The 115,343-nt window shown below is 58.0% G+C and carries 97 protein-coding genes and 2 tRNA genes (2 of these 99 running past the window's edge); 46 read left to right on the top strand and 53 right to left on the bottom strand.

Annotation, left to right across the window (positions count from 1 at the left end; translation table 11 throughout):
* Nucleotides 1-132: the final stretch of a pyridoxal phosphate-dependent aminotransferase gene (locus GSQ81_RS01230; protein WP_158908931.1), read on the top strand. 1,035 nt of this gene lie to the left of the window's left edge; only the last 132 of its 1,167 coding nucleotides appear in the window; its start codon lies off the left edge, out of view; the stop codon is at nt 130-132.
* A gap of 62 nt (nt 133-194) precedes the next feature.
* On the opposite strand, the gene GSQ81_RS01225 is transcribed toward GSQ81_RS01230, so the two are convergent.
* The 7 genes from GSQ81_RS01225 to GSQ81_RS01195 all read right to left on the bottom strand — a co-directional run bounded on the left by GSQ81_RS01225 (nt 195) and on the right by GSQ81_RS01195 (nt 7,578).
* Nucleotides 195-821 carry an MBL fold metallo-hydrolase gene (locus tag GSQ81_RS01225; RefSeq protein WP_158908930.1) on the bottom strand — a complete coding sequence of 209 codons (627 nt, stop codon included), beginning with the start codon at nt 819-821 and terminating at the stop codon, nt 195-197.
* Nucleotides 822-1,021: 200 nt separating this feature from the next.
* A complete protein-coding gene (secG, locus tag GSQ81_RS01220) occupies nt 1,022-1,318 on the bottom strand; it encodes a preprotein translocase subunit SecG (protein WP_158908929.1) in 297 nt (98 codons plus the stop codon).
* Between the two features lie 41 nt (nt 1,319-1,359).
* A tRNA-Leu gene (locus GSQ81_RS01215) sits at nt 1,360-1,444 on the bottom strand.
* Nucleotides 1,445-1,632: 188 nt separating this feature from the next.
* Complete coding sequence (locus GSQ81_RS01210; protein WP_254059922.1) at nt 1,633-3,087, bottom strand: radical SAM protein; 1,455 nt, start codon at nt 3,085-3,087, stop codon at nt 1,633-1,635.
* Nucleotides 3,088-3,538: 451 nt separating this feature from the next.
* Nucleotides 3,539-5,977: an Orn/Lys/Arg decarboxylase N-terminal domain-containing protein gene (locus GSQ81_RS01205; protein WP_158908928.1), complete on the bottom strand. Its 2,439-nt coding sequence runs from the start codon at nt 5,975-5,977 to the stop codon at nt 3,539-3,541.
* A gap of 104 nt (nt 5,978-6,081) precedes the next feature.
* Nucleotides 6,082-6,615, bottom strand: a complete 534-nt coding sequence (locus GSQ81_RS01200) for an RNA polymerase sigma factor (RefSeq protein WP_158908927.1) — start codon at nt 6,613-6,615, stop codon at nt 6,082-6,084.
* A 240-nt stretch (nt 6,616-6,855) separates the two neighbouring features.
* Entirely contained in the window at nt 6,856-7,578 is a 723-nt protein-coding gene (locus GSQ81_RS01195) for an HAD family hydrolase (protein WP_158908926.1), read from the bottom strand.
* A 119-nt stretch (nt 7,579-7,697) separates the two neighbouring features.
* Here GSQ81_RS01195 and GSQ81_RS01190 point away from each other — a divergent pair, with 119 nt between their 5' ends.
* Nucleotides 7,698-10,061 carry a hypothetical protein gene (locus GSQ81_RS01190; RefSeq protein ID WP_158908925.1) on the top strand — a complete coding sequence of 788 codons (2,364 nt, stop codon included), beginning with the start codon at nt 7,698-7,700 and terminating at the stop codon, nt 10,059-10,061.
* Nucleotides 10,062-10,229: 168 nt separating this feature from the next.
* Nucleotides 10,230-11,270, top strand: a complete 1,041-nt coding sequence (locus tag GSQ81_RS01185) for a LacI family DNA-binding transcriptional regulator (RefSeq protein ID WP_158908924.1) — start codon at nt 10,230-10,232, stop codon at nt 11,268-11,270.
* A gap of 32 nt (nt 11,271-11,302) precedes the next feature.
* Here the strand turns inward: GSQ81_RS01185 and GSQ81_RS01180 are convergent, their stop codons facing one another.
* From GSQ81_RS01180 to GSQ81_RS01160, 5 genes are all read right to left on the bottom strand, one after another.
* Entirely contained in the window at nt 11,303-12,451 is a 1,149-nt protein-coding gene (locus GSQ81_RS01180) for a tetratricopeptide repeat protein (RefSeq protein ID WP_158908923.1), read from the bottom strand.
* 90 nt (nt 12,452-12,541) lie between these two features.
* Entirely contained in the window at nt 12,542-16,045 is a 3,504-nt protein-coding gene (locus GSQ81_RS01175) for a carboxypeptidase-like regulatory domain-containing protein (RefSeq protein WP_158908922.1), read from the bottom strand.
* A 294-nt stretch (nt 16,046-16,339) separates the two neighbouring features.
* A complete protein-coding gene (locus GSQ81_RS01170; protein WP_254059921.1) occupies nt 16,340-17,236 on the bottom strand; it encodes a sugar phosphate isomerase/epimerase in 897 nt (298 codons plus the stop codon).
* A 53-nt stretch (nt 17,237-17,289) separates the two neighbouring features.
* Nucleotides 17,290-18,861, bottom strand: a complete 1,572-nt coding sequence (locus tag GSQ81_RS01165) for a GMC oxidoreductase (RefSeq protein ID WP_158908920.1) — start codon at nt 18,859-18,861, stop codon at nt 17,290-17,292.
* Nucleotides 18,862-18,971: 110 nt separating this feature from the next.
* Nucleotides 18,972-19,652: a gluconate 2-dehydrogenase subunit 3 family protein gene (locus GSQ81_RS01160; protein ID WP_158908919.1), complete on the bottom strand. Its 681-nt coding sequence runs from the start codon at nt 19,650-19,652 to the stop codon at nt 18,972-18,974.
* Nucleotides 19,653-20,018: 366 nt separating this feature from the next.
* Between GSQ81_RS01160 and GSQ81_RS01155 the strand changes: the two genes are divergently transcribed.
* A complete protein-coding gene (locus GSQ81_RS01155; protein ID WP_158908918.1) occupies nt 20,019-21,479 on the top strand; it encodes a glycosyl hydrolase family 79 C-terminal domain-containing protein in 1,461 nt (486 codons plus the stop codon).
* Between the two features lie 125 nt (nt 21,480-21,604).
* On the opposite strand, the gene GSQ81_RS01150 is transcribed toward GSQ81_RS01155, so the two are convergent.
* Nucleotides 21,605-21,680: transfer RNA gene (locus tag GSQ81_RS01150), tRNA-Lys, on the bottom strand.
* 221 nt (nt 21,681-21,901) lie between these two features.
* On the opposite strand from GSQ81_RS01150, the gene GSQ81_RS01145 reads away from it, so the two are divergent.
* Nucleotides 21,902-23,551, top strand: a complete 1,650-nt coding sequence (locus tag GSQ81_RS01145; protein ID WP_158908917.1) for a cellulose synthase operon protein YhjQ/BcsQ — start codon at nt 21,902-21,904, stop codon at nt 23,549-23,551.
* Nucleotides 23,552-23,563: 12 nt separating this feature from the next.
* On the opposite strand, the gene GSQ81_RS01140 is transcribed toward GSQ81_RS01145, so the two are convergent.
* A complete protein-coding gene (locus GSQ81_RS01140; protein WP_158908916.1) occupies nt 23,564-25,144 on the bottom strand; it encodes a hypothetical protein in 1,581 nt (526 codons plus the stop codon).
* 253 nt (nt 25,145-25,397) lie between these two features.
* Here GSQ81_RS01140 and GSQ81_RS01135 point away from each other — a divergent pair, with 253 nt between their 5' ends.
* Together GSQ81_RS01135 and GSQ81_RS01130 are read left to right on the top strand one after the other, a co-directional pair.
* The gene (locus GSQ81_RS01135; protein ID WP_158908915.1) at nt 25,398-26,405 is read left to right on the top strand and encodes a lysylphosphatidylglycerol synthase transmembrane domain-containing protein; all 1,008 of its coding nucleotides are present in this window, start codon (nt 25,398-25,400) and stop codon (nt 26,403-26,405) included.
* Nucleotides 26,406-26,653: 248 nt separating this feature from the next.
* Nucleotides 26,654-28,657, top strand: coding sequence for an arginine--tRNA ligase (locus GSQ81_RS01130; RefSeq protein ID WP_158908914.1), 2,004 nt, complete (start codon nt 26,654-26,656; stop codon nt 28,655-28,657).
* A 93-nt stretch (nt 28,658-28,750) separates the two neighbouring features.
* On the opposite strand, the gene GSQ81_RS01125 is transcribed toward GSQ81_RS01130, so the two are convergent.
* Together GSQ81_RS01125 and smpB are read right to left on the bottom strand one after the other, a co-directional pair.
* Nucleotides 28,751-30,307, bottom strand: a complete 1,557-nt coding sequence (locus GSQ81_RS01125) for a leucyl aminopeptidase (protein WP_158908913.1) — start codon at nt 30,305-30,307, stop codon at nt 28,751-28,753.
* Nucleotides 30,308-30,406: 99 nt separating this feature from the next.
* Nucleotides 30,407-30,946 (bottom strand): SsrA-binding protein SmpB, encoded by a 540-nt coding sequence (gene smpB, locus GSQ81_RS01120; protein WP_158908912.1) that lies wholly within the window; start codon nt 30,944-30,946, stop codon nt 30,407-30,409.
* 104 nt (nt 30,947-31,050) lie between these two features.
* On the opposite strand from smpB, the gene GSQ81_RS01115 reads away from it, so the two are divergent.
* The 3 genes from GSQ81_RS01115 to GSQ81_RS01105 all read left to right on the top strand — a co-directional run bounded on the left by GSQ81_RS01115 (nt 31,051) and on the right by GSQ81_RS01105 (nt 34,534).
* On the top strand, nt 31,051-33,579 hold the full coding sequence (locus GSQ81_RS01115; protein WP_158908911.1) for a secretin N-terminal domain-containing protein: 2,529 nt from the start codon (nt 31,051-31,053) through the stop codon (nt 33,577-33,579).
* A 62-nt stretch (nt 33,580-33,641) separates the two neighbouring features.
* Nucleotides 33,642-34,121, top strand: a complete 480-nt coding sequence (locus GSQ81_RS01110; RefSeq protein WP_254059920.1) for a type II secretion system protein — start codon at nt 33,642-33,644, stop codon at nt 34,119-34,121.
* Nucleotides 34,115-34,534, top strand: a complete 420-nt coding sequence (locus GSQ81_RS01105; protein ID WP_158908909.1) for a type II secretion system protein — start codon at nt 34,115-34,117, stop codon at nt 34,532-34,534. Before GSQ81_RS01110 ends, GSQ81_RS01105 begins: the two co-directional genes overlap by 7 nt.
* 80 nt (nt 34,535-34,614) lie before the next feature.
* On the opposite strand, the gene GSQ81_RS01100 is transcribed toward GSQ81_RS01105, so the two are convergent.
* The 5 genes from GSQ81_RS01100 to GSQ81_RS01080 all read right to left on the bottom strand — a co-directional run bounded on the left by GSQ81_RS01100 (nt 34,615) and on the right by GSQ81_RS01080 (nt 41,081).
* Nucleotides 34,615-36,849, bottom strand: a complete 2,235-nt coding sequence (locus GSQ81_RS01100) for a glycoside hydrolase family 3 protein (RefSeq protein ID WP_158908908.1) — start codon at nt 36,847-36,849, stop codon at nt 34,615-34,617.
* Between the two features lie 168 nt (nt 36,850-37,017).
* Nucleotides 37,018-37,440 carry a VOC family protein gene (locus GSQ81_RS01095; RefSeq protein WP_158908907.1) on the bottom strand — a complete coding sequence of 141 codons (423 nt, stop codon included), beginning with the start codon at nt 37,438-37,440 and terminating at the stop codon, nt 37,018-37,020.
* 59 nt (nt 37,441-37,499) lie between these two features.
* The gene (locus GSQ81_RS01090; RefSeq protein WP_158908906.1) at nt 37,500-37,841 is read right to left on the bottom strand and encodes a hypothetical protein; all 342 of its coding nucleotides are present in this window, start codon (nt 37,839-37,841) and stop codon (nt 37,500-37,502) included.
* 94 nt (nt 37,842-37,935) lie between these two features.
* The gene (locus GSQ81_RS01085; protein ID WP_158908905.1) at nt 37,936-39,414 is read right to left on the bottom strand and encodes a sensor histidine kinase; all 1,479 of its coding nucleotides are present in this window, start codon (nt 39,412-39,414) and stop codon (nt 37,936-37,938) included.
* 20 nt (nt 39,415-39,434) lie between these two features.
* On the bottom strand, nt 39,435-41,081 hold the full coding sequence (locus tag GSQ81_RS01080) for an FAD-dependent oxidoreductase (protein ID WP_158908904.1): 1,647 nt from the start codon (nt 41,079-41,081) through the stop codon (nt 39,435-39,437).
* Between the two features lie 230 nt (nt 41,082-41,311).
* On the opposite strand from GSQ81_RS01080, the gene GSQ81_RS01075 reads away from it, so the two are divergent.
* Nucleotides 41,312-41,968 carry a response regulator transcription factor gene (locus tag GSQ81_RS01075; protein WP_158908903.1) on the top strand — a complete coding sequence of 219 codons (657 nt, stop codon included), beginning with the start codon at nt 41,312-41,314 and terminating at the stop codon, nt 41,966-41,968.
* Between the two features lie 69 nt (nt 41,969-42,037).
* Here the strand turns inward: GSQ81_RS01075 and GSQ81_RS01070 are convergent, their stop codons facing one another.
* Complete coding sequence (locus GSQ81_RS01070; RefSeq protein ID WP_158908902.1) at nt 42,038-42,487, bottom strand: VOC family protein; 450 nt, start codon at nt 42,485-42,487, stop codon at nt 42,038-42,040.
* A gap of 216 nt (nt 42,488-42,703) precedes the next feature.
* Between GSQ81_RS01070 and GSQ81_RS01065 the strand changes: the two genes are divergently transcribed.
* Complete coding sequence (locus GSQ81_RS01065; protein ID WP_216846350.1) at nt 42,704-43,066, top strand: hypothetical protein; 363 nt, start codon at nt 42,704-42,706, stop codon at nt 43,064-43,066.
* Nucleotides 43,067-43,471: 405 nt separating this feature from the next.
* Here the strand turns inward: GSQ81_RS01065 and pruA are convergent, their stop codons facing one another.
* From pruA to GSQ81_RS01035, 6 genes are all read right to left on the bottom strand, one after another.
* Nucleotides 43,472-45,070 (bottom strand): L-glutamate gamma-semialdehyde dehydrogenase, encoded by a 1,599-nt coding sequence (pruA, locus tag GSQ81_RS01060; RefSeq protein WP_158908900.1) that lies wholly within the window; start codon nt 45,068-45,070, stop codon nt 43,472-43,474.
* Between the two features lie 125 nt (nt 45,071-45,195).
* Nucleotides 45,196-45,657, bottom strand: coding sequence for a (deoxy)nucleoside triphosphate pyrophosphohydrolase (locus GSQ81_RS01055; protein ID WP_158908899.1), 462 nt, complete (start codon nt 45,655-45,657; stop codon nt 45,196-45,198).
* 51 nt (nt 45,658-45,708) lie between these two features.
* Nucleotides 45,709-46,443, bottom strand: coding sequence for an HAD family phosphatase (locus GSQ81_RS01050; protein ID WP_254059919.1), 735 nt, complete (start codon nt 46,441-46,443; stop codon nt 45,709-45,711).
* Between the two features lie 240 nt (nt 46,444-46,683).
* Nucleotides 46,684-47,319, bottom strand: a complete 636-nt coding sequence (gene lolA / locus GSQ81_RS01045; RefSeq protein WP_158908898.1) for an outer membrane lipoprotein chaperone LolA — start codon at nt 47,317-47,319, stop codon at nt 46,684-46,686.
* A complete protein-coding gene (locus GSQ81_RS01040) occupies nt 47,319-47,855 on the bottom strand; it encodes a prepilin-type N-terminal cleavage/methylation domain-containing protein (RefSeq protein WP_158908897.1) in 537 nt (178 codons plus the stop codon). Before GSQ81_RS01040 ends, lolA begins: the two co-directional genes overlap by 1 nt.
* A 51-nt stretch (nt 47,856-47,906) precedes the next feature.
* On the bottom strand, nt 47,907-49,226 hold the full coding sequence (locus GSQ81_RS01035) for a pitrilysin family protein (RefSeq protein ID WP_158908896.1): 1,320 nt from the start codon (nt 49,224-49,226) through the stop codon (nt 47,907-47,909).
* A 72-nt stretch (nt 49,227-49,298) separates the two neighbouring features.
* Here GSQ81_RS01035 and rlmN point away from each other — a divergent pair, with 72 nt between their 5' ends.
* A complete protein-coding gene (gene rlmN, locus GSQ81_RS01030; RefSeq protein ID WP_318523856.1) occupies nt 49,299-50,564 on the top strand; it encodes a 23S rRNA (adenine(2503)-C(2))-methyltransferase RlmN in 1,266 nt (421 codons plus the stop codon).
* On the opposite strand, the gene GSQ81_RS01025 is transcribed toward rlmN, so the two are convergent.
* The 4 genes from GSQ81_RS01025 to GSQ81_RS01010 form a co-directional block, all read right to left on the bottom strand.
* The gene (locus GSQ81_RS01025; RefSeq protein ID WP_158908895.1) at nt 50,488-51,087 is read right to left on the bottom strand and encodes a GNAT family N-acetyltransferase; all 600 of its coding nucleotides are present in this window, start codon (nt 51,085-51,087) and stop codon (nt 50,488-50,490) included. The two genes, rlmN and GSQ81_RS01025, sit on opposite strands and share 77 nt — an antisense overlap.
* A gap of 16 nt (nt 51,088-51,103) precedes the next feature.
* Nucleotides 51,104-52,174 (bottom strand): gluconeogenesis factor YvcK family protein, encoded by a 1,071-nt coding sequence (yvcK, locus tag GSQ81_RS01020; protein WP_158908894.1) that lies wholly within the window; start codon nt 52,172-52,174, stop codon nt 51,104-51,106.
* 231 nt (nt 52,175-52,405) lie between these two features.
* Nucleotides 52,406-52,975 (bottom strand): lipopolysaccharide assembly protein LapB, encoded by a 570-nt coding sequence (locus GSQ81_RS01015; protein WP_158908893.1) that lies wholly within the window; start codon nt 52,973-52,975, stop codon nt 52,406-52,408.
* A 123-nt stretch (nt 52,976-53,098) separates the two neighbouring features.
* The gene (locus tag GSQ81_RS01010; RefSeq protein WP_158908892.1) at nt 53,099-53,701 is read right to left on the bottom strand and encodes a DUF4254 domain-containing protein; all 603 of its coding nucleotides are present in this window, start codon (nt 53,699-53,701) and stop codon (nt 53,099-53,101) included.
* A 93-nt stretch (nt 53,702-53,794) separates the two neighbouring features.
* Here GSQ81_RS01010 and GSQ81_RS01005 point away from each other — a divergent pair, with 93 nt between their 5' ends.
* Nucleotides 53,795-54,868 carry a glycosyltransferase family 9 protein gene (locus tag GSQ81_RS01005; protein WP_158908891.1) on the top strand — a complete coding sequence of 358 codons (1,074 nt, stop codon included), beginning with the start codon at nt 53,795-53,797 and terminating at the stop codon, nt 54,866-54,868.
* 61 nt (nt 54,869-54,929) lie between these two features.
* On the opposite strand, the gene GSQ81_RS01000 is transcribed toward GSQ81_RS01005, so the two are convergent.
* Nucleotides 54,930-55,946, bottom strand: coding sequence for a hypothetical protein (locus GSQ81_RS01000; protein WP_254059918.1), 1,017 nt, complete (start codon nt 55,944-55,946; stop codon nt 54,930-54,932).
* 217 nt (nt 55,947-56,163) lie between these two features.
* Here GSQ81_RS01000 and hldE point away from each other — a divergent pair, with 217 nt between their 5' ends.
* The 8 genes from hldE to eda all read left to right on the top strand — a co-directional run bounded on the left by hldE (nt 56,164) and on the right by eda (nt 65,707).
* Nucleotides 56,164-57,651 carry a bifunctional D-glycero-beta-D-manno-heptose-7-phosphate kinase/D-glycero-beta-D-manno-heptose 1-phosphate adenylyltransferase HldE gene (gene hldE / locus GSQ81_RS00995; protein ID WP_158908890.1) on the top strand — a complete coding sequence of 496 codons (1,488 nt, stop codon included), beginning with the start codon at nt 56,164-56,166 and terminating at the stop codon, nt 57,649-57,651.
* Between the two features lie 3 nt (nt 57,652-57,654).
* A complete protein-coding gene (gene rfaD, locus GSQ81_RS00990) occupies nt 57,655-58,635 on the top strand; it encodes an ADP-glyceromanno-heptose 6-epimerase (RefSeq protein WP_158908889.1) in 981 nt (326 codons plus the stop codon).
* 95 nt (nt 58,636-58,730) lie between these two features.
* Nucleotides 58,731-59,276: a Dps family protein gene (locus GSQ81_RS00985; RefSeq protein ID WP_158908888.1), complete on the top strand. Its 546-nt coding sequence runs from the start codon at nt 58,731-58,733 to the stop codon at nt 59,274-59,276.
* 192 nt (nt 59,277-59,468) lie between these two features.
* Nucleotides 59,469-61,958, top strand: coding sequence for an Ig-like domain repeat protein (locus tag GSQ81_RS00980; protein ID WP_254059917.1), 2,490 nt, complete (start codon nt 59,469-59,471; stop codon nt 61,956-61,958).
* A 13-nt stretch (nt 61,959-61,971) separates the two neighbouring features.
* Nucleotides 61,972-63,006, top strand: a complete 1,035-nt coding sequence (locus GSQ81_RS00975) for a dihydrodipicolinate synthase family protein (protein ID WP_158908887.1) — start codon at nt 61,972-61,974, stop codon at nt 63,004-63,006.
* Nucleotides 63,007-63,044: 38 nt separating this feature from the next.
* Nucleotides 63,045-63,875, top strand: a complete 831-nt coding sequence (gene kduI, locus GSQ81_RS00970) for a 5-dehydro-4-deoxy-D-glucuronate isomerase (protein WP_158908886.1) — start codon at nt 63,045-63,047, stop codon at nt 63,873-63,875.
* On the top strand, nt 63,875-64,993 hold the full coding sequence (locus tag GSQ81_RS00965) for a sugar kinase (protein ID WP_158908885.1): 1,119 nt from the start codon (nt 63,875-63,877) through the stop codon (nt 64,991-64,993). Before kduI ends, GSQ81_RS00965 begins: the two co-directional genes overlap by 1 nt.
* A gap of 57 nt (nt 64,994-65,050) precedes the next feature.
* The gene (eda, locus tag GSQ81_RS00960) at nt 65,051-65,707 is read left to right on the top strand and encodes a bifunctional 4-hydroxy-2-oxoglutarate aldolase/2-dehydro-3-deoxy-phosphogluconate aldolase (RefSeq protein ID WP_158908884.1); all 657 of its coding nucleotides are present in this window, start codon (nt 65,051-65,053) and stop codon (nt 65,705-65,707) included.
* A gap of 65 nt (nt 65,708-65,772) precedes the next feature.
* On the opposite strand, the gene GSQ81_RS00955 is transcribed toward eda, so the two are convergent.
* A complete protein-coding gene (locus tag GSQ81_RS00955; protein WP_158908883.1) occupies nt 65,773-66,996 on the bottom strand; it encodes an alginate lyase family protein in 1,224 nt (407 codons plus the stop codon).
* 119 nt (nt 66,997-67,115) lie between these two features.
* On the opposite strand from GSQ81_RS00955, the gene GSQ81_RS00950 reads away from it, so the two are divergent.
* On the top strand, nt 67,116-69,350 hold the full coding sequence (locus GSQ81_RS00950; protein ID WP_158908882.1) for a TonB-dependent receptor: 2,235 nt from the start codon (nt 67,116-67,118) through the stop codon (nt 69,348-69,350).
* 73 nt (nt 69,351-69,423) lie between these two features.
* On the opposite strand, the gene GSQ81_RS00945 is transcribed toward GSQ81_RS00950, so the two are convergent.
* The 3 genes from GSQ81_RS00945 to GSQ81_RS00935 all read right to left on the bottom strand — a co-directional run bounded on the left by GSQ81_RS00945 (nt 69,424) and on the right by GSQ81_RS00935 (nt 72,947).
* Nucleotides 69,424-70,836, bottom strand: coding sequence for an L-fucose/L-arabinose isomerase family protein (locus GSQ81_RS00945; protein ID WP_158908881.1), 1,413 nt, complete (start codon nt 70,834-70,836; stop codon nt 69,424-69,426).
* Nucleotides 70,837-70,987: 151 nt separating this feature from the next.
* Entirely contained in the window at nt 70,988-71,248 is a 261-nt protein-coding gene (locus tag GSQ81_RS00940; RefSeq protein ID WP_158908880.1) for a hypothetical protein, read from the bottom strand.
* A 10-nt stretch (nt 71,249-71,258) separates the two neighbouring features.
* Nucleotides 71,259-72,947, bottom strand: coding sequence for a sodium:solute symporter family protein (locus GSQ81_RS00935; protein ID WP_254059916.1), 1,689 nt, complete (start codon nt 72,945-72,947; stop codon nt 71,259-71,261).
* Between the two features lie 409 nt (nt 72,948-73,356).
* Here GSQ81_RS00935 and GSQ81_RS00930 point away from each other — a divergent pair, with 409 nt between their 5' ends.
* The gene (locus GSQ81_RS00930) at nt 73,357-73,656 is read left to right on the top strand and encodes a hypothetical protein (protein ID WP_158908879.1); all 300 of its coding nucleotides are present in this window, start codon (nt 73,357-73,359) and stop codon (nt 73,654-73,656) included.
* 45 nt (nt 73,657-73,701) lie between these two features.
* Here GSQ81_RS00930 and GSQ81_RS00925 read toward each other — a convergent pair whose 3' ends face one another.
* Genes GSQ81_RS00925 through GSQ81_RS00915 form a run of 3 tightly spaced genes read right to left on the bottom strand, consistent with a single transcriptional unit; the run spans nt 73,702 to nt 77,372 of the window.
* Entirely contained in the window at nt 73,702-74,631 is a 930-nt protein-coding gene (locus GSQ81_RS00925) for a COX15/CtaA family protein (protein ID WP_254059915.1), read from the bottom strand.
* Nucleotides 74,632-74,682: 51 nt separating this feature from the next.
* The gene (gene proC, locus GSQ81_RS00920; protein ID WP_158908877.1) at nt 74,683-75,537 is read right to left on the bottom strand and encodes a pyrroline-5-carboxylate reductase; all 855 of its coding nucleotides are present in this window, start codon (nt 75,535-75,537) and stop codon (nt 74,683-74,685) included.
* Between the two features lie 32 nt (nt 75,538-75,569).
* Entirely contained in the window at nt 75,570-77,372 is a 1,803-nt protein-coding gene (locus GSQ81_RS00915; protein ID WP_158908876.1) for a DUF885 family protein, read from the bottom strand.
* A gap of 112 nt (nt 77,373-77,484) precedes the next feature.
* Here GSQ81_RS00915 and GSQ81_RS00910 point away from each other — a divergent pair, with 112 nt between their 5' ends.
* The 3 genes from GSQ81_RS00910 to GSQ81_RS00900 are packed head-to-tail and all read left to right on the top strand — an operon-like array spanning nt 77,485 to nt 78,622.
* The gene (locus tag GSQ81_RS00910) at nt 77,485-77,643 is read left to right on the top strand and encodes a hypothetical protein (RefSeq protein WP_158908875.1); all 159 of its coding nucleotides are present in this window, start codon (nt 77,485-77,487) and stop codon (nt 77,641-77,643) included.
* Nucleotides 77,640-78,212, top strand: coding sequence for a zeta toxin family protein (locus GSQ81_RS00905; protein WP_158908874.1), 573 nt, complete (start codon nt 77,640-77,642; stop codon nt 78,210-78,212). The genes GSQ81_RS00910 and GSQ81_RS00905 overlap by 4 nt, the downstream gene beginning before the upstream one ends.
* A 53-nt stretch (nt 78,213-78,265) precedes the next feature.
* Nucleotides 78,266-78,622: a hypothetical protein gene (locus GSQ81_RS00900; protein WP_158908873.1), complete on the top strand. Its 357-nt coding sequence runs from the start codon at nt 78,266-78,268 to the stop codon at nt 78,620-78,622.
* Nucleotides 78,623-78,649: 27 nt separating this feature from the next.
* On the opposite strand, the gene GSQ81_RS00895 is transcribed toward GSQ81_RS00900, so the two are convergent.
* The 3 genes from GSQ81_RS00895 to GSQ81_RS00885 are packed head-to-tail and all read right to left on the bottom strand — an operon-like array spanning nt 78,650 to nt 81,074.
* Nucleotides 78,650-79,639 (bottom strand): polyprenyl synthetase family protein, encoded by a 990-nt coding sequence (locus tag GSQ81_RS00895; protein ID WP_158908872.1) that lies wholly within the window; start codon nt 79,637-79,639, stop codon nt 78,650-78,652.
* Between the two features lie 43 nt (nt 79,640-79,682).
* Complete coding sequence (locus GSQ81_RS00890) at nt 79,683-80,183, bottom strand: YajQ family cyclic di-GMP-binding protein (protein ID WP_158908871.1); 501 nt, start codon at nt 80,181-80,183, stop codon at nt 79,683-79,685.
* A 54-nt stretch (nt 80,184-80,237) separates the two neighbouring features.
* Entirely contained in the window at nt 80,238-81,074 is an 837-nt protein-coding gene (locus GSQ81_RS00885) for a TatD family hydrolase (protein ID WP_158908870.1), read from the bottom strand.
* Nucleotides 81,075-81,287: 213 nt separating this feature from the next.
* Here GSQ81_RS00885 and GSQ81_RS00880 point away from each other — a divergent pair, with 213 nt between their 5' ends.
* The 3 genes from GSQ81_RS00880 to GSQ81_RS00870 all read left to right on the top strand — a co-directional run bounded on the left by GSQ81_RS00880 (nt 81,288) and on the right by GSQ81_RS00870 (nt 82,974).
* Nucleotides 81,288-81,692 carry a cupin domain-containing protein gene (locus tag GSQ81_RS00880; protein WP_158908869.1) on the top strand — a complete coding sequence of 135 codons (405 nt, stop codon included), beginning with the start codon at nt 81,288-81,290 and terminating at the stop codon, nt 81,690-81,692.
* Nucleotides 81,693-81,837: 145 nt separating this feature from the next.
* The gene (locus GSQ81_RS00875; protein ID WP_158908868.1) at nt 81,838-82,494 is read left to right on the top strand and encodes a PEP-CTERM sorting domain-containing protein; all 657 of its coding nucleotides are present in this window, start codon (nt 81,838-81,840) and stop codon (nt 82,492-82,494) included.
* 9 nt (nt 82,495-82,503) lie between these two features.
* Complete coding sequence (locus GSQ81_RS00870; RefSeq protein WP_158908867.1) at nt 82,504-82,974, top strand: cupin domain-containing protein; 471 nt, start codon at nt 82,504-82,506, stop codon at nt 82,972-82,974.
* Between the two features lie 168 nt (nt 82,975-83,142).
* Here GSQ81_RS00870 and metG read toward each other — a convergent pair whose 3' ends face one another.
* The 3 genes from metG to GSQ81_RS00855 form a co-directional block, all read right to left on the bottom strand.
* On the bottom strand, nt 83,143-85,584 hold the full coding sequence (gene metG / locus GSQ81_RS00865) for a methionine--tRNA ligase subunit beta (protein ID WP_254059914.1): 2,442 nt from the start codon (nt 85,582-85,584) through the stop codon (nt 83,143-83,145).
* Nucleotides 85,585-85,759: 175 nt separating this feature from the next.
* Nucleotides 85,760-86,512, bottom strand: a complete 753-nt coding sequence (locus GSQ81_RS00860) for a FadR/GntR family transcriptional regulator (RefSeq protein ID WP_158908866.1) — start codon at nt 86,510-86,512, stop codon at nt 85,760-85,762.
* Between the two features lie 109 nt (nt 86,513-86,621).
* Complete coding sequence (locus GSQ81_RS00855) at nt 86,622-87,950, bottom strand: MFS transporter (protein WP_158908865.1); 1,329 nt, start codon at nt 87,948-87,950, stop codon at nt 86,622-86,624.
* A 196-nt stretch (nt 87,951-88,146) separates the two neighbouring features.
* Between GSQ81_RS00855 and GSQ81_RS00850 the strand changes: the two genes are divergently transcribed.
* Nucleotides 88,147-89,157: a pectinesterase family protein gene (locus tag GSQ81_RS00850; protein ID WP_158908864.1), complete on the top strand. Its 1,011-nt coding sequence runs from the start codon at nt 88,147-88,149 to the stop codon at nt 89,155-89,157.
* Nucleotides 89,158-89,197: 40 nt separating this feature from the next.
* Nucleotides 89,198-89,935, top strand: coding sequence for an SGNH/GDSL hydrolase family protein (locus tag GSQ81_RS00845; protein WP_158908863.1), 738 nt, complete (start codon nt 89,198-89,200; stop codon nt 89,933-89,935).
* A gap of 112 nt (nt 89,936-90,047) precedes the next feature.
* Here GSQ81_RS00845 and GSQ81_RS00840 read toward each other — a convergent pair whose 3' ends face one another.
* On the bottom strand, nt 90,048-91,484 hold the full coding sequence (locus GSQ81_RS00840) for an alpha-L-fucosidase (RefSeq protein WP_158908862.1): 1,437 nt from the start codon (nt 91,482-91,484) through the stop codon (nt 90,048-90,050).
* A 210-nt stretch (nt 91,485-91,694) separates the two neighbouring features.
* Between GSQ81_RS00840 and meaB the strand changes: the two genes are divergently transcribed.
* The 7 genes from meaB (at nt 91,695) to GSQ81_RS00805 (ending at nt 97,015) form a co-directional block, all read left to right on the top strand.
* Nucleotides 91,695-92,888: a methylmalonyl Co-A mutase-associated GTPase MeaB gene (gene meaB / locus GSQ81_RS00835; protein ID WP_254059913.1), complete on the top strand. Its 1,194-nt coding sequence runs from the start codon at nt 91,695-91,697 to the stop codon at nt 92,886-92,888.
* Nucleotides 92,888-93,544, top strand: coding sequence for a tRNA (adenosine(37)-N6)-threonylcarbamoyltransferase complex dimerization subunit type 1 TsaB (gene tsaB / locus GSQ81_RS00830; protein ID WP_158908861.1), 657 nt, complete (start codon nt 92,888-92,890; stop codon nt 93,542-93,544). The genes meaB and tsaB overlap by 1 nt, the downstream gene beginning before the upstream one ends.
* Nucleotides 93,541-94,011, top strand: a complete 471-nt coding sequence (locus GSQ81_RS00825) for a GNAT family N-acetyltransferase (RefSeq protein WP_158908860.1) — start codon at nt 93,541-93,543, stop codon at nt 94,009-94,011. Before tsaB ends, GSQ81_RS00825 begins: the two co-directional genes overlap by 4 nt.
* 82 nt (nt 94,012-94,093) lie before the next feature.
* Nucleotides 94,094-94,324 (top strand): hypothetical protein, encoded by a 231-nt coding sequence (locus GSQ81_RS00820; RefSeq protein WP_158908859.1) that lies wholly within the window; start codon nt 94,094-94,096, stop codon nt 94,322-94,324.
* Between the two features lie 78 nt (nt 94,325-94,402).
* A complete protein-coding gene (locus tag GSQ81_RS00815; RefSeq protein WP_158908858.1) occupies nt 94,403-95,044 on the top strand; it encodes a phosphatidylserine decarboxylase in 642 nt (213 codons plus the stop codon).
* Nucleotides 95,044-95,904 (top strand): CDP-diacylglycerol--serine O-phosphatidyltransferase, encoded by an 861-nt coding sequence (gene pssA / locus GSQ81_RS00810; RefSeq protein ID WP_254059912.1) that lies wholly within the window; start codon nt 95,044-95,046, stop codon nt 95,902-95,904. The genes GSQ81_RS00815 and pssA overlap by 1 nt, the downstream gene beginning before the upstream one ends.
* 58 nt (nt 95,905-95,962) lie before the next feature.
* Complete coding sequence (locus GSQ81_RS00805; RefSeq protein WP_158908857.1) at nt 95,963-97,015, top strand: Asd/ArgC dimerization domain-containing protein; 1,053 nt, start codon at nt 95,963-95,965, stop codon at nt 97,013-97,015.
* Between the two features lie 85 nt (nt 97,016-97,100).
* Here the strand turns inward: GSQ81_RS00805 and GSQ81_RS00800 are convergent, their stop codons facing one another.
* Complete coding sequence (locus tag GSQ81_RS00800) at nt 97,101-98,765, bottom strand: trehalase family glycosidase (RefSeq protein WP_158908856.1); 1,665 nt, start codon at nt 98,763-98,765, stop codon at nt 97,101-97,103.
* A gap of 261 nt (nt 98,766-99,026) precedes the next feature.
* On the opposite strand from GSQ81_RS00800, the gene mak reads away from it, so the two are divergent.
* The 4 genes from mak to GSQ81_RS00780 all read left to right on the top strand — a co-directional run bounded on the left by mak (nt 99,027) and on the right by GSQ81_RS00780 (nt 104,536).
* Entirely contained in the window at nt 99,027-99,941 is a 915-nt protein-coding gene (gene mak, locus GSQ81_RS00795; RefSeq protein ID WP_216846349.1) for a fructokinase, read from the top strand.
* Between the two features lie 74 nt (nt 99,942-100,015).
* Nucleotides 100,016-102,226, top strand: coding sequence for a PQQ-binding-like beta-propeller repeat protein (locus GSQ81_RS00790; RefSeq protein ID WP_158908855.1), 2,211 nt, complete (start codon nt 100,016-100,018; stop codon nt 102,224-102,226).
* Nucleotides 102,227-102,322: 96 nt separating this feature from the next.
* Complete coding sequence (locus GSQ81_RS00785) at nt 102,323-103,573, top strand: nucleoside permease (RefSeq protein ID WP_158908854.1); 1,251 nt, start codon at nt 102,323-102,325, stop codon at nt 103,571-103,573.
* Between the two features lie 63 nt (nt 103,574-103,636).
* Entirely contained in the window at nt 103,637-104,536 is a 900-nt protein-coding gene (locus tag GSQ81_RS00780) for a sugar phosphate isomerase/epimerase (protein ID WP_158908853.1), read from the top strand.
* A gap of 153 nt (nt 104,537-104,689) precedes the next feature.
* Here GSQ81_RS00780 and lspA read toward each other — a convergent pair whose 3' ends face one another.
* Nucleotides 104,690-105,193 (bottom strand): signal peptidase II, encoded by a 504-nt coding sequence (gene lspA / locus GSQ81_RS00775; RefSeq protein WP_158908852.1) that lies wholly within the window; start codon nt 105,191-105,193, stop codon nt 104,690-104,692.
* Nucleotides 105,194-108,151, bottom strand: coding sequence for an isoleucine--tRNA ligase (ileS, locus tag GSQ81_RS00770; protein ID WP_158908851.1), 2,958 nt, complete (start codon nt 108,149-108,151; stop codon nt 105,194-105,196).
* Nucleotides 108,152-108,480: 329 nt separating this feature from the next.
* On the opposite strand from ileS, the gene GSQ81_RS00765 reads away from it, so the two are divergent.
* Nucleotides 108,481-109,542 (top strand): energy transducer TonB, encoded by a 1,062-nt coding sequence (locus GSQ81_RS00765; RefSeq protein ID WP_158908850.1) that lies wholly within the window; start codon nt 108,481-108,483, stop codon nt 109,540-109,542.
* A 386-nt stretch (nt 109,543-109,928) separates the two neighbouring features.
* Here the strand turns inward: GSQ81_RS00765 and GSQ81_RS00760 are convergent, their stop codons facing one another.
* Both GSQ81_RS00760 and GSQ81_RS00755 read right to left on the bottom strand, forming a co-directional pair.
* Nucleotides 109,929-110,327: a DoxX family protein gene (locus GSQ81_RS00760; protein ID WP_158908849.1), complete on the bottom strand. Its 399-nt coding sequence runs from the start codon at nt 110,325-110,327 to the stop codon at nt 109,929-109,931.
* A gap of 50 nt (nt 110,328-110,377) precedes the next feature.
* The gene (locus GSQ81_RS00755) at nt 110,378-111,304 is read right to left on the bottom strand and encodes an alpha/beta hydrolase (RefSeq protein ID WP_158908848.1); all 927 of its coding nucleotides are present in this window, start codon (nt 111,302-111,304) and stop codon (nt 110,378-110,380) included.
* Between the two features lie 171 nt (nt 111,305-111,475).
* On the opposite strand from GSQ81_RS00755, the gene GSQ81_RS00750 reads away from it, so the two are divergent.
* Entirely contained in the window at nt 111,476-111,823 is a 348-nt protein-coding gene (locus GSQ81_RS00750; RefSeq protein WP_158908847.1) for a Rieske 2Fe-2S domain-containing protein, read from the top strand.
* Between the two features lie 128 nt (nt 111,824-111,951).
* Nucleotides 111,952-113,523, top strand: a complete 1,572-nt coding sequence (locus tag GSQ81_RS00745; RefSeq protein ID WP_158908846.1) for a DUF5597 domain-containing protein — start codon at nt 111,952-111,954, stop codon at nt 113,521-113,523.
* On the opposite strand, the gene GSQ81_RS00740 is transcribed toward GSQ81_RS00745, so the two are convergent.
* On the bottom strand, nt 113,520-115,343 hold the 3' portion of the coding sequence (locus GSQ81_RS00740) for a glycoside hydrolase family 3 protein (protein ID WP_254059911.1). The gene runs 777 nt beyond the window's last position; the window shows 1,824 of its 2,601 coding nt (coding positions 778-2,601); its start codon lies off the right edge, out of view; it ends in the stop codon at nt 113,520-113,522. The genes GSQ81_RS00745 and GSQ81_RS00740 overlap by 4 nt on opposite strands.

Genomic DNA, 115,343 nt, shown 5'->3' with positions numbered 1-115,343 from the left:
GTGATTGTGCATCCGGGCTCGTTCTATGGGATCGCCGAAGCGGGGCGGGTGGTGATTAGTTTGATCGGGCCGGTGGAGGATTTTGCTGATGGTATAGAACAGATTGCAGACGCGATGGGTGGAACCAAGTAAGTAAATAGTTCATGTGATGCCTGTCATGTGCTTGATTAAGAATTAGATCTTATCTTATTGATTTATTGAAGAAATGGATTTGATTCTCGTTCGATTCCGATAGAGGTCTTGGCGCCATGACCCGGGATAACGGTTACCTCGTCGGGGAGAGTGAGGAGGGAATCGTGGATCGATTGGATGAGTTTTTGAGTGTTGCCGCCAGGGAGATCGGTGCGGCCTACCGAGCCTGCGAAGAGGGTGTCCCCGGCGAGGAGTAGAGCTTGCTGGGGGAGATAGAGGCAGACGCTGCCTTCGGTGTGGCCGGGGGTGTGGAGAATGGAGCCGGTCAGGCCCTCGATGGAAATGATCTGGCCGTCTTCGAGGCTGGCGTCGGGTGGAGCTACTTCGGGGGTGGCGATGCCGAGCCATCCGGCCTGGACGTCCATCATTTTGACCAGCGGCAGGTCGTTCTGGTTGTAGAGGATGGGTGCTCCGGTGAGTTGCTTGAGGCGCTGCGCCCCAGCGATATGGTCGATGTGAGCGTGGGTGACGATGATCTGCTTGACGGTAAGCTGATGCTTTTCAAGCGTGCTGAGGATGCAGGAGATGTTGTCGCCTGGATCGACCACGATGGCCTCGCGGGAAGCTTCGTCGCCAAGGATGGAGCAGTTGCACTGGAGCGGGCCTACGATGAGAATTTCGTGGATCATGATGTTTTAAGACTAAAGGCTTAATGCGATCTACGCTGGTGAGGCGGATTAAAACGGGCAACAGCAAGGCGAAATATAGGGGTCTCTCCACTGCGCTTCGCTCCGGTCGAGATGACGTGAGGTTTGTTGGCGCAGCAGTTGGCATACATGAAAAAGCGCAAGCCCTTTGGCTTGCGCTTTTTTGAGAAGCTAAAAGGGAGTTACTTCTTGGGGGTCGTCTGGGTGACTGGGTGGCTGGCACCGGAGAGGACAGAGTGATCGCCGCTGGAGCGGGAGAGCATGACCGTCAGGCTGATGGAGGTGATCATGAAGAGCACAGCCGACCAGGCGGTGAGCTTGGTGAGCAGCGTGGCTGCGCCGCGAGGGCCGAACGCTGTCTGCGAACCCTGTCCCCCGAAGGCCCCGGCGAGGTCTGCCGAGCTGCCCTGTTGCAGGAGAATGATGCCGACGATGAAGAACGAGACGAGGATGTGAATGACAAGAATGAAATAGAGCATCGGGGTTGCTTTGCGACCTTCTTAAGCCAGAATGTTTGGATTGGTGCGGAGGAGGGGACTTGAACCCCTATGCCTTGCGGCGCTAGCACCTCAAGCTAGTGCGTCTGCCAATTTCGCCACCTCCGCATTGTTTCTCTTACGTTGGTACGCGAGAGGTGCGGTAAGCAATCCGAGACTTAGTATAGCATCCCATTCGGGTCAGGTGGATGGGGGGAAATGCACAGAATAAGGTGCATTGCTTTGTAGACGAACGGCTGAGGGTGGACTGAAGCCCATGTCCCAAATACGGGACATGGGCACCAAATTTGTGGCAGCTATGGGAGAACGGCGAATGGTCCTGGCTGGCTTGGATGCTCGCCGTTCAGGAATGCGGGACGCGGACTCTTGGACGAAAAATCCAGCTCCCAGATTGGCGACTGCAGCTCGGGCATCGGCTTCGCCTGGAAGAGCTTTCTGCACTGACCGGCTGTCCATCGTGCCCATTTTTTTGACTTCTTTTTACGTGCGCTGTCGGTGGAGATTCCTGTGCCCGCGTACATCTGCCGGTAGAGCTTCGACAGGAACATGAATGCTACTCGTGCGCGAAGAGTTGGGGTGCAGGCCGAGCGCTGCCAGATGGCGCTCCAGTTGTAGAAACGATCCCAGACTTTTTGTGTTCGCTCGCGAATTTCATCCGAGCCCATCGACGGGTGCGGCGTGAACATCTTTGGGCGTACAGCGATCGGGATGAGCCAGTAGCGCGTGATAGGCACATCGCCGACCATGGTCGGGTCCGTCGCCTGTTCTTTCTCCCAGCGAATAAAGTCCACCGTGCCGGGGAATGGGGTCATCATGACGAACTGGGCGAAGGTTACACCGGCCTTCAATGCCATCTCAACGGTCGCGTCGAAGGTGGCCGGCTTGTCGGTTGGCAGTCCGAAGATGAAGGAGCCGAGCACATGCACGCCGTGCTGTTTGAATGTCTGTAGCTGCTTCGCCAGCGCTTCGCCCGAGTAGTTGAAGTCCTTGAAGACGGCCTTGAGGCCCTCCGGCGTCACTGCTTCAACGCCGACGAGTGCGCCCTTGATGTTGGCCTTGCGCATGGCGTCGAGGTACTCGCCGTCCTCGCCTGCCTCCATCGTGATCTGGGTGAAGAAGACCATGTCCTTGGGCAGCTTGGCGAGCTCTTCCATGAGGCGGAAGCGTTCTGCGCGAATGTTGGTGAGTTCTTCGAGGCGGGCGAGGTTATTTTGCTCGCGGGCCAGCCGTAGATCGGTCAGAGTAACGGGATAGAAGTTGTCGTCGGCCAGAGCGATGAAGCGGAAGCCGATGCGGCGCAGGGCGACGATCTCGTCGATCACTTTTTGAAACTGGCGCTGGCGCGGTTTTTGTCCGTCGGTACGCCAGACGCTGCAGAAGGAGCAGTGCTTCGGGCATCCGCGCGTTGTCTGGACCGAGGCCCACATGTATTTATCGCGCGGCATCAGGTCCCATCGCGCAGGAAGGAACTCGCTGCCTTCGAGACGGCCGCCGTCGTAGATTTTGCCGGGCTTGCCATCGAGGCAATCGGTGACGACCTTGGCCCAGACGAGATCTCCGTCGCCCTTGACAACACAGTGGGCCTCGCCACGGTCGAAGGACTCTTCGGGGAAGAGCGTCGCGTGGATACCGCCATAGATGACCCAGGCTCCGCGCGCGCGTGCCATGCGTCCAACTTCGTATCCGCGCAGGGCGTTGCCCGTGTGGACGCTGATGCCGACGATGTCGCCGGGCGAGATCGTTTCGGGCACAATCTGCTCGAGGGACTCATCGACAAGGATGGGGTCTCCGGCGATGGTGGGGGTTGCTGCCGCTAGAACAAAGAGCCATCTCGGAGTGATAACTGCCGTTCCGAAAGAATTGTCGCTGGGATTAATAAGGTGAACGCGAATGGGTAGGGCCTTTCCTCGTACGAGTACTGTGGCTTCCCGATCAGTTCGTGCAGACCAGGCCGCTTTGGTTTACCAGGCTTTAGAAACGATGCCCGGTTGGCGGACCGTATCTCTGCGGCTCGTCGTATGACCGCATTATAGGGAGATATCGCCATGACTGTCTCACCCCGGTCTATTAAAATGGATGACAGGGTGGTCGGTGAGGTTGTTTCGTGGCTGCATAAGTGGTGTTACCTACGCACCTGTCCAGGTTTGTTCTCGTAGAAACGAGAAAGTTCTCGTTCCCGACTGACGCTTTGGCGTGGGACATCTATCTTTCTGCTAATGGATTGAGATTGCCGCCGGTTGGTGGCTCGGATACCGGCTTTGGCTTGCGTGGCTTCTTGATCGGAGGAGCGGAGCTGGGCGGGCGGTGCTTGCCATTGCCGTTGCGCCGCTTGCTGGTGGCCTCGACGACGCTGCGCATCCAGTAGTTGCCTTCGGAGTCGACCTCGACGCCGTGGACCTCGCGCTCGAAGCCGGGGAAGCGCTTGCCGAACTCTTCCATGGCGAGGATGAGCCGAATGACGGGGCTGTCGGCTCCGCCGAAGCGCTCGCCGGGCATGGACATGGGAATGCCGGGAGGGTAGGGGACCAGCATGACGGCAGCGATGCGGCCGGGCATGTCGGAGAAGCGGATCTTCTCAGTCTCGTTGCGCAGAAGTTTCTGGTAGGTCTGCGCGGGGGTGAGGACGGGATCGAAGTCTTCGTCGCAGGCTTCGCCGACCAGATTGGCGAGGCGAAGCTGCATCATGACGGAGTGCATCTCGTCGCTCAGCTCTTTGAGCGTGGTGTTGCGATAGCGGTTGGGATATTTGGCGACGAGCTCGGGCAGCGCTTCTTCGAGAGGAGATTCGCTGTCGTAGAGGCGCTTGAACTCGAAGAGGTTTTCGAGCAGGCTGCCCCACTTGCCCTTGGAGGTTCCGACGGAGAAGAGCACAAGGACGGTGTAGTCGCCGGTGCGGGCGATCTCGACGCGGCGGCTGTCGAGAAACTCTGTGAGGATGGCAGCGGGAATGCCAGACTCGGCTACCTTGCCCTGGGCGTTGACGCCGGGCATAAGGATGGTGACCTTGGTGGGGTCCAACATGCAGTATTCGTCGGCGATGTCGTCGCTCTGGAATCCGTGCCAGTCTTCGCCGGGCTTGAGCGTCCAGCAGTGCGGGTTGGTGGCGAGAAGCTCGTCGGGAGCCTCTTCAAAGACATGGGTGACGCCGGTGACTGAGTCGGTGACCTGTTCGGGCTGGAAGAGACGGAAGAACCAGCCGCCTTCCTCGTCGGCGGCGCGGAGACGATGCGCGACCGAGGACATCGCCTTGCGGAAGGTGATGGCGTCCTGAATGGTCTCGTCCATGAGGGTGGGACCGGCTGGTTCGTCCATCATGGCGGCGGCTACGTCGAGCGAGGCGATGAGGGGATAGAACGGTGAGGTGGTCCCATGCATCATGAAGGACTCATTGAACTGGTCGAAGTCGAGCGGAGCGCGGGGGCTGAGCTTAATGTGGACCATAGAGCCCATGGAAAATGCCGCGAGCATCTTGTGGGTCGATTGCACGGAGAAGAGGGTGGGGCGGTCGGGCATGTCGTCGGGAACGCCCATGGCGAAACGGCCGCGATAGATCTCGTGGAATTTAGCGTAGGCGTACCAGGCTTCGTCGAAGTGGACGCGGGGGACGGACTTGGAGAGCTCGGTGACGACTTTGTTGACGTCGTAACAGAGGCCGTCGTAGGTGGAGTTGGTAACGACGGCGTAGGTGGGGTTCTGATTGGGCACGCCGCTACAAAGAGGGCTCTTGTCGATCAGGCCGCGGATGAACTCCGGGCTGAAGCGCTTAATGGGAACAAGGCCAATCATGCCGTAGCCGTTGCGCGTGGGCTTCATATAGACGGGGCGCGCGCCGGTAACGGTAAGGGAGTGGCAAATGGACTTGTGACAGTTGGCGTCGGCAAGGACGATGTCGTCCTGCGCGATCACTCCATGACCCACAATCTGGTTTGAGGTCGACGATCCGCCGAGGACGTAGAAGGTCCAGTCGGCACCGAAGATTCGTGCGGCGTTGCGCTCGGATTCGCCCGGAGGCCCGATGTGATCGAGCCACGAACCGAGCTGCGAGGTGGAGATGCCGAGGTCGGAGCGCATGATGTTCTCGCCAAAGAAGCGCTGGAACTCCATGCCTACGGGATGCTTGAGGAAGGCTACGCCGCCCATGTGGCCGGGCGCGTCCCAGGAGTAGGCTCCTTGATCGTTGTACTTCTTCAGCTCGCGGAAGTAGGGAGGTAGAAGCTGCTCGTGGTAACGCTCGACGGCGAAGTCAACGCGGTTGGCGATGAAAGCCGGGGTATCGCCGAAGAGGTGAATGTACTCGTGCACCTGTTTGACGACTTCGAGGGGCAACTCGCTGACGAGGGTGCGGTCGGCGATGAGGAAGATGGGTATCTTCTTATTGCGATGGCGGACGGCGCGGAGGATCTTCAACGCAGCGCGCTCGTCGAACTGGTTGTCGCCTTCGAGGTCCCAGTCGAGCAGGATCGCGCTGTGCGACGGGTCCGAGGTGACGAGGGACAGACCATCCTCCGGGGTCGAGGTTCGGACGACCTCGTAGCCTTCTCGCTTGATGGCATCGACTAAACGTTCCATCGCCCGGTCGGAGACGGAATCGGTGCCACCTACTTCACTCGCAATCAATAAAACCCAACGACCTTCGTTCATACACCTCTCACTTCTCGTTCAATGTTACAGGGAGTTTCCCGCGGATATTGTTAAGAGGCAAATGTGTGGGATTTTGCGGGTGAAACGGAGGGGGAGGAGCAGATTCAGGGGCAGGTGCAGTCGATGCAGCCGTGCTTGGCGCAGGTGCGGCAAGTCTGTATGAGCTGCTTTTTGAGCGCCTGACGGGCGCGATGGGCGCGGACAGACGCATTCGCGGGAGTGATTCCCGACTTCCTGGCGAACGAGTCGATGGAGTTTTCCGCGAGATCGACCTCGCGAATGATTTCGCTGTAAGCGGGCTTGAGGGTTGAGAGAACATTGTCGATGCATTGACAGACGATTTGCTGGGTTATTGCGTCGGGTTGAGTCTCCGTGATGAGGTCTTTGGCCCACTGCTCCAATGCGCGGTCTTCGGCGGCGCGATGGCGGTAGTGGTCGATCACGGCATTGCGCAGAATGCGGTAAAACCACGCGACGGCGGACTCGTCTTTGTGAAGCGTGGAGGATTTTTCCATGGCACGGATGTACGCAGCCTGGATGATGTCTTCGGCGATAGCGTGCGAGCTGACACGGTTTTCGACGAAGTGGAGAAATTGCTTTCTCTGGTCGATGAGCCCGGCGATTGCTTCAGTTTGCATGATCGAACTGATCCTTCTGGTGCGGCGTGAGAATTGCTCCGCACGCCGCACCATCATGGTTGAGTTGATTAGTTAGATGATGGGCACGCGCAGCCAGATCCGCAGGGGCAATCCGTTCCACAAGGGCATATCGATGTGTTCATTTCCATTCTCCTTTAGCCGGACTGTTATGTCCGACACTGTAGCTGACGGATGAGGCTGGAAAATCTTACAGTTTGATGTCAGGAAAAGGGAATTGAGCTAGAAATGGCGAGTCAGGTCTGCGAAATGGGCGAGTTCGAGAAGCTGACGGTCAGCAGGCGGATGGTCGATATTCTCGCGCTCGAGCGCCCAGGTGAAGTCATGCGGAATGAAGATGGCATTGAGCCCAGCGGCAAAGGCGGGATTGATGTCGGACTTGGGGCTGTTGCCGATCATCCATGTGGTGCAACCCTCGCAGCCGTGATGCGCGGAGAGGCTGCGGTAAGCCGCGCGATGCTTTTCAGGCAGCACCTCGACGGCGCTGAAGTGCGGAGCGAGGCCGGAGCGGTGAAGCTTGTCGGTCTGCTCGGCGTGGTCGCCCTTGGTGACGAGGATGAGACGGTGGCGCGTGGCAAGCTCGGCAAGGGTCTCGGTTACGTGGGGAAGAAGCTCGATCTCCTGATCGGCGATGGATTGAGCGAAGCTGACGATGCGGGTGTGTTTATCTGGCGTAATCGGGCGATCGGTAAGTTGCTCGAAGCAGGTGACGAGAGACTGACGAAAGCTGGTTACTCCATAGCCACGAGAGGCGATGGTGGCTCGCTCGACGCAGTTGAGCCGCTCGCGGACTTGTTCGGCGCTATAGATTCGATGGTCGAGATAAGAGATGAATGAGGCGATCGCCCGCTCGAAGTAGACGTTGTTCTCCCACAGCGTGTCGTCTGCATCGATGAGCAGAGTCTGATTCGCCGGGTGGCGGACTGTTTGGGCTTTGCGGCTCACTGGGGCTGATTATAAGGCTGATCTTGCGACGAAGCGAGAGTCTCAGAAAAATTTGAGGAGCGATACGGAACCAGCATCCTAACGGTAGACCAATAAAATGGCTGTTGAGGAGCCTATTCATGAAACTGGTGAAATGTATATGTGTATTGGCTGGCGCGATGCTGAGCTACAGTGCGATGGCACAGGCCCCCGACGCGGCTCGGGCAACCCCGCCAAAGAACGAGGTCTTTCACGATACGGTGACCGATTATCTGCACCATGCCGCATCTACGATCCAGAGGTTTACCTTCGATACGTTTACTCCTCTTGACATGGTTGGGCATTACAACTTTTATAATTTCAATTCGCCGGGGTATAGCTGGGGCAATTCAGGCGGCTGGTCTGTGCAGCATGGAACGGTAGAAGAAGGGACCTTCAATACGCGCGGCATCGGCCAAATGTCTGTTTCCAATTCGGTGAAACACGCGACCGGCGATTTTGCTGCGCAGTATATTTACGCCTACACCGATGGAGGCGTGACAGCGCAGTCCGACGAGGGCTTTACGCTGGATACCCGCGAGGGCGGCGAGACCGACCGATGGTTTCATGGAAAAGTCGCGGCGGGAGCTACGCCTGGAACAACGCTGCTGCCTGTGAGCTCTGTCGACGGCCCGCAATCGCAGCCGACGACCACGGACGGCGCCTACATGCTGGATCTGTCCAAGGGAACGATCTCCGGTATTGTGACAGGGCCGGAGACGTTGGTTGAGGGAACATCGGTCCACATCATGCCTATCTCCGTTAAGCTTCCTCCTTCAACGGGGATCGGGATCGTGGACACAGTGATACCAATCATCAAGTCGGCAGATACGCTTGAGACGATTACGCTAACGAACGTGCGGCTGCTTCGCGGCTCTTTTGTGACAGGCAAAGCCTGTCTGGCAGGCGGATGGTATCCGGAACAGGTATTGGTTACAAAGGTAGGCGCGGCAGGGAAGGGTCTGCAGGACGTCACGATCATCCACAAAAATCCTAATGGGAAAGACCCAAACGATCCTACCTCACTGTGGCAGGGAGGAATGTGCGGCCAATATCTGAGCCTTGACCGCAACCTGGCGCGAGATGGGTTTCGTACCAGCTATGAGGTGGTGGGAGCTACGGATTCGAGCCATCTGGCCTATATATGGAACATCAGGGGCGTTACGAAGACATCTCGGCTGAACGTGTATCGAGCTCCCGTGATCCTCAAGAACTTGTCGAGATCGAACGGCATTGTGACGGCAAGCTTTGGCTATGCGAACCAGCCTTATATTTTCAACCATGCTGCCGATGTGGTGATCGCGGATGCAAGCGATCCGTCTTTCAATGGAACTGTTCATCAGCCAAGCTACGACGACGACCTCAACCACACGCTGAAGTGGTCACAGGCAGGCCCCGATGCAACGAGCCAGTCTGCCACCATTGATCTTCCGCCTGCTTTCTACAGCTTTCATCTTTATCCGGGAGCGGAAGTTCTTGCACCGCAAACGGCAGGAGGCGTTCCGCTCGAGCCCAACTCGGTGGAATGGGCCGCCGGAGATGTGATTGAGAACCCTCATAATCCTTCTTTCGCCATGTACGGGAGGATGACGCAACTGGCTCAAAATACGCTCACCAATGGCTCCAATTCGTCCGGGGACATCTGGGGATTTCGTGGTTCGGGCGTGAGCGAAAATTACTTTCCCTCGACATGGAAAAATATGAACCCATGCTCGCTTTACGAGGGTTGCGGAGGAACATTGGAGCCTATCCGATGGAATACCTATCTAGGGCCTTATCGCGAACTCGTAGATCTGAGGACGGCTCCGATGAATAACGGGACGTTGATTTCAATTGGATGTGACTCAAGAGGATGCGACCATAAGGCCCCTTACCGATTGTTCCAGTTACAGAATGGTGCGATGCAATACGATCCTGCGGACGGAAACTTTACTGTGCCGAAGATGTCTGCCAACCTGTTTGCGGGACGCCTGGATGGTCCGCTGACGACGACGCAGATTGATCTACAGGACCCTAAATCGCCGGGCCAGGTGCTAACAATCACGAACTCGCATGGCCAGGTCATCATCAATTCTCATACTTCGGGAGACGTACACGGAGCGGCTAATTCAAATTCTTTGCTTGCAGGCAAGCCACTCGATAAGGATGATCCTTCCGCTTCATCAGTGCCTGCTACTGTCATGTCTGAATCTGGCAATCGTGGAATCAGTGCGGCATGTGCCAGGGGATATCTCTGTACCTCCAATCGCGGACGGATTACGCTTGCCGCAGCGACACCCGCGCCTGCGGGAATCGTTGCAAGCGTGAAGATTCCGTTGGCTGCCGGGACTATCTGTACCGCTACGCAGAATGGTGGCTCGGCTTTCTTTGGTATTGGAAGCGGAGATGAGAGCGCGAAAGGCTTCGACATTACGGCCGGCGTGGTTTGGCATGGAATGATTACTGTCGACTATAGCTGCCGCTAAGTCAGAAAATTTCCATTATGGGAATCGCGAGAGCTTTTCTGGTTACGTTTGATCTATCGCGTCATTACAAATAGAAAGATATTGAGGAAGTTACTTCTTAGTTTGTGCTCATAATTAATGGAACCTGAACTATCCTGAATGCGTAGGAAGTTGTAGGGAACCATAACAATGAAAAAGGTATTTCGCCCTACCCCGAAGCTAAGTGATGTTGCCCGCTTGGCCGGGGTAGGCAATGCAACCGTTTCAAGAGTTCTAAATGGTCACATCCATGTCAGCGAAGAGACGAGCCGGCGCGTCAAGCAAGCGATCAGCGATCTGAGTTACAGCCCCAATCGAATAGCTCGAAGCCTTAAAGGCGCCACCTCCGGCATGATAGGAATGATCGTTCCCAGCATCTCGGACATGTTTTTCTCCCAATGCGCCGAAGCGGTTGAGATTGTTGCGCGAAAGTATGGCTCTCTTCTCATTGTGATGGCCTCGCACGATAATCCGCTCATTGAGTTTGAGAACCTGCAGCAACTCCTTCTTCACCGGATTGACGGGTTGATCCTGTCGTCGGCACAGTCCCAAAATACGAAATTGTATAAGGAGCTAAGGGCGATAACGGTCCCGGTGGTCGGCCTGGATCGCCCTCTTCAGGAAGCAAACATTCCGTCAGTGATCAGTGAAAACCTTGAGGGTGCAAAGGCTGGGACAGCCCATCTGCTGTCCCATGGTTATGACAAGGTCCTTTGTATTCATATTAAGCCGGAGCTATATCCCATTCGGGAGCGACTGCATGGATATACCCAGGCGATGAACGAGGCTGGGCTTCAACCACTTCTCCATAAGGTAGAAAGCGCGGAGGATGCAAAGACCTGTCTGAAGAAACATCTCGGTTCAGCAGGCGAGAGAATTGCGGTCTTTGCGGCAAATAACCTCGCAGCTCGATTCACCTGGGAGGCAATCCGTGCATTGCATCTCGCGATTCCCAGCCAGGTAGCAATGCTTTGCTTCGACGATTTCGATCTCGCCGATAGCCTTACTCCGCCTATGAGCGTCGTGCAGCAGACCATAGACGACCTGGGCCGCACTGCTGCCGAACTTCTCTTCCGCAGGATGCGGGATGACAGTGCAGAAGCCGTTTCGACGGTGGTTGGCGATCCAATACGTTTTTCAACGCAGCTTATTATTCGAGAATCCTGTGGCTGCCACTCGACTACGATGTGACAGGCGTGGCCGACAACGAGCGCCGCAGCGTCTTACTGGTTGGCTCGAATGACATCGGCGGCATGATTTTCTTCATTGGAGTGCTCCGCCTGCAACAACTGCTTGAATTTTGCATCGGCTTCAGCGGCATGAGCGGAATCGCCGAGCGCCTTATAGGCTTTCGCCAAGAGGATCTGAATAGAGGGTTCGTCAGGGACGCTTTTTTCAGCAGTGAGTAACTCAGGCAGCGAATCAGCGGGCCTGCCTAGCCGCAACAATATCTTCGCTCTCTCAACACGCGCCTGGGCGAGGGAAGGGCACGTCGCAAGAGCAGCATCTACCTGCTTCAATGCATCGGCGGGTGAGGTGTTCAATTCGTCGAGAGAGTTTGCCAGCTTCCAATGAGCAAGGCAGTTATTCGGGTCATGCTGAAGAATTGCCGCGAAGCTATCTCGTGCTTCTGTCCACTCGCCTCCGCTCCAATACGCATTCGCGAGATGTTCCATCGCTCCTGCATCGGTGGGTGCAACTTCGAGGGCCTTCTTATATTCGGCGATAGCACCGGGGGTGTTCTTCATGCTCTCCATGATCTCGCCGGAGAGCTCGTGCGCTAGAGGCGAATCAGGGTCAATGGCATGGACGCGCTCGAAGGCCTGCTGAGAGAGTTGTAACTGCAACTTGCCAAGCAGGTACCAGGCCTCCTGATCTTTGGGGTCGTTGCCGATAAGGTGCCGAAGCTGTTGGACAGCCTCATCGAGATTGTTCTGCGCTACCAAGGCGTGGACCAGGGTAATTCCAGCAAAACGATCGTCGGGCATAGCGTTGAGTGCGGCTTCAAGGGACAGTATGGCTTTATCGAACGAGCCCGTTTGATAGTAACTTGCTCCAAGAATAATTTCAGCAGGATGCATGGAAGGATCTACTCGTAGCCCGTGCACGAGAACAGGAATTGCATCGGTGTAGCGTCCCATGTTGTAGTAGAGCCGCCCTAGATTGTTGTACGCCGCGCCTAGTTTTGGATCGAGGCGGAGGATCTTCAGATAATCCGCGACAGCGCCGGCATTATCGTCAGCAGCCTGTGCCGTTCGCGCATGTTGATAGAGGGCCTGCACCTCGGGCGACACGGTTTGCTGCGCTCTTAGGAGAGCGGTTCCGCCGATAGCGAGACTACAAAATAAGAGGAGCGCAGCGGTGGATTTCATAGAGGCTTCAGTATAAGTGGGTTCGAAGGCAAAAGAAACCGGACCGCGATGATCTCGCGGTCCGGTGGGTTGAGGCAGGGAACAGGATTCTTAGAAGGTAATTCTTCCGCTAAGTTGTCCTTGCCGCGCATTGTTCTGCTGACCGGATGGGACCAATCCATAGTTCGATGTGTTGTCGATGTTAGAGTTTGGATTCTCGAAGTAGGTTCGGTTCAAGACGTTGAAGTAGTCCATCTGGAGAATGAAGGTAACCTTGTCTCCAATTGCAAACTTCTTCCGCGCATTGATGTCCTCGTCGTAGTTGCCGGGGTTTCTCAGTTCGCTATAGTTGCGAACAGCATCTCCCAGGGTGTAACTCTGACTGGTGCTGACAAACGAGCCGGTTGAGAATGTTTTCTGTACGCTCTGACCATTGGCAAAAGTCAGATTGCTATAGCCATTGGTCTTACGCGCTACGCTCTTCACTTCGTTAGGACGATTGAAGCAACCAGAGCATCCGAGAGGGTTGTCGTTCTCAGATACACCGAAAGGTGTTCCGCTTTGATAAGACAGAATGAAGCCGACCTGGAGGCCACCGAGAAGCCGCCCGGTAACTCCCTTGTTATTGACAAACGATTTACCGGGCCCGATGGGTAACTCATAGGTTCCGGTAATTTTGGCATTGTTACGAATATCGCTCTGGTCAACCGTCCACTCTGCCTTCTGGTTGAACTTGTTCTCCGGCAGGGCAGCGAAGGTTGTAAAGCCGCTATCGACATTCGCCATCAACTTCGCCAGCGTATAGGAGGTAAGGAACGCGAGACCATTCGAGAAGCGTTTTTCAAGACTGGCCTGCATCCCGCTGTAGTTCGCCGCTCCGCTCAGATCGTAGTTGTTATAAACATTCGAGTACTGAGGGAAGGGCGAGAGAGTATGAGCAACCGTAGCTGATCCGCCAAGATCGCTGGCGTAGTTTGCATAAGGAGCCTGGATACCTGCCGCTACAGCAATAGGATCGTTGATGTTTGCGGTCAGAAGCGGTCCCCCCAGAGCGAGGATAGACGGATTAGGTTGGCTGATGGGATTAAGTTGACCGTTCAGATGGATAGCACGGTTTCCAATATAGGCCACATTCAAGAACGTGTTCCACGGCAACTGGTGCTGAACGTTGATGTTCCACTGTTGGATGTATGGCGCCAGACCGTCCTTCTTTGGATCAAAGGCGCGAATCGTGGTTCCAATTCCAAGCGCCGGATTCAGCACGCCGTTAGCTGGTGCCGGGATGGGATTACCATCCCACTCGCCATAGCCGGGTGTGTTGGTGCCGGTGCTGTTGCGGTTGTAAGAGCCTTGCAGCAGGTTGCCATAGCTGACGGCGACCTTGCTGGTACCGTACTCATAAGCACCACCATCCAGGAACGCCAGACTGTAACCGCCTTGGATGACCGTCTTGTCGTTGATCATGTAAGCGAAGCCCAGGCGCGGACCAAAGTGCTTGTAGTGGATATCAGCATGGGTGACACCGGAGCAACCGGTGCAGGAGCCAAACTGCGTTGCTTCGCCAAGCAGGTTTCCGGCTGCTGGGTTCTGCTTGGTCGGATCGAGATAGACGATCTGGTTCTTGTTTTCAGTGAACGGCCGCATGATGTCCCAGCGGAGTCCGACGTTGACCGTCAACTTCGGCGTGACCTTGATGTCGTCCTGGATGTAAGGCGAGAGAGACAGATTGCGCAGCTTCAACTCGTTGGCGAAGATGCGCTGAGTGCTGTCGACCTGACCCAGAAGGAAGCTGGCAAACGAGCTTCCGGTAGTGGCGAATGCGGTGGTTCCAGCCGGTGCTGCGGTTGTATTGTGGCTGAAGTTGATCTGCGCCGCGCAGGCCTGGCACTCATTGTCGTCCTGGTAGGTGCGGCGGAACTCTCCACCGATGTTGAAGGTATTACGGCCCTTGGACCAGAGCCAGTTGTTCACAACCGCAATGCCCAACTTGCGGTTGATCGACTGAACCCAGCCACTTGAGGTTCCATAGTTTGTTGGCTGATATTGGCCATCGAAAGTGATGTTAGGAAATACATCGCTGATGGGACTGGCCGTGACACCGGAGAAGGCAACGCCACGCTTCACGTTGAACTGGTTGCCGATTTCGCCGATCCAGCCAATGCCTGCTGTAGCTACAAGGTGAGGCGTAACAGCGTTGGTGTAATTGAGCAGGAAGACAGTGCCAAGCGCAGGGTTATTTTTGGCGCTCTGTAGTTCGTTTGTCACCGGAACAATGGGGTCATTGTCGAAGCCGGTACTGTCGTACGAGTTACGCCACTGAGCATAGTGAAGTGACTGAGTTGGCGTCAGGTTGTGGTCGATGACGAATCCCCAAACGTGCGCTACATCGGGAAACGCGTTGGGAGTAGCCGTCTTGTTGCTGGAGAGGCCAGGCCGATCCGGATCGGGAATGGATGGCAAGATAGCGGTAGAGAGAGAGCTGAAGCGCACTTGAGGAATTTTGTTGTTGGGAAAAGGAGCATGGGTAAGCGGATCATAGATTGGAATTACTGCGCCGGTGCCGTCAACGAAGTCCGAGAAGTCGCCTGTCTTCTCCAAAGCTGTTGGGACGCTTCCAATGCTGTTGTTGGATACCGCCGTTTTTCCGAAATCAAGCGAGAAGTGGAAGAAGGTGCGGTCTTTGCCGTTGTAGAGATGAGGAATGACGACCGGGCCTGCAATCGTGAAGCCGTAGTTGTTCTCGCGGCTGATGGGAGTGGTGTTATTGAAGTAACCCTTGGCGTCGAAGAACTCGTTACGGTTGATGTAGAAGGCGTTGCCATGGAAGGCGTTCGTTCCAGAAGCCATCTGATAGGTCATCGCGCCCTGGGCCAGGCCATACTGTGCGGAGAAGGTGGAACGCTCAACGCGAGCCTGGTTCACCATGTCGAACGGAGGATTGAAGCCGGTCTGATAGCCTTCGGTCTCCGGCTGGGGGGCGGGAATGCCGTTGAAGACGATCTCGCTCTGGAAGTCCACGCCACCGTTGATGCGTTTCGAGAAGGTGCTGCCCTGGACACCAGGTGCGAGAAAGGCGACGCTGTCAATCTGCCGTCCGCGGCCAGAACTGACCTCAAAGGGAAGGGCCTGCACGACCTCAGGTTCAATCGTGGTTCCAAGTTCAGGCTGTGTCGTGTTCAACGCGATGAGCGGCGAGGTCACCTCGATGACCGTATCGGAGCTGCCCGCATTAAGCGTCACATCGATCGTTGCTTCGGTGCTGACCTCAACGTTGACGTTGTTTTTGATTTCCTTGCTGAAGCCGGTGGCGGTCACGGTAATCGTGTAGCGACCGGGAAGCAGGCCCCTGGTCGAGTAAGTTCCAGACGAACCGGTGGTGGTCTTTGCAGTCTGGCCTGTGCCGATGTTGGTCACGGTGACCGCAGCGCCCGGGATAATTGCACCGCTGCTGTCGGTTACGGTACCGGTTACGCCGCTCGATGCCTGTCCGAGCCCTGGCTGCGTCGCCGCAAGCAAGAGACAAAAGGTAAAGAAGATTCCGGAGAGGGCAAGCCGTAAAGGTTTGCTCAAGAAGGAGTTACCGCTCGAGTGCCGGATAACGGTGAGTTGGTGCATTGTGCTGCCTCCAAAAAAGGTGAAAAAAACTGAGATCTGTTTGCGATTTCGAATTTCAGCGCTAAAGAACTGGAAACGATTCCAGTCGAGCCAATTTATCTTTGTGAAAGACAAATGTCAATCAAAAGTTTGAAATTAATATCAACCGATGATTTAAATTTTGAAAGATGTTGCTGAAATAATTTCTGGGAAGAGCACCTTATCGCTAGGGAACTCCTACTTCTGGAGGCGGGCGCGAGAGGTTCTCACTGGAATAGCCGGGAATCTTGTTCTCGCGCCCTGCGGCCAGTCTGCCTAACTTAGCCCCAGCTTGCGCATATAGTTTGCATCGACCTTCAGGGATTCCATGGGGGGCATGTCAAATCCCTCTTGCTCTACGAAGCAATGTTTTACGTGCCCGGTCTTAGCGGCTGCCTGCAGGATAGGGCGGTAATCGATACTGCCCTGGCCCAATTCTGCAATCACCGGCCGGTTTGTATTGGAGAAGGGGACCGCAGACTTCTTGAAGTCCTTCACATGCAGCATGGAGATGCGTGTGGGATATTTGCGAAGGCATGCAATGGGATCGCCGCCACCGACGATGACCCATCCGCAGTCCATCTCCATCGTAACTTTGGATGGGTCAGTCCTGCTTACCAGAACATCGAAGGGGACAACTCCATCGATCTTATGAAACTCCGCGATGTGGTTGTGATAGCCGAACTTGAGGCCAGCGGCGGTTACCTTTTCTCCGAACTTATTGAACTCATCCGCATTCCAGCGCCAGTCATCCAAAGTGAGTTCGTTGCCCTTGCTGCGTGACGGATCTTTTGGCGTAGGGGAAGAGCAGATAATGTACTTGACGCCCAACTCCTTGTTGAATGCGAGAATTTCGTCGAACTGCTTGTGCAGGTCGCCCGAGGGATGATGCGAACTCACCAGATTCAACCCTGAATCGTGCAGCGCCTGTTTAACTTCAGCAACGCTGTGGTTGAAGTAGCCAGCCGCTTCGACCTCGCGATAGCCCAGCGCTGCAATCTGCTTCAGCGTGCCGGCATAATCTGTTGGCAGTTGCTCTCGTACGGAGTAAAGCTGAAGCCCAAGGGGCAACCGCAGGGTCTGCGCATAGAGCTCGCTGCCGTGAAGCAGTGCAGAACCGCCGATCAGTGCAGCCGAGCTGGTTTTGATGAACTCTCTTCGTGAGTGCTTCAAGTGATGACCTCTTTCTGTAAATCTCAATACGGTTGTTAAAGGAAAGGGCGATATTAAACATTTCCCTGACGCATCTGTTCGGCCAAATGCTCGGAAGCTCGCATCGCAAGCGCCACAATCGTCATGGTTGGATTCTGCCATCCTGAGCTGACAAAACTGGCGCCATCGACAACGACAAGATTTTTAATATCGTGGCTCTGGCTCCATTTATTCAGCACGCTGGTCTTCGGGTCATCGCCCATGCGGCAGGTGCCTAATTCGTGGATGCTGTAGCCGGGAGGATTGGGATCGTAGTTTTTGGAGAGGACTTCGAAGCCAGCGGCCTCGGCCAAGGCAATGCTGGTATCGACTGCATCGCGTGCCATGTTGAACTCGTTGTCCCCGTACTTCGTCTCGATATGGAGGGCCGGAATGTCCCATGCATCGACGACATTCTTGTCGATGCTCACATGGTTTTCATGGCGTGCCAGCACCTCTCCCATAATTCCGGCGCCGAATCCGCTGCCGCTATAGCTATCAAGCTTCTTTTGCAGGTCTTCCCCATAGGCGGCAAAGTTTCGCGGATCCATGGCCCCCATGCTGCTATAGACATTCAAGGCATAGCCGCGGATAAAGCTCTTTTCCTTGGTATTGATGTTGCGGAAGCGAGGGATCAGGGCGCTGCCGCCCATAAGCTCTCGCGTCGATTTACCGTCGCGTGCCTCGGGTACCGAACAGGTGATGCCAGCTCCATAGATCTGATCGATTAGATAGTGGCCCATCACCCCGCTGGAATTTGCGAGCTTCGAGTTCAGGAGCAAGCGTGTGCTCTCCAGCGTTCCCGCTGCCAATACGACGACCCTCGCCTTGACCGACATCTCCCGCCGCGAAAGGCGATCGACAAAGTGAACTTCGTTAATGAGGCCGGTATTCTTGTCCACGCGCAGCTCGCGAACCACGACATTCGGTATCGCTCGCAGCTTGCCGGTAGCAAATGCATCGGGCAGCAGCAGGTTGACGGAACTAGCCAGCCCGTCCACTCCCAGGGAGCTGCGCGCCTTGCAGACTTGAACACCCTTCTGCTTTCCCGCATTGACAAACCGTTGCATGCAGCCAGTCCAGGGCGAATTATCGGGAACGAAATTTCCATCCGGATATTGCGGTATGCCGTAGGCGCGGCCCTGCACGCGAAAGATAGTCTCGACCCGCGAGTAATAGGGAGCTACATCGGCCAGGCTGATCGGCCAGTCATCGCCATAGCCGTCATGTGATTTTCCCTTGAACTCATAGTCGCTGAGCCGGAACGATTGCCGCGACCAGAAAAGCGAGCGTCCCCCGAACAACCGCACGCGCACCCAGTTATAAGGATGCTGTGCATCATAGGTGTAGGGAACCTCCTGCTCGTCTACCCAGGTGTTCGCATTGAACTCGTTCGATTGAAAGACATGCTGCAGCCGGCCCGGCTGGCTGAATCCGCGATAAGGCAAAGCGTAGGCAGGCTTCGGCTCCGTATCCTTATGGGCATCGGCCACCGGCCCCGCGTTAAGCATCAGGCACGAAATGCCCTTTTCTGTCAGAATTTTTGCGGCCATTCCGCCGGAGTGGCCCGATCCAATGATGAGTACGTCAACTATTTCTTCAGCCATGATCTCTCAGTTTCCCCATAGAGCGTGTTGCGAATATCCAGTTGCGCAAGTCGCCCATGCAGGCAACTCACGAAAAGCGTGCAAGCCGAACCACCAGCTTTCAACCTGCACTAGCAATGTTCTTTGTTGGCAACAGGATCGCTCGTCGCTCCAGAACCTTTTCTGTGGATGTCGGGATCGATCGGATGCCAATAAAGCCCCATGCCTTCGTTTCGTTGACCGGTCGCGTTCGCCGCTTTGCTCCAGGCCTGCGAGTTAATGGTTGCCGTGCGGATGTCGCTATGGGCCACATTGATGAAATGAGCGTATGGCTCGGTTGGAGGATGGTCGTTCATCCACGTCTTCATCCAGGGCTGAAGCAGTTGGTCTGCCTGGGACTTTTTCACTTCGGTAAACGGCACGCCGAAGTGCTGCTTCGCCTCGGCGTCCAGCCGATCCAAACCGGATTGATACATCTGCTGACGGTCCGCCGGAGAAACGCCAATCAGGAAATCGAGGAACTCCGGTGCGCCTGCGTCAGCGGCTCCGGGATAGCCTTTGAGCGGAGGCAACAGGATTTCGCTCAATCGACGCAGCGTCGACAATTGCTGCTGACTAAAGAAGTTGGCATTCGTCTGCGCCACCGCATCGGGAACAAGAGGCGTTATCGGGAGAGGCTTTACCTCCATCAGTCCGCGCATCCACGGCACAGGGCCGGGGGCTTTCGGCACCGCGGGCTGTATGGAAGGAGCTACGGGAGCTGCCGCCTGTTGTCCCAACGCCGTCTTGGCTGTTGCCGATACCGCTACCAAAGCTTTGACAAAATCTCGCCGTCGTAAAGTTGTAATCGCTCTCCTCCTGGTGAAACATATCGAGTCACTGGGCAAATTACGGCAGGGTGCAGCTAAAGGTTTCAAATCAAAGAAATCGATATTTGGGGAACAGTCCGATGCCTGAATGCCACCCGGTTGAAAAGCTTAAGAGTCTCAGCCGTGAATTGCAAGCTGCGCTCACGGAACGCCGATTGAAAAGATACAGACAGCGAACTAATCGTGATTGAAAATGATCTGCAGAAGTGGCGGCGAAGCAACTCTGCTACGAGTTTGGTATACCGTGTCATGGGCAAAAGACAACGGGCTGCCCATGGCGCTCCGCAAAATAGTTTGGATTGGGAGAAAATGATCAGAAAAATAGATACGAGCCGTAGAGCATTTCTCTCAGGAACGGCGCTGTCGTGTGGCCAGGTCTTTGCGACAAAGGCATTTGGCGCCTTCAGAAATGCGAGCGACCTGCCTTCCCATCCCATTCGCATTGCGATCGATGCGACTCGCACCATGGGAGCGATCCCGGCGAGTTTTACCGGCCTCGGCTTCGAGATCTCTTCCGTTGCGACGGATAACCTGTTGTCTTCGGCCAATCACACCTATGTACAGCTTGTCCGCAGCCTCGGAAAGCGGGGCGTGATTCGCATCGGAGGGAACACGTCGGACTACTCTGCCTTTGAACCACAAGGCAAGCTGCTCTCGACTCCCAAGGGAACCGTCATCAACCAGGACAGCCTCCGGCAGTTGGGAAGTTTTCTGGACGCTACTGGCTGGCAGCTCATCTGGGGGCTTAATCTCGGAGGCGGCACGCAGCAGAACGCGATTGACGAAGCCAGAGCAGTCGTGAAAATAGCGAAAGACAAACTTCTCGCCTTTGAGATAGGCAACGAGCCCGACCTCTTCAAGCATGAGGGACACAGGCCGCATGGCTACAGCTACGAAAGCTATCTCGAAGAGTACCGGCGCTTCAAATCTGCCATCCGTGCCGCGTTGCCCGGAGTTCCACTCGCCGGTCCCGATGCCGCACTGGAGAACGACTGGGTACAGCGCTTCGCCAAAGACGAAGGCAAAGATCTCAAGCTGCTGACGCACCATTACTATCGCGGCGGCGCAGGCAATCCTGCCAGCACTCTCGATCAGCTCCTGCAGCGCGATCCTAAGCTAATCTCGCTGCTTCAATCGTTGAACGATATTTCAGAGCAAGCGCATCTTCCATTCCGCATCTGCGAGACAAATTCTTTCTCCGGCGGCGGCAAGCCCGGTGTCAGCAATACCTTCGGCTCCGCGCTCTGGATGTTGGACTACATGCTGACCGTGGCATGGGGCGGGGGCAGCGGAGTCAATATAGAGACGGGCGTAAACCAGTTGGATTTCATCAGCTCCTATTCGCCAATTGACGACGATGGCAAGGGAAATTATTCAGCCGCTCCCGACTACTATGGAATGCTTGCCTTCGCGCACGCCGCCAGGGGGGAGAGACTTGCCCTCGACTACGATCCCGGCCCGATCAACCTGACCGTCTATGCAACCGCGCACGACCAGCATCGCATTGGGATGACCATCATTAATAAAGATGCCTCTCGCGACGCCGAAATAGAGTTCACCTCCAGGCAGCATCTCTCGCGAGCAAACGCTATGCGTCTCGCCGGGCCATCGCTTGAAAGCCGACAGGGAGTCACCTTTGCTGGCTCAACCGTCTCCACTGACGGAACTTGGCGCCTAACTAAGGTCGAATCTGTCCGCCTGCACGAAAATTCAGCCAAAATCCACGTTCCCGCAGCAAGCGCGGTAGTCGTGATCGCAGACAAGGTTTGAAGGGGTTCCAATCCAAAAAATGACGGGATAGATAACGCAAGCCATTTATTATCAATAGAATGACACGCGGATGCGATATTGCGCATCGGGTCATTGCGGCCAAATTATTGATTGTAAAAGTTTTATGGTGAGAGCGCTGGGGCTCGAACCCAGGACCAACGCCTTAAAAGGGCGATGCTCTACCAACTGAGCTACGCTCTCAAACCACTTAACAAAGTTAGCACATTCGAATGCATTCGTTCAGGTGGCAAGCGCTTCGACGGGATGGAACGTGCATGGTGAAGAACTTTAGTAACATTCCTCATCGCCAACGATGCATTGACGTGAAGTTGCGTCCCCGGTAGCCTCAGGTATTACGGTAAGTGCGGAAATCCATTGAGTTCGCTGACAATATGCCGTTACCGAAATGCACACAACGAACAATGATGGATTCTCGGGACAAAGATTTTAACGAAGCTCTGCCGGCGACGAAGACGCCTGAAGATTCCTCAGCGCTGTACTCCTGGGCAAATCTTCATGGAGTCAAGCACCGCGACTTCTCCGCCTTGCACCGCGAATCTCGAAACCCGGTTCGGCATCGCGCCAACGGACAAGAAGAGGAGGAGTCCGTGGCGTTGCCCACCGCTGCGAAGATCGTAAACGCTGCGCTACCGGACGTTCCTCTCTCTCGTCCCTCTCGCGAGACCGACAACGTGTTGCGCGCCGATGGGGTTGAGCGTCGCAAAGGCGTTCGCAAAGCAGAGACAGCCGCAGCGGCGGAAAATATTGCCAGGCAGAAGACGCCCGAGGTTCCTGATCCTGCGCAAAGGCAGGCGGCTCGGGATGCGGAATTCGATCTGCGCCGCCGACAGGCTGCTGTTCCACAAACGCCTCTTCGCCGTACTGAAGATACAACAAATATTCGTAAGATCTATCTCGAACCCGGGTATGTGGCTTCATCGTCCGCGCAGCCCGTTCTTGACGATGAGTTGGCAGGGACAATCTCTGGATTAGGCTCTCCCTACGACGTTTATTCAGAAGAAGATCTCGGCCACGAAATAACATCTTCGGACACGTCATCGGAGGCGTTGCCGATCTCTTCGTCCGCAGTCGAAACTGCCGACTCCTCAGGCCCGGCGTGGCTGTATGCGCCGCCTACCTTGCAGATTCCTGCCAGGCCGCTCGGCGCTGCGTCCAACTCTCCTCCGGCTTCCGTCGCCGAAACGCTGCAGCACTCCCGCGAGCGTGTGGCCTCGCGCTGGTTCGCCCTTAAGGGTGTCTTTGAGCAAACCGAAGATCCGGCAGAGGCCGCATCGCCGCGACAGAAGGAGACACGCACGCCAGTGCTTGCCGTCTACTCTCTCGCGGGCGGAGTCGGCAAGACGAGCCTGGTGGCCACGGTGGGCCGTTCTCTGTCCGCCATGGGCGAAAAGGTGTTGCTCACCGACACCACATCGCATGGGCTTCTTCCGTTCTACTTTGGCACCAATGAGCTTCAACAGGACACGGTCCGCACCTTCTCTCCTCCCAGTGGAAGCACCGACGCTCCGATATACCTCGTCAGTCACGAGATGGAGGAAAAGGGAAGAGAGGAAAGAGCCCAGGAACTCTTCATCGAAGAAGTTGTCGCGAACAGCCAGGGCATGCATCGTATTCTGCTCGACCTGTCGGCGACCTCAAACTGGGTGATTCGCCAGATGGCGCGCATGAATTTGACCGTGCTCATCCCCGTCGCGCCGGACATGAATTCAGTCATCAGCCTGGGCTTTGTCGAAAAGTTTTTTAGCGGCCTTATCGATAGCAATGCACGTCCGCTGCAGCCTTTTTATGTGTTGAATCAGTTCGATCCTTCACTGCCATTGCATCTCGATGTTCGAGAAGTGCTGCGCAGAAAACTAGGAGACCGCCTGCTGCCCTTTGTTATTCATCGCGCTCCTGCGGTCAGCGAAGCGCTTGCCGAGGGCATGACCGTGGTCGACTATGCTCCCGATACACCGATTGCCGAGGACTATATCAACATAGCCACCTGGCTTCGCACGATTGCTGCACCTGCTGCGGCCGGCTTCCGTAATGTTCGCTGGACTGAACGCTGATAGCACCTTGCGTTAGGGCAGACGGCAGACTTTTACCGTCGAATTTGCATAGGGACAGTCGAATCCAGTCTTAGCCTCTTCCTCCAGCACAATCCAATCCACTCCGACAGGCTTCAATGCGGCCATTCTCTGCGCGTCTGATTCGCTATTGATTCGTGATTGAGCTATCTCCCCGATCTCCCATGCGGATGCCAGTTCCGGAGTAACGGAGACCTCTCCTCCATCCTTCGAATAGTCCGGCAATGCGCTTCGCTCGGCGAGGGCGCGAAAGCATTGTGCATCTTCACCCGCACTCGTTATGTAATGTGGGTCGAGAGCAAACAGCGCCGTCTTCGGCGTATTTTGTCTGATCCATACAAACGCCTGCTCCCACTGATTGTCAGGCGCCGTCCATGGCATCTCCAGATGTGCGGAGTTGGGGAAGGTCAGCCGCTCGGAAGAAAACATAATCCCGGACATAAGGATGAGAGCCGCCGCCCACAGCACGAAACGCCGCCGCAAAACCCATTCCGCGAGCGCAGAACCTACGGCCAGAATCATGACAATATAGACAATCTGCATGATTCGCAGCGGTTGCAATCGTGCGACCAGATGGGTTGCCAACTCCTGCCGCGCGAACAGCAGTGCAACAATCGTGGCCACCGAACCGCATATCACCGCCATCCGTGCCAGCGCGACGCTTGCAGAAGTGCTGTCTCGGCGCGATCGAAAGCCAACGACCGCGAGAATCACCAATGGAGCCGCAAGCCCAGCTTTCTCGTACCAGTGCCACGCTCCCAGAAACCAGTAGTAGCGCGTCATCTCTACCCGTATGTAAATGGCGCTCTCAGAGGGAGCCAGCGCTTGTATCGCTGCTGCTACGCCAACGGCAGTCAGGCACAGCGAAACCGTTCCCCAGAGGCGCAGCCACCGCATTGGGGACAACATGCAGCCCAGCACCAGCACGCATCCAAATCCATAGGCAGCCATCAGCGGATGCATGGTTGCCGCACAGGCCAATGAGACACCGCACAACATCAATCCCCGCCATCGGTCCGCTTGCAGTCCTTTTCTGAGAGGAAACGCATCGAGTATGCCGACCAATGCAAGCAGGACGCACGGCGTAGAGATGCTCCTCGCGGTCACGTAGGGGTCCATCAACATCAGCGATGTTCCCGCGATAGGCAATGTGATCCACATGGCCAGCAGCGAGACCGCTCCGACACGCGCTCTTCGCGATTCGTAGCATCTCTCTGCCAGCAGATACGCCGCGAATAAGGCCAGCCAGACCGTTGCGAGATGCAGCAACAGAAGCACGACTGACAGACTCAGATGCGACCGAGAGACGATTGCCGCGACCATTGGAGCGAAAAGTGAAAACCGCAGATGCTCCGTCACAAAGGCAGTGCCATAGGGATACAGCGCGGGATCGAGCAGGCGCTGTATCCCCGCCATATAAAGGCCGCCGTCTTCGGCATAGGGATGGTAACCATGCACCATCAACACCAGCCCCGTCAGCACCGTGACGAGGATGCAGGCAAAATGCAACTCAGATTGTTGGATAAGGCGATGCGAGCGTGAGGAAGGAATTGATACTGTCGCGGTCGTCGACAAGTCTGCCTACCTCCATTTCCTATGCATCGTCTTTGCGGCGCTGAAATTACAGACTAAATAAAATCCTGCTCGTAAAAATTCGAACTATCTTTTAGGACACGAGTGGTTACAGATTGTTGCTTCGTTCGTTGTTCGCATCTCAGATTCCGGGCTTTTAAGAGATTCAGGCGCGAAGCGACGGTACAATAAAGGTGCTTATGCATAAATTACTCGCCTCCTCTGCCGCTACCTTCCCTCGGGTCTTTGTTACCGCATGACTACGCAGCGCGGTGGGCGCAATCTTATAAAAGTTATCCCTGGCCTGCTCGTCAGCGCCTTTTTTCTCTGGTACACCTTCAAAGGAATTTCGTTCTCGCAGATTCGCGCGGTGCGCATGGTGCAGCCTGCCTGGATTCTGGGGGTGCTGGGCTTTACGCTGGTGGGTTACACGCTTCGTTGCGTGCGCTGGACACAGATGATGCGCTTTACTGGCGCGCGCTTCACCGTCTGCGCCCGCGTCCTGATGACTTCGCTCGCCGCCAATAACATTCTTCCGCTGCGTATCGGCGATGTCATGCGCATCTTCACCTATGCCCCTGACCTTGGGGCCTCTCCGTCGGTCATCCTCAGCACCGTCATTCTTGAAAAGCTCCTCGATGTCTTTGTTGTCGGCCTCATCTTCATTGCAACCATGGGGCGCGATCTCCCGGCTAAGATTCGCCACGGTGCTGACATCGCAGTCCTCATCTCCGTCGTCGGCCTTCTCATCTTTATGCTCGTAGCCGCGCACCTTGAGGCGCCGCTGCGCCGCATCTTCGCAAAACTTCCATCGAACAAACTCGTCCAGAAGCTCGAACACTGGCTTCTCCTTGCGGTCGATACGCTCCGCCAGCAGGGAATTGGCGGCAATCTTTTGCTGTTGCTGCAAAGCTGCATCATCTGGTTCTGCGAAGGGATGATCTTCCTCTCCGCCATCCATCTCGTCGGCCTCAGTACCGATGTCCTCGGCCCGTGGGAGGCAGTCTCCTTCGCCAATCTCTCCTACATGCTGCCCAGCTCGCCCGGCGCCATCGGTACGTTTGAGTGGGCCGTGAAATCAGCACTCACCAGCCACGGAGCTCCGCAGGCCCAGGCCGCCGTCTTTGGCCTTGCCATCCACGCCTGGATGCTCGTCTCCATCACCGGAGCGGGCGGGCTGATCTTCCTCCTCCATCGCTTCAAGATTCACAACCACAAGCCCTTGCTGAATGAGATCGAAGATCTCCCAACCGAGCTGCCCTAAGGGGTATCTACAGATTTCCCGAGTAAGTCGCTGCTCTTTAAATCAGGGATGGCTGGTGAAGGGCGATGAGAACGAACTCAGCGCTGAAGGCGCGGTCTATACCAGCATGGGGCGCAGCCCTATGAAACCAAAAGCCAGACAATGCAAGGGCTGAAGGCCCGACCGATGCTCGCCGCGCTGCTGCCCCCAGGATTCACGTAAACTTAAGCCAGTCCAAAATCAAATCTTTCCAGCGGTGAACCCGAAGCATGTATCGCACAATTCAACAGTCCCTGCTAAGCCGTCTCCAGGCCATCCTGCTTGCAAAGTACGACACGACGATTGCCACGCTGGTCGTGGAGCAGCCGCCGAACATTGCCTTGGGCGAACTCGCCCTGCCCGTCGCCTTCGAGCTGGCCAAGCGCTTGCGCAAGGCCCCTCGCGTGATCGCGACAGAGCTGGCCGCGGAGTTGACGGCTGTTCTGCCTGAGTTGGAAGGCGTGGCCAGCGTCGAAGTAGCAGGCGCCGGTTACCTCAACCTTCGATTGAACCGTGCGGCTGTGGCCAGAGAGATCGCAAAGGACAAGCACGCCGATGTCGGCGGCCCCGGCTTCCGCCTCGTCGAGCACACCAGCATCAATCCCAACAAGGCCGCCCACATCGGGCATCTGCGCAATGCGATTTTGGGCGATACCTTTCAGCGACTGCTTCGCCCGGACAGCTACAAGCGCGGCTATGAGGTCGGCGTACAAAACTACATCGACAATACCGGCGTACAGGTTGCCGATGTCGTTGTTGGCCTGGTGCATCTCGAAGGAAAGACGCTGGAGAGCACGAGGGAATTACTCGCCGACCTGCGCGCACGAGGAGAGCGCATCGATTTCTACTGCTGGGAACTCTATGCGCGCGTCTCGCAGTGGTACACCGCCGATCCGGCAGAGGCAGCTGCGCGCAAGCAACTACGCCTCGACACGCTGCACGCACTTGAGACCGGAGGCAATGATACTGCCGAGATTGCCGATCTCATCTCGACGGCAGTCCTTCATCGTCATCTGGAGACGATGGAGCGGCTCAGTATCGAGTATGACTTTCTGCCGAGAGAGAGCGAGATCCTGCACCTCCATTTCTGGGATGCGGCCCGCGAACTGATGATCGCGAAAGGCGTTCTCTACGAAGAGACCGAGGGCAAGAACAAGGGCTGCATGGTGATGCGCCGGGCTGGCTCTGAGGTTGCGGCCGGTACCACCGATGAAGATGCCAAGGTGATCGTGCGCTCGAACGGCACCGTGACCTATGTCGGCAAAGACATCGCTTACCACCTCTGGAAGTTCGGCCTGCTGCCCGGCAAGGACTTCGGTTATGTGAAGTTCCATGAGTATCCGACACACACCTGCTGGATCTCGACCGACGGCGTGAGCGATCCCAGCCATCCCGTCTTCGGCAAAGCGGACGCCATCTACAACGTCATCGATTCGCGGCAGAACGATCCGCAGAACAACGTCGTTCAGGCTCTGCTCGGCATGGGCTTCACCGACGCTGCCGAGCGTTACACCCACTTCAGCTACGAGATGGTTGCGCTGACTCCGCGCTGCGCCATCGAACTCGGCTACACCATCAGTGAAGAAGACAAGGCCAAAGCGTATATCGAAGTCAGCGGACGCAAAGGTTTCGGCGTCAAGGCCGACGATCTTCTCGACCAACTGATCGCCGCTGCTCAGGCCGAGGTCGATACGCGCCATCCTGATCTTGGCGATGAAGCGCGCCGAACGATTGCTACGCAGATCGGCGTAGGTGCATTGCGCTACTTCATGCTGCGGTTCACGCGCAATACGGTGATTGCCTTCGACTTCAAAGATGCGCTGAGCTTCGAAGGCGAGACCGGGCCGTATGTTCAGTACGCCATCGTGCGTGCCGCCAACATCTTTCGCAAGGCGGAGACGACGGCAGAGGCATCGTTTGCAGCCATCGCCGATCTCGACCTTAGCTCCATCCTCGACAGCGAAGAAGGAACGAGCCTGTGGGAGACGTGGCTGCTGGCCTCGAAGCTGACATTGATGATCGAGCAGTGCATCGCTACGGCGGAGCCGGCCTATCTGGCCAAGTATGCGTTCCAGTTGGCGCAACAATTCAACAACTTCTACCATCGCCACCATGTGCTGAAGGAGACGGACGCTTCACGCAGAACGCTTTTGCTGGCCACCGCCGCCGTAGCGCAGCGCGAGATGACGAGAGCCCTCGGGTATCTCGGCATCGAAGCACCCGAACGGATGTAAGGCAGGAAGTAACCGGTAAAATGGCTTTGTCTGGTTACGGGGACTAAAATGTAACCGGATAAAGTAGTTTTTACCGGTTACGCGATCAGCTTGCTATGCCGAATAGCTTCGTACCCACTCAAGGATGGAGCGCACTGCGATGCCCGAAGGCCCCTTCGCAAGAGCGGGTTTAGCGTCGTCGTTCCAGGCACATCCGGCGATATCGAGATGCACCCAGGGCGTGTCGCCAACGAACTCCTTCAGAAAGAGCGCCGCCGTAGTGGCTCCACCCCAGCGCGTTCCGCCGGTATTTCTGATGTCCGCAATCTGGCTGTTGATGAGTTCGCGATAATCGTCGGTGCAGGGAAGCCGCCAGAACTTTTCGCCTGAGATCTTCATCGCGTCCTGGAATTTCTCGCAGGTCTCGTCGTCGTTCGAGAAGAGTCCCGCATTCACCATACCCAGCGCAACGACACAGGCTCCGGTGAGAGTCGCTGCGTCGATGAGGTGCGTGCAGCCCAGCGTCTTGGCATAGTGCAGCCCATCTGCGAGCACGAGTCGGCCCTCGGCATCGGTGTTGATAATCTCGATGGTCTTGCCGGACATTGCCGTGACGACATCGCCGGGCTTGAACGCCTTTCCGCCGGGCATGTTTTCGGCCGAGCAGACAACGCTGATCACCTTCACCTTCGGCTTCAACTGTGCAATGGCACGCATCGCGCCGATCATTGCGGCAGCTCCGGCCATGTCATACTTCATCTTCTCCATGCCGTCCGCAGGCTTGATGGAGATGCCGCCGCTATCGAAGGTGATCCCCTTGCCGACGAGGCCCACGACGGGCGCGTCCTTGGCTGGAGATTTTCCTTTTTCGAGCTTGGGCTCATACGTGATAACGATGAGCGCGGGAGGTTCGGCTGACCCCTGCGCTACCGCCGAGAAGGCGCCCATCTTCAGTTCGTGAAGCTTTGCCGTCGAGAAGACTTCACACTTCAACCCCATCTCCGCGCACATGGCTGCGGCACGTTCGCCAAGCACCGTTGGTGTCAGCACGTTGCCCGGCTCATTGACCAGCGAACGGGTAAAGTTCTGCGCGTTGGCCACGATGAGGCCTTCGTCGAAGCCCTCCTGTATCTCTGTGCGCGTGGTCTTCTCGGTCTCTTTTGCCACGATCGAAAGTGTCTGCAAGGCAACGTCTTTGCGATCGCTCTTGTAGGTGTCGTAGTCGGAATCGGCAAGCAATGCGCCTTCGACCAGGGCACGCGATGTCAGCGGACAGGGAAGCTCGTCGAGGTGCTCGTCGGAGAGGGCATAGTCCTCGGGAAACGCGATGGCGATGTGGAGCAGGCCGCGAGGCTTGGCGGAACGCACTGCCACTCCGGCGCCTCTGCGGACTTCATGCACCGAAAGCGACTTTGCCTTCCCCAGCCCTACGAGCAACAGGCGCTCTGCCTTCAGGCCATTAGGGGCATGGAGCAGGAGAGTTTCGCCCAGCGTGGCCTTGAACTCGCCCGATGCCATGACCTTCGCCGCGGCGTCCGTTACCGCGTCCGAAGTTGACAGCAGGGCGGGCAAAGGATCTGCATCTGTCGCCGTGGCGATATCTACGGCGAACACCGCGAGTATGGGCGTAGCAAATCCGGCCGCATCCTGAAAGAGAAGCTTCGTATCCATGAGACTATCGTAACCCGATTCTCCGCCATTGGGCCGAGGCAACGCTGCAACCAGGGCAAACACTTCCGAGGGAAGCAAAATTTAGTTGGATGAGATGAACTAGCGGCGTTGACTTCTGGCAACGGCTGCCTTGGCTTCGTTGTCCGCTTCGCGGCGTCGCTCCGTCTCACGCTTGTCCCAGTCCTGCTTGCCTTTGGCGAGAGCAAGCTCGCACTTGACGCGGCCGTTGCGAAAGTAGAGGCGGACGGGGATCAGGGTAAATCCCTTTTGCCTGGTAAGCGTTTCGAGCTTGCGAACCTCAGCCTTGTGCAGCAACAACTTGCGTGTGCGCAATGAGTCGTGGTTCATTGCATTTCCGTGCGAGAAGGGGCCGATGTGCGCATTCAACAGAAAGCATTCGCCGTCTTTGAGCAGGCCATACGCATCCTTCAGATTGGCTTTGCCTTCCCGGATCGACTTTACTTCGGTGCCACGCAGGGCGACGCCAGCCTCGAACTTGTCGGACAGGAAGTAATTGAAGCTGGCCGAACGATTAAACGCGGCGTCCCGCAGGCCAGATGCCACCGGGTCGCGGTCCTTCGCCTTGACCACCGGCTTGGGCTGATGGGCGACGGTCGGATTGGAAAGTGAGCGAGGCATGGGACTTCTTACTTTAACATGCCGCGGATTCAAGCCTCACCCATAGCCCTCTGCCGCGTCTAACTCTCAAAGCCGTCACAAATATGAGGTCAACCGCACCCCGAATGGTATACTCACCCGAGCGCTACAGCCTGTCAGGCACAGCCCCCACAGGCGGCGTCCTTCACTCGGAAAGCATGGGGGCAGGCGCGGGCTCCGGCAGACGCCGCACTCTTCACGGTGTAAAGGACGCAAACGGAAGCAGCATGGGTCGCGGCAAAAAAATAATCATTAAAAAAGTATCGGCGTTCGCACTTCAGGCATACCTGCTTCTCTTCTTGCTGGCCGGATTTGTCGTCTTTCATCCCGTTCCGGCGCACGCCCAGTCGGGCAAAAAGTGGGACAAGCGCGGCCAGGATGCAGAGGTTCGCCAAGACTATGACACAGCCTATGAAGATTTCCGCCAAGCCACGCTGAAGAGTCCCGCGAACCTTACCTACAAAGCTCACTTTGAGCGGATGAGGTTTCAGGCTGGAGTCAGCCACATCGATCGCGGCCGCGTGCTGCACGCGAGCGGAGACCTTTCCGGCGCGCTCACTGAGTTTCTTCGCGCCCACGAGATCGATCCGGGCAACCAGACTGCGGAGCAGGAGATCGACCTCCTGCAACATCCAGAGTCAGGCCCGCCTGCAGCGCCTGCTCCCCCGGTTGCCAATCAAGCCCCTACAAGACAATCGGAGATGCTCAAAGAGCTCAACTCCGTTGCTGGGCCTATTGATTTGAAGCCGGTCTCAAACGATCCGCTCACCCTGCACGCGGTCGAGGACGTCAAGGTAATCTACCAGGCCATCGGAAAGATGGCTGGCCTTAACGTGATCTTCGACCCGGACTACGTCTCCAAGCGCATTCCAGTGGACCTTACCAACGTCACACTTTCGGATGCGTTGCGCATTGTCGGGACCATGTCCGATACGTTCTACAAGCCGGTCACCAGCAATACCATCTTCGTCGCGCAGAACAGCCGCACCAAGCGTGCCGAGTTGGAAGAGCAGGCGGTCCAGACGTTCTATCTGACGAACGCGAGCCAGCAGAGCGATGCCAACGAGGTGCTGACGGCGATCCGCAACCTGCTCGATCCCAGCACCAAGATCAATCTAGTGCCCAGCCAGAACGCCATCGTGATGCGCGCTACGCCGGACCAGCTTCTGCTGGCGCAAAAACTCATCAATGATCTTGATCGTGCCCGTCCTGAAGTGGTCGTTGACGTCGCAATCCTTGAAGTCAACCGCGATAAGGTACGCAAGCTGGGCCTCGCTCTGCCTCAATCGGTCACGCTCACACCACAGGCATCGACGGCTTCGACCAGCAGCAGCGGCACTGCGACAACAACAACCACGAGCTTGACGCTTAACTCGCTTGCCCATTTCAACTCCACCAACCTTGCCGTCGGCATCACCGGCGCCGAGCTTGATGCGCTTCTAACCGATGCAGATACTCACATCCTGCAGAACCCCAGCATCCGGGCTACGGACGGCCAGCGGGCACAGCTCAAGATAGGCCAGAGGATCCCCATTGCTACTGGCTCCTATAACGCTGGAGTCTCGACCGGCATCGCCAGCATCGGTGTTCAAACCCAGTTCACTTATATCGATGTCGGCGTCAACATCGATATGACGCCCACCGTGCACTATGACAATGAGATCAGCCTGAAGATGAAGGTTGAGGTCTCGTCGCAGCAGACGACAGTTACCATCTCAGGCGTCAGCGAGCCCATTATCGGCCAGCGCATCATCGATCAGGTCATTCAACTGAAAGAGGGCGAGCCCAGCATCCTCGCGGGCATTATGACCAAGCAGAACAATCTTAACGTCAGTGGCACGCCGGGTATCGGCGAACTGCCCATCTTCAAATACTTCTTCTCCTCTCGCGACAGAGAGGTGCAGCAGGATGAGATCGTCTTCCTGCTCATTCCTCATATCGTCCGCGAGTCGGTGCTCAGCCGCCTGAACACCCGTGCCATCGATACCGGTACTGGCCAGGCTATTCAGCTACGGCACGTCGACGCTGGGGAAGAGGCTGGGATCGATTTAGGCAATCCCGGTTTTGTGCCCGCGAAACCTGTCTCTACTGGACCGGCGACCAGCGCTGCCAACGCGGCCGAGGCCATGGTGCAGCAGATGAAGAAGCAGGCGGAGCCGCTGATGCCTCCGATACCGACAGAGGTTACGCCGCAGAGTGGGCCTCCGGTCAGCTTCAGCGTGGTGCCACCGGCTTCGGCGCAGACGGTCGGCAGTACCTTCCAGGTCTCGGTCATGCTCGGCAACGGACGTGATGTTTATTCGGTGCCGCTGCAGATGCAGTTCGACCCCAAGGTCCTTCAACTCGTCAACGTCGATACGGGTAACTTCCTCGGACGCGACGGCCAGCCCGTAGCGCTGGTGCATCGCGACGATGGAAACGGTCTGGTCACCATCTCCAGTTCGAGGCCGCCGAATGTCACCGGTGTCAGCGGGCAGGGAAGCCTGTGCACGCTGACCTTCAGGGCGGTCGCCGCAGGAGACTCCAACCTCGCCCTCGTCAAGGTCGGGGCACGCAATAGCGCCCAGGCCAATCTTCCGGCTGTCGGTTCGCAGGCCGTGGTGCATGTGAAGTGATGGTGTGCAACAACCCGGTAAATCAAGGAAAACCGGGTGCCCCACGTCCGGCACTTGAGGACGTGGGTTCTCATCGGCCCGGTCACTCACAATCCGGTCACTCACAATCGGGCCTCACGCTCATCGAACTGATTATCACGGTGGCCATCGTTGCCATCCTTGCCTCCGCGGCGATTCCGATTGCCCGTTTCCAGGTCAAACGGCAAAAGGAGGTCGAACTCCGCCGCGATCTATGGGAGATGCGAGACGCCATCGATCGCTACTACGATGCAGCCAGTAAAGGCGGCATTCAGACGAAGATCGATAGCATGAACTACCCGCCCGATCTGCAAACGCTGGTCAGTGGCGTCGATATTCAGGACAAGAAGGTCAAATTTCTGCGTAGCATTCCGGTCGATCCCATGACGAAGTCCACCGACTGGGGCTTGCGCTCCAACCAGGATGACGCTGACTCGACATCGTTCGGCGGCCAGAATGTCTTCGACGTTTACACCAAGAGCGACGGAACCGCACTGGACGGTACAAAATACAACACATGGTAGCGACGTACCCATCCCGCGCATCACGCACCGCCGAGCAAGGCTTCACCCTGCTTGAACTCATGATCGTCATGGTCGTGATTGCACTGCTGGCGGCGATCGCCATCCCTTCGTACACGAACAACATTCGTAATGCGAAGGAGGCGGTGCTCAAAGAAGACCTGCACACCATGCGCACGGCGATTGACTCCTACACGGTAGACAAGCAGAAGGCCCCGCAGTCGCTGGACGATCTGGTGCAGGCGGGCTATCTCAAGACGATGCCCAAAGATCCTTTCACCGAGCGCGACGATACCTGGGTTCCCGACGAGAGCAGCGACTTGTCAACGACCGACCAGACCGACTCCGGCATCGACGACGTTCATAGCGGCTCGCAACTAAGCGCCGCCGACGGCACCTCTTACTCTTCCTGGTAGATTTTCGCATCGTCCCACAAAAACCGAAGAGGCACAGCGATGGTCTGCTGTGCCTCTTCGGTTTGGTGCGGGAGAGCGCTTTACTGCGAAACGTGGAGCGTAGCGTTCAAGGGCGTTTCGCTGGAGGAAGCTCCCGCCATCACCTTGTAGTCGCCGGGCAGAAGCTGCCATGCATTTTTCGCGGTGTCGAAGATGGAGAGATAAAGAGGATTGAGGGTGATGCTCACGTCCTTTGATTCTCCCGGAGTGAGCTTGACGCGCTGCCATCCCACGAGCCGCTTGAAGTGTTCGTCTGCGGCGGAGGGAAGCGCAACGTAAAGCTCGGCGATCTCCGTGCCTTCGCGTGGGCCGGTATTTTTGACCGTGAAGTGCACGGTGCGTGTGGCATCGTCGACGGTCAGGCCGGAGTAAGCGTAGGTAGTGTAAGAGAGCCCGAAGCCGAACGGAAAGAGCGGCTGCTTGTGGGTCGCCTCAAACCACTTGTATCCGACCTTGGCGCCCTCGGTGTACTTGAGATCGAAGGGTGCGACCTCGTGATGGCCATCGTCACCAACTGTCTTACCGTTTGCGTTAAGGCCGGGGACGGTGGGATGCGGAAGCTGATCGTCATTCTTCGCGAAGGTGACGGGGAGCTTGCCAGAGGGGTTGACTTCGCCGAAGAGGATGTTCGCGAGTGCCTGCGCGCCACCGATGCCGGGATACCACATCTCGACGATGCCTTTGACGTGCTGCGCCCACGGCATGGTGACCGGGCCCCCAGTTTCGAGGACGACGATCGTGTTGGGATTGGCGGCAGCCACGGCTTCAACCAGCGCATCCTGATGGTCAGGCAGCGACGACGTTGGTGCGTCCTGGCCTTCGCGCATGGGCTGAGTAACAAAGACGATGGCGAGGCTGGAATCCTTGGCGAGCTTTGCCGCTGCCGCATGGTCTTTTCCATCGATGTACTGGACGTTGCTCTGTGGCGTCTTCTTGCGAAGGTAGCGAAGCGGAGAAGAAGGGAAGTAGATGACCTGTCCCCACGGAGAAGAACCGGGCTTGGGATCAATCGCGTTGCCGCCGGGAGCATCGACCTGCGCGGAGCCGCCGCCTGAGAGGACGCCGACATCTGCGTGTGAACCGATGATCGCGATAGAAGTAGAAGGAGAAGCTTTCAGGGGAAGAATATCTCCAGCGTTTTTGAGCAGAACGATGCTCTCTTCGGCGATATGCTGGGCATCGTCGCGGCCACGGAAGGGATCGACTACGGTGCGCACCGGAGGATTGTCGATCACGCCGGCATCGAACATGCTGCGCAGAATGCGGTGCACCATGTCGTTGAGGCGCGCCACGGGGACCTGTCCATCTTCGACAGCTTTCTTAAGCGGGTCACTGAAGTAGTTGTCATCACCCGGCTCGTCCTGATCGAGGCCGTTCAGCGCTGCCTTTACTGTGCTATGGGTTCCGCCCCAGTCGGAGACGACGAAGCCCTTGTAGTCGAAGTCCTTCTTCAGAACCTGGTTGAGCAGGTAGTCGTTCTCGCAGGCGTGGTCGCCGTTGACGAGATTGTACGAACACATCACGGCGGATGGCTTTGCGAGCGCGATGGCGATCTCGAAGGTGAGCAGGTCGGACTCGCGCATGGAGCGCTTGTCGAGCAGAACGTTGACGACATTTCGTCCCGTCTCCTGATCGTTGAGCGCGTAGTGCTTGATGTCGCTCATCACATGCTCGGACTTGACGCCCAGCGCAAGCTCGCCGGTCATGATACCTGCAAGAACCGGGTCTTCGCCTGCATATTCAAAGTTGCGGCCGTTGCGCGGCTCACGCGTGATGTCCAGGCCGCCGCCGATCGACATATTGAAGCCCTGCGCCCACGCCTCGCGGCCGATGACCGAGCCGTAGAGAAACGCCGCTTTCGTATCCCAGCTCGACGCTGCTCCGAGGGTTGAAGGCAACAGGGTAGCGTAGCGGCTTTGCAGTGCAGCCATGCGGATGCCCACCGCGGAGTCGGCCATGTTGATGCCGGGAATGCCGAGGCGCTCGACGCCCTCGGTGTAGCCAGCGCCCAGGTTCGAACCGGGAGCGACGGGATCACCCTTGCGCAAGACTCCCCAGCCTGTGCCGTGCACCATCCGAATCTTCTCATCCAGAGTCATCTGGCCGACGACCATCTCGGCGCGCTGGTCCGGTGCAAGAGCTTTATTCATCCACGGCATCTGTGAGACGTCCGGCTGCTTCTGTGCCTGAGCCTGCTGCGGGACGAATGCTGTCACAGATAATACAGCGGAAAGAAATGAGATCGTTACGCCCTTAAAAAGTGCAGAAAATTCCATTGGTGCTCCTTCATCTCTGGACGCAGCCGTCTGTCTGGGGCGGGTAAAACGCCAAGACATCTCTTGCCGGGTCGCTAGAGAGTCTAAATCAACTAAATCGAATTAGCTACGAGTTATTACGATTTAGTTGAAGCGGCTAAATAGCGGAAGGTCAGACCTCATAAGCATTTATTTCGCGAAGAGCTGGCGGATATCGGCGAAGGCTTTGAACTCCAAGGCATTACCTGCGGGGTCGAGGAAAAACATGGTGGCCTGTTCGCCGATCTCGCCCTTGAAGCGAATATAGGGCTCGATGACGAAATCGATTCCTGCCGCGCGAAGACGCTCGGCAAGGGCCTGCCATTGCTCCATCGGAAGAACGACTCCGAAGTGTGGAACGGGAACGTCGTGGCCGTCCACCGGGTTGTGGTGCTTATCGTGATCGCGAGACTTCGGTTTCAGATGCGCGACGATCTGGTGGCCGAAGAGATCGAAGTCAATCCATTGCTCCGAACTGCGTCCCTCGCGACAGCCCAGCGTTGTGCCATAGAAGCGACGAGCGGCGTCAAGGTCGTCAACGGGGAAGGCAATATGAAAGGGAGGGATGGGCACGGAGTTCTCCTGACACTCATCTTACGATGCAGTGCCAGGAGGAGGATCACATTGATCGACTAGCGGCGATAGAAGCCCTGGTTGTAGCCGCGCAGATAAGCATCGCGGAAGTGGGAGCGATACGGGCCGTAAGGACCGAAGGATGGGTTGTAGCCGGGAGTGTCGTGAAAGGCGCGGTTGCGTTTTGGATGGTAGCCCATGCGATTGTAAGCATCGCGAGAGCCGCTATCGACGCCCGCACGGAATCCCTGTTGCTCTGCGCTCTGTATGAGAGCGGATGGGCCGCCATAGGGTGGCGGAGGCGGTGGTCCAACATAGGTGCGATGGGCACAGCCAGCGGTCAGCAGACATGCTGCGGCAATAAGGGGGAGTGCGAGACGTGCGGGCCGGAAAAGATTCATTGAGTCCTCACTTGTAGATCCGCGCAGCGTAATTGCCACGCGTGTTCTTCAGTGAAAACGCTCAACGAGAAAAAATGTTGTTCTGAAAATTGTTTTAGCTGGCTTGCTCTTGCGGAGGGGGATTGTCGATGGGAAGACGAACAACAAACTCGGTGCTGCCGGGTTCAGAGGCGAAACGGATGACGCCGCCATTCTGCTCCACGATGCGATGCACGATGCCAAGGCCGATGCCGGTGCCGACGCCGATAGGCTTGGTGGTATAGAAGGGATCGAAGATATGTGCCTGGCACTCGGTCGGGATGCCGCTGCCATTGTCGCTGATGCTGATGCAGATCTCAGGGCGTCCGTCATTAAGCGTTTTCTCGACCCACGTACGAACTTTAATATGCCCATGCGGTGAGGCAGCATCGATGGCGTTGTCGAGAAGGTTGGTCCAAATCTGGTTGAGCCCGGAGCATAGCGCCTGAAATATAGGAAGCTCAACGGCGAGTTCTTTCTCGAGCACAATCTCCTTCTCGCGAAACTTGTGGCCAAGAATCATGAGCGTAGCGTAAATGCTCTTATTGATATCGACCAGTTGCCGTTGGCCCTTGCCTTCGTAGGCGTACGACTTCACCGCGAGCACAAGGTCGGAGACGCGGCCGATGCTCTCTTCAATCGTTCCGACGAGCTGCATACTGGAGACTAGGGCGGCCAGCCAGCTCAGTGCATCCGAGAAGATCGCACCGGGAAACTCCTCGCGCGCGCACTCCAGCTCTTTCGCGTCCATGCCAATCGATACGAGTGTCGGCGCCATCTTCCACGCATTCTCGATGTTGGATTCTTCCATCCATTCGGCGAGTGCCTCTTCGGCGTCGCTCTGTTCGAGCGAGTTCAGATGCAGCGGTTGCTTGACTGCGAGTGCATGCTCCTGCAGGTCGAACATGCATTGCTTCTGCTCCTGGCTCATCTCGGTGCGGCTGAATTTTGCCGTGAGCTCGTGCATTCGCATTAAATTTTCGCGGAGTTGTGAGGCGGCCCGGCGAGCGGCTGCTCCGGGATTGTTCAACTCATGCATCAGGCCGGCGGCGAGGGTGCCTAGAGATGCCATCTTCTCCTGCTGAACGGCAATGCTTTGCAGCTTCTGAATGCGCATGGCCATATTTCCGAGGATGGCCCTGCGAACACCGGGGCAGGTGGTCATCAGCTTCCAGAAAGCTTCTTCGTCAAATTGAAGCAGCTCCGCGGAATCCTTGGCGCGAACACTGACAAGGTTAGGGGTATTGGAGAGCAGCGGCACCTCGCCAAACGCAGTGCCCGCAGGAATCGGAGCGAGGCTCATCTCCTTGCCTTCGGCCACGGTTTGAAGCAGGCCCAGCTCGCCATCCAGCAGGATCCAGAAATAATGGGCAACCTCACCCTGTCGCACAAGCACCTCATCTTTTTTCAGATGAATCTCCTCTGCCCCTTCAAGGCAGAGTAATTCTTCGTCGTTCAGGGTCGACAGAATGGAGATGGTGCGCAATTTGGCAAAGACTGCATCGCTGATCTTGCCGATTGTTTTTGTTTGGACGGATTGGGTTTGGTCGCTCATTGTTTTCCTGGGAATTGCTTTTAAAGTGTTGCAAGATACTGGTGCACGAACTGGATTGCGATTGAGCCTTCGCCAACGGCAGAAGCACATCGTTTAACTGAGTTGTAGCGAACGTCGCCGGCGACAAAGATACCGGGTACGCTGGTCTCAAGCAAATAGGGTTCACGGTCGAGCGTCCACGCTCCAGCCGATTTGCTCTTCAGCTCCGGGCCGGCGAGGATGAAGCCCTTGCTGTCGCAGGCAAGCTGTTTCGGCAGCCAGTCGGTCTTGGGCGCGGCGCCGATGAAGATGAACAGGGAACTGGAGGGCCGCGCCTCTTCTCCGCGTGGCGTCTTCAGCGTCAGGCACTCGAGATGGTCATCGCCCGCCATGCCGACAACTTCGGTCTCGGTCTCGACGATGATGTTCGGCGTGGCCTTGATCTGGTCGATCAGGTACTTCGACATGCTTTTTTCAAGAGAGGTGGCGCGCACCAGCATGTGAACCTCTGAGGCATAGCGCGAAAAGTGCATCGCCGCCTGGCCCGCCGAGTTCGCGCCGCCGATGATGTAGACCGCCTCGCCCGCGCAAGACATCGCTTCGGTAAGTGCCGCGCCGTAGTAGACGCCTGCCCCGTTGAACTGGTCGCATCCGGGGATGTCGAGCTTGCAGTAAGAGACGCCCGTGGCGATGAGGCAGACATGGCACGTCACCTCGCGGCCGTCTTTCATCGTTACGATGTGGTAGCGGTTCTCCGACCGGATGCAGGTGACCTGCTGCAGAAGAAACTCAGCACCCAGCCGTCCTGCCTGTAGAAATGCCCGCTTCGCCAACTCGTCGCCGCTGATGCCGGAGGGGAAGCCGAGGTAGTTTTCAATCTTGGAGCTGGAGCCAGCCTGGCCGCCGACGGCGTTGGGTTCGACGATCAGCGTACGCAGCCCCTCGGAGGCCCCGTAGACGCCCGCCGCAAGTCCGGCTGGGCCCGCCCCCACGACAACGACATCGTAGAACTCCTGCTGCGCCTGGGTGGGAATACCGAGCTTCTTTGCCAGCTCGGTCGATGACGGTTGCACCAGCGCCGTTCCATCCCCAAAGAGGACGACCGGCAGCTTGGCGTCGTCGATGCCTTTTTCTTTCAGCAGCGGAAGCGCGTCCGGATGCTGCTCCGGGTTCAGCCACTGATAGGGAATACGGTTGCGCGAGAGAAAGTCGCGCACGGCATGGTCCGCAGGCGACCAGCGCACACCAACCACCCGGATGCCCTCAAACGGCGGCTTGTACCCCTGTTTCCAGGCTTCGAGCAGGTCGTCGAGCACCGGGTAGAGCTTCTCCTCGGGCGGGTCCCAGGGCTTGTTGAGGTAATAGTGGATCTTTGCAGAATTGATGGCGCGAATTGCCGCCTCGGTGTCGGCGTAGGCAGTCAGCAGAACACGTTTTGCATCGGGATAGAGCTTGAGCGCCTGCTGCAGGAAGTCGACGCCGGTCATTCCCGGCATCCTCTGGTCGGAGAGGAAGAGGGCTACCGTATCCTTGCGCTCCAGAAGCTGGCGACAGATATCGAGCGCGGCAGCACCCGAAGCAGCACGAACGATCCGGTAGCTCTGACCGTAGTGGCGGCGCAGGTCCTGAACGACAGCTTCCAATACGCTGGTGTCGTCATCGATAGCGAGCAAAATTGGCTTAGGCATACCCTAGTTATACTTCGCAGACGGGTTTTCCACATACCCGCACGTATGATTCGATTGTGCTCGGAGCCCCAAGGGTTCAGAAACATAGGGGGTTGACGAACCAGGCTCCTGTTATGAATCGTTTGGCGTCCTGAGTTGTCCGATTTATGGACATCTCCGCTCGGGCTGCGCAGCTTGCCGATGAGGGGTAATACGGGGCGATAGATCCCGGCAGGAGATAGAAAGAGCTCATGAACCGACTTATCCTCGCTGATAATCAGGCGATATTCCGGGCTGGGGCAGCGCGCGTGCTCGCGTTGGAGGACGATATGCGCATCGTCGCCCAATGCGAGAGCGCGGAGAAGCTATTCGCTGCGATCGAGACATTTCGAGGCGGTATTCTGCTTGTGGCTTCGAGCCTGCGTCCGGACTTTCAGACCCTATTTGCCCGCACGAAAATATCGTGTAGCCACATCATCCTTGTCGCCGAGAACTCAGAGCAGGTCGCCGACGAGATCGTCATCCTTCTCGACGGCATCGTGGGTCGCAACGTCGCCGGGCCGGAACTGGTGGACTGCGTTCGAAAGGTGGCCCGGGGGCAGCGCTTTGTGCAGCTTGCCAACGTCACCACGATGCAAGCCGCCGACAGCGTCGGGGCGCGTGTCCGCGACCGGCTGACGCCCAAGGAGATGCAGATTGTGGCACTGATCGTTCAGGGCTGCAAGAACAAGGAGATCGCCACCCAGCTCGGCACCAAGGAGCAGGTCATCAAGAACTACCTGCGCGGCATCTACGACAAGACCGGCGTCTCCGACCGGCTGGAGCTGGCGCTGTTTACGATTCACCATCGCGTTCTCGCCGAGGCTGCGGCCAAGGCAGGGAATCTGCTTCAAATGAAAACCGCGTGAAGCCGAAGATTGATAGTCACCCGGCGTGATTTGTGAGCATTTGAATCCGCATCACACGCGGGCCGAGCGTCAACCGTACATCACGCCTGAATTGCTCTGTCCGACCTCGATAAGATATCCATCGGGATCGCGGATGTAGCAGCGCGTCTCGCCGTACTTTGGAATCGGCTCCGTAATGAACTCGGCTCCCCGACTTTTCCATAACTCATAGCACGCTTGAATATCCGCAACCCGGAAATTCAGAAAGCTGGTGATGTGGTTCGGGTCGGGGACGCTGAGCGTTACCGTCGGCTTATCCGGGGTCGGTCCACCTCCAACGTTCAGAATCATCCAGATATTTGCAAGCTGAAGGTACCCAGGCGCGTTGCCGTCACCCAGGCTCAGAATGCGAGCGCCGAAGACCTTTTCGTAGTATCGAGCTGATCGCTCAATGTCGGCGACGGTGAGAAAATGCGCGATGCTGATCCCCTCCTTCGGGGGCATCTCATAGCTCTTCTGCTCGATTTGCACGTTGCTCATTGACGACTCCTTTCCGACACAGAGCCCACCGGTGATTAAACACCCCAATTACGTTGTAGTCGAATTGCGATTCCATCTTGCCTGCCGGTTTTCCGGGGAATAGCGACGCCAGTTGCCGCCCATAACCGTCGGTGTCACTTCGTCATCGGATATCATCGCCGCATGGACCCCAATAATCCGATTGTTCGTCTCTGTGCCGAAGGCATGGAACGGGAGATGAAGGGCGAGCTCGACGAAGCTTCGAAACTCTTCATGACAGCGTGGGAGCAAAGTGCAGACGATTTTGAAAAGTGCATCGCTGCGCATTATGTCGCCAGGCATCAGAAGACGGCGTCCGACATGCTTCGCTGGAATCAGGAATCGCTGGATCGGGCGAATGCCGTCGATGGCGCTCTAGTTCAAGGTTTCTATCCCTCCCTCTACCTGAATATGGGGAAATCTCACGAAGATCTAGGGAACCGGGAAGAAGCAAAGAGATTCTACGAATTGGCTTCCGCTCACCTGAACCAGCTTTCGGCAGACCGTTACGGAGACATCGTTCGAGATGGTGTTGTGAGAGGACTACAGCGGGTAAGTTAGACCGAATTCTGAACGATTAACCTTCTAAATGGCTGTCCAGAAACTGCTGTGAAAGTTACTTTGTTGTTTCCTGTTGCTTTAATCCCACTACAAAACTTCACTTTATATCGACCGGCCAACACTAACGTCATCTCGACCGGAGCGCAGCGGAGTGGAGAGACCCCTGTATTTCGTCTTTTTTGCGATGAGCCTGTTTTTCGAGGATCAACCAGCGGCAGTCTCCACAAAGGGCAGCCTGCAGCTTGGTTGAAACAAACTGCAGCAAAATACAGGGGTCTCTCGCTGCGGCGGCAAAAACGCCGCCTTCGGTCGAGATGACGTGCGGTTGTGGCGCGTCCAGACCACATTTTTAGCGTTTTTGGACAGGCCAATCTGGCTTGATTGCTTCTTCGCGTTCCGGTTGGACTAGGTTGTCTTTTCCCCGATGCTCTGAGCCTGCGTGAACAGCAGCAGATAATCCGGGCCTCCGGCCTTGGAATCGGTGCCGCTCATATTGAAGCCGCCGAAGGGATGCGCGCCGACCATCGCGCCCGTGCACTTCCGGTTGAGGTAGAGATTGCCGACGTGAAACTCGTTCTGCGCCCGGTCGAGGTTCGCCCGCGAGTTGGAATAAATGGCTCCGGTCAGGCCGTACTCGGTGTTGTTGGCGATGGCGAGCGCCTCATCGAAGTTCTTCGATTTGATGACGGCAAGCACCGGCCCGAAGATCTCTTCCTGCGCGATACGGGCGGTGGATGCCACGTCTTTGATAACGGTGGGCGCGATGTAATAACCGCCCTCGGGCGTTTCGATGGCCTGGCCGCCGTTCAGAACGACCCCCTCGGTCTTTCCGATGTCGATATAGCCAAGGGCCTTGCGGTATGCCTTTTCGCTGATGACCGGTCCGGTATAAATGTTTTCGACCGGATCGCCGGTCTTGATCTCCGCTACCTTTGCCTGCAGGCGGTCGCAGAAGGTGTCATAGATCTCAGCATCGACGATGACGCGCGAGCAGGCAGAACACTTCTGGCCATTGAAACCGAAGGCGCTCGCCACCACTCCCTGCACGGCTGCGTCGAGGTCGCAGTCGTTGTCGACGATGATGGAGTCCTTGCCGCCCATCTCCAGAATCGTTCGCTTGATGAAGTGCTGGCCGGGCTGGGTGCGGGCGGCGCGCTCGTGAATCTGCAGGCCCACTGCCTTCGATCCGGTAAAGGCGATAAAGCGCGTCTGGGGATGCTCGACCAGCGCCGCTCCAAACTCTGCTCCTGCGCCGGGACACAAATTGACGACGCCATCCGGAAGGCCTGCCTCTTCGAGGAGGCTCATAAAGCGTGCGGCGATGGTAGGCGCGTCTTCAGACGGCTTGAGCACCACCGTGTTGCCGCAGACGATGGCTGCGGCCGTCATGCCGGCCATGATGGCGAAAGGGAAGTTCCACGGCGGAATGACCGCGCCGACGCCGAGCGGCAGATAACGAAGCTGGTTGCGCTCGCCGGGAAACTGGATAGGCGTGGTTGCGCTAGCCAGGCGAAGCGCCTCGCGTCCATAGAACTCCAGGAAGTCGATTGTCTCGCCTACGTCAGCATCAGCCTCGCCCCAGTTCTTGCCCACCTCGTAGATCAGCCATGCGCAGAACTCGAATTTACGCTCGCGGATGAGAGTCGCAGAACGGAACAAGAGTCCTGCCCGATCTATTGCGGATTGCCGGGTCCAGTCTGCGTAGGCTACCTGGGCGGCGTCAATCGCCTGCTGAACGTGCTCCGGGCCAGCCTTCGAGTGGATGCCTACCACCTGCTTTGGCCGTGCTGGATTGCTGGAAACGATCTTGCCTTCGGTCCGTACGCGCCGCCCCCCGATGACGAGGTCGTACCCACGGCCAAGCTGGCTCCCCACCTCGGCGAGCGCGGCCTGCATGGCACGCTTGTTCTCCCCGAGGGCGAAGTCGACGAACTCTTCGTTGACGAACGGGGCCTGGGCCGAACGGATGGTAACTTCAGCGGCATCCTGTGCAGGGGCTATCATGCCGTGATTTTAGCGCGAATCCACGTTTATCGGAGCCTGCCGACGGCCATCCATGCCCTTGGCCAGTAGATTTAGTTAAGTACTCAACTATTGCGGTACTCAACTATTCGACGCTAAACCATTTTTCAGAGCAGCTTGCCTTCAGACAGGTCCCGGATCAGTCCAAGGTCCGCCGCCAGGAAGTCATAGCCGGGCAGGGCAGCCAGCGAGACCCAGCGCATATCATTGAAGATCCGGTTTACCATCGGCCCCTGAAACTCCTTCACTACGAAGAACTGAAGGTCGACCGCGCCACCGTTGCGGTATTTATGCCGAATCTGCGCTACCCGTTGTCCGATCAGGGCCGAGATCCCCAGTTCCTCGTTCAACTCGCGAACCAGGGCCTCCTCCGGGCCTTCGCCGGGCTCGATCTTGCCGCCGGGAAACTCCCATTTCAGGCTCATTGGCTGGTCGGGCTTGCGTTGGCAGATGAACACTTCTGTCCCGCCCGTGCCTTCGCGCAGGATCAGCGCCGCTACCACCAGCCGCAAGGGCTTGGGCTGCGCCGTCTCAACCCGTTCTTCGAGCTTGCGGATGGAATCTCTCACCTGACTAACAGTTTAGACTCCAACCGGGCCTAAATGCTTCGTTCGTAATATTTAGCTGGCAGGTGCCACCGAAGCCGGGTAGTAAACCGGCCAGCCCTCGGCGGCGCTGCGCTCAACCAGCGCTGGAGTCGGGTTTACGGGGAACGCCCGCCGTGCAATCGCCAGCATGGCGGCATCGTGCACCGAGTTGCCGAAGACCGCATCCGGCGTGGTGATTTTCACGCGAGCGAGCGATGCGACCTTGCCCTCGTCGGTAGGCACATCGCAGATCGTCTCCGTTACCAGCCCATCTTTGATCGTGACGCAGGCTGCCAGCACCCGGTTTGCGGGAATCCCGAAGCGCTGCATGCCTTCTTCGATCACCCAGTCGCAGGTCGAACTGACCGCCCAGATATCCACATCGCGGCGGCGCAGTTCAGCCACCAGCTCCAGCATCTCGGGGAAGATGTTGCGCTCGATCTTGGTCTCGAAAAACTTCTTTGCAGCGCGGCGCATCTCGTCCTCGCGCAGGCCCTGATAGAGCTGCACCATCTCGCCGCAGATGACGATCTCGGAGACCTCGCCACGCTTATAACCGCGATATCGTCCATCGATCCAGTCCGTTGCCTCGCGGGAGACCAGTCCGGTCTCGATGGTCCAGTTCATGAAGGACGACCCGGCATCGCCCGACCATAGGGTTCCGTCGCAGTCGAAGACGGCGACGGTGGGGGACAGCTCATAGACTGCGGCGTGAAACTCGGTGGTGCTCAGACGGTGGGTCAATAGCGTGTTGCTTGGATTGCTCAAGGGAATACTCAACTTTTCTGCGCAAGGGATCGCGCACGATCGATTCAATCACTTTGAAGTTAACCTGATTTTACAATTCGGGCCTGTGGCTACCGGCAAAGATTCCGTGTAATTGGTTCTGGCGGAGTCGAGGCGATCAACGGCAAACGAGGATCCTCCGCCTTCGGCGAAGGATGACAAATCAGGGACGGGGAACTCAGGGACGCGAAACGCGATACTGCTCTACGCGGTACTGCTCTATTAGATCGGGGGCAGGCCGTTGACGATGGCGACGCCAGCGGGAGGATGGAAGATGAAATCCTCACTCTTTACTGGAATATTTTCTTCTATCCCACTAAAAGAAAACGATGTTATCGATCCGTCAAGCTCTTCAATCTGCATCTGCTCGATGATTCCAGTGGAGGTCACGCCTAGCGTCAGCGCCTTCACCCGCTGCGCCATGCCTTTGGGGACGCCGGTGATCTTGTAGTTGGAGCCATCTGGCGTGACGGTCAGGTTATCCAGCTCTTTCTGGAGCTGCGTGTGGCCCAGCAGGAAACGCAGGGGAGAGCGCAGGTCGTCCAGTTCCTTGGCGGGGACTCGCTGGGCCTGGGTGTCGCCCGGGGTATAGAACCAGGCGTATTTGCCGTCGAGCACGAAGACCTTGCCGACCGGCTTGTCGTAGTTCCAGCGCATGCGGCCCGGCTTTTTGAGCAGGAGCGTCCCCGATTCGGTGCGGTCCATGCCCATGCCGGTGTAATGCTCGGTGTAGTGGGCGCGCAGCGAGGTCAGGTGATTGTAGTGGTCATCTACCTTGTGGATCAGCGCGGCGTTGTTCTGCGCGAACAGGTGCGTAGCGCAGCAGGCGAACAGCAGTAGAACGGTCTTCTTCAACATTATTGAATGGGCTGGGTGCAGTTCGTTCCGCCGGTGGGGTCCTGGCGAATTGCGTTGTTTTCGTCGGAGCAGTAGCCATTATCGCCGGTCTTGCCGACGGCGTCGGGTACGGCCGTGATCTCGAACGACGTGTACATGTCCTGATTATTGATGGTCACCTTCGAGCAGTTGGTAATCGCGAAGGTGTATCCCGCCTTGTGTCCTTCGGCGAGATCGGGCGTGAGCAATTGCGCCGCCAGCGGCGTTGGGGCACCAGATTTGGGATCGCCGCCCAGTGATGCGATTGAGCAGGAAAACCCGTTTGCCGGATACGCCGAGTTGTACTGCAACTCGGCCTGCCCGATGGTGCGCACGGAGTTGATCGCCGAAGTCTGGTTGCCCGTCTTCTTGAGCTTCAGGAGTTGTGGAACGGCGAGCGTCATCAGGATCAGCATGATCGACATGACGATCAGCAGTTCAATCAGCGTGAAGCCTTCTTCAGCCTGTCGTGCAGCGCGTACCCGTCCCAAAGCCGTCTTCGCTATCGTCTTCGTCATCAATTCCTCGGCCATCCCGTATTCCGACATCGAACAAAACTCTATCAGACCTTAGCAGGCCAAATCTTCCCGCTCGACCTTCATCTCGCCGAGATTGCCGAGCAGCGTCAGCGCGATTGCCTCGGGGCGGAAGAGGTCCTGTGCCAGCGCCTGAATGTCCGCCGGGGTCACTGCGTTGATCTCCCGCGTAATCTCGTCTACTCCGAAGAAACGTCCGAAGTACATCTGCTGCCGTGCCAGATTCGCCATCCGGCTGCCCGAGCTTTCGAGGCCAATCACGATATTGCTCTTCAACTGGTCCTTGGCCCGCTTCAACTCGCCATCGCTTACGGTGTTTTCTTTGAGACGGCGCAACTCCTGCATGGTGAGCTGCAAAACCTGTTCGGTCTTGTCGACTGCTGTTCCGGCAAAGATACAGAGCGAGCCGGTATCGCGGAAGGGGTTCATCTCGGAGTAGATGGCATAGGCCAGTCCGCGGTCTTCACGGATGGTCTGGAAGAGGCGCGAGCTCATGCCGCCGCCCAGCATCGTGTTGAGCAGATAGATCCCGTATCGGTCGGGGTGGTTCACCGGGGGAGCGGGAACGCCGAGGCAAAGTTGCACCTGCTCCAGTGATTTTTTCCGCTTCAGCGTAATGTGCGGCGTCGCTACCGGGGAGGGAAGCTTGGGCAGCAGGCTGTCGCTGCTGGCGGCCAGCGAGCTGAACTGCTGCTCTACCTGCGCCACAAAGGCGTCATGGTCGAGGTTTCCGGCGGCCGAGAAGACCATGTTGCGCGGCGTGAACCGGCTGGCGTAGAAGTCGAAGATGATCTGCTGGTTGAAGCTCGAGACCGTCTTCTTCGTTCCCAGGATGGGGCGGCCGAGGGGGTCGTTCTTCCAGAAGTTCTGGGTGAAGATTTCGTGGACTAAGTAGTCGGGGTTGTCCTCGTCCATCTTGATCTCTTCGAGGATGACGCCCTGTTCGCGTACGAGTTCCTCGGGCGTAAACGTGGGGTGCAGCACCAGGTCGGCCAGTACATCGAGCGCCGGGGTCACGTTCTCGTCCAGCACCTTGATGTTAAAGCAGACCATCTCCTTACCGGTAAACGCGTCCAGATTGCCGCCGATGGTGTCCACCTCGCGGGCGATCTGCTTGGAGGACCGGGAGGTCGTCCCCTTGAACACCATGTGCTCCACAAAGTGCGAGACGCCGTTGATGGCGGCCTCTTCGTCGCGCGAGCCGGTCCCGATCCACACGCCCATCGATACGCTGCGCAGGTGGGGCATCGCCTCCGTCAATACGGTCAATCCGTTCGACAAAACGGTCTTGCGGATGTTCCGTTCGACGGCATTTCTTGTCAGGCCACTATCTTCAACCAGGGTTACAGACATGAATCTCCTTACCCTCCATTGTTTCACAGCAGGGTGGGGGATTGGTCGTCCGGGGCTGCGCGGAGTAAACTAGTGACAGCCCTCCGAAAGTCGCCCTATATCGCTATGTTGAACAAAGTAAAGATCGAAGCCGAAGCCACCGTGCAGCTAAAACCACTCTTCGGCCAGTCCCTTGACGAGCTTTCCAGCCTGATGGAGGCCCACGGCCAGCGTCCTTACCGGGCTGCCCAGCTTGCCGAGGCCGTCTATCGCCAGCGGGCTACCGGCCTGGACGAGATCACGACCTTGCCTGCAGAGCTGCGTGAGAGCTTTGCCGCCGAGGGCTATGCCATTGGCTTGCCAGAGATCGTCCAGACTGCCCGTTCGGTCGATGGCACGGAGCGCTATCTCGTCCGCATGGCTGATGGTGAGACGGTTGAGACGGTCTGGATGCCGGATGGCGATGGGGGTGAACGAGGTGACGGCTCCCTTGCGGCTGAGGAAGAGGAGAGCGAGGACAAGCCGGGCAATACGGCCAAGTTTCCCTATCGGCGGGCTACGATCTGTATCTCCAGCCAGGTCGGCTGTGCGGTCAACTGTCAGTTCTGCCTGACCGCTAAGCTGGGTATTCGACGTAACCTGACTCCGGGCGAGATCGCCGGGCAGGTCGCCGCTGTGCTTAACCGGCATCGGCTCGACCTTGGCAGCAGCCGCGGAAACCCGTCTCCGGCGCGCATCAACCTCGTCTTTATGGGGATGGGTGAGCCGTTTTTGAACTATGCCAATTTCATGGCTGCTGTCAGGCTGCTGGTCTACATGCGGATTCCCGAGTCGCGTATGACCGTCAGTACCTCGGGCATTCTGCCGGGGATTCTCGATTTCGCCAAGGAGACGGTGCGTCCTAAGCTGGCGGTCAGCCTTAATGCGCCCAACGATGTGATTCGCGAGTCCATCATGCCGATTACGCGCAAGTGGAATATCGCGGCGCTCTTTGAGGCGCTCGATACGATTCCGTTGCGCAACCGGGAGTGGATCACCTTCGAGTACGTCATGCTGGGCGGGATCAACGACTCCCTGGCCGATGCCGACGAGTTGATCGCGCTGGTCCGCAACATGCGCTGCAAGATCAATCTGATTGTGTGGAACTCGGGGCCCAACATGCCGTATCACGAGCCTCCGCAGGCTGGGGTGGCTGCGTTTCAGAGGCGCGTTATCGATGCCGGAATCGCGGCTTACATTCGTCGTCCGCGAGGCCGCGATATCTACGCCGCCTGCGGCCAGCTCAAGCGGACGGTGGAGTCGGAGCCTGTATCCGCGCCTCTAGTAGAGATTTCGTCTGCGGCCAGTCTTCCCGGATGATTGAAAACCAGACGCTGTGCCGCTGCGATCCGTCGGGCATGATGTAGTGGTTGCGGAATCGCCCCTCTTCGACGGCGCCGATCTTGCGCATGGCTTTTTGTGATTGCAGGTTCTCGTGGTGGGTCTTTAATGCCACGCGCCGCAGTTTCAGCTCTTCGAAGGCATAGGTAAGCTGCAATAACTTCGCTTCGGCGTTCAGGCCTGCGCCGTGAAGTTCCGGAGTCAGCCAGGTGTGTCCCAGCTCCGCGGTCTGATGTGCGCGGTCGAGATCGAAGAAGCGAGTGCTGCCGATGACTCTGTTCTCTGACTTCAAGACGGTAATCCAAGGCAGCGTCGTCCCGGCTTCCTGCAAGCGCAGGGCTTTTTCTACCCATTCGCGAAGATCTTGCGGAGACTTGATCACGATAGGCATATAGCGCCAGATGCGGTCATCGAAGGCCACTTTTTCGAGGCCGGGAAGATGCTCCAGCGTCATAGGCTCCAGCCTTACTCGCGTTCCTTCCAGCACCGGTATCTCGATCATCGTTCTATCTTCCTCTTCAATCCGCGCAGGCCCGTAGTTCGAGCAGGCTCTCTGCGACGCGGTCGTAGTCGTGCCGTAGCACGTCGCCCTCGTGCACGAAATTTCCTGTCAGGGGCTTAACTCCGAGTGCCTTCACTCGCTCCAGGTCGGCCTCGATCGGCTCCTGGCCCTCGCGGGCATACTGTTCCAGCCGGGTAGCGGAGATAGGCGCGGTGTTGATCAGCGCATAGTCGAAGATCGGAGACTTCGTCTGCCCGGCATGTTGCAGGATCTTTTCGATATGTTGCGAGGCAGATAGCCCCAGCGACTCATTTGCCTGCGTCATGAGGTTGCAAATAAATACCTTGGTTGCCTTCGAAGCTGCCAGCGCCTCGGGCACTCCGCTGACCAGAAGGTTTGGAATGAGCGAGGTGTAGAGCGACCCGGGGCCAAGCGTGATGATGTCGGCATGGGCGATCGCCTCCAGTGTCTCAGGGAGAGGGTGCGTGGTGGCCGGCTCCAGCATCAGCTTGACGATGCTTCGCTTGCTGGCGGTGATGTTCGTTTCGCCGCGAACGAAGGAGCCGTCGTCCATCTGCGCGGCCAGCGTGACATTGGTATTGGTCGCGGGGAAGATCTTGCCGCGGATGGCCAGAATCTGCGATGACATCTGGACTGCCTGCGCGAAGTCTCCGGTAATGTGCGAGAGCGCGGCGACGAAGAGGTTGCCGAAGCTGTGGCCCTCAAGCTCTCCCTGGTCGAAGCGGAACTGGAAGAGCTTCGAGAGCAGATGCTCGTCCTCGGACAAGGCGACCATGCAGTTGCGCACATCGCCCGGCGGCAGCATCTTGAAGTCCTCACGCAGACGTCCTGACGAGCCGCCGTCGTCGGTTACGGTCACCACCGCCGAAAGCTCGCGGATGATCCACCGGGTGTCGGTGCAGGGAAGCGCCGGACTATTGATCTGCTCCGGCGTTCGTGGCCGTTTGCGGCGGTCGCGCATGGGAACGTAGCGTTTAAGCCCTCGCAGCAAGGTCGACAATCCTGTGCCGCCACCCATGGCGACCACTCGAAGCTCTTTAGGACTGTCCCGGTTCGTCAACTCCATGCACAACTCTCCCACTAAATTCTCTGAGAGATGATTTTAGCGGGTTGGCGCGAAAATCTATTTGAGAACCGACTTGGCGGGTTATAGCTGTTCCCCTCCGGCTGTAGTGATGCAAGCCCGGAAGAAACGCAGATTCCCCTCGGGAATGACAACAAATAGGGGAATGACAACAAATAGGGCGAAGATGATCCGATAAAGGGTTACACCTATCGGAGAATTGCTCTAAGGTCGCTATACCTCGGGATAGAGCAGCTCCGTAAAGCGCGGATCGTCGGCCATGTCTTGAAAGTCCGAATCTCCTCGCGCCTGAATCCGATTCTTCGGGTTCTGCCGGATCGCCTCGGTCAGATGTTCGAGGCAGGTGTGCGAGTCGCCGGTCATGCTGGACAGCACCGCCAGGCCATAGAACGCGTAGTCGGCCTTGTCGTCTTGCTTGAGGATCGTCTTGAACTCTTCGCGCGCGTCTTCGTAGTGGCCGTCGTTCAGCAGCGAGACGGCGTAGTCGTAGCGCTCTTCGTTGCTCTTGAAGCTGGTCTTGCCTTTGCTGACCTGCAACAGGCAGGCGTTGATGTACATGCGAATGCGGTCGGCCAGCTCGCCTGCGCCTGCGGCCAACATCTTATCGAAGGCAGCGTGGGCCTTGTCGTACTTCCCCTCCTGCATCAACCGCAGCGCGGCTTCATAGTGCGCCAGCGCCTGCGCGCGCGCTGCGTCGTTGGGAACGGGGACAACGCCTGCCAGGGTTTTGGGGCGTTTTGAAGATGAGGAGGATGGTGCGGGTGCAGCCTTTGCCTGAGTCATTGATAATCCTGTCGCCGGATGGCGCTCCCAAGACTCCCGACGTTACGGAGAGCCAGTTCGTGTAAATAATCTTGTCTCGGTTTTATACCCACCTGCAAGCACAAGGTCAACTACCCGTCAGGGTCACCCGGTCTCAGCTTTCGCCGCTTTGCCGGCACCATACATCTTAGGGTTGAGATCTGGATCGTTATACATCTTCATCTGCCGGTAGAGTTTGAACCTTCGCGTCCCGGCGAGTGCCTCGGCCCATAGCGCGTCCAGGCATCCGGCCAGGTCGCTGCGCTGCTCCTCAAGTACTGCCAGCCGCGCTATGTTCTTCTGCCGGTGCGCCTCGGTTGCGGACGCTCTACGTGTCTCGTCTTGGGTGTGATAGATCTTCAGCGCCAGAATCGAGAGCCGGTCAATCATCAGGCCCGGCGTTTCGGAGTGCAGGGGAGCGACGGGGTTCTGCTCGCCTGCCAGCTCGATCAACCTATTGTCCAGCTTTTCAACCAGATCGTTGCGTTGCTGGTTCAGGCGGTCGATGGCATGTTTTACCGTGACGATCTCAGCATCGGTTGCGGCGGGGTCGCGAGCTTTATCCTCTTCGTGCCATAGATCGAAGTTGGCCCGGTGCTGCGCCTCGGCGAGACCCAGCAAGCCTTCGGCGTCGGTAGCGCCTTCGGCCCCATGCCATGCACGGGTTCTGTCATCCTGCATTGCGGTGATCGCAAGGGCGTTCAACATGTTCGATCCGCTCCTCTTCATCCAACGAGAACTTTATCAGGGTGCCGGTGGGGTTGCAGCATCGCGTTGAACCAAGCAGACTAAAGACAGACCATGCCATCCTCGACAAAACGAGTTCTCATCTATCGACTTGGCAGCCTGGGAGACACGCTCGTCGCGCTTCCGGCCCTTCATCTTGCCGCGCGCGCCTTCCCCGATGCCGAACGCCGCATGTTGACGAACTTCCCGGTCAACGTGAAAGCGCCGCCTGCCGCTGCCATTCTGGAGAACAGTGGCCTGGTAAAGAGCTATTATCGTTACTCGGTAGGCACACGGAATCCTCGTGAGCTGTTCTCGCTGTGGTGGCAGATCGTTCGATGGCGGCCTGAAGTCCTGGTCTATATCGGAGGTTCGCGGGGCGTCGAGTCGGCACGGCGCGATGCGAAGTTCTTTCGGCTCTGCGGTATCCGCCGCCTTATCGGAATTCCGGTAACTGAAGACATGCAGAAGAATCGCTGGCAGGAGGCTGAACAGGCGCTCGAGCCTGAGGGTGCGCGGCTGGTCCGCAATCTGGCAGAACTTGGCGATGGCCGCCTTGACGATCCTGAGAGTTGGGACCTGGGGCTCACACCGGAGGAGCAGGCCACCGCTGCCGAGGCTCTTCGTCCGGCGGGAGATCTTCCCATGATCGCTGTCAGCGTCGGCACGAAGGTGCAATCAAAGGACTGGGGCCGCGATAACTGGCGTGCTCTGCTGGCTAAGGTCGCTGCGCTCTATCCCGGCCACGCCCTGACGTTGAGCGGTTCGCCGCCAGAGAGCGAGGCCAGCGAGTTTGCTGCCGATGGTTGGCGCGAGGCGGGCGGGGGGCCGGTCATTAACCTCTGCGGCAAGCTCACTCCGCGCGAGAGCGCTGCGGCTTTTGCTCATGCACGTCTTTTTATCGGCCATGACAGCGGGCCGATGCATCTTGCTGCTGCTGTGCAGACTCCGTGTGTCGCTATCTTCGCCGCACGAAATAAACCCCGTGTCTGGTTTCCTTACGGCAGGCAGCATCGTATTGTCTATCACCAGACCGACTGCTGGGGCTGCGGTCTGGAGACATGTATCGTCGAGCGCAAGAAGTGCATCACATCGATCACCGTTGAAGAAGTCCTTACCAACATTCGTGACATCATAGGCACTGACTAGTCAAGCCAGATCACGGTCGCCACCGCAACTCTTTTATTGATTTACTTGTCGCTCCTATGGCTTAGTCTGCGACCATCTTTGAGACTCCCGCTATCTGTTGAAGCCAATCCTCGCTGTAGACGGGCCCCAGATCGCCTAAAGACACGGTATCTCCTGTCTCTATCTTTACCACCGACATATTGGAAATCAGTTTCAGGCGATCAATTCCCCCTATATGCGTGAGCTGCCCCGATCTGTCTCTTGAGCTACGGTTTTTGGATGCCAATGCGACCTTGTTCATCAAGGCTGAATCAAGGCGTTGGGCATAGTCCTCGCGAATAAAAAAAGCGTCATTCGCAGCCGAGGTCGTTCCAACGAATCTGTATCCCTTTCGCGCAGCCAGAGAGCGTAGAGCGGCAATAGAGGCACCGAAGTACAAGTGACTGAAGTGACTGCGGCTGGATATAAATTCCGGGTCGTAGGGAACAGAGATCGCTTGTAAATCTCCGAACACTGCGTTGTATTCGCAAACACAGATGACTGGTTGAATTACGCTGATCGCTTCCCATACCCAATAGTCATTTCCATCGACATCGATGCTGAGGAGTCCCACTTCTCCACTAAAACCGGCGCTCTCAATCAGATCATTAACGTTTTCCCGAGTGATAAACGCAGATTTCGCGGTGAGATCATAACGCCAGAAGAGAGGGTCTCTTTTGAGATTCTCGGCCAATGCCGGATCGCCATCCATTACCAACCCTCGCCAGTTACGATTCTCCAGTAAAAACCGGGTATTCGCTTCGCGATAGCTTTCCACCCCGAACTCGACGAAAGTATGCAGGTGGACTGGGATGGCGGCGCGCTCTATCAGCCAATCAATAATTCCATCTTCGCCCCATTGAGAGAATACCTTGAACTCTATTTCCTGTAGTGATTGGATTTTTTCCCTAGAGCGGGTCTGCCAGCAAGCCATGCGGCCTTGAAGAAGCTGCGAATCATAAATTCTTTCTTCGCCTGCTTGAATCTTTGCTTCAAGTGCACCATTCATGGATTTTCTTATGCGATGAAGCAGCTTTGATTTAAAGGACTTGGGAACCATCGCTTTATCCTATAACTCAGGTTGCCTGAAGCGAAATCGTCACGGGATCATTTGTTTCTGTAAAGTCTCTGGTGATGTGCATGCCTATCCGTCGCCCAAAAACAACAATTTAAAGTTGCGTTGACCAGTAATTTTTGCTCTACGGACGCTCTATGCATCACTTTTCGAAATTTCACAAGAAGATGCGATGATGGAAGATAAGGAGTCCTCCCAAAAAATGTTGCCCGAACTCCACTCCGTTCTGAACCTTCTCGAAGGTGGCTTCAGCCAACTTAAAGTACTGGTCATCGGCGACATAATGCTCGACCGCTATATTCACGGCGATGTCGACCGCATCTCTCCCGAAGCTCCGGTGCCGGTGATCCGCCATGCTCAACGTTATGAGCGTGCTGGCGGCGCTGCCAATGTGGCCATGAACCTGGCCGGGCTAGGTTGCCAGGCGATCCTCAGTGGCTTCTGGGGCAGCGATATGGAGCAGGGCGAGCTCGCTGCCATTCTCGACCACGCCGGTGTGGATACTGTGGGCGTAGTTACGAGTTCGCAGCCGACCATCTCCAAGACCCGCATCGTCGGACGCAACCAGCAACTGTTGCGTCTCGACATCGAGAGCCGCGATACGCCGCCGGAGATTGAATTGAGAAGGCTGATTGACCGCGCTACGGAGCTGGTCAGCAAAGTCCACGCCGTGGTGCTCTCGGACTACGCCAAGGGCGCGCTTACCAATCAGCTATGTGCTGCCGTGATTAATGCTGCTCGCATTGCCAAAATTCCCATTCTTGCCGATCCGAAAACGCCTGATTTCAGCAAGTACAAGGGAGCGACCACGGTTTGCCCGAACCTTGGCGAACTGTCGCTCGCCACAGGCGTCTCCGCACACCAGACCGATGCCATACTGACGGCTGCTCAACCGCTGATCTCCGAAAATGACTTCCAATATTTAACCGTCACCATGAGCGAGAAGGGAATTACGCTGCTTCGCCGTGACAGCAGTTTTCATTCTCCGGCGCGGGCCCGCGAGGTCTTTGACGTCTCCGGTGCGGGGGACACCGTCATTGCTACTCTGGCTGCGTGCCTCGCCGGTGGGCTTCAGATCGAGACTGCCATCGAGCTTGCCAATCTTGCTGCGGGCATCGTCGTCGGCAAGGTGGGAACGGTTCCTATCGCCGGACACGAACTGGTGGCTGTGCTCACTCCCAGTTCCGGGGTTACGGCGGGAGAGAAGATCCTCGATCTGGACCATGCCAAAAATCGCGTCGCCGAGTGGCGCGCTTCGGGCGAGACGATCGTCTTCACCAACGGCTGCTTCGATCTTCTTCATGTCGGCCACATTACGCTGCTCGAAGATTGCCGCCGTTTCGGCTCGAAGCTTGTCCTTGGCCTGAATGCAGATGCGTCGATCTGCCGTCTGAAAGGGCCGTCGCGGCCTATCGTCGGCGAACGCGAGCGGGCCCGCGTCATGGCTGCCCTGGCTGCCGTGGATGCGGTCGTTCTCTTTGAAGAAGACACTCCGGTTGAACTGATTCGTGCGCTTCGGCCCAATGTTCTGGTTAAGGGCGGCGACTACACCGTTGAAACCGTTGTCGGCCATGAAGACGTTATCGCTGCCGGAGGGCGCGTCGAGATCGTCCCTACTGTCGAAGGTTTCTCTACGACGAACATCGTCAAAAAACTTACCGCGAACAACGCGCAAAGCGAGGAGAACTAAACCGTGATTATCGTGACCGGCGGAGCAGGCTTTATCGGCAGCAATCTTGTCCACCAACTGAATCAGGCTGGCGAACGCGACATTCTGGTCGTCGACAATCTCGCCCCTGCGCCTAATCTGAGTGGGCCTAAGTTCCTCAATCTTGCAGGGGCTGAGTACGCGGACTACATGGACAAGAAGGAGTTCCGCGCCGCGCTGAAGGCAGGAGACTTTGAGGGGGCAAAGATTCGCGCCATTTTGCATCAGGGCGCGTGCTCCAATACGCTCGAAGACGATGGGCGCTACATGATGGACAACAACTTCACCTACTCCAAGGAGTTGTTGCACTTCGCGTTAGACAGGAAGATTCCTCTTGTCTACGCCTCTACGGCGGCCGTCTATGGGGCGAGCACGGAGTTCAGAGAAGTTCCGGCGAACGAGCGGCCATTAAACGTCTATGGCTACTCGAAGCTGGTCTTCGATAATTACCTGCGCCGCCTGCTGCCAGAGATCAAGAGCACGGTCGTGGGCTTGCGCTACTTCAACGTCTACGGTCCGCGCGAACAGCACAAAGGACGCATGGCCAGCGTCATCCACCACTTCACCCGCCAACTGAAAGATATCGGGACGATCCGCATGTTCGAGGGCTCGGGTGGCTACAGCAATGGAGAGCAGCGGCGCGATTTTGTCTTTGTCAAAGATCTTGCGCGCATCAACATGTTCTTCGGAGGTCTGCTTCCCGATAGCCCTCGCAAGCCCGTGCAAGCGATCGTCAATGCCGGTACAGGGGAAGCGCGCACCTTCAAGGCGGTGGCAGAAGCCTTGATGCAGGTGCATGGTCCAGGGAAGATTGAATACATCCCTTTTCCCGGAGACCTCAAGAACCGATATCAGCACTATACGCAGGCTGATGTCGTCGGTCTCCGCGTTGCTGGATACGCCGCGCCTTTTACCTCGCTCGAAGAAGGTGTGAAGCAAACCTTTATCGAGGAACCAGCGCTCTAATTGTTGTGTTCAGTTAGAGGGCCGTCGCACCGGCAACCTTCGCCGCGCTTATGAAGCGCGATACGATAAGCATTGTTCAGTAAGGAGTAATTCATATGAAGAAATCGAATGGATCAAAGGAAAACCTGAAGAGCAGGCAGGAAGCGCCGCTCGCCACTCCAACCGACGTGAAGGCGGCGGCCACAAAGGACATTACAGCCGCCATGAATGGAATTTTGGCGGATGTCTTCGCGCTTTATCTGAAGACCAAAAACTTTCACTGGCATATGAGCGGACCGCATTTTCGCGACTATCACCTGTTGCTCGATGAGCAGGGTGACCAACTCTTTGCCATGACAGATCCGATTGCCGAACGCGTTCGCAAGATAGGCGGAACAACGCTGAGGTCGACCGGCCAGATCGCCCGGTTGCAGCGAATCTCCGATAACGATGCCAACTATGTCGAGCCGGCGGATATGCTCGCCGAGTTGCGCGAAGACAACCAGGACTTGACCAAGCGCCTGCGCGAGGCCCATGGCACCTGCGACGATCACGGCGATGTCGCCACGGCCAGCCTGATCGAAAACTGGATCGACGAAACCGAACGGCGTACTTGGTTCCTGTTTGAAACAAGCCGCCGTGGAGACTCGACCGGGCACTAAAGCTTATCGGCATGGCCAGGCAGTATCGACCTATAGAACGGTGTGGCTAACGAGTTTCCAAGCAGACACTTACAACCCATCGATAGGTCGATACTGCCTAAACTTTGCTCTTGAGATAGCTTTTTCCCGGAGCTCCTCGCACACTGAAACTGGAATCACCCTCTTGTATGGCTTATCCGGCGGTACCGTTCCATGGAACGGCTTCCACCCGCAGGGTCTGTAGGGTATCTTGGGGTTACACTCCCCATGGGCCAGCAGAGCATCCCGCCGCCATCGCGCCGCCTTCCCCTTTCGTTCGGGGTGGTGCTCCTGCTGTTTTTCTTCGCCTTATTTGGACACGCCCAAATTCCGGCGACTACAGTTCCGCTCATTCTTCCGTCGGCCATTGTTTACGACGCCGCAGGCAATCTCTACATCGCTGAGACGGGCAACCATGTTGTCCGCAAAGTGGATACGGCAGGGAACATCACCACGATTGCGGGCCCCGGAACGCAGGGATTCAGTGGCGATAATGGTCCGGCGAGTGCCGCGCTTCTGGATTCTCCGCAAGGTCTTGCGCTTGCGGCGAGTAATCTCTATATCGCGGATACGCACAACCACCGGATCCGCAGGGTCGACCTTAGCAGCGGCACGATCACTACCATCGCGGGTTCGACCCCTGGCTTCGGCGGCGACAATGGCCCGGCCACGGCGGCGCAACTGAATCTTCCTACTGCGTTGGCGCTCGATGGCAGCAATAACCTCTACATCGCCGATACGCAGAACCATCGCATTCGCAAGCTCAATCTGACCACCGGCCAGATCAGCACCATGGCAGGCAACGGCACGCAGGGCTATAGCGGCGATGGTGGCCCAGCGACAGCAGCCGCCATCGACTCTCCCGCCGGGCTGGCTGTGGATGCAAATCAAAATCTCTATCTGGCCGATACGCACAACCATCGCATCCGAAAAATCTCGGCGGCTACCGGAAGGATCACCACGATTGCAGGTGCGTCCGCAGGCTTCAGCGGCGACAACGGCACGGCCTCTGCGGCGCGCTTCTCGCTTCCGCATGGCCTCAGCATCGATGGGGCGGGGAACCTTTACATTGCCGATACCGCTAACCACCGCATCCGCCGCATCGACGCTACTACTGGTGCCATCACCACCATTGCCGGCGATGGCACGCAAGGCTTCAGCGGCGATGGGGGGCCAGCGACGGCAGCCAGCCTTGACTCTCCCCGCGCTACCAACCTTACGGCGACTGGCGTTGCGACCCTTACCGATACTGCGAATGAGCGCGTCCGCCAGCTCGACACGCAGCCTGCTCCTGATATTCATACCATCGCCGGACTCACGACCACACCGATCAACACGCTTACGCTTACCGCTCCGGCTACCATCGTCTACGGCAGCGGACAGCTCACGGCCACGCTTGCGTCGTCTAGCGCAACCGGCTCGATCACCTTTACGCTGCTCGATCCGAAGACGGCCACGGGCACGACTCTTGAAACCGCGCCGCTCACTGCCAACACGGCTACCTTTGATACGAGTGCTCTTTCGGTGGGGAGCTACAGCGTGCTCGCCTCCTACGTTGGGGATCAGCCCTCATCGCAAAGCCAGCCGCTGACGTTCAGCATCACGCCTCGCCCGCTGGTTGCTACGCCGGACCCTGTCACACTGCTCTACGGCCAGCCTATTCCTGCGTTAACGGGAAGGCTTTCCGGCGATCTGCCCCAGGACGACGCCAATCTTACCGCTACATTTACCGCGCCTGTCGCAGTCTTTGCGCCGGTCGCGACTTACCCCATCACCTCTGCGCTGATGGGAATGGCTGCAAAGAACTACAGCTTCACCGCCGTGCCTGCAAGTGTAACCATCGCCCCTGCTCCCACCATTGCGACGCTCACACCGTCGGCTACCTCGATCATCGCCGGAGCACCGCTGACGCTCACCGCCAGCGCTGCGCCAACTACGGCAGGGACTCCTACCGGCGCTATCACTTTCAAGGACGGAGCGACTGCCATCTTTACGGGAACCAATCCCGCGACCTATACCACCAGCACGCTCGCTCTCGGTGCGCACACGCTTACCACGCTTTATGCCGGAGATCGAAATTTCATCGCCAGTGCTTCCAATTCTTTGCAGATTATCGTGGTCGCCGCACCTCCTAACGCTGCCGACTTTAGCTTCACTCCCAGCGGACCGACCTCGCAGACCATTCCCTCGGGCGGTTCGGCTAACTTCAACTTCACGCTGCAAATTCAGGGCGCTGCGCTTTCGAGCCCGATCACACTGGCTGCGAGCGGCCTTCCTCCGCTGGCGACAGCCTCGTTCAATCCTGCGTACCTGCCTCCTGGAGCGACGCCCTATAGCTTTACGTTGACGATCAACACGCCGCAGACTACGGCGCTTGGCAGAGGACTCAGAAGCCCACTGCTTGGTCTTTTGCTTTTTCCCTTCTTGGGCATCGCGTTGCGCAAGCGAGTTCGCGGCAATTTTCTGAGCTTCGTTGCCTGCGCCGTGATCGTCAGTGGGCTTACATTTTGTTCCGGCTGTGGAGACCGGGTGAACACGGGAAGCGGCTCTGCCAGCCCGCCTAAGGCTTACACGATCACCGTTACTGGAACGGCTACCACTCCTGCCGGAGGCACGATCCAGCATTCCACCACGGTCAACCTGCTCGTAGAGTCCTCCGACTAGCTAGAATAGGAACATGCTGCTTGAAGGCCTTCATCTCCCTCTGACCACGCCCTTTTATCCCGATGGTCGATTGAACCTCCGCAAACTCGAACACAACGTAGCCGCCTACTCCAAGAGTCCGGTCTCGGCCATCGCCGTGCTGAGCCGTCATGGCGAGCCCACAATGCTCTCGGACGAGGAGACGCGGCAGACTCTGCAAATTGCTATCGAAGCCGCTGCTTCTGAGAAGGTCATGCTCGCTGGAATTTCGCGCGACAGCGTTCACGAGACGCTTGCGATTGCTGACCACGCTGCGGCCCTCGCTTATGATGCTGCGCTGGTCGCGCCGCCGTCATTTTTGCAAGCGGTGGCTGCTGCGCGTCAGGCAAAAGAGTTGCTGACTTATTTCCAGGCCGTTGCTGATCGTGCGGCACTGCCCATTGTGCTCGACGCAACTGGCGCGAGCCTGCCGATTGAGATTGTGATCGAGCTTGCAGGTCATCCACGCATTCTCGGGCTGGTCGACGGCAAGCTGACCTCGGAACGCGTTGCGGAACTTAAGCGGGTGACAGCCGCCATCAAGCGCGATGTTACCGTGACCCCGGTCTTTGCGGCGGTAACTGGACGAATGCTGGCTCCGCAGCAAGCCGCGTCGACGCTCTCGACTGGCGGCGGTGCTGCGCTTACGGTGCTTTCGGCTACACCGGGGATCAAGACTCGCATCAAGGGTGTGGGCTTTCAGATTCTGGCGGGGAACACTGTGACCATGCTCGATGCGTTGCTGGCCGGTGCCGTTGGCGCGATGCCTGCGTTTGCGGCGTGTGCGCCGCAGGCTACCTACGAGGTCATCGCCGCATGGAAGGATGGCGACCGCGGGCTCGCCGAAGAGAAGCAGCAGCGTCTGCAGGCGGCGGCAAAATATATCGAAGAAGAGGTAGGGACCGCCGCGATCAAATTCGGCTGCGACCTGAATGGCTACTTCGGTGGACTGCCTCGTCTGCCGCTGTTGCCACCAAGTGGCGAAGATCGCACACAAATTGAGTCGCTGCTGCAAGGTCTGCGCAACTGAACTCTTATACTGGATGAGTTGAATCAAGGAGAAATGCAATGAGGTTGTATCAAATGGCGGACGCCGTCCGGTACGAGATGATGAATGCCGACGAACTGCGTGAGACGTTTCTGCTGGAAGGGCTCTTCCAGCCCGGCGAAATCGAATTTGCGTATGTCGATCTCGATCGCACGGTCATCGGCTCCGCGGTGCCGACCAAGGCCGCGCTCAAGCTCGAAACCGAGCCTGAGCTGCGCGCCGATTATTTTCTGGAGCGTCGCGAGCTTGGCGTGCTCAACGTGGGTGGTGCTGGCTCGGTGACGGTTGACGGTAAGACCTTCGATCTCGACAAGCTAGACTGCCTCTACGTTGGACGCGGCTCGAAGGAGGTTTCGTTCACCAGCAAGGATGCGAAGAATCCCGCGAACTTCTACTTGCTCAGCTATCCTGCGCATGCCGAGTATCCGACGGCGACGGTGAAGTTTGCCGACCTTAAGGGGCTTGAGTTGGGGAGTGTGGAGACATGCAATAAGCGCACAATCTACAAGGCGATCTACAAACAGGGAATCAAGAGCTGCCAGCTTGTCATGGGCTTCACGCTGCTCGCCTCGGGCAGCAACTGGAACACCATGCCCGCGCACACGCACATGCGCCGCAGTGAGGTTTACTTCTACTTCGATGTTGACCCCGCGCACCGCGTATTTCACCTGATGGGACCGCCGGACGCCACCAGCCACCTGGTGATCGCGGACAAGGAAGTGGTGGTCTCGCCGGGCTGGTCGATTCATGCCGGTGTCGGCACGAAGAACTATGGCTTCTGCTGGGGCATGGGCGGAGAGAACCAGGCGTACGACGATATGGATGGCGTAGCCATCGCGGAGCTTAAGTAATGGCAGCAGGGAAGTCGGCAAATAGTCTCGTCCTTCGTTCGAAGGATGAATGCAAGTGGGATCTGGTTAGTCTTGGCGAAGTGATGCTTCGGCTCGATCCCGGCGATGTGCGTGTAGCTACGGCACGTCAGTTCAACGTGTGGGAGGGTGGCGGCGAGTACAACGTAGCTCGTGGCCTGCGCCGCTGCTTCGGTCTGAAGACGACTATTGTCACCGCGCTTGCCGATAATCCTGTAGGCCGCCTGCTCGAAGACCTGATGTTGCAGGGCGGTGTCGATCAGTCGCACGTCGTTTGGACGAAGTATGACGGCGTTGGCCGCACTACGCGCAATGGGTTGAACTTTACCGAGCGCGGCTTCGGTGTTCGCGCTGCTCTTGGCTGCTCTGACCGTGGCAACACCGCAGTCAGCCAGTTGAAGCCCGGTCAGATCGACTGGGATGAGATCTTCGGCAAAGAGGGCGCACGCTGGCTGCATACTGGCGGCATCTTCTGCGCGCTCAGTGAGACGACGCCTGAGGTCGCCAAAGAGGCGATGCTCGCTGCACGCAAGCACGGCACCATCATCAGCTACGACCTTAACTACCGCGACTCTCTGTGGAAGTCGATTGGCGGCAAGGCTCGCGCCACCGAAGTGAACCGCGAACTCGCAAATTACGTCGATGTCATGATTGGCAACGAAGAGGACTTTACTGCTGCACTGGGCTTTGAGATCGAAGGCGCAGGCGACGACCTCGCCGAACTCGACACCGGCAGCTTCCGCCGCATGATCGAGAAGGCAGTGACTACCTTCCCCAATTTCAAGGCAGTGGGGACTACGCTGCGCCATGCAAAGACGGCCACCGTTAACGATTGGGGCGCTGTCTGCTATTACGATGGGGCCTTTCATGAAGCGCGTCCCATGCCCGACCTAGAGATCTTCGACCGTGTCGGCGGCGGCGACTCCTTCGCTTCGGGGTTGATTTACGGCTTCCTCGACGAGAAGGGTGCCGACTGGGCGGTCAACTGCGGCTGCGCTCATGGTGCTCTTGCTATGACTACTCCGGGGGACACCACCATGGCTACCTTCGACGAAGTGCAGCGCGTGATGAAGGGCAGCGGAGCCAGAGTGCAGCGGTAGCTTGCAGAAAATTTATCAGCACAACCTGAGCTTAAGAATCAGGAGAGAGAATTAGAGATGCGTAAAGAAGAAGTATTGCAATCACTCCGCGAGATCGGTCTGGTACCGGTTCTCCGCGCGGAATCTGTAGATAAGGCCCTCGCCCTTGCCGAAGCCATCGCTGCCGGCGGAGTCACTGTGCTTGAGATCACCATGACCGTGCCTGGCGCGATCCAGGTGATGCGCAAACTGGCCGAGCAGCGCCCGGATATTCTTATCGGAGCCGGAACCGTGCTCGATGCTGAGACTGCGCGCATGTGCATCCTCGAAGGCGCAAAGTTTGTCGTCAGCCCTGCGCTCAATTTGCAGACCATTGAGATGTGCCATCGCTACTCCATCGCGGTGCTGCCTGGAGCGCTTACGCCGACTGAGATCGTTACGGCATGGCAGGCCGGAGCCGATGTGGTCAAGGTCTTTCCGGCAAGCGCCATGGGCGGAGCCAAGTACCTCACCGCACTCAAAGGACCTCTGCCTCAGGTGGATCTGATTCCGACTGGCGGCGTCTCTCTCGCCACTGCGGCCGAGTTCCTTAGCGCCGGGGCATTTGCTCTGGGCGTAGGGTCGGACCTTGTGGATGCGAAGGCCATGGCGGCGGGTAAGCCTGAGGTCGTTACCGAGACCGCCCGGAAGTATCTTGTCATCGTCAATGAGCATCGTGCCGGTAAAAAGAACTAATCCGTCTCTTCGCGGAAGCGAAGCCGCAAACTTCGCCTCATCTTTGAGGCAACGACGCAGCTTCGTTATGGCTTTGGCCGAGTGACCCAGAGCAGCGGCTGCCGAATGGGAAAGGTTCGCTGCAACTCTGCAATCTCTGTGTCTGCGGGCAGCATCTTCCAGAGGTCGGCGTACTCTGGCCGTGTATATGCTCGTGCGCAGAAGAGCAGGCTGGGCTGGCGCAGCGGCAGATCGTCAAAGTGGGTAGCGTCCGCCGGGTAGGGCCACGCGCCCTTGTTCCTGATAAACGGAAAGTGGCGCGCAATGGCTGCACGCATCCCCGGGCCATCCTGCAGGTCGTACTCCCACACACTGTCGAAGGGCGTGTAGAGCAACAGGCAGATCGCCGCGAGCATGTCCAGGTTGAAGAGCGAAAGCCGATAAGCATTCGGCGTTGAGAGTTCATGCGGAAATACCCCATCGGCGTTAATCTGGGCGCGAATCGTTACCGACTTATAGCGATGGCGAAGCTCTCCCAGCGGTGTGTCGTCGGTATTCGGCAAGAGCGCTAGACGCAGCCGCATGAACGCGATGGTTTGCAGCAGCCACGAGCTTCCGTGATGGTCCTTCTGGTCGCGCGCAAGCCCGGCGAACTGCGAGTTGTTGAGCCAATCGAAGTAGGTGCCAAACCACCTGGTCACGCCATCTGCATCGTTCTTCGTGAAAGCTTCCGCGTTCGTGAGGAAGGGAATTGCCTGCGCTACCTCCGCTAGATGAACTGTCTCCACAATGCCTTCAAAGCGCCCTGTCTTCGCAGGAAGAACAACGCTTGCATCCATGAGGCTCGGCGTCATGCTCGTAGCCGGATCGACGAACCATGCGCGCAGATGCCGTACGGCGGCCTCCGCATAGCGCTCTTCCTTTGTCAGCAGGTATGCCGCCACCAACGCAGGCACCCAGATGCTCAGGTCGAGCAGCGCATTGCGGTGCGCTGTGAATGCCGCCGGATTCGCTGATTCCTTTCGTTGCAGATAAGAGCCGTCCGTCTTCGCCGGGTCGGGCCAGTAGTCCTCGGCTTCGGAGTAGAAGTCATGGGGCGTTCCGGGGCTGCGCTTGCAGGGCAGCGTCGTCAGCGGAGTTGGCCGCTTGGTGAGATAGCTTTGCGCTGCTTTGAGGATGCGGTCGTGGTCGATTACCGCGACGTCCGGTCGAGCTGTCGATGCCTGTGCGATGAGCGGCCTCGGCAGAAGAATACCTGTAGTGACAGCGCCAGCGGCTTGCGTGCAAAAGATTCTGCGAGTGATCGGCATCGTTCGGCCTTCTTGTGCGGAAGAGTATCACGAAGTACGAAGTAGCGAGGAAAGCGGAGAAATCTCGACGCCTCCTCGCGAAAGCCGCGCTTGAAACGATAGGATTGTATGGGGAGATCATGTCGATTCGATTCGCTGGTTCAACTGCCGTCTGTCTGTTCTGTTCTGTTTCTTTAGCCTTCGCGACTCCGCGCAACGTGCAGGTATGCGTGCAGGACCAGCGTGGCGATGCGTTGTCCGGTGCCACGGTCCATGTCCAGAATCAGCCGCAGATATATTCCAGCAAGGTGGATGGATGCGCATCGGTGCCAGCAGATGTGGGGGCGCAGGTTCAGGTGGCTCACAGTGGTTTTGCTCCTGCGTTACAGACTGTAGGCGATCAGGACCCATTGGTGATCGTGCTGCGGGTTGCTGCTGCTTCAGAGAGTATCGAGGTGACGGCTGCGCGTATGCCCCTGGCGCTCGATGCCAGCGCCAGCAGCGTCCGCACTATGACCGGAGAGCAGCTTCAGGAGGCTCCCGGATTTACACTCGACGACGCGCTTCGTCAGGTTGCAGGCTTTCAGCTCTTTCGCAGGACCAGCTCGTGGGTCTCCAATCCAACGACGCAGGGAACATCATTGAGTGGGCTTGGCTCCACTGCTGTCAGCCGCACGCTTGTGCTGAGCGATCAGGTTCCACTGAACGACGCTTTTGGTGGATGGATTCATTGGAACGAGATTCCGGAGCTGGCTGTGCGTGATGTCGAACTAATGCGTGGCGGTGCTTCGGACCTCTACGGTTCGAGCGCTATTGGCGGCGTCATCGACGTGGTACCGGTGGTGCCGCAACATTTTGGCTATGCTGCGGATGTTTCGGGTGCAAGCGAAGAAACCTCGAGCGTCAACGGGCTGCTCACCGTGGGAGAGCACGGCTGGAGCGGACTTGCCGCAACGTCGCTCTTTCGCACCGATGGATACATTCTTACCGCTCCCGCAGTGCGCGGGTCTATCGATACAGCCTCGAACGTTCACTCGCAGAGCGGGCGGGTCGAGCTGCGACGTGCTCTCGGCAGCGATGGCAGCATATTTCTGCTCGGGAATCTGCTTAACGAAGCTCGCGGTAATGGAACACCGGCGCAGACCAACGCGACGCGCCTGTGGAGATACGCTGGCGGCGCAAACTGGTCTCCTGCGGATGCCGGACGGTTTTTTCTTCGTCTCTATGGTTCCGATCAGAACTATCGGCAGAGCTTTTCGTCGATTGCCGTCGACCGCGCTTCGGAGAAACTGACGAGCCTGCAGGGCGTTCCTTCGCAGCAGATTGGCGGCGCGGTGCAGTGGGCGCGCGGTTATGCGGGGAAGGTGACGCTGGTCGCGGGCGGCGACCTGATTGATACGCGTGCGACGGACAACGAGACTTCGGTTAAGAGCGGCGTCAATCAGCCAACGGTGAGCACCAGCGCGCGGCAGCGCGGCGACGGCATCTATGGAGAGGTGTTGTGGCAACCATCGACATGGTCGATTGCGTTCTCGTCGCGGCTCGATCGCTTTGGTAATTTAGACGCGAAGCAGACTACGGCAGGCTCGTCCGCGTCCACGCCGCTCCCTACCGTTCAGGAGACGGTCTTCGATCCGCGGCTCGGCATCGTCAAGAAGGTTGCTGGTGGCTTGTCGCTGACGGCCTCGGGCTTTCGCGCCTTTCGTGGACCGTCGCTGAACGAGTTGTACCGCAAATTTCAGGTAGGCCAGCAGATCACGCTGGCGAATGGAAATCTGCGGTCGGAGCGGGCTACGGGTTTTGAGGCCGGTGCGCTGGTGGATCTCTCGCGTTGGGGCTCGGTACGCGGCAGCTACTTCTGGACGCAGGTGAATCGTCCGGTGGCGTCGGTCGCCATCAGCTCCACTCCGACGAGTCAGCTACTGCAGCGTCAGAATTTGGGTCAGTTGGAGAGCCGTGGCCTCACTGCGGAGTATGAGTTGAAGCCGCTGCCGTTTCTCATGCTGACTGGTGGATATCAGTATGCAGTCTCGACGGTGACGAAGTTTCAGGCCGACCCTACGCTTGTAGGCAAGTGGACGGCGGAGGTGCCGCGAAACAGCGCAACGCTGCAGGCTCGATTTCACAAAGACAGGGTTGGCATTCTGAGTGTCGATCTTAGAACCAGCGGACAGTCGTTTGATGATTCTGCAAATCAATTTCGACTCGCTGGTTACGCTCAGGTGGATCTTTATGCTGAACATGCGTTTGGACGGCGGTGGCAGGTTTATAGCTCGGCGCAGAATCTCTTCAATACTGAGGTTCAGGCGGGACGAACTCCACTGCTGACCTTGGGCGCTCCGCGCATTGTCTCCGTCGGTGTTCGACTTCGCTAAGCTCCAAAGCTAAATACCCCATGTCCGAAGTTCCGGACATGGGGCACTCGATTAGTTTGAGGGAATCTGCTTTTTATTTATGCAAGTGCATGGGCCAGCCGAGGTATTTGGTGGTGGCTTCCTGGATGGGGGATGCGACGGTGGCGAAGTTGGCGGCCACGTGGTGTTCGAAGCCGTTCTCGCAGATGTAGCGGAGCAGTTGCTGCATGTTGGGGATCTCGACCACGCCTGCGCCGCCGAAGGTGTTGAGCGGATCATCGGTGAAATTGCCCTCGCCGACGTAGCCCTTGATGGTGCCCTCGAAGTCGTCGGTGGAGAAGCGGGCGAAGCTCATCGCGCCGGCCTTGACCGTACCGTCAAGCGTGCCGTAGGTGTTCTCCTTGCCGACGGTTCCGGCGATGATCTGCTGGAAGTCCATCTTCACGCCTTGATTGAAGAAGTGCTTGGGCAGGTTGGAGCAGTGGAAGCAGACCGCCTTGTCCGGGTTGTCGCCGTAGTTGTTGTTCCAGTCGAGCAGCGCCGAGGGCGTCTCGCTCGCCAGCGTGAGCGCGTACATGCTCAGCGTCCCCATGGTGTCGGTCTCGCAGGCGCTGGGCAACAGGTTCTCGCTCATCATGCTCATCACCGTGCAGGGGACGACGCCGAAGTATTCTTCCATCGAGGTCCAGCACTGCACCGAGCTGACGGTCAGTTCGCTCGCCTTCATCCATCCATCGATCACAGCGCCGAGCTTCGACATCTTCAGCAGCGCGGCCTCGGGAACGTTGTTGGTCGAGATGTACTTTTTGATGGTGGCGAGCTTTTGCTGAACGGCATCGTCGTTATCTTTCGTTCTTTCGATACGTCCGAAGACCTCGCTGAGATCGAGCGTCTCGACGGTGATGCCGCTCTTCTCAAGCAGCTTTTCGGAGTAGCGGACCGTGTTGAAGGCGGTGGGACGTGCGCCGATCGCGCCGATACGCAGGTTCTTCATGCCGTCGACGACGCGGCAGACCGCGGCGAACCACTCGAGATCGGCCTTGAACTCGGGCGAGTCCGGCGCCTCGGTGTGCAGCCGCGTCAGTGAGTAAGGGATGCCGTACTGGCGCAGATTATTCGAGATCGACATCTTGCCGCAGAAGCTGTCGCGGCGAAAGGCGATCGACATCTTGCCGGCGTGGTCGGGCGTGGCCTGGATCAGCACCGGGACCTGCAGATTCGCGAGGCGCAGCGTGTCGGCCAGCCCGCGCTCTTCGCCGAAGTTGGGCAGCGTGATGATGATGCCGTCGATCTCGGCGGCGTGCTTTTTGAACAGCGCGGCGCACTTCTTCGCGTCCTCGTAGGTCTCGACCGCGCCATGCGCCGTGTCTTCGGGCGTCAGCACGATCGGCTTGATCCCCGCTGCCTCCAGCGCCGCAATCACCTCCAGCCGCCCGCTCGTCGCCAAATGGCTCGGGAAAAATCCCCGGTTGCCCACTATCACACCCATCGTCATCTGCTTCGACATCTACGTCTCCAAATTGATTTGAACCCGCGAACGGGGCTTTACTGCATAGAATCGAATTGCACTCAGCGGCTGAAGCCGCGTTGATTCGATCGCGTTGACGGCGGGACTGAAGTCCGACCTTTCAAAACCGAGACTTAACTAGAGGAAGTTTTTAGGACAACTTCCGGTTCGGCCAGAATTTGATCGTATAGATTCCGCCAAACACAGTCATGACCGCGCCCCACCAAAGGGTCGGGTGCAGCGGCTGTAACCATGGCAGCAAGACCTCGTTCGGCGGAGGGTTGTGAAACTCAGAGATTCCGGTGAACACCAGCACCAGGCCGTAGGCCAGCATCAGGATGCCGCAGAAGAACCAGATTGACAGCTCGGCTGTCTCCACATCGCGTTTGTCGTTATCGCGTTTAGCATTCATAATCCAGCTCCTACCACAACATCAGGTTCAGAATAAAGAAGATGGTGATGACCACAATGGCCCAGAAGATCGGCTTCTGCCAGAGCGTCTTCGACCCGTCGTGCGGAATCGGCGTGACTCCGTAGACCAGACCACCAAGCTGCTCGACAGGCACGGGCTTCGTCATCAAGCTTACGATCACCGTGATGCTGACGCAGATGAGCCAGCTCCACAGGCCGCGATAGAGGTTCTCGGCCATCGGCTTTGCATCGGCGCTGAGAGCGATGTAGCGCAGCGCGGCGGGATCGCTATGCGTCCAGATGAACATGCCGATGGATGAGACCGTGCCTGCAAGCAGTCCCCAGAAGCCGCCAGCGTGGGTCGCGCGCTTCCACAACATGCCGAGGATGACGGTGCCGAACAATGGAGCGATGAAAAAGGTAAACAGCGCCTGAACGTAGTCCATGATGCTGTTCGCATTCATGACGAGATAGGCGGTGGCGACGCTGACCAACATGCCGACCACGGTCGACCAGCGGCCCATGGCGACGTAATGCTTATCGCTGGCCTTCTTGTTGATAAAGGCACCGTAGATGTCGTAGGTCCACACGGTAGAGAACGCGCTGACGTTACCCGCCATGCCGCTCATAAAGCCCGCAATCAGCGCTGTAATGCCGAGGCCCATCAGGCCCGGACCGCAGTAGCGGATCAGCATCAGTGGGAGGACGTCGTCGTAGCTGTGCTGTCCGGTCACCTTGGCGATGCTTGCGGGGACGAGGTGCATGACGCTGCCGTCGGGGTTCTTCAGTACGGCGAGTGCCAGCAGGCCGGGAACGATGACGATGAAGGGAACCGCCATCTTGAAGGCTGCGCCGATGACTGGTGCCATCTTGGCTGCACGCAGATTGTTTGCGCTCAGCACACGCTGGACGACGAGGAAGTCGGTCGTCCAATAACCGAAGCTGATGACGAAGCCCAGGCCAAAGACGATGCCGGTCCAGTGCACGCCCATGGGATTGTCTTTGAAGTGGCCTAGCGTGCTCCACAGATGGGTGTAGTCGCTGCGTCCGACGTTTACGGCGATCTGCGCCTTCAGGTTGGTCCATCCGCCTGCTTCGACGAGCCCAAGGATGGGAATCATCGCCGCGCCCGCCCAGATCAGGACGAACTGCAGGACCTCATTGATGATGGCCGACCGCAGGCCGCCCAGCATGACATAGAGCGCCACGGTTGCCGCGCCGACCCAGATGCTGAAGCTGATGTTCCAGCCGAGAACGGTCTGCATGACGACGGCCATGGCGTACATGTTCACGCCGCTCATCAGGATGGTCATGATGCCGAAGGAGACGGCGGACAGGCCGCGAGCGGGTTCGCCGAAGCGCAGTTGCAGGTATCCCGGCACCGAGTGCGTCTTCGAGATGTAGTAGAACGGCATCATCACGATGCCGAGGAAGAGCATCGCCGGAATCGCGCCGATCCAGTACCAGTGGGTTGCCAGAATGCCATACTGGTAGGCCGCGCCCGCCCATCCCATCAGCTCCAGCGATCCCAGGTTGGCCGATACGAAGCTCAGGCCTGCGATCCATGCCGTCATCTCGCGCCCGGCCAGGAAGAAGTCTTCGCTGGTGTTCGCCTTGCCTTTGGCATAGAAGCCGATGAATACGACCAGCGCGAAGTACAACGCCAGAATCAGAATGTCTACCGGGGCAAGTTTGGTCATTTGCCCCTTCATCATCAGCAGAGCAGCAAAAGCCTGCATCAGTCGAACCCCAGGCGAACGGTCCATACCTAATAGGCAGGGAGGCGTTCACACCCTCTCAATCAAAGCTGTTTGTATCTGGCGGAGTGTTGCGGAGCGAATTCACGGAAGGTGTCCAAACCCCCTCCAGAAAGCGTATTCCGATAATTTCCGTTCGTTGCCACTATACAGGATTCGATTCTCAATCAGCCAGCAAATAATTCAGGACGGATTGTGTTGTTTTCTGCAAGTAAATCGTTTTAGCTGTCGTCGGTCGCCTTGCCGTGAGCACTGTCTGATCAACCTGCCGCCGTATCTTCCTGCAACTCAAAGACGCAAGAGGGAATCTATTGAGGGGAGAGCGGCACTCGCTGCTCATGGAGATAGAAATATGCAGATTCGCAAAACAGGCACTCTTTTTCTTGCAGGCATCCTGACGCTTGGTATGTCATCGACCTTTGCTTTCTCACAGGATGGAGCCAAGCGGGACATGAAGGATGCCGGTCACGAGACGAAGAATGCAGCCAAGGACACCGGCCATGGCATCTCTACCGGAACGCAGAAGGCTTACCACAAGACGTCGGAGGGAACCCATACCGCGTACGACAAGACCAAGCACGGAACGAAGAAGGTTTACCACAAGTCTGCCAAGGGAACAAAGCATGTCGTTCACAAGGTAGAAGACAAGTAGATCAATACCGTGCCGTCGCAGTTTCTTGCGATAGTGGACGGCAAATTATTCTGCGAGAGCTGCCGTGTGCGCCGAACCCCAAAGCGCCTCGGCAGCGAGGCAGACCAATGCTATCCAGTACAGGTCTGCGCCCAGTAGATGCAGAATCTGTATCCAGGTGGGGGCCAGCAGTAAAACGTCGGCGATGCCGAGGAGGAATTGCAGGCCCAGCAAAGCCGCGACGATCCAACTGAGCCGCGAGCGTAACTTCATCACCAGCCAGATCACACAGCAGAACCCTACAACCGCCGCGGCTGGGTGGGCCCAGCGCATTCTTACCAACAGCGGGGAGTTGGCGGCGAAGTCCGACGCGAAACCTGCAAGCAGACTCGGAGAAGGGAACAGCGTGTCTGCCAGCGCTGCCACTGCTCCCGTGGCTCCGGTGAGGATGGTGGCGAGGATCGCCACCCAGGCAAGCACGGTAAGGCGATTGTCAGAGCGAACGAAGGGAGCGGTGAGCGTTCGACGGTCGCCAAGCCACCATGCTGTAAGCGCAAGCGATCCCAGAAATAGCAAAGTGTTGGTGAAGTGGATGGACTGCATAATGACGCGCGCGGTGGAGATGTTGTTCTGGACGTATCCGCCCAGCACCAACACTGCGCCCAGAAGCGCTTCCGTCAACAGCAATATGGCAGAGGCTACGGCTGCTCGACGTGCGCGGTGCCCGCGCTTGACGGCGTAGAAGGTCCAGATCACCAGGCCGATCACCAGAACCGTGCTGACTCCGGACATGGAGCGATGGGCAAACTCGATGACGGTTGCGAGGCGCGGATGGTGCGGGAAGAAATCGCCGTTGCAGAGCGGCCAGTTGTCTCCGCATCCGGCACCCGAGCCGGTGGCACGCACGACGGCTCCCCAAAGAATGACGAGCACGTTATAAGCAACGACTGCCCATGCATACCCTATCAACGCCTTTGGGATCCGGTTCACTGCCATTGCCGCCATAGTTTTTATTCTACGCAGCGGCAATCGAGTGGCCGATATTCGTCAACCGCTGGCCAGTTCTTTGGCTCGTTGCGTGGCCCGCTTTACGGCTTTGATCAGGGTCACTCGCAATCCGCCTTCTTCGAGTTCGAGAATTCCGTCGACCGTGCAGCCTGCCGGAGTGGTCACGGCATCTTTGAGGAGCGCCGGATGATATCCCGTCTCGAGCACCATTCTTGCCGAGCCGAGCGTCGTCTGCGCCGCCAGCAGCGTTGCGATATCGCGAGGCAGGCCGACATTGACGCCCGCCTCCGCTAGTGCCTCGATGATGATGTACAAAAATGCCGGGCCCGAGCCGGAGAGGCCGGTGACGGCGTCCATGTGCTTTTCGTCGACGACTACGGTGCGTCCGACGGTCTGAAAGATGCGCTGCGCGATGGCCATCTGTTCTTCGGAGGCGAAGCGTCCGCCGCAGAGTGCGGTGATTCCCGCAGCCAGCATCGCGGGAGTGTTAGGCATGGCGCGGATGACGCCGAGATCATGACCGGCAGCTTCTTCGATGCTCAGCGTTTTCACTGAAGCTGCGAATGAGAGCACCAGCTTGTCTGGGGAGAGCGCCGACTTGATCTGTTCGATCACACCCGGCACCTGAATGGGCTTTACGCCCAGCAGGATTACGTCCGCCTGTTGCGCTGCGGCCAGATTGTCCGTGGTGACCTCCACGCCAAACTGAGCGGAGAGTGCCTGCGCTCGATCCGGATGCTGCACCGTGGCGAAGATCTGATCTGGCGAGACCAGATTGTTTTTGAGAAAGGCCTGCAACAAAATGCCGCCCATTTTGCCAGTACCAAGAATCGCTACGCGCAGCCCAGGCATCACCGGGGCTGGCGCCACAACTTCATACGTTTCGTCGCTCATATAGAAAGGCTACCAGAGTGCTTTTTAAGACGTTACTTTTTCTGCGCGGCGATCCAGTCATTGACGCGTTGGTCGAGTACATCCATCGGCAGCGCGCCCGAATCGAGCACCTCGTCATGGAAGGCCTTGATGTCGAACTTCGGCCCGAGAGCAGTCTTCGCGCGGTCGCGCAGCTCCAGAATCTTCAACTGGCCCATCTTATATCCGAGCGCCTGTCCGGGCCACGCAATGTAGCGGTCGACTTCGGCCTGAATGTTGGTGTCGTCCATGGCCGTGTGCTCGTGGAAGTAGTCGATCATCTGCTGCCGCGTCCAGTGCTGCGAATGGACACCGGTATCGACGACAAGGCGTATCGCACGCCAGATGTCGGCTTCGAGACGGCCATAGTCGCTGTACGGGTCCTGATAGAAGCCGATCTCTTTGCCCAGCCGCTCGCTGTAAAGCGCCCAGCCTTCGGTGTAGGCGGTGTAGTAAGCCTGCTTGCGGAACTCAGGCAGGCCGGTCAGCTCCTGCCCGATGGAGATCTGCAGGTGATGGCCGGGGATGCCTTCGTGATAGGCGACGGCCTCGACTCCGGCCAGCGACCGCTCGGCGAAGTTGTAGGTGTTCACATCGACCTTGCCGGGACGCTTTCCATCGGCGCTGCCCTGATCGTAGAAGGCCTCTGCCTGATCCTTGGCGATGTACGAGGGCATCTCCACGACCTCCAGCTTCGCCTTGGGCAGCGTGCCGAAGAGCTCAGGCAGCTTCGGCTGCATCTGCGCGATGTATCCGCGATAGGCTTCCAGCAATTGCTCTTTGGAGGTCGGATGCTCTTTCGGATTCGTCTTCAGTGCCTCGTTGAAGCTCTTCAGATCGGCGAAGCCCAGCTTGTGCACAATCGCCAGCATCTCGGCTTCGTCCCGCTTTACCTCGTCGAGCCCGATTTGATGAATCTCCGTTGCGGTCTTGTTCAGCGTTGTGCTCTGGCGGATGCGAAACGCATAGTAGGCATCGCCATCAGGGAGCGCCCATGCGCCAGGGTCCTTGCGTCCCTTGGGAACGTAATCCACCTTCATGAACTTTGCGAAGCGCTGGTATGAGGGCAGCACATCGGTGGCGATGGCATTCAGCAACTCGCTGGTGATGCGCTTTTGATCCGCCGCGCTGACGGTCTTGGGAAACTTCTTGAGCGGCAGGGCAAAGGGGCTGTCCTCTGGCTTCTGGTCTGCCAGTGTCTGTACCTGGACCAGCACCTTTTCGAGCAGATATTCAGGCGGCATCCGTCCATCGTCGATGCCCATCTGCATGTTCGTCGTGATCTGCGAGAACGCCGTTGGCACCTTCTGTAGACGCGCGATGTAATCGTCGTAGTCCTTCACCGTATCGAAGGGAAGATCGTTCGGCATCTGCGCGAGATCGGTGTGGAAGCCGCTGAACTGGTTGACCGGCATCTCCCACTCTTTGAACTTGGCTGCCTCCTGATCGTCGATCAGCGAGCGCATCATCAGGTCAGCCGATAACTTCTCCTGATCGGGCAGGCTGGTCGTGTCGATCATTCCCAGCTTTTCGATATACCCGCGTCCGCGCGCGAGGGAAGCATTCACGGCTTGCACCGAGTAGTCCGTGAGCTGGTCGTTGTATCGCTTGTCGCCGAGGTAGGAGGCGTACTCGGGCGAGTGCTTCAGCTTGTCCTGCCATATCTCGTCGAACAGCGCGTTCAGCGCCTTGCTGCGGTCTGCGACGGATGCGTTGGCAGCCATGGCCGTTGGCAGCGAAACAATCTGCGCACGCGACGGAACTGCGTTGATGCAGCACATCAGGGCCAAACCACCGGCCAGCGAAATCTTCTTCATGGACATCCCTCAATCCCTTTTGCAGTTTACGTGAGTAAGGGCAATTGATGGGGCGGATGTGGAGGGAAACGAAAGTATTGAAGAGGGCGAGAACGAGGAGTAATATGCAGTTATGGACACTCATATCGATGCCGAGAAGTTCGATATCCAGAAGTTCGCTGAGAGCCTGGTGGAGGCTGGACGCGAAGGCGTTAGATGGGAACGTAAGAAGCTGGAGTGGATTTTAGAAGAAGAGAAAAAGCAGGATAAAACGAAGAGCGAAGCTGCTTGAGTCGTCCGGTTCTTACGATCATTGCCGGTTCCAATGGGTGCGGCAAGAGCACCCTTACATCCTCCGCGCGCGATAAATTTCAACAGAGCCCCATTCTTGATCCTGATGCAATTGCCAAGTCAATTCAAGAGACCCTCATCTCCAATCACTCCGATATTGAAGCTGGGAAGCGTTTGCTTCGTCTCGCGGAGGAGTTTATCGCTGCGCAACAGAGCTTTACTGTCGAGACCACTCTTTCCGGAAGCACGTACTTGCGGATGGCGACGCGAGCGAAAAAAGCCAACTTCAACATCATGGTCGTCTTTATCGGAACGGTCGATGTAGAGATCAATATCGAGCGGGTGAAAGCGCGAGTAAAGAAGGGCGGACATGATGTGTCCGAGGAAGACCAGCGACGGCGCTATCCACGGACATTAGCGAACATGAAGCGGCTTCTGCCTGATGCCGATCTTGCAGTCATTCTGGATAATTCTACAGAAACCGGTTATGTACTTGTGGCATTTGGCCATAAGGGCTATATGCATTGGAATGAACCGGTGCCAAAGTGGGCGACATCTTTTCAGATGTAATGAGTTCGACTTGCCTGAATCTCCTGTCTTGAGAAAAGCGGACATAAGTCCTTGTGTCCACCTATGACGACGTGAGAACTTTGAGGGCAGAGGGAACATCGATGTCATGGTCGTGGAGCGAGATCAAAGGCAGTCAGATTGAAGGGAAGGTCTTCTACACTTGGAGCACTTCCGGCAAAGCGCGCCACGTGGATTTCACCGTCGATTGCATTGATGAAATGGGAATCACATTTCGGAAGCAAAACGGCAAGATGCAACATGTACCCAGAGTGGCCGCGGAAAATGTTATTGAAAATTGGGATCTATATAAGGAAGGCCAGATTAGCCGCGCAGAATTAGCGGTGAAAAATTTCAGTACGTCTTACCTCTTTGGACTCTTACATGGCCTGGATAGCGGATTTGATTTCTAATCTGCTACTGCCTGTTCTAGCTCAACACTAGCGGTCGCGGGTGGTGACGAAGCCGGGAACCCAGAGCAGGGCGCGCTTGGCTTCGGAGTCGGGCAGGTCGGCGATGCTGAGCCGTGCGGCCTCGGCGTAGGCGCAGGCGGTATCCATAGCGTACTCGATGGAGCCGTGACGCTGAAGGATCTCAAGAATCTGCGGATGCGAGACGTTCTCGAAGCTGCGGTCGGCCAGCACGGTGCGGATGGCTTCGCGATCGGCTCCTGTTCCGCGCTCGAGCGCGTGGATGACGGCTAGAGTAGCTTTGCCTTCGCGCAGGTCGGAGGCTACGGGCTTGCCGAGGACGTCTTCGGCAGCGGTGAGATCGAGAACGTCGTCGACAATCTGGAAGGCGAGGCCAAGGTTGCGCCCGTATTCGCCTAGCTGGGACTCGATCTCATTGCTTGCCTGAGTGACCGCGGCCCCAAGTTGCATGGAGACCTTGAACAGGAAGGCGGTCTTGCGGAAGATCAGGTCGAAGTACTCTTCCTCGTTGATGAGATGGCCCAGCTTTTCGATCTGGAGCAGCTCGCCTTCGACCATCTGCTTGGTGAGCGAGATAAGAAGGTCGAGAACATGGAAGTTGCGCTCTTCAAGCGCGGTCGCGAAGGACTGCATGTAGAGCCAGTCGCCCGCGAGGACGCACTTGGAGTTGCCCCAAGTGGTGTTCGAGGAGGGGCGGCCACGGCGGGTGTCAGCCTCGTCGATGATGTCGTCGTGGACGAGGGTTGCGGTGTGCAGCATCTCCACGACCGCGCCCAGCCGAATGCGGCTGTGGCTGTCGCATCCAAGCGCCTTGGCCGAGAGCAGCAACAGCAGCGGACGGATGCGTTTGCCGCCGCCTGCGATGAGGTACTGGGCGATGTCGGTGATGACGGCGACATCGGACGAGGATTGCCTGGCGAACTCGCGCTCGATGGCAGCGAGGTCGTCACGGAGGAGGTCGAAGACCTCGGCTGCAGTCGCGATGGAGAGCGTGCTCACTCGTATCTAAGAGTATCAGGGTTGGGAGTATCAGAATTTCGTGCTAGTTGGAGCGGAAATTGGTGAACTGGAGGTCCACGCCCAGATCTTTGCCGCGCAGCAGCGCCATGACTTCCTGAAGCACATCGCGGTCTTTGCTGACCACGCGAACGGTATCGCCCTGGATGCTGGCCTGTGCCTTCTTCTTCGAGTCCTTGATGAGGGCCACAACCTGCTTCGCCTTCTCAGAGGGAATGCCCTGAATCAGCTTGATCTTCTGGCGGACGCTGGAGTTCGAGGCCGGCTCGATCTTCTCGTACTCAAGGTTCTTGAGCGAGACACCGCGCTTGACCAGCTTCTGCGAGAGGATCTCGATGACTGCCTTGAGGGTGTACTCGCTTTCCGAAGCCAGTTGAATGGCGTCGGTGCCTTCGAGCTCGATTTTGGACTTGGAGTCCTTGAGGTCGAAGCGGGCATGGACCTCTTTGCTGGCCTGGTCGATCGCGTTTTTGACTTCCTGAAGTTCTACTTTGCTGACTACGTCGAAGCTATTGTCGGATGCCATATTTTTCCTCTTGCTTCTGGTTTCTTATTTTCTATTCTGCCGCTTTTTATTATGTCAGGCCGTCGTGGGGAAAAGACGCTTGAAGTTTTCGGTCGTAATTGCTGCAAGCTCTTGTGATGAGATGCCGCGAAGGGCGGCGAGGGTTTCGGCGGTATGGACGACGAGTGCGGGCTCGTTGCGCTGGCCTCGATGAGGAATGGGAGCGAGGAAGGGAGCGTCGGTCTCGACCAGAATGCGGTCGGAGGGAGCGGCGACTGCGGCATCGCGGATGGATTGAGCCTTGGGATAGGTGAGGTTGCCTGCGAAGGAGAGATAGAAGCCTGCATCGAGCGAGCGCTGGGCCTGCTCGACGGTGCCGGAGAAGCAGTGCATGATGCCGCCGAGTCCGTGATGAGTCCAATGGGAGGCGATGAGAGCGAGAAGGTCCTCCCAGGCATCGGCTTCGCCGTACTTCTCTTTGGCTTGCGGAGTGGCGAGCTCGCTGGTGCGGCAGTGAATGAGTATGGGCTTCTTTGCGGCGGCAGCTATCTCCATCTGGGCGATGAAGGCTTGTTTTTGGATAGGCGGCTCGGGGTTTTCGACGTGGTAGTAGTCGAGGCCGATCTCGCCGAGGGCGACGCACTTTGGATCAGCCGCCAATCGGGCTAATTTGGTGAGGGCTTCGCTGTCTGCTTTGGCGGCTTCCTGGGGATGGATGCCGACGCTGGCGTAGATGCGAGGCTCACCGGTGCTGGCGTGGGCGATTTCGAGCGCCTGCTGCATGGTGTCGGGGCCTTCGCCGATGCCGATGGCGAGGATGCTGTGGACGCCTGCGGCGTAGGCCCGGCGAAGGACCTCTTCTCTGTCGTCGGTGTAGAAGTCGAGATGGGCGTGGGAATCGATCAGAGTCATGGGCAGTTCTCAGAGTAATGCAATGGTCTGGAGAGAGATGCCATACGGCGATCGATCTTTAGCTAAGTATAGTATTTGCAATCTTATAGAGAAAGATGGCGGGCTCAGGATGAGATCGATTGCGGATTGGTGTCGTAGCATGGCGGCATGAAAAATATCGGCAGGCAGAGGTTGTGGACTGTTCTTTTGGGTGCTCTCGTTTTAGGTGGAGGGATGGCCTTGGCACAGAGTACGACTGCGGTGTCTCCAAAGGCGAGTGCGGAGCTGGCGCAGGCGAAGGTGTTTCCTTTTGACGAGATGCCGGTCAGAAAGATGGCCAATGGTGGGGAGAGCCGGAGTATCGTGCAGGGTTCGCTGGCGACGGGAGAGAGCGTTGCGCTGCACGAGTCGATGCTTCCGGTGGGCAGCGTACCGAACCCGGCGCACAGGATCGAGCACTCCGAGTTCATCGTGGTGAGGGAGGGAACGCTGGAGTTCGACCATGACGGCAACGCCGAAAAAGTGGGGCCGGGTGGCGTGATTTATGTGGCTTTTGGGACCCTTCATCAGGTGAAAAACGTGGGAGATGTCCCGGCGAAGTACGTCGTCGTCGCGATTGGCGGCGATACGGCAAAGTAACGGGAAGTGAGGCAGGAGGGAGGTTTTGGGCGCAAGGCTCCATGCACCAAAGTTGTAGAAAGTTTCGGCGGCAATTCTGCTTTCTGCTGGTAGTTTCTAGTGAGTCAACATGCTCTCTTATCTCCTCCCCAGGAGCGAACCCACGATGCGCCGCAGCCTTCTTGCCCTCTTATCGATCGCACTTCTTAGCTTTGGCATCTCCGCCCACGCCAGCACAATCATTCCCGGCGTCTATAACCTCGACGACGCCTTTGTCAGCGGCTTTGCCGTTACCGGGACGGTCACCTTGAACAGCACTGGCAATGTCACGCTGGCCAATCTGACGTTCAATGACCCGAGTTTCAGCAATCCGGGCCTGCCGACCTTTAATCAGGTATCGGTAACGAACACCTACAACGGGCTGGGGCAGAACTACATCACTTCTACCAACAACAGCGGCCAAATCGCGCTTTACTTCAATACGACGGCCAATGCCAATGGCAACCTCGGCCTCTGCCTGGGCAGTGCACAGTGCGGGACTGCGAACGGAACGGTCGATCCCTCGTCGCTTCAGCTCTATGGGTTCTATAACAGCGCGATTGGAAGCAATCCGGGGCTTGCGAACACAAACTTCAGCAGTGGATATCTGACACAGGCCGACGCCACACCGACCGCGCTGACGCCGGAGCCCTCGTCGCTGTTTCTGCTGGGCACGGGCATTATCGGGCTGGCTGGGATATCGCGCCTGATGAAGCCGTCGGCCCGTTTTGGCGGCTCTGATAAAGCGCCGGATACCTTGGCGAAGGATGAAACCAGCGCGTAAGATGGCGGCATGAAAAATTTGAGCCGCCGTGATCTTTGTGTTGCCCTGTCCGCCTTTGCAGCGATGGGGAGTGTGTCGTCCGACGCTCAGGTATTGCCGCCGCCGGGAACGAAGGTGTTGTCCGAGTCCGAGGCATTTCCGTACGATCAGCTCCCGGTGAGCCACTCGAAGAACGGTGGCGAGAGCAGGCATGTGACGCAGGGCGTGCTGCCGACCGGCGAGTACGTCGAGATGCATGAGACGACCCTGCCGCCGGGACAGATGCCGCATCCGCCGCACAAACACAGGCACTCGGAGTTCATGCTGATTCGGGTGGGCACGGTGGAGTTCGACAACGATGGCAACAAAGAGACGGTCGGACCCGGTGGGGTGATCTTTGCCGCCTCGGACAAGACGCACGGGCTGAAGAATGTCGGTAATGTTGCGGCACAGTATTTCGTGATTGCGATTGGGCAGGAGTCCCCGATGCAGCGGGTTTGAGTTGTGCTGAGGCGCAGAAGGCTTAGCCCCGGTTTTGCACCGATGGCATCGATTTAGAAAAAGGCAAAATACAGGGGTCTCTCCGCTGCGTCACGGACGATGAAGCTGTCCGTGACTTCAGTCGAGATGACGTGCGTTTGGGTGAGGATTGGAAAAACTGCGATGGCGTTATTTGAGTCGAGAGCCTAAGGCGATGTCTTCGCCGAAGGTGGCGAGAACGGGCTTGCCGTCTTCGCCGTGCGAGGCGGCGAGCAGCATACCGTGGGATTCAAGGCCGCGCATCTTGCGGGGGGCGAGGTTGGCGATGACGACGATGTTGCGGCCGATCAGCTCCTCGGGCGTGTACCACTGCGCGATGCCGGAGAGTATCTGGCGCTTTTCGTAGCCGAGGTCTACTTCGAGGCGGAGCAGCTTGTCGGCCTTGGGGATGCGCTCGGCGACGATGATTTTGGCGACGCGGAGATCGATCTTGACGAAGTCGTCGATGGCGATCTGGGGGGTGTCGGGGATGCTGGAGGCGGCAGCCGCGTTGGCGAAGACACCGGAGGCGGCGGCTTCGGTGTGGGAGGTCGTGACGCGCTCGGTGGTGACAGCGTGGCTGCCGCCGACTTTGGCTCCGGGATTGTGCTCCTCGAGCGCCGAGGTGCGGGGGGCTGCGGCGGGGTGGGTCGATTCGGCGATTGGATTCATCGATGGAGTTGCGGACTCAGAGGAGATGGGCGACTCGCGGAACTCGGTGTGGGTGTGAGCAGGGTTGTCGACCTCGAGATTGACGTGAGGGAGGCCGGCGGGTTCGGCTGGCTTGGGTGCGGCGTTGCTTAGTTCCATATCGGTCATTGTCTCGATGAGTTCCTTGGGTGCTCGGGGGAAGATGGGGGAGAGTGGGCCTAGTTTTGTGCCGGGTTTGAGGCCTCCCCATTGGAGATTTTTTAGTTCGCCGTTGCGTGCGGCTTCTTCGATGGAGCCGAGGCCTAGTTGGGTCCAGACTTTGGATGTGGCGTAAGGGAGGATGGGGTAGAGGAGCGCGGTGATGAAGCGGATGGATTCGGCTGCGGTGTAGAGGACGGCAGCGAGTTGTTGCTTCTGTTCCGGAATGGCGGCGAGCTTCCAAGGTGCGTTCGATGTAATGTAGTTGTCGGCGCTGGCGATGGCTTGCCATGCATTTTGCAGATCAGTTGCAAACTCAGAGCCTGCTGCCGAGGGTTCGTTAGGGACGATGTATGTCCTTTGCGTGCCTACTGCCCCCCCGAGGGCAGAGGAGGTGATGTCGATTGTGACTTCGGTTGGATCAGGGACGATGCCATCAAAGTATTTACCGATCATTGCTAACGTGCGGCTGACGAGGTTGCCGTAGCCGTTGGCGAGGTCGCTGTTGTAGCGCTGGACTAAGGCGTCGAAGCTGAAGCTGCCGTCCTGGCCGAAGGGAATTTCGCGGAGGAGGAAGTAGCGGATGACGTCGGCGGCGAAGAGGTCTTGTTCGGCTTTGGGGACGTCCGGTTTTAGGGTGCCGAAGGCGTCGAGGATGGTTTCGGTGCGGACGATGTTGCCGCGGGACTTCGACATCTTCGATTCTTCAAAGAGGAGCCAGCCGTGGGCGGTGATGGCTTTGGGCAGCGGCAGGCCAGCGGCCAGCAGGAAGGCAGGCCAGTAGACGCAGTGGAAGCGGATGATCTCTTTGCCTACGAGATGGAGATCGGCGGGCCAGTATTTTTTGAAGTTTTCCTGATCGGCGTGGTCGTCGGAGCCGTAGCCGATGGCGGTCATGTAGTTGGCGAGGGCATCGAGCCAGACGTAGATGACGTGCTTCTCGTCGCCGGGGACGGGGATGCCCCACTTGAAGCTGCTGCGGGAGATGCTTAGGTCTTTGAGTGCCCCGGGGACGTAGGGGGTGCCTTTGGCGGAGTGGGCGATGGTGGGTGTGGGGGAGTTTTGGAGTGGTCCATCCCAGGTCTGAGAGTCCAGACCTGGGGCACCCGGTTTTGTGGATTGTTCTGTAGCTTGATTGACGTTGCCGCGGAGGAAGCTGAGGACTTCGTTCTTGCGGACCTCGGGCTGGATGTTGAGCTCGCCGCTTTCGATCAGGTCGATGAGGGGGCGCTGGTATTCGGAGAGGCGGAAGAAGTAGTTCTCTTCAGTGACGGTCTCGGTGGGCTTGCCGTCGGGGCCGATGGTGCCGGGAGGGCCGTCGATGAACATCTCTTCGCCGACGCTGTACTGGCCGGTGTAGGTGCTGAGGTAGATCTTGTCGCGGTCGCGGAGGAGTTGGAAGAGCTTCTGGACGCCGCGTTTGTGGCGGGGTTCGGTGGTGCGGATGTAATCGTCGTTGGTGATGCCCATGCGCTTCCAGAGCGACTCGAACTGGGCGGAGACCTGGTCGGCGAACTGCTGCGGGGGGATGCCGGCGGCGGTGGCGGAGCGCTCGATCTTCTGGCCGTGCTCGTCGGTGCCGGTGAGGAAGAAGGTGTCGTCGCCGAGCAGGCGATGGCGGCGGGCGATGACGTCGGCAGCGATGGTGGTGTAGGCGTGGCCGATGTGCGGGCGCGCGTTGACGTAGTAAATGGGCGTGGTGAGGTAGAACTTTTTCTGAGCTTCAGACATGATGGGGGCCATGGTCAGTCTAGCAGGGTAAGGGGAGTGAATTTCGGTGGCGATCCCTCCCAGGTCTGAGAATCCAGACCTGGGGCACCAGCTTTAAACTGAGGGAAAATTTGTCATCCCACCCTTCGCAAAGGGCGCGAAGGACGGGGCACCCGTGCGTTTTGGGTGAGGATGCCGCGTGCTTCTATTAGTTGGCTGCTTCGTGCGCTTCTTCGGCGGCATCCGGAGCCGGGTGGATAAGCTCGGAGGCCTGCGCTTTGCTGGCGAGGTTGAGGTGCTGCTCCATGGTCTGACGCGCCTTGGCCGGGTTGTGGGAGCGGATGGCGCGGTAGATCTCGCGGTGCATCTCGGCCGACTCCTTGAGGTCCTGCGCGTGCTGGACGGTCTTGCTGCGACCCTCGTAGAGATTGGCGGTGATGGTCTCCATGAGTGCGCCGAGAATGGGGTTGCCGGCGGCGCGGGCGATGGTGCGGTGGAAGCGCACGTCGTGGATGAGGTACTCCTGAGGATCGGTGAGCGCGGCGTACATCTCGGCAACCTCTTCGGCCAGCTCGGCGATGTGCTCGTCGGTGGCGCGCTCGGCGGCGAGGGCGGCTACGTTCGATTCGAGGACGATGCGGGCCTCGAACATCTGCCACGGGAGGAAGCCGTGGAGTGCTCCGAGAACGGAGAGCGAGCTGGAGTCGAGCGCGGGGGGGCCGGAGGAGACGAAGGTTCCGGCACCGTGGCGGCTTTTGAGCACGCCCATGGCAGAGAGAAAGCCGATCCCGGCGCGGAGGCTGGAGCGGCTGATCTTGAGCTGGCGAGCGAGGTCGCGTTCGGGCGGAAGACGGTCTCCGGGGTGTACCTCGCCTTTGGCGATGAGGGAGCGGACATGCTCGACGACCTGCATGGTCAGTTGGCTGTGGCCGGTGACTTCTTCGTGGACCTCTTTTTTCACGCCGGAAAAAACTCCTCGCTGCTAAATGGGAGAAGAGTAACACGGGGGTAATCCCAGAGGCGACCCGAAGTTGGAACGGTCCACCCGGCTGCGAGGCCGGGTGGGGAGATTAGGCAGTGCGTGTCGCTCCGAGGCGTGGAATGAGTACCTGGAAGATGGCCAGCGCGATGACGTAGGCAAAACCTGCCAGCGTGAAGATGACCAGTGGGTGCAGGGAGAAGAGATGCGAGACGATCCAGGTAAAGACTGCTCCGCCTGCAGCTCCGGCTGCTCCACCGAGACCGACTACGGTGCTGACGCTGGTCGAGGGGAACATATCGGTTGGAGTTGAAAAGATGTTGGCCGACCAGCCCTGATGGGCGGCGGTAGCGAGGCAGAAGAGGGCGATGGCAGGCCACGGGTTATGCGGAAACAGGACGTGCATGTGCGGAACCAGCATGATGGGCAGAACGCAGATGGCGCAGACGAGCATAGCGAATTTGCGTCCAAAGTTGACGGTGTGTCCACGCTTCATGAGGAAGCCGGAGAGCCAGCCTCCGCCAACCGAGCCGACGGTGGCGGCGGTATAGATGACGATCAACGGATATTTGGCCTGGTTCAGGTCGAGCCCGTAGTTGTCGTGGAGAAACATAGGGAGATAGAAGAGATAGAACCACCAGATGGGGTCGGTGAGTCCCTTGCCGATGAAGAAGGCCCAGAAGCCGCGGTGGCGGAGCAGGACGGAATAGATGGGCTGGCCTTCAGTCACCGGAGCGAGGTCGGCCTGTGTCTGGGTCGAGCCGCGGCGCAGCTTGTTATAGGGAAAGATGATCCAGATGACGCACCAGATCAGGCCCATGGAGCCGGTGGTGATGAAGGCGGCATGCCATCCCCATTTGGAAGTGACGGCGGCGATCAGGATGGGCGCGACAAAGAACGCCGCATTGGAGCCGGAGTTGAAGAGGCCGGTGGCGAGCGCCCGCTCTTCTGAGGGGAACCACTCGGTGGTGGCTTTGATGGCCGCGGGGAAGTTGCCCGATTCGCCGAGTCCGAGGAGGATGCGGGCGATGCAAAAACCGACGACGGTGGTCACGATGGAGTGACTGATCGAAGCGCAGCCCCAGATGAGGATGGCTAGAGCGTAGCCGGTCTTGGTGCCGAGCTTGTCGATCATGCGACCGGCGAAGAGGAAGCCGACGCCATATGCGACCATGAAGCACTCAACAATATGGGCGTAGTTGAGGTGGTAGATAGTTTGAAACTCAGGCGCGAGGCCGGGGACCCAGCCCATGAACGGAAGATGGAGCAGAGGCTCGACGAGCGCGAGAGCCGAGCGGTCCATGTAATTGATGGTCGTTGCCAGGAAGAGCAGGAAGCAGACAAACCAGCGTGTGTTGGACTGAGGCGGTGCGGACGTGGTGAAGCCCGAGTCGGACAGGCTGGCAGATTTCATGGACATTCAGGGATGCTCCGGCGACAATGTTGGTCTGACCACTTTCGTCGCAGCCAGTCGGCTCGCAGAAATCTGGCTCAGAGGTGTCGAGGTTGAGGATAGCTGCTGTTGGGCTACGTCTGTCAAGGCAAAGAAGGTTTCATTTTCGGTAATCGTTTTAGAGAACAGTGAAGTCTGGCATGGATGTTTTGCGGAGGCTAGGATGGGGCAGTGGCGGCGCAACAGTGTTTTTGTTGTAATTGCGGCTTTAATCTGCGGGACGGCATGGGCGCGAGGCCTGAAGACGATTACGGTCGGACCATCGGGCGCGGACTTCACCTCGATTCAGGCGGCGGTGAATGCGGCTCCGGAGACGGGTGCGGTGATTCGGATCGAGCCGGGAATCTATCGTGAGGTAGTGCATGTCGATAAGCCGAAGATCCAGTTTCGCGGAGTGACGAAGGACGCTGCGAAGGTGGTTCTGGTTTACGGGAACAGCGCTGCGTCTACTTGCGGGACTTCGTGCTCGGCGACTTTGTTTGTTACCGGCGACGACTTCTTCGCGGGCATGATGACGATTGCGAACGACTACAGCAAGACGAGTGATGTGCCGTCGCAGGCAGTGGCGCTCTCGGTGCGCGGCGATCGCGCGGTGTTTCGCCATGTGCGGCTGCTGGGAGCGCAGGACACGCTGTATGCGGCGAGCGAGAAGTGCATGGATGGGCGCTCGCCGTGTGCGGTGAAGCGGCAGTATTTCTCCAATTGCTACATCGAGGGGCATGTGGACTTTATCTTTGGCGATGCCAAGGCGGTCTTCGACCACTGCGAGATTCACAGCATTCCCCATGTGGCAGGTGGGTATCTGACCGCACAGAGCCGGAGTAAGCCGGAGCAGGATTCGGGCTATGTGTTCGACCACTGCACGCTGACGGCTGATCCGAGGGTGAAGAATATTTATCTGGGGAGGCCTTGGCGCGACTATTCGACCGTGATTTACATGAACACGAAGATGGGGGCGCATATCGCTCCGGAGGGGTGGTCGGATTGGAAGAGCGCTCCAGTGCCACGGCTGCCGATGACGACCTATGCGGAATTCAATTCGAGCGGGCCGGGGGCGAATCCTGTGGAGCGGGAGAAGTGGTCGAAGCATCTGACGAAGGCGGAGGCGAGGAAATATGAGGCGAAGGTGTTTCTGACTGGAGCGGATGCTTGGGATCCGACGAAGGTAAAGTAACTGTTGGGCGATGATAGATAGATCGTTCAGAGGATTGATAGTGAATCTTATTTTTAAGCTTGCCGCCGTGCTTCTTTGTTTTTCTTCGCTTGCTGTGGCGCAGGAGCCGCTTGGTTTTCTTCACAAGGGAGACACGCTGATCTTTCAGGGCGACTCCATCACCGATGGCGGCAGGCAACGCACCGGAAGCGACTACAACCACATCATGGGGCAGGATTACGCCTATCTTCTGGCTGCGGAGATTGGCTCGGAGTATCCGGAGCGCAGTCTCGTCTTCGTCAATCGCGGCATTAGCGGGGAGCGCGTGATCGATCTGGCCGCGCGATGGCAGACAGATACGATTGCGCTGAAGCCGAACCTGCTGAGCATTCTGGTGGGTATCAACGATACGTTGGCGACCGGAGCGAAGGCTGAGACGGTGGAGCAGTACGAGGCGGTCTACGATAAGCTGCTGGCCGACACCATTGCGGCGTTGCCGGGGACGAAGATCGTTTTGGGTGAACCGTTTTTATTGCCGGTAGGGAAGCATAAGGATGATTATGCGGCGGAGATGGTCGAAGTGAAGAAGCGGCAGGCGGTGGCTCTTCGTTTAGCCGCGAAATATCACCTGCCTATTGTTCGCTATCAGGAGGCTCTCGATGCGGCCTGTGCGAAGGCACCGGCGGACTACTGGAGTTGGGATGGGGTTCATCCGACCTATGCAGGGCATGGATTGATGGCGCAAGAGTGGCTTAAGACGGTGGACGCCTTTTGGGGTGGAGACGCTGTCGGGAAGTGAGTTGGAGGGGTCCGGATTTTGTGGTGGGAAAGTTTCCCTTCCCATCCTTCGCGATGAGGCTGCGAAGGATGGGGCAGCCGATGAACTGGGGTTAGGAAAAAAGTAACGGTAATTAGGTGTTGAGGACGACGACGGTGGCGATGGGGTCCAGCGCCTTTTCGGGCAGATGGATGTCGAGGCCGTCGCCGGTGTGGGTGAGTTTGAGGTGCTTCTTGTCGGCCAGAAGGTAGGCGCTCTTTACCTTGCGGGGTAGCTTGTCGAGGTGGAAGGTATTGTTTGCTGGCCAGTTGAAGATGGAGATGTAAATTTTGTTCGGGGTCGTGGTGGAGCGCCAGTCCCACGCGGCGACGAACTTGGGCTTGCCCTCGTCGTCCTTTTCGGTGGTGCTGAATGATCCGGCCTCGGAGCCGAAGAGAGTGGGTTGGGTTCCGTAGATGGCGTCGCCATTGACGGCGATCCATTTGCCGACCTCCTGCAGGCGCTCGACCTCGGGTTGGGGGACGACGCCGTGGGAGTCGGGGCCGATATTGAGCAGGTAGTTGCCGCCCTTGCTGGCGATGTCGATGAGGTTGCGGAGCAGGGTCTCGGTGGACTTGAAGTTGGTGTCGTAGGACTTGTAGCCCCAGGTGTCGTTCATGGTCATGCAGGACTCCCAGTCTTCGCCGGGATAGCCGGTGGCGGGGATGTACTGCTCGGGGGTCTCCGTGTCGCCCTTGTAGCCGCCGCCGAGACGGTTGTTCCAGATGAGGTTGGGATGCTGGTTGAGCAGATCGACGATCTCTCCGGCGAGTTCGGGAGTCATGTCCTTAGTGGGGGTGTCGAACCAGATGACGACGGGGAAGTCACCGTAGTTGGTGAGCAGCTCCTTCATCTGTGGGATGGCCTTGGTGTGGAGGTAGGTGGCGAAGTCGCCGTTCTGGGCGGGGTCCCAGTGGAAGGTGGGGGGCTGATGATCGCCGGTCTTGTAGGCGGCTCCGCCGGGTGCGGTCCAGTCCTGATCCTGCGAGTAGTAGAAGCCGAGTTTGACGCCCTGCTTCTTGCACTCTTCGGCCAGCTCGCGAAGGGGATCGCGTTTGAAGGGAGTGGCGGCGACGATGTTGAAGTCGTTGGCCTTGGAGTCGAACATGGCGAAGCCGTCGTGGTGCTTGGCCGTGATGACGATGTACTTCTGTCCGGCAGATTTGGCGAGGGCGACGATATCGTGCGCGTTGAAGCCGGTGGGGTTGAACTTAGGCGCGAGGGCCTTGTAGTCGGCGACAGGGATGGAGGCGGTGTTCATGATCCACTCGCCGACGCTGGGGATCTGCTTGCCGTCCCAGGTGCCTGCGGGGATGGAGTAGAGGCCCCAGTGAATGAACATGCCGAAGCGGGCAGCACGCCACCAGGCCATGCGCTCGTTGCGCTGGGCGCGGGTCTCGGTGTCCTGAACGGCTTTGACCGGATGCGCGGGGTTGGTGGCGATGTGTTCGCCTTCGATCTGAGCAAGTGCGGCGGGGGCGATCAGAAGGGTGGAGAGCCCGGCAGTAAAGGTGCGGCGGTTCAGGTTCATAGTAGGTTCCTCGCAGTGAAATGATGACGGGAGAATTGTATGTGAAAAAGTAGTGGCGTAAGTGAAAAAGTCAAAGGCCGAGAATTTTCGTTTTCACGGAGGCTGAACTCCGGACCGGCAAACCAGGCAAAGCGTAACACCGATCCGCACCGATGACTCCAATTTAAAAGCGCATCAGATGGAGGTTGGCCGGGCGGTATCATCGCTGATGTGAACGGATTGGGCGATCTCGAAGCGATGGTGGAGCGGCTGCGCGCTGGCGAGGTGCGGTCGCTGGCGCGGGCGGTATCGCTGGTCGAGGATGGGTCGGCCGTGGGGAGGGAGCTGGTCAGAGCTTGCCGTGGATATGCGGGGGATGCTCTGCGGGTGGGGATTACCGGGCCTCCGGGCGCGGGAAAGAGCACGCTGGTCGACCAAATGGCGAAGTGGCTCAGGCAGGAGGGGCAGACCGTGGGCGTGGTGGCGGTGGACCCGTCGAGTCCTTATACGGGAGGCGCGCTGCTGGGTGACCGAATACGGATGCAGGAGCTGAGTGGAGACGCGGGAGTGTATATCCGCAGCATGGCTTCGCGAGGGGCGAAGGGTGGGTTGGCCGCAGCGGTCGAGGATGTGTGCGTGGCGATGGCTGCGGCGGGGCGGCAGGTGATTCTGATTGAGACCATGGGAGTGGGGCAGGATGAGGTCGAGGTAGCGGAGCTGGCGGATGTGACCGTTCTGGTGCTGGTTCCGGGGATGGGTGACGAGGTGCAGAGTTTGAAGGCCGGAGTGATGGAGGTCGCGGACGTCTTTGTGGTGAACAAGAGCGATCGTGACGGCGCAGAGCGGGTGGAGGCGGAGATTCTGGCGATGCAGGGGTTGGCGGTGGATGCGCACGAACCGGTGGTGCGGACGGTGGCGACGACTGGCGCTGGAGTCGATGAGTTGATGGCTTCGGTGCGGCGATGCGCTGCGGAGAAGAACGGAAAGAAACAGCGGATGGAATTGAGGATGGAGGGGCTTCGGCTGGATCATCTTGGCGTGGCCGTAAAGAGTATGGACGTGGCGCGAAGTTTTTACGAGGCGCTGGGACTGACGGTGAGCCGCGAGGAGACGGTAGAGCATGAGAAGGTAAGGACGGCGATGTTGCCGCTCGGGCAGAGCCGGATTGAATTGCTGGAGGCTACGGAAGAGGACTCGGTGATTGGGCGGTTTGTCGCGAAGCGGGGCGAGGGGCTGCACCATGTCGCGATCAGGGTAGATGGCGTGGATGCGATGTTCGATCGATTGCGTTTGCAGGGCGTGCGGCTGGCCAGCGATGAGGTGCGCGTGGGCGCGGGGGGCCATCGATATTTTTTTGTGCATCCGGCGAGTACCGGTGGAGTTCTGGTGGAGATTGTTGGCGATGCGATGGGGGAAGGCGAGTAATGCGTTTTTTGTTGATTGATACATGTGGGAGTGAGGGTAGCGTTGCGTTGGCGGATACTTCGCTGGCCGATGCGGTGGTTGCGGTGGAGGTGTTGCCGGGGCGGACGGCTTCGGAGCGGCTGGTGCCTGCGGTGCGGCGCGTGATGGAGGCCTCTGGCTGGCGGCTGGGCGATTTGACGGCAGTCGTGGCCGTCCATGGGCCGGGTTCGTTTACTGGGGTGCGCGTTGGGTTGAGCGCGGCGAAGGGTTTGAGCGAGGCCGGAGGTGTGCCGTTGATTGCCGTTTCGCAACTGGCGTTGCTGGCTGCCTCTGCTGATGGCGAGGTGGTTTATGCGGTGCTGGATGCTGGCCGGGGAGAGTTTTATTTAGGGAAGTACGCGGGCCACGAGTGCCTGCGCGAGGCTCTGCTGACAGGGGAGGAAGTGTTGGCCGCTGCGGCTGGGGGGACGGTGGTTGTCTGCGAGGCCAAAGTCGCCGAGGCGTTGGCGGATTTGCAGCCGCGAGTGGTCGCGGAGCCACGGGCGCAGGATGTGCTGCCGTTCGCTCTGGAGCGGGCCGCGGCGGGGAGATTTGACGACGCTGCGTTGCTCGATGCGAACTATCTGCGGCGAACGGATGCGGAGATCTTTGCCAAGCCGAAGAGCGCGGTGCGATGAGCGGGTTTTGTGTTCGGGCTGGGGTGGTGGGCGATCTTGCTGCCGTGATGGCGCTGGAACGGGCTACGGCGGAGGCTCCGCATTGGGGTGAGGAGGAGTATGCTGCGGCGATTGGCGGTACCGGCGATTATGTGCGGCGGCGCTTGTTTGTAGCTGCAGCGGATGGGGCGGTGATTGGATTTGCGGTGGGCAAGGTCGCAGGGGATTTAGCGGAGTTGGAGAGTGTCGCGGTGGATCTGCGGCTGCGGCGTGGGGGCGTGGGGAGGGAACTCTGCGGGGCTGTAATTGCGTGGTGTCGGGAAGAGTGCGCGGGGGCGCTGGAGTTGGAGGTTAGGGCGGCGAGTGGAGGGGCAATTGGACTGTATCGAGGACTGGGGTTTACCCCGGTGGGTCAGCGTCCACGGTATTACAGTGAGCCTGTGGACGATGCGGTGCTGATGCGACTGGACTTATTAGAAAGTGCATAAGTTGCTTTGCATGTCCGCGAGAGGCTGTGGTAGCGTTTAGGCCAATCGGTGAGCCGTCGTCTGATGCTGGAGGTATTGATTCATGCAGACCGCCAAGTTTACGGAGCTACCTGAGTCCACGTCGATTCCATCCATTTACAGGCTTGAGCAGGAACATAGTTTGTATGCGCGCAGGCTGGAGACGCTGCGTGCAAAGCTGTTTCTGACCGAAGCCGAGAAGGTGGAAGAGGTACGGCTGAAGAAGTTAAAGCTAAGCTTGAAGGATGAGATGGAGCGGCTGAGGCGTCCCGGCGTCCGCGTCTCTGAACACTGAGCGATTTGCCGGCATCGTGTGCGGTCAGAAGCAGGCGCTGAGTGAAGGTGTGCGTGGCCTTATATAATTGAGTCACTTATGGTTCGAGATGGATTCTTCTATGCGTTAGGCCTCGGCGTCGTGGCAGCAGTGCTCTGGTATTTGAAGATGCCGCTTGTGTTGGTGGCGGTTCCGGTGCTGCTGGCGGTCTTTTTTCTGTGGTTTTTCCGCGACCCCAACCGAACGATTCCACAGGAGCCGGGACAGATTGTCTCGCCTGGAGACGGCCTTGTAACCGCCGCGGAATGGATCGAGACGACGGCCGGTAGCAAGTTGCGGCTCAGCATCTTTCTGAATGTCTTCGACGTGCATGTGAACCGCGCGCCGGTGGCTGGGACGGTTACGGTGGTGGAGTATCGCGAGGGCGAGTTTTTGAATGCGATGAAGCCTGAGTCCGTGCTGCATAACGAACAGACACTCATCGTGATCGATGCTGGTGCCTATGCGGTGAGCTTCAAGCAAATTGCGGGACTGCTGGCGAGGCGCATCGTGTGCAACGTGAAGGTGGGCGATCGCGTGGAGCGCGGACAGCGAGTTGGCCTGATCAAGTTTGGATCGCGGGTGGATGTTCTGTTGCCCGCAGAGGCTGAGTTGAGAGTGAAGACGGGCGTGCGGGTGCGCGGCGGTTCTTCGGTGCTGGCTGTGATTCCGCAAACTAACCTGACAGCAACGGTGGCGTGATGGCAGACGAGGCGTCCGAGGGGACGCGGATCGAGGCGAGCGGCAGGAGGCATCAGCCTAGCCGTGGTATGTATGTGCTGCCGTCGCTGTTCACGGCGGGCAATATCGGTGCTGGTTTCTATGCGATTACGCAGAGCGTGCAGGGGACCGTGGGGGACCCTGTGCACTTCGACCATGCTGCGCTGGCCATTGGGTTCGCCATCCTGTTCGATGGGCTCGATGGACGCATTGCGCGGATGACGAACACGACCAGCGACTTTGGCAAGGAGCTCGATTCGCTGGCCGATGTGGTTACGTTCGGTGTGGCTCCTAGCCTGCTGGCGTATATCTGGGGATTTCGGATGCTGCCGGTGATGTCGCATCCGGGCCTGCGCGAGCAGCTTCTTCACCTTGGGGTCTTCGTCTGCTTTGTGTTTTTGATTTGTGGTGCGTGCAGGTTGGCGCGATTCAATATCAGCATCAACCCGCAGCCTCGCAATCCCGGGCGGCCGGGGCAAAAATACTTTGTAGGCATGCCGATTCCGGCGGGTGCGGGAGTGATCTGCTCGGTGATTCATTGCTTCAACGGATCTCCGATCAATCGACCGTCAATGGCCTTTCTGTGGCTCGGGCTGATTGCGTTCACGGGTTTTCTGATGGTAAGCAGTTGGCGCTTCTGGAGCGGCAAGGAGATCAGCCTCGGGAACCGGCATCCCTTCCAGATGGTGGCTGTGGTGGGAGTGCTGATCGCGCTGCTGTGGCTTTACTCGGAGTCCATGCTGATTATTCTCGCGCTGGGCTACCTGGTGTCGGGTGTGGTGGCGCGACTGGCCTATTCCTGGAGCAGGGAACGGCGGCACCACTCGGTTGATGCATCGTAGAGAATGTGTGGCTGCGGCTCTCGAAAAATAGTTAGTGAAAGAAGATTGCAGAGCAGATATGGCGAATGGAATTTATCGGATAGGCATTGTCGGGGCGTCGTCGCTGGTGGGAAAAGAGTTGAGCGATGAACTGGGTGAGTCTGTGCTGGGGGCATCGGATTTTGTGTTGCTCGATGAAGAGGAAGCTGCTGGGCAGATAACCGCGACTGGCGACGAGGCTTCGTTTATTCAGCGGCTGGAGCCTTCTTCGTTCGACCACATGGACTTCGTCTTCTTTGCGGGCAGCGCCGAGGTGACAAAGAAATATTGGCAGGACGCGCGACGAGCCGGTGCCAGCATCGTCGACCTGACGTATGCGCTGGAGGGAGAGAAAGATGTTCTGGCGCGGGCCCCGTGGGTAGCGGAGGCCTTGGCGGCAAAGACTCCGTTGAGCGGAACGGAGTTGGACCTTAATACTCCTGCGGTGGTCGCGGGACATCCTGCGGCGGTGATGCTGGCGCTGGTGGCGGCGCGGTTGCAGGCAAAGGTGCCACTGAAGAGTGTTGCAGCGACCGTGCTGGAGCCTGCGTCGGAGAATGGACGGCTGGCGATGGATGAACTGCATCAGCAGACGGTGAACCTGCTGTCGTTTCAGACGCTGCCACGGGAACAGTATGACGCGCAGGTGGCCTTCAATCTGCTGCCTTCGCTGGGTGAGGCTGCGAAGGTGAAACTGACCGTGGCGGAGAAGCGCATTCGCGATCAGTACGCAGAATTTTCAGCAGGAGCGCTGCCGCCGCTGGCCTTGCAGCTTGTGCAGACGCCGGTCTTCCATAGCTATACCATGTCGGTGCTGGTGGAGGTTGCGCAGTCTGTGACGACAGAACAGATAGAAGCTGCGTTGGTGGGCGAGCACGTCGATGTCGTGAGTGGGGAATCTGATCCGCCGAGCAATTTGAGCGCAGCCGGACAGGAAGACATTATGGTCCATGTCAGCGAAGATGTTGGCAGCGAGGGCGTGTCGCGATTCTGGCTTTGGATGGCGGCGGATAATTTAAAGCTCGCGGCCTTGAATGCAATTGCCTGTGCCGGGGAACTGCGCCGGTTGCGTCCGCTGGGCAAGGTGCAGTAAGCGCGAGCTCAAGCTAAGGCTTAACACCGATCTGCACCGATGACACCGATTTTTCTCTGTTGGTTCGCGCCACACTCGGATGGATTTAGTGACTTGCTTTAGCCTTCTTTTTTGAGTGGGAGATAAGGTCGCTCATTTGCACGTAGACGCCGTTGGTCCAGCCGAAGCCTACCGCGTTGCTCGTGTAGCCTGCGGCGACGTTTACGTTGGCAGAGCCGCTGACCACGTTGTACTTTTCACGGATGGTGCCGTCGTGCAGAAAGTTTTGCAGGACGGTCTGCGAAAGTTCACTCGCTGCGCGTGAGGCATCGCTGGTGAAGCCGTACTGTGCGAGGCCTTTGACTGCGAGCCAGTTCGTTGGCGCCCAGCCGAAGGGGAGATCCCATTGGACGCCGGACTCGTTGTCGCTCATGGCGAGGCCGCCGGTGTGCTCGAAGAGTGAGAGATGATGGTCCATCGTCGCGGCTTGCCGGGGGGTGGCGAGTCCGGCCCAGAGCGGATAGAAGGCCGTGATGTAGTTGTAAGTAGAGCGTTGATGGGTCGAGAAGTCGTAGTCGTAGAACATGCCTGCTGTGGGATTCCAGAGATATTTATTGATAGCATCGCGTCGAGTTGCGGCGCGGCGTTCCCATGCGGCAGCCTCTGCGGTGCGGCCCAGCAAGGTGGCGAAGTGGGCCATATCGCGTTCGTATTTATAGAGGAGACTATTGAGGCAGACAGGCGCGTAATCGTCGGTCGAGCCGCTGAATGCACCGAAGCGGAAGCTGGTGTCGAAGCCGGACTCACGCATGGCGCGGTCGCCGCTGTAAAAGGCGCTGGTGAGGCGATGGCCTTTGTAATAGGCGCGAGCGCAGACTTTGGACGCGGTGATGTCGCAGCTGGTCTTTGCAAGGGCTATGGCTTGGGATGCGGTCGGGTGTTCGGGAGCATCGATGAGGTATTCGGTGTGAAGGTCAGGATGCGCGAGCAGCCAGCGGATGACGTTGGGGTAGTAGTCGCTGTCGTCGGCCATCTCGGGTACGGGACCTTCGCCGATATCTTTGTAACGGGCGAGGCCGGTGTCGCCTGCGCGATGGATGGGTGATGTCCACAGCGAATAATCACGCTGCGCATAACCGTAGGCTTTGGCGAGCCATTCCTTTGAGAGAGGCTTGCCGTCGGGATGCTCGTAGACCTCGCGGATCATGGACGTGAGAAATGGCGGCTGCGAGCGGGTGAAAAAGTAGGTGCGGTTGGCGTTGAGGATAGCGCCGTAGTTTTCGATCTCGTAGAAGAAATTTTCGACCATGCCGCGAGCGAGGTCGGAGCGATTGTCATGCACGAGGCCGAGGATAATGAAGTAGCTGTCCCAACCGTACATCTCGTTGAAGCGTCCGCCAGGGACGACGTAGCGATTGGGGAGATAGAGAAGGCCCTCTTTCGGGATCTCGCTGACCTTGATATCACCCATGTGATTGATCTTGCGCGGCAGCCTGCGTACCTCGATGTTGCAGAGCTTCTGCGCGGCGGTTACGGGCGCCGGCGTTGCGAGGCCCGCGGGAAGGTAGAGCACCGGAGCTGTCGTTATTTTAGGATCGACCAGCGATTTGCAGTCAGACATGGAACGAGAGAGGCTGTCCCAACTGTTATGAATGTAGCTCAGTATTTTGGCGTTCGAAGCTGCATCGGAGCCAGATGGCTGAGGATTTGCGCTGCCGGCAAGAAGTGTCGTCGTGAAAAGCAGGATGCCGATGCGAAGTAGATGTTTCATAGATGACCCTGACTCTTGTTCGATGACTAAAAATAAGGAAGGCGATGACCCTTTCTTATTTTTTGTTCGACGCGAGAATGATTGAATGCCGCTGCCATAATGTTGCGGCTTCATGCCTACGGAAACGCTAACACTTTATGGATTAAATCGCCGCAAGGAATAAATTTTTCTGCGATGGCATCGCTCGTGTTGAGAGGGTAGTGTTAAGTTGCAGATTTAATGACAGGCACGAAAGAGCGGACGTCGGGGGATTAGAGCGGCATGGCAAATTTGGAGATGCGGATTGGCATCGATCTTGGCGGAACCAAGATTGAAGCGCTGGCGATTGAAAAGGATGGAAGGGAGTTGGTCAGGCATCGGGTCGACACTCCCCAGGGCAACTATGATGCGACGGTTGCATCCATGGCTGCGCTCGTCCAGCGTATCGAAGGAGAGATGGGTCGAACAGCGACGGTGGGCGCGGGGATTCCCGGCTGTGTTTCGAGTGTAACCGGAGTGGTGAAGAACGCGAATTCGACATGGCTGAATGGGAAGCCGCTCGACCGCGATCTGTGTGCGGCGCTGGAGCGCGAGGTGCGCGTGGCCAATGATGCAAACTGTCTTGCTATTTCGGAGGCGACCGATGGCGCGGCGGCGGGGAAGCGACTGGTCTTTGGGGTGATTTTGGGAACGGGGTGCGGCGGCGGCATCGCGATCAACGGCCGCGTTCACGATGGCCCGAACGGAATCGCCGGTGAATGGGGGCATAATCCTCTGCCTTGGATGCTCCCAGAGGAACTGCCCGGGCCGTCATGCTACTGCGGGAAGCGAGGATGCCTGGAGACGTGGATCTCGGGGACCGGTGTGGCGCAGGACCACAAGAGGGTGACCGGAAGGGAACTGACGACGCGGGAGATTGTGGCGGCTTCGGAGGCCGGTGATTCGGATGCGGTCGCTACGGTGAATCGCTTTGAGGACCGATTGGCGCGGGGATTGGCCCATGTCATCAATCTTCTGGATCCGGATGTGCTTGTCTTTGGTGGAGGGTTGTCGAAGGTGCAGCAGCTTTATCGGAATCTGCCGAAGATACTGCCTCGGTATGTGTTTGGCCGAGAGGTTGCGACGCCAATCGTGCAGGCTAAATTTGGAGACTCCAGCGGAGTTCGTGGAGCAGCGTGGCTGTGGCCGAATCAGTGACAGACCATTTGCAAGGACACAAGAGTGCGATTATGGTGACGTAGACCGTTCGGGGTCGATAAAGGATTGTGTGAATGCGAATTGGGGGTTGGGCTGCTGTCGTTGCGTTTACTCTGTTCGGCGTGACGCTTTGGCAGGTGCAGACAAGACATGCCAATGTGGTTGTCGCCGCAAGTCGAGGAGCTGAAGGTACAGCGCGAGATTGGCCTGTCTACAACGGCGGGGTAAATGGAGACCACTATTCGCCCTTGACGCAGATCAACCGCTCGAACGTGCATCGATTGAAAGTCGCCTGGACATTCGATACACACGAAGAGGGTGGGCTGCAGACGAATCCTCTGGTGATCGGCCGGACGCTCTATGCATACACCCCATCGCAGAAAGTGATTGCGTTCGATGGCGCAACGGGCAAGGTGATCTGGACCTTTTCTACGGGGACGCCCGGAGGTCAGCCCACTCGCGGACTCAGTTATTGGACCGATGGCAAGGAGAGCATCCTGTTCGCAGGCGCTCTCACCAATCTCTATGCGCTTGATCCGGCGACAGGGAAGCCCATTTTGGCCTTTGGAGATCAGGGCAAGATCGATCTTCGCCGGGGCCTGACCGATGGCGACTACTCAGGCATATATCTCGCTCCTACTACTCCGGGTTTGATCTTCAAGGACATGATCATCGTCGGCTTTCGTGCGCCGGAGGAGGAGCCTGCACTGCATGGCGACATTCGTGCGTTCGATGTCCATACCGGCGCACTTCGCTGGAGTTTCCACACCATTCCTCATCCGGGCGAATACGGTTACGAGACGTGGCCGAAGGAAGCATGGAAGGTTACCGGCGCAGCGAATAATTGGGCGGGCATGTCGCTCGATGAGACGCGCGGCATTGTGTATGCGCCTACCGGCTCCGCTGTAACTGACTTTTACGGCTACGACCGCGCTGGCGACGATCTGTTCGCGGATACGCTGTTAGCGCTCGATGCCAATACTGGCAAGCGTATATGGCACTTTCAGGATGTGCATCACGATATATGGGACCGCGACTTTCCTTCGCCGCCAGCGCTTGTCACCGTTCATCGAGAGGGCAAGGCGATTGATGCCGTAGCGCAGACCACGAAGCAGGGCTTTATCTTTCTCTTCGACCGGACGAACGGCAAGCCGCTGTTTCCCATCGAGGAGCGCCCTTTTCCTGCGTCGAATGTTCCCGGCGAAACGACCTCTCCGACACAGCCGATCCCGCAATTTCCCCTGCCGTATGCTCGTCAGTTGCTCACCGCCGATATGCTGACGACGCGTACACCGGAAGCCCATGCCTGGGCAGTCGAACAGTTCAAGACCTTTCGCAGTGAAGGTCAATTTATTCCTTTCAGCGTGGACAAGCAGACCGTGGTTTTTCCGGGCTTCGATGGCGGAGCCGAGTGGGGTGGTCCAGCCGTAGACCCTCGCAGCGGTGTCATTTATATCAACGCCAACGACGTTGCCTGGACAGGAGGGTTGACGGCGAGCAAAACGAGCGGCGGTACGGGTGCTGCTTTGTATCAAAGTCAATGTTCGATGTGCCATGGTGCAGAACGAAAGGGATCGCCACCGGCGTTTCCGTCTTTGATTCATGTCGACAAACACCTGTCTGACGCTTCGATTACGTCGTTGATTCACGACGGTAAGGCAAGGATGCCTTCTTTTCCGGGCATAACGGGAGAAAAATTAGAGGCGATCCTCGCGTTTCTCAAGACTGATCCCGATGCCATGAATACAGAGCAGAGCAATAAAGCTCAAAAAATGTCTGCCGAGAGCAGCGCTCGGACAACCGATTCGGGGTTGACATCAAAGAGCGAGATGGGAAGCTCCGAAGCTACCACTGCCCGGTATCAGTTTACGGGGTATCGTAAATTTCTTGATCCCGATGGCTATCCGGCGATCGTGCCTCCGTGGGGAACGCTCAACGCTATCGATCTGAACACAGGCAAGTATCTCTGGAAGATTCCGCTGGGCGAGTATCCCGAGCTTGCGGCAAAGGGAATGAAGGGAACCGGCAGCGAGAATTACGGTGGCCCGATTGTCACGGCAGGCGGCATCGTGATTGTCAGCGCGACGATCTACGACAGGAAGATCAGGACATTCGACAGCCGAACGGGGAAGCTTCTCTGGGAAGCGGAGCTTCCATACGCCGGCAACGCGACGCCCGCGACCTACATGATCGATGGCAAGCAGTATGTGGTGATTGCGGCAAGCGGTGCGCGCAATCCCAAAGGGCCGCAGGGCGCTGCCTATGTCGCGTTTGCGTTGCCGTAGCAAGCTCAAAACTTCAAGTGGTTGTCCTCACTCGTTCGCTCGTGAAATAGTGGGATGCCTTAGTAAGTGCGGCGCTGACGGAAGAATGAGGGACGGATGAAATTGCAGCTTAGGGTGCGTCTGAGCACCATGATGTTTCTCGAATACTTTATCTGGGGCGCATGGTATGTGACCCTGGGCACCTGGCTAGCGGGCCCTTTGCACTTTACGGGGCAGCAGATCGGGCTGGCAGCGGGAACTACTGCGGTCGGCGCCATCCTTGCTCCGTTCTTTGTGGGCGTCGTGGCCGATCGATTTTTCGCAACGCAGAAGGTGCTCGGCCTTCTTCATCTTGCGGGTGCGGCTCTGCTGTTCGTTGCATCGATTCAGACTTCGTTTACTGCTTTCTACGTTCTGATCCTGCTGTACTGCCTGGCTTTTATGCCGACGCTTTCGCTGGCAAACTCGCTGGCCTTCCGGCAGATGGATGACCCAAAAGAAGAGTTTGGCGCAATCCGTGTCCTGGGCAGCGGCGGATGGATCGTTGCGGGCCTGCTGATCGGCACGCTGCGACTGGAATCCACTTCGACGCCGATGCGTCTGGCTGCACTGGTATCGCTGCTGATGGGAATTTATAGCTTTACTCTGCCTGCGACGCCGCCGCTTGCGCGAGCGGAAAAATTCACGCTGGACAGCGTCTTTCCTCGCGAGGCGATAAAGCTGCTTGGCGAGCGGTCGATGTTGATCTTTGTCATTGCCTCTTTTCTGATCTGTATTCCGCTGCAGTTTTACTATGCCTTTACCAATCTCTTTCTTAATCAGACTGGAGTCAGCAATGCTGCCGGTAAGATGACCGGCGGCCAGATGTCGGAGCTGGTTTGCATGCTCCTGATACCGTGGTTCTTTCGCCGATTAGGCGTGAAATATATGCTGATCGCCGGCATGTTGGCCTGGGTTGCCCGATATCTTTTGTTTGCGTATGGCAACGTCAATGCACACATGTGGATGTTGTGGGGCGGCATCCTGCTGCATGGCATCTGCTACGACTTCTTCTTTGTCACCGGTCAGATCTACATCGACCGCAAAGCTCCGCTGAATCTTCGCGCGGCTGCGCAAGGCATCATTATCTTCATCACTTACGGCCTGGGTATGTTTGTGGGCTCATGGCTCTCTGGTGCCGTGGTCAGTCACTATGCACTCGCCGCCCCCGTTGGCACGGCCACCTATGACTGGAAGTCGATCTGGCTGTTCTCGGCTGGCGCATCGGCCATCGTTCTTCTTCTGTTTCTATTTACGTTTTCCGATAAGGGTGAAGATTCAAAGTCGCTTCCATCGGAGAACGCCGATCCCGTACAAGTCCCAACCTAGAGCCACGCAATATCTATATATTGCCGTTAGCCATTGCATTTTCCACCATAAGGAGCGAAAGAGATGAAGGGGAGCACACGAAGGGAATTTTTACGGAACACCGGCAGCCTTGGCGCGGCAGCTCTGATAGCCACAGCATTTGGGTCTTCCACGAAAGCCTGGGCTGACCCAATGGGATTGCCCGTGGGCATTCAGCTCTATACTGTTCGCGGCGTGATCGAGGCGGACACTTCCGGAACATTGAAGCAGTTGCACGATATAGGCTATCGCGAGGTCGAGACGGCAGGGTTCGGCAAATATTCCGTCAAGGAGTTTGGCCAGTTTATTAAAGATGCAGGATTGTCATGTCCGAGTGCTCATCTGCAGCTGAACGGTCCTGAATACGGCCAGGTCTTTGACGATGCCCATGCGTTGGGTGTGACCTATGCCACCAGTTCCACCTTGTCCGCGTGGCCCAGCAGGCCGGGAGCTTCTCATGGATGGCCAAAGTTAGGGCTTGATGACTTTAAGCGTCTGGCTGCGAAGATGAATGATGTTGGCACAAAGGCAAAAGCTGCCGGTCTTCAGTATGCGTATCACAATCACGATCTTGAATTTCAGAAGATGCCGGATGGAAGTTATGGCTACGATGTGCTGCTCAACGAGACCGACCATGCCCTAGTGAAGTTTGAGATCGACTGTGGCTGGATGGTCGTGGGAGGAGCCAGCCCGGTGGAGTATATGAAGAAGCATCCCGGTCGATTCCGCATGATTCATGTGAAGGATTTCAAGGCCATGCCTCAGGGCGGCAAGCGTCCCGAGGGCAGCGAATTGGGGGCCGGATTCATCGACTACAAACCGATCTTTGCAGAGGGCAGACTGGCTGGCATCCAACATGCTTTCGCGGAGCAGGAAGGGCCCTATACGAAGCCGGAGATGGAATCTGCAAAGATCGACTACGCGTATCTCCATTCCATGAGTTAGCCAGTCACAACTTTCCAGAGGAGGGAGAACGGACACATTCTCCCTCCTCCGATGGATTTATTTATATCGTTGCGGCGACGGCGTTCGTTTCTTTAAAAAGGCGGCAAATCTGCTTCAGTGCGCTGGTAGGAAAGACGAATCAATTGGTGTATATCACCTTTGTGACTGCGGACGGAAGATTTCTATCAGCAACAAACAGGCTCCGATGACGATGCAGCTATCGGCTACGTTGAAGTCGGGCCAGTGGTAGTGGACGATGTGGACTTCGAGAAAATCGACGACGTGGGAGAAGCGAACGCGGTCGTAGAGGTTGCCGACAGCTCCGCCGAGGATGAGTGCGAGGGCAATCCCCGTGAGCGAAAGATCGCGGCCTACGCGCCAGAGCATGCCCAGGACGATGATCACGGCGATGATGGAGAACGCGATGAGGCTGTCGCGGACGAGGATGGGCGAGGCCGAGTCGAAGAGCGAAAACGCCGCGCCGGTGTTGAGAACGTGCGTCAGGCGAAAGACTCCGGGGATGACGGTGATGGCATAGCCGGGATTGATGTGGTGGACGATCCAGAGCTTGCTGCAGCGGTCTGCAACGACGACAAGCGCGGCGAGTAGAAGAAGAGGGATGCGGCTGTCCCGTCTGTTGTGTGAAGTGAGGGACATTTAGGCTTGCTGCTCCGTTGTTTGTTGGACTGTGTAGGGTGCGAAGCCGATAGCTTCGAGAGCTTCGGCGCAACGAAGGCAGACGGTGGGATATTTTTGTTCGTTGCCTACGTCGGTGGTGTAGTTCCAGCAGCGCTCGCACTTGATGCCGTCGGCTGCTGAAACCGTCGTTTCGATAATGTTGATCTCGTTAGATCTGAGATCCACTTGAGAGACGTTGAAGAGCTCCTTCAGCGATTTTTCATAGCGTTTGAGTAGAGCATAGATACTCTCTTCGGAATGATGCGCAGCTTCGGTATTGATGGGCGTTGAGTCGGCCAATAGTTGCACCTTAGCGTCAAGTCCCTTACCAACGAGCTTCGCCTGTCTAGCGGATTCCAGTGCAAAAAGAACCTTATCCCTGACAGCCAACAGCTGTGACCAGTCAGCAATGATCGGTGCGGTGTTGCCGGGAACGATGTCGGCGATATTGGGGAAGAGAGCGATGTGGACGCTGGCCTCGCGGCCTTCGACCTTGGGCAGAAGTTGCCAGACCTCGTCGGCGGTAAAGCTGAGGATGGGGGCGATGAGGCGGGTGAGGGCTTCGGCGATGCGCCACAAGGCGGTCTGTGCGCTGCGGCGAGCAGGATGATTGGGCGCGAAGGTGTAGAGGCGATCTTTCAGCACATCTAAATACAGTGCCGAAAGATCGGTGTTCACGTACTCGTTGAGGGCGTGGTAGGCGCGGTGGAATTCGAAGTCGTCGTAGGCGGCGCGGATCTTGGTGTCCAGCTCTGCCGTGCGGGCGAGGATGTATTGGTCTAAAGGCTCCATCGCAGAGAACGCGATGGTGTTTGTCGCCGGGTCGAAGTCGTGCAGGTTGCCGAGCAGAAAGCGCAGCGTGTTGCGCAGCTTGCGATAGTTGTCGCTGACGCGCTGCATCAGGTTTTCGCTCGCGGCTACGTCTTCGCGGAAGTCGACGGAGGCGACCCAGAGGCGGATGATCTCGCCGCCGAGGCGCTTGGCGATGTCGACGGGATCGACGCCGTTGCCGAGGCTCTTCGAGAAGGCGCGGCCTTGTTCGTCGAGCGTCCAGCCGGAGGTGGCGACCATTTTGTAGGGGGCGATTCCGTTAACAGCTACCGACGTGAGTAACGATGAGTGGAACCAGCCGCGGTGCTGATCTCCGCCTTCGGTGTAGAGATCGGCGGGGTAGCTGAGTTCGGGTTCGTGTTCAAGGACGGCGTGCCAGCTTGCGCCGGACTCGAACCAGACGTCGAGGATGTCCATCTCCTTGCGGAACTCTTCGTTGCCGCAGGAGCATTTCGTTCCCTTGGGAAGCAGCGCGGCGACATTGTGGGTGTACCAGGCGTCTGCGCCTTCTTTGTGGAAGAGCTGGACGATGCTCTTGTTGATGGCTTTGTCGTTCAGCGGCGTGTGGCACTTTTCGCAGAGAAAGACGGCGATGGGAACGCCCCAGATGCGCTGGCGGGAGATACACCAGTCGGGCCGGGTGGCGATCATGTTGGAGATGCGGTCTTCACCCCACGTCGGGTCCCAGACGACTTTCTTGATCTCGTCGAGGGCGCGCTGGCGGAAGGTCGTGGCTCCAGCACCCAGTTCTGTGGCAGATCCTGGCATGGGGGTTTCCATGCCGATGAACCACTGCTCGGTGGCGCGGACGATGACGGGATTATGGCAGCGCCAGCAGTGTGGGTAAGAGTGCTCGAAGCTGGTGGCGCTGAGCAGTGCGCCTTTTTCGCGCAGCAGCTCAATGATGACGGGGTTGGACTTGAAGACGGTGAGGCCGTCGTAGGGTTCGCCGGGATGGCCGCCGTGCAGATCGGTGTGTCGCTGTTTTCCGGCGTTGTCTACATATTGGACTTCGGGCAGGTCGTAGCGCTTGCCGGTGTAGAAGTCGTCGACGCCGTGGGCTGGCGCGGTGTGGACGGCTCCCGTGCCTTGCTCGGCCGTGACGTAGCCGGCGGTGACGCCGAGGACCTGGCGGTCAAGGAACGGGTGCTGGAAGGTGACGCGATCGAGCTTCGCTCCCTTGAAGCGGGCAATCTTAGAGGCTTCGGTGAGGTTGCAGGCAGTTTTGACTGCAACAGCGAGAGCTTCGAGAACTACATAGACGTTGCCGTCGGTGTTTTCGAGGGCCACGTAGTCGAGTTCGGGGTTGAAGGCTACGGCGAGCGAGGCTGGGAGCGTCCATGGTGTGGTCGTCCAGATGATGGTGGAGACTTTTTTGCCTGCCAGTTTGGCATCGATGGCGGCGGGATCGCTGGTGAGCGCGTAGCGGACGTAGACGCTGGGCGAGGTGTGCTGCTCATACTCGACCTCGGCTTCGGCGAGGGCGGTGCGGTCGTGGATGCACCAGTAGACCGGCTTGAGGCCCTTGTAGACGAAGCCCTTCTCGAAGAAGTCGTAGAAGGTCTCGGCGATGCTGGCCTCGTAGGGGAAGGACATCGTGAGGTAAGGTTTGTCCCAGCGGCCGAAGACGCCGATGCGCTCGAACTGGCTGCGCTGCAGGTCGACGTATTTCTGTGCGTACTCGCGGCAGGCCTTGCGGACGGCGAGTGGGTCCATTTCCAGCTTTTTGCGACCAAGCTGCTCGTCTACCTTGATTTCGATGGGGAGGCCGTGGCAGTCCCAGCCGGGAACGTAGGGAGAGTCGAATCCGGCCATGGTCTTGGTCTTGACCACGAAGTCCTTGATGCACTTATTCAGTGCGTGGCCGAGATGGATGGCTCCGTTGGCGTAGGGAGGACCGTCGTGGAGGATGTATTTAGGGGCACCGGCGCGGGCGGCGCGAATCTGGGCGTAGAGGTCCTGCTGCTGCCACTCGGCGAGGCGGAGGGGCTCGTTGACGGGCAGATTGGCCTTCATGGCGAAGCTGGTCTGCGGAAGGTTCAGGGTAGACTTCAGCGGCTTGACGGTCTGGTCGGCTGTGGACTTTGAATCAGTTACTTCCGGCATTCGTTCCTCTTGATCGCGATTGGACAGATTTGCGGTTTGCGCCAAACTCTTATTGTATCCGGCTTGCATCCGGGGATGCGGGGTGACAGATGAGGTGCGGGCGAGACATTCGGGAGGGGAAGTGCGTCCAATGGAACGAGCGAAGTCAGGTTAATGTTTGTAGAATGCTTGTGGAGCCAAGTGCCTTGCTGTTTGGAGCGGAAAAGAAACCGGCGGAAGACCGGGAACGTAGACAGAGAGAGTGATGCGCGCTAATTCCGAAAAACGCCGGTGGAACGGTTTTCATTCGATTCCGCAGGCTGAGGCGAGACAATTTGGCTGATATACCTATGATTCCGCATGAAAACGAACCAGAGCACGAAGCCCCTGAGCTGCGCCCGGCAGATGCTCCTCATTTAAATGAGGAGACCGAGGGGTCGATGTGGACTTCGCTGTTTGAGAACCTTCGCGACGCCTTCAGCCCCAGGAAGGAAGTGCCGCTCCAGCTTGATTCGAAGCCGGTGGAGAGCGACCTGATTATTCAGGAAGAAGGAACCCTCGCCTCTTTGTGGAGCAGCGTGCGCGACGTGTTCTTCCCGGTGAAGCTGCCACCGCTGCAACTTGAGTCGCAGCCGATTGCCGTGGTCGACCGGATGAAGGTGAAGCGCGACCCGACCTCGACGGCGATTGCGGTGGTGCTGCACGGCCTGGTGATCCTGCTGATCGCCTTTTTGCTGGCGAAGAACATCAAGTTTGCCGCTCCCGCCAAGCAAGTCGTTGTGACCGACGTTACGATGCCTCCGATGGCGCCCGTGAAGACGCAGGCCATGGGCGGCGGTGGCGGCCAGCATGACACGACCCCGGTGACCAAGGGAACACCGCCCAAGTTCGCGGATACCCAGATTGTTCCGCCGAAGGCGCCTCCGCTGGAGCCGCCTAAAATCAATATTCAGCCGACCATTGAAGTGCAGAAGGACGTACACATGGCCAGCAGCATTCCGCAGATCGGCGTCGCCAACTCGCCGCTGGTGGGCATGTCGATGGGCAACGGCCACGGAACCGGACTGGGTTCGGGTGACGGCTCCGGGCTTGGGCCGGGCTCGGGCGGCAATACCGGTGGCGGCCCGCGACGGATTGGCGGCGGCGTCTCGGCTCCGGTGGTGATCTATTCGGTTGAGCCGGAGTTCTCCGAAGAGGCCCGCAAGGCTAAAGTTGCCGGAAATGTTCTGGTTGGTCTCTGGATCGACGAGAAGGGCATGCCGAGTCATGTCCATGTCGTTCGCGGAATCGGAATGGGCCTTGATGAGAAGGCCATCGAGGCCGTGAAGCAATGGCGGTTCAAGCCTGCGATGGAGAACGGGAAACCGGTGCTGGTGGAACTAAATATCGAGGTAAACTTCCAGATCTTCTAGCTGGCTGCGGACGATTAAAACGCTGGGTCTAAACCTGCCATCTGGTCAGTCTTTGTGATTGCGGGGACAGGCAGCCTGACAACGGAGACATACAGGAGGCGCTCTCCACTGCTCCGGTTCAGAAGCCGTGTGTCCTGTTTTCTTAGAAGGGTTGCCATAGCTATTCCGTTTTCGGGATATCAAAAATGTGAATATACAAAATGATGGAAAGAGGAGGACAACTTTTTTGCTGAAGAGGCGTCTTATTGAGTGTAGTCAGCAGTTGCCGGACTTTCAGTTCCCTCGGTCCCGGCGTCCCTTATCCGCAAGGCAAATACCTACCGTAAACGTAAGGCCCCCACAGTATCGGGGGCCTTCACTCCTTTTGGGGATGCGTTTGTTTTTCTTTAAGAGAGACCGAGTCTGCGATCGATGGACAGGGCTCCTGCACCGTAGAAGCAGAGCATAAGGGCGATGGCGGCGAGGTCGCTGATGTAGTTGTAGCCGCTGAAGCCCTGGTGGATTCCTACGGTGAAGAGCGCTACCAGCATGTTGATGGCGATGAGGCCCGAGGCCAGCCGGGTGAAAAGGCCGAGGACGACGACGATGCCGCCGACAAATTCCGTGAAGGCCGAGATGTAGCCGAGCCAGTAGGGAAATCCGAGGGTGACGATGTAGTGGACGAAGTGATGCAGCGCGGCGTGGCTCGATACCTTCTGGTAGCCGTGCCCGATCATGGAGAGGCCGAGGGCGAGGCGCAGGAAGAGGGCTCCCCATGGTTGAAGGTTGTTCAGAAATCGGATCATAAGGTTTCTTCTTTAAAATTAGCGCGGAGGAGTGAGGGTTTGAGGGTTATTTAATGCGCGGGTGCCGGTGTAGGTATCAGTTGCGCGCCGGGAGCGTATTGGTCGAGGAAGCGGGTGAGGGCCTGGGTATAGAGGGCTTCGGTGGGGGTGGTGAACTCGGCGGTGATTTTGGGGGCGGCGGCGGTGCGGTAGGCGGCGGGGGCCTGGCCGGAGGATTGGCTGAGGAGGAGCTTTGGGGTGTGCAGGGTTTTGAGCGGTGCGGTCAACGGGAAGTCTTCGTGAAAAAGCAGGCCGATGGGGAGAAGTCCGGAGCGGGGATCGCGGCGAGCGGTGTCCAGCAGATCGGTGTGGGGGGAGTCGAGGATGAGGGCTGGGCTGGCGGAGTGAATGGCTGCGAGGTTGGCTGCGAGCGAGGCTCCGGCTCCGGTGCCGTAGGGGATGATCTGGTTTGCGGGGACATCCCTTGAAGCGGTGAGGTAGAGCCAGGCGGAGTCGGCGTCGTGGGCCATCTTCTGCTGGGTGGGATGGGTGTTGGCGCTTTGACCATAGCCGCGGTAGTCGAAGGCGAAGACGTTGATGCCGAGGCGGTGAAGGGCGGTCAGCGTGGGCATGGAGTTCGCCAGCGAGCCATCGCCGGGAGGGAGGAAGAGCAGGGTGGTGTTCGCGTAGCGGGCTTCGGCTGCGGCGGGGATCCACCAGCCGGTGAGCTGGGGGACAGCGGATTCATCTGGGCCGAAGTGGATGAGCTGGTAGGGCGCGCCGTCGATGGAGGAGGGAGCGGCGGCGGTTCGGGCGGGATGGAGGACAAGCTGCCACTGGCCTTGATAGAAGAGCAGGCAGAGGGCGAGGTAGCCGCAGATGATCGCTGCGCCGACGGTGGCGGCGACGGCTTTGACGAGCCACATGGGATCGACCGATTCTGGCTGGGGCGCGGGCTGTGGGCGGTGTTTAGGCGTTTTTGTGGCGGGACGAGGCATGAAGGGTTCTGTATGAACTTTAGCATTCGGCGGTGGCTTCGATTTTTGCCGGAGATGGGGAGGCGTTGCCTGCCGAACGAAAGGCAAATACAGGGGTCTCTCCACTCCGCTGCGCTTCGGTCGAGATGACGTTACTTCTTTGCTCTACGATGGAAGTGGAGGGTTTTGGACGTGGCGCAGTGGGTACGGTTGTGCGGATTGGGTGAGGCTCCGGCGGTAGGGAAGGTCAGCGAAGCCGAGGTTGAAGGCGTAGAGATCTGTCTGGCGAATGTGAATGGAACGCTATCGGCATTGGACAATATCTGTCCGCACCGGCAAGGGCCGCTGGGCCAGGGGTGGCTTGAGGGGGAAGCCGTGGTTTGCCCGTGGCACTCGTGGACGTTCAGCCTGCAGACAGGGCTCTCGGAGTATCCGGTGCATGAACGGGTGGATGTGTTTGCGGTGCGGGTGGAGGGCGAAGACGTGATGGTTGATCTTGAGCAACGACGCAATTCGGTGGACCTTCCACCGCAGCGGTAAAGACGACGAAGCCGACCGGCTGAAATTCTTGTCCAGGACAGCCCGTTAGGCTATTCTTCGCACGCGCGATGTAAACGCTTTCCCTCGCGCCCAAACTCCATTGCGTTCAATGAAAGAGGCTTCGCGAAATGAAGATGCTCCTCGCCACTCTCCTGCTTACTGCCAGCCTTAACGCAGCTACTCCGACGCCTCAGATTGTTCAGCAAAACGGGAAGTACTCGCTGCAGGTCGATGGCAAGCCTTTCATCGTTCTCGGAGCCCAGGTCATCAACTCCAGCGGATGGCCTGAGCAATTCGATGCCGTGCTGCCCGGAGCCGCGGCACTCGGCATCAACACCATCGAAGTTCCCGCGTATTGGGAAGATGTCGAACCCAAAGAGGGCGAATTTCGCTTCGATACTTTCGATCACATCATCCAGTCCGCTCGCGCCCACAACTTCCATCTCGTCATGCTGTGGTTTGGCACATGGAAGAACGGCACTATGGATTATGCTCCAGGCTGGGTCAAATCCGACGCTGCCCGTTTTCCACATATGTTGGATCAGGGCCATCAGCCTGTGCGCGTGCTTACTCCGTTGAGCGACACCAATCTCAAAGCCGACAGCACAGCGTTTGCCGCTCTGATGAAGCATTTGAAAGAGGTCGATGGCGACCAACACACCGTCATCATGGTGCAGGTTGAGAATGAGTCCGGCTCTCTCTTCACCGACCGCGATTACTCTGCTGAAGCGGATACAAAGTTTAATAGCCCGGTTCCCGCGAAGGTCATTCAGGCGCTCCATAAAAAAGAGGGTACGTGGCCTGAAGTCTTCGGCCCGGAAGCCAACGAAACCTTTGCCGCTTATTATGTCTCCCGCTATGTCAACGCTGTTGCTGAAGCTGGCAAGAAAGAGTATCCGCTCCCTTTCTATGCCAACGTCTGGCTTCGGGAGCAGAAGAACTTTATGCGTCCGGGCGAGGCCTATCCAAGCGGTGGCGGCACTCTGAACATGCTTGATCTGTGGAAGGCGATGACGCCGTCGCTCGATGCCGTTGCTCCAGATAATTACGTTCTGGACTACGTGAACTATCGCGCCGTGCTCGATGGCTACCACCGCAAGGACAATCCGCTCATCGTGCCTGAAACCGGTGGGCCGCGCTTCGCCTCCAACATCTTTTACGCGCTTGGCGACTACGATTCGCTCGGCTACGCTCCCTTCGGGCTGGACAAGGTTCTGGACGGAGGCAAGGTCAAGGATATCGCGCAGCCCTTCGCCGATGACTGCCGCCTGCTCGCTCCTGCGCTGCCTCTCATCGCTTCACTTCAGGGCACTGGCAAGCTTCACTCCGCTGTCGAGGAGCAGTACCTTACCGATCGCCTCATCCATTCCTCTCGCTTCGATGTCCTAATTCAGTTCGGCAATCCGCACCCCGAGTATGGTGGAACCTTCGGCACGCAGACCCCGAAGATGAGCGGTCGCGCTCTGGTCGCCGAGCTTGCTCCTGACGAGTTCATCATCATGGGCTTCGACGCTCGCGCCGACTTTCTGCCAGTCCTTGGAAGTAAAGCGCAGAACGCACAGTTTCTCAGCGTTGAAGAAGGTACCTTCGTCGACGGCCAGTGGAAGACGATCCGTCATCTCAATGGAGACGAGACGTTCTTCGGATTCCGCCTTCCTGCTGAAGGCGGAATCTTCCGAGTAAAGCTCACCTCGTATTAGAAGGTGGCGCTGGCGGCTGCCTCCTTCGAGATTTCGACAGAGCCTTTGAGGTCAAGCGATTCGGAGGAGTCGCCGACGAGGACGCCGAACTTGCCGGGAGCGATGTGCCAGCTCTTCGCGTCGGTGTCGTAGAAGGCGAAGGAGCGGCCATCGAGCGCGATGGATACGTGTTTGGTCTCGCCGGGTTGCAACGTGATTTTGTCGAAGCCCTTTAGCTCTTTGATGGGGCGCTCGACCTTGGCGTGGCCGTCGGAGACGTAGACCTGCGCGACCTCTGCGCCTGCGCGCTCGCCGGTGTTGGTGACGTCGAAGGAGACGGTGACGTTGGGAGAAGACGTCGCGTTGTCAGGCGTGACGGAGAGGTTGGCGAATTTGAAGGTGGTGTACGAGAGGCCGTAGCCGAAGGGGAAGAGCGGCTTGACGTGATTGTGCTCGTAACCGCGATAGCCGACGAAGATGCCTTCCTTGTAAACGATGCGGTTTGAGTTGGGTTCGGTGTAGTAATTGTTGTAGGTGGGGTTGTCCTGCGCGCGGCGTTCAAAGGTCGCAGGAAGGTGGCCGGAAGGATCGACTGTGCCGAAGAGGACTTCGGCCAATGCGGTTCCGCCCTCCTGACCTGCATACCAGCTTTCGATGTAGCCGGGAATTTCGTTGACCCAGGCTTCGCTGTCGACGTTGCCGCCGGAGGTGACATCGACGATGGTCTTCTTGTTGGCGGCAGCCATGTCGCGGATGAGCGCGTCCTGTCCGTAAGGGAGATCGAAGGTGCGGTCGCCGCCCTCGGACTCGCTATCGGCATCGAAGCCTGCGGCGATGAGGACGACATCGGCTTTGGCTGCGAGTTCTTTGGCTTTGGCGTCGACGATCTTGTTCTCTTCAACGATGGCGAAGCGGATGCGTCCGCCGACGGGCGAGTGGAGCCCCTCTTCGACGACGACTTTGTGCGGCCCGGCAGCGAGGTCGAGCGTGACGTGTGGCTGGAAGGCGCGGACGATCTTCCAGTCGTCGAAGAGGAGCTTGCCGTCGAGGTAGACGCGGTTGCTGTTACCTTCGCCTGCGCCTTGCAGCGCGACGATGTATTTTCCGGCGTGGTCGGCGACGTAGTATCCGCTCCAACGCTGGCTGGAATCGTGGCTGGCGCCCCCGGCGAAGATGGTAGCCATGGCCTCGGGATTGGCGGCCAGCAGGCTCTGCCAGCTAACGCCTTCGCTGTTGATGTGCCTGGCTATCGTGGTGGAAGCGGGTGTGCCGGAGAGATCGCTGTTGTGGAAGGTCTCAAGCGTCAGCCCCGGCTTACCGTTGTGTGCTTCGGTGACGAAGTTGGTGGTGCGGGCAAGTTCGGCAAGCGTGGGCAGGCCGCGGTCGTAGTAGACGGTGACGCCCGAACCGGCGAGCGCGGTGATGCCTTCGAGCGCGCTGACAGTGTGGAAGGGCTGGACGCCTGCGCTGCCGCCGCCGACGGGAACACCGGGGTAGGCGTCCGGTCCGACGACGAGGATGGACTTGATTTGTGTTTTATCCAGTGGGAGGAGTTTGCCTTCGTTCTTCAGCAGAACCAGACCTCCGCGTGCGGCATCGAGTGCGGTCGCATTGTTCTTTGCGTCGTAGACGGGGACCGAGGTATCGGTCTGTGGACGGTCGAGCCAGCCGAAGCGCTCGGCGGTCATGAGGAGGTGGCGGATCTTTTCGTCGATGATGGCTTCAGAGACCTTGCCGCTCTTGACCGCGTCGGTAAGATTTTTGGGGTTCATGAACTTGCCTGTGGGCATCTCGATATCAAGGCCGCCGTTGGCTGCGCCGATGGCGTCGTAGGTCGCGTC

The sequence above is a fragment of the Granulicella sp. L56 genome (assembly GCF_009765835.1).
Classification (GTDB): Bacteria; Acidobacteriota; Terriglobia; order Terriglobales; family Acidobacteriaceae; genus Edaphobacter.
This window is presented reverse-complemented; position numbering and strand designations above follow the sequence as displayed.

What these genes read in the sequence shown, in the direction of transcription:
- GSQ81_RS01205 (WP_158908928.1), bottom strand. Translation starts at nt 5,977, where the DNA reads ATGAACGAAGGTCGTTGGGTTTTATTGATTGCGAGTGAAGTAGGTGGC.
- GSQ81_RS00780 (WP_158908853.1), top strand. Translation starts at nt 103,637, where the DNA reads ATGAAGGGGAGCACACGAAGGGAATTTTTACGGAACACCGGCAGCCTT.
- proC (WP_158908877.1), bottom strand. Translation starts at nt 75,537, where the DNA reads ATGAGCGACGAAACGTATGAAGTTGTGGCGCCAGCCCCGGTGATGCCT.
- metG (WP_254059914.1), bottom strand. Translation starts at nt 85,584, where the DNA reads ATGGCCCCCATCATGTCTGAAGCTCAGAAAAAGTTCTACCTCACCACG.
- GSQ81_RS00820 (WP_158908859.1), top strand. Translation starts at nt 94,094, where the DNA reads ATGCAGACCGCCAAGTTTACGGAGCTACCTGAGTCCACGTCGATTCCA.
- GSQ81_RS00975 (WP_158908887.1), top strand. Translation starts at nt 61,972, where the DNA reads ATGCTGCTTGAAGGCCTTCATCTCCCTCTGACCACGCCCTTTTATCCC.
- GSQ81_RS00790 (WP_158908855.1), top strand. Translation starts at nt 100,016, where the DNA reads ATGCGAATTGGGGGTTGGGCTGCTGTCGTTGCGTTTACTCTGTTCGGC.
- GSQ81_RS01035 (WP_158908896.1), bottom strand. Translation starts at nt 49,226, where the DNA reads ATGTCTGTAACCCTGGTTGAAGATAGTGGCCTGACAAGAAATGCCGTC.
- GSQ81_RS01130 (WP_158908914.1), top strand. Translation starts at nt 26,654, where the DNA reads ATGTATCGCACAATTCAACAGTCCCTGCTAAGCCGTCTCCAGGCCATC.
- GSQ81_RS00825 (WP_158908860.1), top strand. Translation starts at nt 93,541, where the DNA reads ATGAGCGGGTTTTGTGTTCGGGCTGGGGTGGTGGGCGATCTTGCTGCC.
- GSQ81_RS01025 (WP_158908895.1), bottom strand. Translation starts at nt 51,087, where the DNA reads ATGATCGAGATACCGGTGCTGGAAGGAACGCGAGTAAGGCTGGAGCCT.
- GSQ81_RS01000 (WP_254059918.1), bottom strand. Translation starts at nt 55,946, where the DNA reads ATGGTTCCCAAGTCCTTTAAATCAAAGCTGCTTCATCGCATAAGAAAA.
- hldE (WP_158908890.1), top strand. Translation starts at nt 56,164, where the DNA reads ATGTTGCCCGAACTCCACTCCGTTCTGAACCTTCTCGAAGGTGGCTTC.
- yvcK (WP_158908894.1), bottom strand. Translation starts at nt 52,174, where the DNA reads ATGGAGTTGACGAACCGGGACAGTCCTAAAGAGCTTCGAGTGGTCGCC.
- GSQ81_RS00980 (WP_254059917.1), top strand. Translation starts at nt 59,469, where the DNA reads ATGGAACGGCTTCCACCCGCAGGGTCTGTAGGGTATCTTGGGGTTACA.
- GSQ81_RS00945 (WP_158908881.1), bottom strand. Translation starts at nt 70,836, where the DNA reads ATGTCGAAGCAGATGACGATGGGTGTGATAGTGGGCAACCGGGGATTT.
- GSQ81_RS00890 (WP_158908871.1), bottom strand. Translation starts at nt 80,183, where the DNA reads ATGGCATCCGACAATAGCTTCGACGTAGTCAGCAAAGTAGAACTTCAG.
- GSQ81_RS00755 (WP_158908848.1), bottom strand. Translation starts at nt 111,304, where the DNA reads ATGCCTCGTCCCGCCACAAAAACGCCTAAACACCGCCCACAGCCCGCG.
- GSQ81_RS00805 (WP_158908857.1), top strand. Translation starts at nt 95,963, where the DNA reads ATGGCGAATGGAATTTATCGGATAGGCATTGTCGGGGCGTCGTCGCTG.
- GSQ81_RS00985 (WP_158908888.1), top strand. Translation starts at nt 58,731, where the DNA reads ATGAAGAAATCGAATGGATCAAAGGAAAACCTGAAGAGCAGGCAGGAA.
- GSQ81_RS00885 (WP_158908870.1), bottom strand. Translation starts at nt 81,074, where the DNA reads ATGACTCTGATCGATTCCCACGCCCATCTCGACTTCTACACCGACGAC.
- GSQ81_RS00765 (WP_158908850.1), top strand. Translation starts at nt 108,481, where the DNA reads ATGATTCCGCATGAAAACGAACCAGAGCACGAAGCCCCTGAGCTGCGC.
- GSQ81_RS01070 (WP_158908902.1), bottom strand. Translation starts at nt 42,487, where the DNA reads ATGAGCAACGTGCAAATCGAGCAGAAGAGCTATGAGATGCCCCCGAAG.
- GSQ81_RS00955 (WP_158908883.1), bottom strand. Translation starts at nt 66,996, where the DNA reads ATGCCGATCACTCGCAGAATCTTTTGCACGCAAGCCGCTGGCGCTGTC.
- GSQ81_RS00840 (WP_158908862.1), bottom strand. Translation starts at nt 91,484, where the DNA reads ATGAACCTGAACCGCCGCACCTTTACTGCCGGGCTCTCCACCCTTCTG.
- GSQ81_RS01085 (WP_158908905.1), bottom strand. Translation starts at nt 39,414, where the DNA reads ATGAGCGACCAAACCCAATCCGTCCAAACAAAAACAATCGGCAAGATC.
- smpB (WP_158908912.1), bottom strand. Translation starts at nt 30,946, where the DNA reads ATGCCTCGCTCACTTTCCAATCCGACCGTCGCCCATCAGCCCAAGCCG.
- kduI (WP_158908886.1), top strand. Translation starts at nt 63,045, where the DNA reads ATGAGGTTGTATCAAATGGCGGACGCCGTCCGGTACGAGATGATGAAT.
- GSQ81_RS00760 (WP_158908849.1), bottom strand. Translation starts at nt 110,327, where the DNA reads ATGATCCGATTTCTGAACAACCTTCAACCATGGGGAGCCCTCTTCCTG.
- tsaB (WP_158908861.1), top strand. Translation starts at nt 92,888, where the DNA reads ATGCGTTTTTTGTTGATTGATACATGTGGGAGTGAGGGTAGCGTTGCG.
- mak (WP_216846349.1), top strand. Translation starts at nt 99,027, where the DNA reads ATGGCAAATTTGGAGATGCGGATTGGCATCGATCTTGGCGGAACCAAG.
- GSQ81_RS00745 (WP_158908846.1), top strand. Translation starts at nt 111,952, where the DNA reads ATGAAGATGCTCCTCGCCACTCTCCTGCTTACTGCCAGCCTTAACGCA.
- GSQ81_RS00785 (WP_158908854.1), top strand. Translation starts at nt 102,323, where the DNA reads ATGAAATTGCAGCTTAGGGTGCGTCTGAGCACCATGATGTTTCTCGAA.
- pssA (WP_254059912.1), top strand. Translation starts at nt 95,044, where the DNA reads ATGGCAGACGAGGCGTCCGAGGGGACGCGGATCGAGGCGAGCGGCAGG.
- GSQ81_RS00910 (WP_158908875.1), top strand. Translation starts at nt 77,485, where the DNA reads ATGGACACTCATATCGATGCCGAGAAGTTCGATATCCAGAAGTTCGCT.
- GSQ81_RS01135 (WP_158908915.1), top strand. Translation starts at nt 25,398, where the DNA reads ATGACTACGCAGCGCGGTGGGCGCAATCTTATAAAAGTTATCCCTGGC.
- GSQ81_RS01190 (WP_158908925.1), top strand. Translation starts at nt 7,698, where the DNA reads ATGAAACTGGTGAAATGTATATGTGTATTGGCTGGCGCGATGCTGAGC.
- GSQ81_RS01065 (WP_216846350.1), top strand. Translation starts at nt 42,704, where the DNA reads ATGAAGGGCGAGCTCGACGAAGCTTCGAAACTCTTCATGACAGCGTGG.
- GSQ81_RS00925 (WP_254059915.1), bottom strand. Translation starts at nt 74,631, where the DNA reads ATGGCAGTGAACCGGATCCCAAAGGCGTTGATAGGGTATGCATGGGCA.
- GSQ81_RS00855 (WP_158908865.1), bottom strand. Translation starts at nt 87,950, where the DNA reads ATGTCCATGAAATCTGCCAGCCTGTCCGACTCGGGCTTCACCACGTCC.
- GSQ81_RS00940 (WP_158908880.1), bottom strand. Translation starts at nt 71,248, where the DNA reads ATGAATGCTAAACGCGATAACGACAAACGCGATGTGGAGACAGCCGAG.
- GSQ81_RS01040 (WP_158908897.1), bottom strand. Translation starts at nt 47,855, where the DNA reads ATGACGAAGACGATAGCGAAGACGGCTTTGGGACGGGTACGCGCTGCA.
- GSQ81_RS01145 (WP_158908917.1), top strand. Translation starts at nt 21,902, where the DNA reads ATGATGGATTCTCGGGACAAAGATTTTAACGAAGCTCTGCCGGCGACG.
- GSQ81_RS01090 (WP_158908906.1), bottom strand. Translation starts at nt 37,841, where the DNA reads ATGAATCTTTTCCGGCCCGCACGTCTCGCACTCCCCCTTATTGCCGCA.
- GSQ81_RS00915 (WP_158908876.1), bottom strand. Translation starts at nt 77,372, where the DNA reads ATGAAGAAGATTTCGCTGGCCGGTGGTTTGGCCCTGATGTGCTGCATC.
- GSQ81_RS01075 (WP_158908903.1), top strand. Translation starts at nt 41,312, where the DNA reads ATGAACCGACTTATCCTCGCTGATAATCAGGCGATATTCCGGGCTGGG.
- pruA (WP_158908900.1), bottom strand. Translation starts at nt 45,070, where the DNA reads ATGATAGCCCCTGCACAGGATGCCGCTGAAGTTACCATCCGTTCGGCC.
- GSQ81_RS01080 (WP_158908904.1), bottom strand. Translation starts at nt 41,081, where the DNA reads ATGCCTAAGCCAATTTTGCTCGCTATCGATGACGACACCAGCGTATTG.
- GSQ81_RS01225 (WP_158908930.1), bottom strand. Translation starts at nt 821, where the DNA reads ATGATCCACGAAATTCTCATCGTAGGCCCGCTCCAGTGCAACTGCTCC.
- GSQ81_RS00965 (WP_158908885.1), top strand. Translation starts at nt 63,875, where the DNA reads ATGGCAGCAGGGAAGTCGGCAAATAGTCTCGTCCTTCGTTCGAAGGAT.
- GSQ81_RS00930 (WP_158908879.1), top strand. Translation starts at nt 73,357, where the DNA reads ATGCAGATTCGCAAAACAGGCACTCTTTTTCTTGCAGGCATCCTGACG.
- GSQ81_RS00850 (WP_158908864.1), top strand. Translation starts at nt 88,147, where the DNA reads ATGGGGCAGTGGCGGCGCAACAGTGTTTTTGTTGTAATTGCGGCTTTA.
- GSQ81_RS00880 (WP_158908869.1), top strand. Translation starts at nt 81,288, where the DNA reads ATGGCCTTGGCACAGAGTACGACTGCGGTGTCTCCAAAGGCGAGTGCG.
- lspA (WP_158908852.1), bottom strand. Translation starts at nt 105,193, where the DNA reads ATGTCCCTCACTTCACACAACAGACGGGACAGCCGCATCCCTCTTCTT.
- GSQ81_RS01105 (WP_158908909.1), top strand. Translation starts at nt 34,115, where the DNA reads ATGGTAGCGACGTACCCATCCCGCGCATCACGCACCGCCGAGCAAGGC.
- GSQ81_RS01015 (WP_158908893.1), bottom strand. Translation starts at nt 52,975, where the DNA reads ATGACTCAGGCAAAGGCTGCACCCGCACCATCCTCCTCATCTTCAAAA.
- eda (WP_158908884.1), top strand. Translation starts at nt 65,051, where the DNA reads ATGCGTAAAGAAGAAGTATTGCAATCACTCCGCGAGATCGGTCTGGTA.
- GSQ81_RS01010 (WP_158908892.1), bottom strand. Translation starts at nt 53,701, where the DNA reads ATGTTGAACGCCCTTGCGATCACCGCAATGCAGGATGACAGAACCCGT.
- GSQ81_RS01165 (WP_158908920.1), bottom strand. Translation starts at nt 18,861, where the DNA reads ATGGCTGAAGAAATAGTTGACGTACTCATCATTGGATCGGGCCACTCC.
- GSQ81_RS00870 (WP_158908867.1), top strand. Translation starts at nt 82,504, where the DNA reads ATGAAAAATTTGAGCCGCCGTGATCTTTGTGTTGCCCTGTCCGCCTTT.
- GSQ81_RS01125 (WP_158908913.1), bottom strand. Translation starts at nt 30,307, where the DNA reads ATGGATACGAAGCTTCTCTTTCAGGATGCGGCCGGATTTGCTACGCCC.
- secG (WP_158908929.1), bottom strand. Translation starts at nt 1,318, where the DNA reads ATGCTCTATTTCATTCTTGTCATTCACATCCTCGTCTCGTTCTTCATC.
- GSQ81_RS01100 (WP_158908908.1), bottom strand. Translation starts at nt 36,849, where the DNA reads ATGGAATTTTCTGCACTTTTTAAGGGCGTAACGATCTCATTTCTTTCC.
- GSQ81_RS00950 (WP_158908882.1), top strand. Translation starts at nt 67,116, where the DNA reads ATGTCGATTCGATTCGCTGGTTCAACTGCCGTCTGTCTGTTCTGTTCT.
- GSQ81_RS01185 (WP_158908924.1), top strand. Translation starts at nt 10,230, where the DNA reads ATGAAAAAGGTATTTCGCCCTACCCCGAAGCTAAGTGATGTTGCCCGC.
- lolA (WP_158908898.1), bottom strand. Translation starts at nt 47,319, where the DNA reads ATGTTGAAGAAGACCGTTCTACTGCTGTTCGCCTGCTGCGCTACGCAC.
- GSQ81_RS01200 (WP_158908927.1), bottom strand. Translation starts at nt 6,615, where the DNA reads ATGCAAACTGAAGCAATCGCCGGGCTCATCGACCAGAGAAAGCAATTT.
- GSQ81_RS00815 (WP_158908858.1), top strand. Translation starts at nt 94,403, where the DNA reads ATGGTTCGAGATGGATTCTTCTATGCGTTAGGCCTCGGCGTCGTGGCA.
- GSQ81_RS01180 (WP_158908923.1), bottom strand. Translation starts at nt 12,451, where the DNA reads ATGAAATCCACCGCTGCGCTCCTCTTATTTTGTAGTCTCGCTATCGGC.
- GSQ81_RS01005 (WP_158908891.1), top strand. Translation starts at nt 53,795, where the DNA reads ATGCCATCCTCGACAAAACGAGTTCTCATCTATCGACTTGGCAGCCTG.
- GSQ81_RS01155 (WP_158908918.1), top strand. Translation starts at nt 20,019, where the DNA reads ATGATCAGAAAAATAGATACGAGCCGTAGAGCATTTCTCTCAGGAACG.
- ileS (WP_158908851.1), bottom strand. Translation starts at nt 108,151, where the DNA reads ATGCCGGAAGTAACTGATTCAAAGTCCACAGCCGACCAGACCGTCAAG.
- GSQ81_RS00800 (WP_158908856.1), bottom strand. Translation starts at nt 98,765, where the DNA reads ATGAAACATCTACTTCGCATCGGCATCCTGCTTTTCACGACGACACTT.
- GSQ81_RS01175 (WP_158908922.1), bottom strand. Translation starts at nt 16,045, where the DNA reads ATGCACCAACTCACCGTTATCCGGCACTCGAGCGGTAACTCCTTCTTG.
- GSQ81_RS00875 (WP_158908868.1), top strand. Translation starts at nt 81,838, where the DNA reads ATGCGCCGCAGCCTTCTTGCCCTCTTATCGATCGCACTTCTTAGCTTT.
- GSQ81_RS00935 (WP_254059916.1), bottom strand. Translation starts at nt 72,947, where the DNA reads ATGACCAAACTTGCCCCGGTAGACATTCTGATTCTGGCGTTGTACTTC.
- GSQ81_RS01115 (WP_158908911.1), top strand. Translation starts at nt 31,051, where the DNA reads ATGGTATACTCACCCGAGCGCTACAGCCTGTCAGGCACAGCCCCCACA.